The 115343-nt window shown below is 38.6% G+C and carries 107 protein-coding genes and 3 pseudogenes (2 of these 110 only partly in view); 66 read left to right on the forward strand and 44 right to left on the reverse strand.

The annotated features are described in order from the left end of the window. From cydD to C0966_RS01685, 4 genes are all read left to right on the forward strand, one after another. On the forward strand, window positions 1-366 hold the 3' end of the coding sequence (gene cydD / locus C0966_RS01670; protein ID WP_274853427.1) for a thiol reductant ABC exporter subunit CydD. It extends 1350 nt beyond the left edge of the window; 366 of the gene's 1716 nt are visible here — the last part of the coding sequence; the start codon falls outside the window, past its left edge; the stop codon is at window positions 364-366. After that, on the forward strand, window positions 366-2093 hold the full coding sequence (cydC, locus tag C0966_RS01675; protein WP_274853429.1) for a thiol reductant ABC exporter subunit CydC: 1728 nt from the start codon (window positions 366-368) through the stop codon (window positions 2091-2093). The genes cydD and cydC overlap by 1 nt, the downstream gene beginning before the upstream one ends. 405 nt (window positions 2094-2498) lie before the next feature. Beyond that, window positions 2499-3401, forward strand: a complete 903-nt coding sequence (locus tag C0966_RS01680) for an ROK family protein (protein WP_274853430.1) — start codon at window positions 2499-2501, stop codon at window positions 3399-3401. Between the two features lie 275 nt (window positions 3402-3676). After that, on the forward strand, window positions 3677-4450 hold the full coding sequence (locus C0966_RS01685) for a Cof-type HAD-IIB family hydrolase (protein ID WP_274853431.1): 774 nt from the start codon (window positions 3677-3679) through the stop codon (window positions 4448-4450). A gap of 75 nt (window positions 4451-4525) precedes the next feature. Here the strand turns inward: C0966_RS01685 and C0966_RS18520 are convergent. Beyond that, a pseudogene (locus C0966_RS18520) lies at window positions 4526-4630 on the reverse strand (TIGR03943 family putative permease subunit); the annotation flags it as partial. Continuing rightward, window positions 4591-4886: pseudogene (locus tag C0966_RS01690) on the reverse strand (permease); the annotation flags it as partial. The pseudogenes C0966_RS18520 and C0966_RS01690, both read right to left, overlap by 40 nt. 391 nt (window positions 4887-5277) lie before the next feature. Between C0966_RS01690 and C0966_RS01695 the strand changes: the two are divergent. After that, a complete protein-coding gene (locus tag C0966_RS01695) occupies window positions 5278-6531 on the forward strand; it encodes a sensor histidine kinase (RefSeq protein WP_425535911.1) in 1254 nt (417 codons plus the stop codon). A gap of 153 nt (window positions 6532-6684) precedes the next feature. Then, the gene (locus C0966_RS01700) at window positions 6685-8640 is read left to right on the forward strand and encodes an LTA synthase family protein (RefSeq protein ID WP_274853433.1); all 1956 of its coding nucleotides are present in this window, start codon (window positions 6685-6687) and stop codon (window positions 8638-8640) included. Between the two features lie 110 nt (window positions 8641-8750). Here the strand turns inward: C0966_RS01700 and C0966_RS01705 are convergent, their stop codons facing one another. The 6 genes from C0966_RS01705 to C0966_RS01730 all read right to left on the reverse strand — a co-directional run bounded on the left by C0966_RS01705 (window position 8751) and on the right by C0966_RS01730 (window position 15012). Continuing rightward, a complete protein-coding gene (locus C0966_RS01705; protein WP_274853434.1) occupies window positions 8751-10103 on the reverse strand; it encodes a hemolysin family protein in 1353 nt (450 codons plus the stop codon). Between the two features lie 60 nt (window positions 10104-10163). Next, the gene (locus C0966_RS01710) at window positions 10164-10565 is read right to left on the reverse strand and encodes a MerR family transcriptional regulator (RefSeq protein WP_274855693.1); all 402 of its coding nucleotides are present in this window, start codon (window positions 10563-10565) and stop codon (window positions 10164-10166) included. Between the two features lie 207 nt (window positions 10566-10772). Further along, on the reverse strand, window positions 10773-12080 hold the full coding sequence (locus C0966_RS01715; protein WP_274853435.1) for a hemolysin family protein: 1308 nt from the start codon (window positions 12078-12080) through the stop codon (window positions 10773-10775). Between the two features lie 133 nt (window positions 12081-12213). Next, window positions 12214-12759: a GNAT family N-acetyltransferase gene (locus tag C0966_RS01720; RefSeq protein ID WP_274853436.1), complete on the reverse strand. Its 546-nt coding sequence runs from the start codon at window positions 12757-12759 to the stop codon at window positions 12214-12216. Window positions 12760-12773: 14 nt separating this feature from the next. Continuing rightward, window positions 12774-13913: a histidine kinase N-terminal domain-containing protein gene (locus C0966_RS01725; protein ID WP_274853437.1), complete on the reverse strand. Its 1140-nt coding sequence runs from the start codon at window positions 13911-13913 to the stop codon at window positions 12774-12776. Window positions 13914-14136: 223 nt separating this feature from the next. Next, the gene (locus tag C0966_RS01730; RefSeq protein WP_274853438.1) at window positions 14137-15012 is read right to left on the reverse strand and encodes a cation diffusion facilitator family transporter; all 876 of its coding nucleotides are present in this window, start codon (window positions 15010-15012) and stop codon (window positions 14137-14139) included. 439 nt (window positions 15013-15451) lie between these two features. Between C0966_RS01730 and C0966_RS01735 the strand changes: the two genes are divergently transcribed. The 3 genes from C0966_RS01735 (at window position 15452) to fumC (ending at window position 20588) form a co-directional block, all read left to right on the forward strand. Further along, a complete protein-coding gene (locus C0966_RS01735) occupies window positions 15452-17503 on the forward strand; it encodes a transglycosylase domain-containing protein (protein WP_274853439.1) in 2052 nt (683 codons plus the stop codon). Window positions 17504-17638: 135 nt separating this feature from the next. Beyond that, entirely contained in the window at window positions 17639-18811 is a 1173-nt protein-coding gene (iadA, locus tag C0966_RS01740) for a beta-aspartyl-peptidase (protein ID WP_274853440.1), read from the forward strand. Window positions 18812-19208: 397 nt separating this feature from the next. Further along, the gene (gene fumC / locus C0966_RS01745; RefSeq protein ID WP_274853441.1) at window positions 19209-20588 is read left to right on the forward strand and encodes a class II fumarate hydratase; all 1380 of its coding nucleotides are present in this window, start codon (window positions 19209-19211) and stop codon (window positions 20586-20588) included. A gap of 62 nt (window positions 20589-20650) precedes the next feature. Here the strand turns inward: fumC and C0966_RS01750 are convergent, their stop codons facing one another. Next, window positions 20651-20854, reverse strand: coding sequence for an alpha/beta-type small acid-soluble spore protein (locus tag C0966_RS01750; RefSeq protein WP_274853442.1), 204 nt, complete (start codon window positions 20852-20854; stop codon window positions 20651-20653). A gap of 274 nt (window positions 20855-21128) precedes the next feature. On the opposite strand from C0966_RS01750, the gene C0966_RS01755 reads away from it, so the two are divergent. Beyond that, window positions 21129-21383, forward strand: coding sequence for a hypothetical protein (locus tag C0966_RS01755; RefSeq protein WP_274853443.1), 255 nt, complete (start codon window positions 21129-21131; stop codon window positions 21381-21383). 26 nt (window positions 21384-21409) lie between these two features. Here C0966_RS01755 and C0966_RS01760 read toward each other — a convergent pair whose 3' ends face one another. From C0966_RS01760 to C0966_RS01790, 7 genes are all read right to left on the reverse strand, one after another. After that, complete coding sequence (locus C0966_RS01760) at window positions 21410-22534, reverse strand: ABC transporter ATP-binding protein (protein WP_274853444.1); 1125 nt, start codon at window positions 22532-22534, stop codon at window positions 21410-21412. A gap of 169 nt (window positions 22535-22703) precedes the next feature. Then, on the reverse strand, window positions 22704-23609 hold the full coding sequence (locus C0966_RS01765; RefSeq protein ID WP_274853445.1) for a PucR family transcriptional regulator: 906 nt from the start codon (window positions 23607-23609) through the stop codon (window positions 22704-22706). Window positions 23610-23916: 307 nt separating this feature from the next. After that, entirely contained in the window at window positions 23917-24105 is a 189-nt protein-coding gene (locus C0966_RS01770) for a hypothetical protein (RefSeq protein WP_274853446.1), read from the reverse strand. Between the two features lie 81 nt (window positions 24106-24186). Next, a complete protein-coding gene (locus tag C0966_RS01775) occupies window positions 24187-25368 on the reverse strand; it encodes a YheC/YheD family protein (protein WP_274853447.1) in 1182 nt (393 codons plus the stop codon). Then, window positions 25365-26732, reverse strand: a complete 1368-nt coding sequence (locus tag C0966_RS01780) for a YheC/YheD family protein (RefSeq protein ID WP_274853448.1) — start codon at window positions 26730-26732, stop codon at window positions 25365-25367. The genes C0966_RS01775 and C0966_RS01780 overlap by 4 nt, the downstream gene beginning before the upstream one ends. Next, window positions 26710-27810, reverse strand: a complete 1101-nt coding sequence (locus tag C0966_RS01785) for a YheC/YheD family protein (RefSeq protein ID WP_274853449.1) — start codon at window positions 27808-27810, stop codon at window positions 26710-26712. Before C0966_RS01785 ends, C0966_RS01780 begins: the two co-directional genes overlap by 23 nt. Window positions 27811-27830: 20 nt before the next feature. Beyond that, window positions 27831-29189, reverse strand: a complete 1359-nt coding sequence (locus C0966_RS01790) for a YheC/YheD family protein (protein WP_274853450.1) — start codon at window positions 29187-29189, stop codon at window positions 27831-27833. A 199-nt stretch (window positions 29190-29388) separates the two neighbouring features. On the opposite strand from C0966_RS01790, the gene C0966_RS01795 reads away from it, so the two are divergent. From C0966_RS01795 to C0966_RS01810, 4 genes are all read left to right on the forward strand, one after another. Continuing rightward, window positions 29389-29745, forward strand: coding sequence for a YlbF family regulator (locus C0966_RS01795; protein WP_274853451.1), 357 nt, complete (start codon window positions 29389-29391; stop codon window positions 29743-29745). Window positions 29746-29888: 143 nt separating this feature from the next. Beyond that, complete coding sequence (locus C0966_RS01800) at window positions 29889-30758, forward strand: Cof-type HAD-IIB family hydrolase (RefSeq protein ID WP_274853452.1); 870 nt, start codon at window positions 29889-29891, stop codon at window positions 30756-30758. Window positions 30759-30928: 170 nt separating this feature from the next. Beyond that, window positions 30929-32449 (forward strand): coproporphyrinogen III oxidase, encoded by a 1521-nt coding sequence (locus C0966_RS01805; protein WP_274853453.1) that lies wholly within the window; start codon window positions 30929-30931, stop codon window positions 32447-32449. A 202-nt stretch (window positions 32450-32651) separates the two neighbouring features. Next, a complete protein-coding gene (locus C0966_RS01810) occupies window positions 32652-33443 on the forward strand; it encodes an enoyl-CoA hydratase (protein WP_274853454.1) in 792 nt (263 codons plus the stop codon). A gap of 106 nt (window positions 33444-33549) precedes the next feature. On the opposite strand, the gene C0966_RS01815 is transcribed toward C0966_RS01810, so the two are convergent. Continuing rightward, a complete protein-coding gene (locus C0966_RS01815) occupies window positions 33550-33735 on the reverse strand; it encodes a YhzD family protein (RefSeq protein WP_274853455.1) in 186 nt (61 codons plus the stop codon). Between the two features lie 138 nt (window positions 33736-33873). On the opposite strand from C0966_RS01815, the gene C0966_RS01820 reads away from it, so the two are divergent. The 7 genes from C0966_RS01820 to C0966_RS01850 all read left to right on the forward strand — a co-directional run bounded on the left by C0966_RS01820 (window position 33874) and on the right by C0966_RS01850 (window position 43967). Then, window positions 33874-34773 (forward strand): ABC transporter ATP-binding protein, encoded by a 900-nt coding sequence (locus tag C0966_RS01820; protein WP_274853456.1) that lies wholly within the window; start codon window positions 33874-33876, stop codon window positions 34771-34773. Continuing rightward, a complete protein-coding gene (locus C0966_RS01825; RefSeq protein WP_274853457.1) occupies window positions 34766-36019 on the forward strand; it encodes an ABC transporter permease in 1254 nt (417 codons plus the stop codon). The genes C0966_RS01820 and C0966_RS01825 overlap by 8 nt, the downstream gene beginning before the upstream one ends. Before the next feature lie 146 nt (window positions 36020-36165). Then, complete coding sequence (locus C0966_RS01830) at window positions 36166-37380, forward strand: metallophosphoesterase family protein (RefSeq protein WP_274853458.1); 1215 nt, start codon at window positions 36166-36168, stop codon at window positions 37378-37380. A 16-nt stretch (window positions 37381-37396) separates the two neighbouring features. Beyond that, window positions 37397-40384 (forward strand): ATP-binding protein, encoded by a 2988-nt coding sequence (locus C0966_RS01835; protein ID WP_274853459.1) that lies wholly within the window; start codon window positions 37397-37399, stop codon window positions 40382-40384. Between the two features lie 47 nt (window positions 40385-40431). Then, entirely contained in the window at window positions 40432-41376 is a 945-nt protein-coding gene (gene yhaM, locus C0966_RS01840) for a 3'-5' exoribonuclease YhaM (RefSeq protein WP_274853461.1), read from the forward strand. Window positions 41377-41537: 161 nt separating this feature from the next. Continuing rightward, window positions 41538-41738, forward strand: a complete 201-nt coding sequence (locus tag C0966_RS01845; protein ID WP_274853462.1) for a sporulation YhaL family protein — start codon at window positions 41538-41540, stop codon at window positions 41736-41738. Window positions 41739-42005: 267 nt separating this feature from the next. Continuing rightward, window positions 42006-43967 (forward strand): PhoX family protein, encoded by a 1962-nt coding sequence (locus tag C0966_RS01850; protein WP_274853464.1) that lies wholly within the window; start codon window positions 42006-42008, stop codon window positions 43965-43967. A gap of 144 nt (window positions 43968-44111) precedes the next feature. On the opposite strand, the gene C0966_RS01855 is transcribed toward C0966_RS01850, so the two are convergent. Then, on the reverse strand, window positions 44112-44972 hold the full coding sequence (locus C0966_RS01855) for a peptidylprolyl isomerase (protein ID WP_274853465.1): 861 nt from the start codon (window positions 44970-44972) through the stop codon (window positions 44112-44114). Window positions 44973-45171: 199 nt separating this feature from the next. On the opposite strand from C0966_RS01855, the gene C0966_RS01860 reads away from it, so the two are divergent. Next, window positions 45172-45255 (forward strand): YjcZ family sporulation protein, encoded by an 84-nt coding sequence (locus C0966_RS01860; protein ID WP_034644746.1) that lies wholly within the window; start codon window positions 45172-45174, stop codon window positions 45253-45255. 65 nt (window positions 45256-45320) lie between these two features. Then, complete coding sequence (locus C0966_RS01865; protein ID WP_003350733.1) at window positions 45321-45413, forward strand: YjcZ family sporulation protein; 93 nt, start codon at window positions 45321-45323, stop codon at window positions 45411-45413. Between the two features lie 64 nt (window positions 45414-45477). On the opposite strand, the gene C0966_RS01870 is transcribed toward C0966_RS01865, so the two are convergent. The 3 genes from C0966_RS01870 to C0966_RS01880 form a co-directional block, all read right to left on the reverse strand. Next, window positions 45478-45657 (reverse strand): hypothetical protein, encoded by a 180-nt coding sequence (locus C0966_RS01870; protein WP_003350732.1) that lies wholly within the window; start codon window positions 45655-45657, stop codon window positions 45478-45480. A 302-nt stretch (window positions 45658-45959) separates the two neighbouring features. Beyond that, window positions 45960-46535 (reverse strand): HTH-type transcriptional regulator Hpr, encoded by a 576-nt coding sequence (locus C0966_RS01875; protein WP_274853467.1) that lies wholly within the window; start codon window positions 46533-46535, stop codon window positions 45960-45962. 256 nt (window positions 46536-46791) lie between these two features. Continuing rightward, complete coding sequence (locus C0966_RS01880; protein ID WP_274853468.1) at window positions 46792-47151, reverse strand: YtxH domain-containing protein; 360 nt, start codon at window positions 47149-47151, stop codon at window positions 46792-46794. A gap of 215 nt (window positions 47152-47366) precedes the next feature. Between C0966_RS01880 and C0966_RS01885 the strand changes: the two genes are divergently transcribed. Continuing rightward, window positions 47367-47558: a hypothetical protein gene (locus C0966_RS01885; protein WP_274853469.1), complete on the forward strand. Its 192-nt coding sequence runs from the start codon at window positions 47367-47369 to the stop codon at window positions 47556-47558. Window positions 47559-47676: 118 nt separating this feature from the next. On the opposite strand, the gene C0966_RS01890 is transcribed toward C0966_RS01885, so the two are convergent. The 3 genes from C0966_RS01890 to C0966_RS01900 form a co-directional block, all read right to left on the reverse strand. After that, window positions 47677-48210, reverse strand: coding sequence for a tryptophan transporter (locus C0966_RS01890; RefSeq protein ID WP_274853470.1), 534 nt, complete (start codon window positions 48208-48210; stop codon window positions 47677-47679). 121 nt (window positions 48211-48331) lie between these two features. Continuing rightward, a complete protein-coding gene (gene serC, locus C0966_RS01895; RefSeq protein WP_274853471.1) occupies window positions 48332-49414 on the reverse strand; it encodes a phosphoserine transaminase in 1083 nt (360 codons plus the stop codon). Window positions 49415-49571: 157 nt separating this feature from the next. Then, window positions 49572-49991, reverse strand: coding sequence for an HIT family protein (locus C0966_RS01900; protein ID WP_274853472.1), 420 nt, complete (start codon window positions 49989-49991; stop codon window positions 49572-49574). A 602-nt stretch (window positions 49992-50593) separates the two neighbouring features. Here C0966_RS01900 and C0966_RS01905 point away from each other — a divergent pair. The 3 genes from C0966_RS01905 (at window position 50594) to C0966_RS01915 (ending at window position 53361) form a co-directional block, all read left to right on the forward strand. Further along, entirely contained in the window at window positions 50594-51334 is a 741-nt protein-coding gene (locus C0966_RS01905; RefSeq protein ID WP_274853473.1) for an ABC transporter ATP-binding protein, read from the forward strand. Next, complete coding sequence (locus tag C0966_RS01910; RefSeq protein WP_274853474.1) at window positions 51327-52538, forward strand: ABC transporter permease; 1212 nt, start codon at window positions 51327-51329, stop codon at window positions 52536-52538. Before C0966_RS01905 ends, C0966_RS01910 begins: the two co-directional genes overlap by 8 nt. A gap of 100 nt (window positions 52539-52638) precedes the next feature. Beyond that, window positions 52639-53361: an EcsC family protein gene (locus C0966_RS01915; RefSeq protein ID WP_274853475.1), complete on the forward strand. Its 723-nt coding sequence runs from the start codon at window positions 52639-52641 to the stop codon at window positions 53359-53361. Window positions 53362-53378: 17 nt separating this feature from the next. On the opposite strand, the gene C0966_RS01920 is transcribed toward C0966_RS01915, so the two are convergent. Both C0966_RS01920 and C0966_RS01925 read right to left on the reverse strand, forming a co-directional pair. Further along, window positions 53379-54590, reverse strand: a complete 1212-nt coding sequence (locus tag C0966_RS01920) for a M20 family metallopeptidase (protein WP_274853476.1) — start codon at window positions 54588-54590, stop codon at window positions 53379-53381. A gap of 383 nt (window positions 54591-54973) precedes the next feature. Beyond that, complete coding sequence (locus tag C0966_RS01925) at window positions 54974-55480, reverse strand: antibiotic biosynthesis monooxygenase family protein (protein ID WP_274853477.1); 507 nt, start codon at window positions 55478-55480, stop codon at window positions 54974-54976. 261 nt (window positions 55481-55741) lie between these two features. Here C0966_RS01925 and hemE point away from each other — a divergent pair, with 261 nt between their 5' ends. The 5 genes from hemE to C0966_RS01950 all read left to right on the forward strand — a co-directional run bounded on the left by hemE (window position 55742) and on the right by C0966_RS01950 (window position 62230). Then, entirely contained in the window at window positions 55742-56788 is a 1047-nt protein-coding gene (gene hemE, locus C0966_RS01930) for a uroporphyrinogen decarboxylase (RefSeq protein WP_274853478.1), read from the forward strand. Window positions 56789-56865: 77 nt separating this feature from the next. Further along, window positions 56866-57801: a ferrochelatase gene (gene hemH / locus C0966_RS01935; RefSeq protein WP_274853479.1), complete on the forward strand. Its 936-nt coding sequence runs from the start codon at window positions 56866-56868 to the stop codon at window positions 57799-57801. Window positions 57802-57834: 33 nt separating this feature from the next. Further along, window positions 57835-59277, forward strand: a complete 1443-nt coding sequence (gene hemY / locus C0966_RS01940) for a protoporphyrinogen oxidase (protein ID WP_274853480.1) — start codon at window positions 57835-57837, stop codon at window positions 59275-59277. A 122-nt stretch (window positions 59278-59399) separates the two neighbouring features. Continuing rightward, window positions 59400-59966: a TetR/AcrR family transcriptional regulator gene (locus C0966_RS01945; protein WP_274853481.1), complete on the forward strand. Its 567-nt coding sequence runs from the start codon at window positions 59400-59402 to the stop codon at window positions 59964-59966. A 71-nt stretch (window positions 59967-60037) separates the two neighbouring features. Then, window positions 60038-62230 carry a YhgE/Pip domain-containing protein gene (locus C0966_RS01950; protein ID WP_274853482.1) on the forward strand — a complete coding sequence of 731 codons (2193 nt, stop codon included), beginning with the start codon at window positions 60038-60040 and terminating at the stop codon, window positions 62228-62230. A 196-nt stretch (window positions 62231-62426) separates the two neighbouring features. On the opposite strand, the gene yhfH is transcribed toward C0966_RS01950, so the two are convergent. Next, entirely contained in the window at window positions 62427-62561 is a 135-nt protein-coding gene (yhfH, locus tag C0966_RS01955; RefSeq protein ID WP_274853483.1) for a protein YhfH, read from the reverse strand. Between the two features lie 176 nt (window positions 62562-62737). Between yhfH and C0966_RS01960 the strand changes: the two genes are divergently transcribed. From C0966_RS01960 to C0966_RS01980, 5 genes are all read left to right on the forward strand, one after another. Then, window positions 62738-63472, forward strand: a complete 735-nt coding sequence (locus tag C0966_RS01960; RefSeq protein WP_274853484.1) for an MBL fold metallo-hydrolase — start codon at window positions 62738-62740, stop codon at window positions 63470-63472. A 120-nt stretch (window positions 63473-63592) separates the two neighbouring features. Next, window positions 63593-64369, forward strand: a complete 777-nt coding sequence (locus C0966_RS01965) for an enoyl-CoA hydratase-related protein (protein ID WP_274853485.1) — start codon at window positions 63593-63595, stop codon at window positions 64367-64369. Between the two features lie 209 nt (window positions 64370-64578). Continuing rightward, window positions 64579-65580, forward strand: a complete 1002-nt coding sequence (locus C0966_RS01970) for an ABC transporter substrate-binding protein (protein ID WP_274853486.1) — start codon at window positions 64579-64581, stop codon at window positions 65578-65580. 36 nt (window positions 65581-65616) lie between these two features. Continuing rightward, entirely contained in the window at window positions 65617-66627 is a 1011-nt protein-coding gene (locus C0966_RS01975; RefSeq protein ID WP_274853487.1) for an ABC transporter permease, read from the forward strand. Next, window positions 66602-67396, forward strand: a complete 795-nt coding sequence (locus C0966_RS01980; protein ID WP_274853488.1) for an ABC transporter ATP-binding protein — start codon at window positions 66602-66604, stop codon at window positions 67394-67396. The genes C0966_RS01975 and C0966_RS01980 overlap by 26 nt, the downstream gene beginning before the upstream one ends. A gap of 102 nt (window positions 67397-67498) precedes the next feature. Here the strand turns inward: C0966_RS01980 and C0966_RS01985 are convergent, their stop codons facing one another. Continuing rightward, window positions 67499-68050: a helix-turn-helix domain-containing protein gene (locus C0966_RS01985; RefSeq protein ID WP_274853489.1), complete on the reverse strand. Its 552-nt coding sequence runs from the start codon at window positions 68048-68050 to the stop codon at window positions 67499-67501. A gap of 135 nt (window positions 68051-68185) precedes the next feature. Between C0966_RS01985 and C0966_RS01990 the strand changes: the two genes are divergently transcribed. From C0966_RS01990 to C0966_RS02000, 3 genes are all read left to right on the forward strand, one after another. After that, window positions 68186-68917, forward strand: a complete 732-nt coding sequence (locus C0966_RS01990) for an AzlC family ABC transporter permease (RefSeq protein WP_274853490.1) — start codon at window positions 68186-68188, stop codon at window positions 68915-68917. Between the two features lie 10 nt (window positions 68918-68927). Further along, window positions 68928-69212: an AzlD domain-containing protein gene (locus tag C0966_RS01995; protein WP_425535931.1), complete on the forward strand. Its 285-nt coding sequence runs from the start codon at window positions 68928-68930 to the stop codon at window positions 69210-69212. A 128-nt stretch (window positions 69213-69340) separates the two neighbouring features. Next, window positions 69341-70630: a M48 family metallopeptidase gene (locus C0966_RS02000; RefSeq protein WP_274853492.1), complete on the forward strand. Its 1290-nt coding sequence runs from the start codon at window positions 69341-69343 to the stop codon at window positions 70628-70630. Between the two features lie 274 nt (window positions 70631-70904). On the opposite strand, the gene C0966_RS02005 is transcribed toward C0966_RS02000, so the two are convergent. Beyond that, window positions 70905-71141, reverse strand: coding sequence for an IDEAL domain-containing protein (locus tag C0966_RS02005; RefSeq protein WP_274853493.1), 237 nt, complete (start codon window positions 71139-71141; stop codon window positions 70905-70907). 197 nt (window positions 71142-71338) lie between these two features. Here C0966_RS02005 and C0966_RS02010 point away from each other — a divergent pair, with 197 nt between their 5' ends. Beyond that, complete coding sequence (locus C0966_RS02010; protein WP_274853494.1) at window positions 71339-71917, forward strand: competence protein ComK; 579 nt, start codon at window positions 71339-71341, stop codon at window positions 71915-71917. 31 nt (window positions 71918-71948) lie between these two features. On the opposite strand, the gene C0966_RS02015 is transcribed toward C0966_RS02010, so the two are convergent. Further along, on the reverse strand, window positions 71949-72380 hold the full coding sequence (locus C0966_RS02015) for a hypothetical protein (protein WP_274853495.1): 432 nt from the start codon (window positions 72378-72380) through the stop codon (window positions 71949-71951). Between the two features lie 335 nt (window positions 72381-72715). Here C0966_RS02015 and C0966_RS02020 point away from each other — a divergent pair, with 335 nt between their 5' ends. The 5 genes from C0966_RS02020 (at window position 72716) to addA (ending at window position 82510) form a co-directional block, all read left to right on the forward strand. Beyond that, on the forward strand, window positions 72716-73651 hold the full coding sequence (locus C0966_RS02020) for an LCP family protein (RefSeq protein ID WP_274853496.1): 936 nt from the start codon (window positions 72716-72718) through the stop codon (window positions 73649-73651). Between the two features lie 111 nt (window positions 73652-73762). Continuing rightward, the gene (locus C0966_RS02025) at window positions 73763-74374 is read left to right on the forward strand and encodes a TVP38/TMEM64 family protein (protein WP_274853497.1); all 612 of its coding nucleotides are present in this window, start codon (window positions 73763-73765) and stop codon (window positions 74372-74374) included. A gap of 38 nt (window positions 74375-74412) precedes the next feature. Further along, window positions 74413-74967, forward strand: coding sequence for a signal peptidase I (lepB, locus tag C0966_RS02030; RefSeq protein WP_274855694.1), 555 nt, complete (start codon window positions 74413-74415; stop codon window positions 74965-74967). Between the two features lie 285 nt (window positions 74968-75252). Then, the gene (addB, locus tag C0966_RS02035) at window positions 75253-78765 is read left to right on the forward strand and encodes a helicase-exonuclease AddAB subunit AddB (RefSeq protein ID WP_274853498.1); all 3513 of its coding nucleotides are present in this window, start codon (window positions 75253-75255) and stop codon (window positions 78763-78765) included. Beyond that, window positions 78746-82510, forward strand: coding sequence for a helicase-exonuclease AddAB subunit AddA (addA, locus tag C0966_RS02040; protein WP_274855695.1), 3765 nt, complete (start codon window positions 78746-78748; stop codon window positions 82508-82510). Before addB ends, addA begins: the two co-directional genes overlap by 20 nt. A gap of 201 nt (window positions 82511-82711) precedes the next feature. On the opposite strand, the gene C0966_RS02045 is transcribed toward addA, so the two are convergent. Genes C0966_RS02045 through C0966_RS02070 form a run of 6 tightly spaced genes read right to left on the reverse strand, consistent with a single transcriptional unit; the run spans window position 82712 to window position 84667 of the window. Then, window positions 82712-82933, reverse strand: coding sequence for a spore germination protein (locus C0966_RS02045; RefSeq protein ID WP_274853499.1), 222 nt, complete (start codon window positions 82931-82933; stop codon window positions 82712-82714). A 34-nt stretch (window positions 82934-82967) separates the two neighbouring features. After that, on the reverse strand, window positions 82968-83387 hold the full coding sequence (locus C0966_RS02050; RefSeq protein WP_342456709.1) for a spore germination protein GerPE: 420 nt from the start codon (window positions 83385-83387) through the stop codon (window positions 82968-82970). After that, window positions 83377-83559 carry a spore gernimation protein GerPD gene (locus C0966_RS02055; RefSeq protein WP_274853501.1) on the reverse strand — a complete coding sequence of 61 codons (183 nt, stop codon included), beginning with the start codon at window positions 83557-83559 and terminating at the stop codon, window positions 83377-83379. Before C0966_RS02055 ends, C0966_RS02050 begins: the two co-directional genes overlap by 11 nt. After that, complete coding sequence (gerPC, locus tag C0966_RS02060; RefSeq protein WP_274853502.1) at window positions 83556-84164, reverse strand: spore germination protein GerPC; 609 nt, start codon at window positions 84162-84164, stop codon at window positions 83556-83558. Before gerPC ends, C0966_RS02055 begins: the two co-directional genes overlap by 4 nt. Window positions 84165-84209: 45 nt before the next feature. After that, window positions 84210-84428 carry a spore germination protein GerPB gene (locus C0966_RS02065; RefSeq protein ID WP_274853503.1) on the reverse strand — a complete coding sequence of 73 codons (219 nt, stop codon included), beginning with the start codon at window positions 84426-84428 and terminating at the stop codon, window positions 84210-84212. A 17-nt stretch (window positions 84429-84445) separates the two neighbouring features. After that, window positions 84446-84667, reverse strand: coding sequence for a spore germination protein (locus C0966_RS02070; protein WP_274853504.1), 222 nt, complete (start codon window positions 84665-84667; stop codon window positions 84446-84448). Between the two features lie 294 nt (window positions 84668-84961). Between C0966_RS02070 and C0966_RS02075 the strand changes: the two genes are divergently transcribed. From C0966_RS02075 to C0966_RS02125, 11 genes are all read left to right on the forward strand, one after another. Beyond that, window positions 84962-85831: an MBL fold metallo-hydrolase gene (locus tag C0966_RS02075; RefSeq protein WP_274853505.1), complete on the forward strand. Its 870-nt coding sequence runs from the start codon at window positions 84962-84964 to the stop codon at window positions 85829-85831. A gap of 81 nt (window positions 85832-85912) precedes the next feature. Continuing rightward, window positions 85913-87046 (forward strand): zinc-dependent alcohol dehydrogenase, encoded by a 1134-nt coding sequence (locus C0966_RS02080; protein ID WP_274853506.1) that lies wholly within the window; start codon window positions 85913-85915, stop codon window positions 87044-87046. Between the two features lie 290 nt (window positions 87047-87336). After that, window positions 87337-88527 carry a DUF418 domain-containing protein gene (locus tag C0966_RS02085; RefSeq protein ID WP_274853508.1) on the forward strand — a complete coding sequence of 397 codons (1191 nt, stop codon included), beginning with the start codon at window positions 87337-87339 and terminating at the stop codon, window positions 88525-88527. Window positions 88528-88563: 36 nt separating this feature from the next. Further along, the gene (locus C0966_RS02090; protein ID WP_274853509.1) at window positions 88564-89475 is read left to right on the forward strand and encodes a fumarylacetoacetate hydrolase family protein; all 912 of its coding nucleotides are present in this window, start codon (window positions 88564-88566) and stop codon (window positions 89473-89475) included. An 86-nt stretch (window positions 89476-89561) separates the two neighbouring features. Then, window positions 89562-89918 (forward strand): YisL family protein, encoded by a 357-nt coding sequence (locus C0966_RS02095; RefSeq protein ID WP_274853510.1) that lies wholly within the window; start codon window positions 89562-89564, stop codon window positions 89916-89918. A 142-nt stretch (window positions 89919-90060) separates the two neighbouring features. Beyond that, window positions 90061-92982: a bifunctional diguanylate cyclase/phosphodiesterase gene (locus C0966_RS02100; protein WP_274853511.1), complete on the forward strand. Its 2922-nt coding sequence runs from the start codon at window positions 90061-90063 to the stop codon at window positions 92980-92982. A 419-nt stretch (window positions 92983-93401) separates the two neighbouring features. Further along, the gene (locus C0966_RS02105; RefSeq protein WP_274853512.1) at window positions 93402-94313 is read left to right on the forward strand and encodes a sensor histidine kinase; all 912 of its coding nucleotides are present in this window, start codon (window positions 93402-93404) and stop codon (window positions 94311-94313) included. Beyond that, window positions 94291-94923 carry a response regulator transcription factor gene (locus C0966_RS02110; protein WP_274853513.1) on the forward strand — a complete coding sequence of 211 codons (633 nt, stop codon included), beginning with the start codon at window positions 94291-94293 and terminating at the stop codon, window positions 94921-94923. Before C0966_RS02105 ends, C0966_RS02110 begins: the two co-directional genes overlap by 23 nt. Before the next feature lie 114 nt (window positions 94924-95037). Further along, window positions 95038-95970, forward strand: a complete 933-nt coding sequence (locus C0966_RS02115; RefSeq protein WP_274853514.1) for an ABC transporter ATP-binding protein — start codon at window positions 95038-95040, stop codon at window positions 95968-95970. 11 nt (window positions 95971-95981) lie between these two features. Further along, window positions 95982-97250: an ABC transporter permease gene (locus C0966_RS02120; protein WP_274853515.1), complete on the forward strand. Its 1269-nt coding sequence runs from the start codon at window positions 95982-95984 to the stop codon at window positions 97248-97250. Then, window positions 97247-98341: an ABC transporter permease gene (locus C0966_RS02125; protein ID WP_274853517.1), complete on the forward strand. Its 1095-nt coding sequence runs from the start codon at window positions 97247-97249 to the stop codon at window positions 98339-98341. The genes C0966_RS02120 and C0966_RS02125 overlap by 4 nt, the downstream gene beginning before the upstream one ends. A 122-nt stretch (window positions 98342-98463) precedes the next feature. On the opposite strand, the gene C0966_RS02130 is transcribed toward C0966_RS02125, so the two are convergent. Further along, the gene (locus C0966_RS02130) at window positions 98464-99027 is read right to left on the reverse strand and encodes a DUF2777 domain-containing protein (RefSeq protein ID WP_274853518.1); all 564 of its coding nucleotides are present in this window, start codon (window positions 99025-99027) and stop codon (window positions 98464-98466) included. 156 nt (window positions 99028-99183) lie between these two features. Here C0966_RS02130 and asnB point away from each other — a divergent pair, with 156 nt between their 5' ends. Continuing rightward, window positions 99184-101031 carry an asparagine synthase (glutamine-hydrolyzing) gene (gene asnB, locus C0966_RS02135; protein ID WP_274853519.1) on the forward strand — a complete coding sequence of 616 codons (1848 nt, stop codon included), beginning with the start codon at window positions 99184-99186 and terminating at the stop codon, window positions 101029-101031. A gap of 77 nt (window positions 101032-101108) precedes the next feature. Here asnB and C0966_RS02140 read toward each other — a convergent pair. Next, window positions 101109-102868 (reverse strand): annotated as a pseudogene (locus tag C0966_RS02140) (alpha-glycosidase). A 228-nt stretch (window positions 102869-103096) separates the two neighbouring features. Between C0966_RS02140 and C0966_RS02145 the strand changes: the two are divergent. After that, complete coding sequence (locus tag C0966_RS02145) at window positions 103097-104632, forward strand: alpha-amylase family glycosyl hydrolase (protein WP_274853520.1); 1536 nt, start codon at window positions 103097-103099, stop codon at window positions 104630-104632. Between the two features lie 46 nt (window positions 104633-104678). After that, window positions 104679-107039 carry a glycoside hydrolase family 31 protein gene (locus C0966_RS02150; RefSeq protein ID WP_274853521.1) on the forward strand — a complete coding sequence of 787 codons (2361 nt, stop codon included), beginning with the start codon at window positions 104679-104681 and terminating at the stop codon, window positions 107037-107039. Window positions 107040-107194: 155 nt separating this feature from the next. On the opposite strand, the gene C0966_RS02155 is transcribed toward C0966_RS02150, so the two are convergent. After that, window positions 107195-107686, reverse strand: coding sequence for a YajQ family cyclic di-GMP-binding protein (locus C0966_RS02155; RefSeq protein ID WP_274853522.1), 492 nt, complete (start codon window positions 107684-107686; stop codon window positions 107195-107197). Between the two features lie 94 nt (window positions 107687-107780). On the opposite strand from C0966_RS02155, the gene C0966_RS02160 reads away from it, so the two are divergent. Beyond that, window positions 107781-108641: a CvfB family protein gene (locus C0966_RS02160; protein ID WP_274853523.1), complete on the forward strand. Its 861-nt coding sequence runs from the start codon at window positions 107781-107783 to the stop codon at window positions 108639-108641. Window positions 108642-109000: 359 nt separating this feature from the next. On the opposite strand, the gene C0966_RS02165 is transcribed toward C0966_RS02160, so the two are convergent. Both C0966_RS02165 and C0966_RS02170 read right to left on the reverse strand, forming a co-directional pair. Then, complete coding sequence (locus tag C0966_RS02165; RefSeq protein ID WP_274853524.1) at window positions 109001-109132, reverse strand: DUF3941 domain-containing protein; 132 nt, start codon at window positions 109130-109132, stop codon at window positions 109001-109003. A 73-nt stretch (window positions 109133-109205) separates the two neighbouring features. Next, window positions 109206-110063, reverse strand: coding sequence for a DegV family protein (locus tag C0966_RS02170; RefSeq protein WP_274853525.1), 858 nt, complete (start codon window positions 110061-110063; stop codon window positions 109206-109208). Between the two features lie 156 nt (window positions 110064-110219). Here C0966_RS02170 and C0966_RS02175 point away from each other — a divergent pair, with 156 nt between their 5' ends. Beyond that, entirely contained in the window at window positions 110220-111062 is an 843-nt protein-coding gene (locus tag C0966_RS02175; RefSeq protein ID WP_274853526.1) for a YitT family protein, read from the forward strand. A 21-nt stretch (window positions 111063-111083) separates the two neighbouring features. After that, entirely contained in the window at window positions 111084-111476 is a 393-nt protein-coding gene (locus C0966_RS02180) for a Gmad2 immunoglobulin-like domain-containing protein (protein WP_274853527.1), read from the forward strand. A gap of 94 nt (window positions 111477-111570) precedes the next feature. Here C0966_RS02180 and C0966_RS02185 read toward each other — a convergent pair whose 3' ends face one another. From C0966_RS02185 to C0966_RS02195, 3 genes are all read right to left on the reverse strand, one after another. Then, window positions 111571-111756 (reverse strand): DUF3813 domain-containing protein, encoded by a 186-nt coding sequence (locus tag C0966_RS02185; protein WP_274853528.1) that lies wholly within the window; start codon window positions 111754-111756, stop codon window positions 111571-111573. Between the two features lies 1 nt (window position 111757). Continuing rightward, on the reverse strand, window positions 111758-111910 hold the full coding sequence (locus C0966_RS02190; protein ID WP_274853529.1) for a hypothetical protein: 153 nt from the start codon (window positions 111908-111910) through the stop codon (window positions 111758-111760). 109 nt (window positions 111911-112019) lie between these two features. Beyond that, window positions 112020-112838, reverse strand: coding sequence for a Cof-type HAD-IIB family hydrolase (locus tag C0966_RS02195; RefSeq protein ID WP_274853530.1), 819 nt, complete (start codon window positions 112836-112838; stop codon window positions 112020-112022). 203 nt (window positions 112839-113041) lie between these two features. Between C0966_RS02195 and C0966_RS02200 the strand changes: the two genes are divergently transcribed. The 3 genes from C0966_RS02200 to moaA all read left to right on the forward strand — a co-directional run. Next, window positions 113042-113830 (forward strand): prolyl oligopeptidase family serine peptidase, encoded by a 789-nt coding sequence (locus tag C0966_RS02200; RefSeq protein WP_274853531.1) that lies wholly within the window; start codon window positions 113042-113044, stop codon window positions 113828-113830. 23 nt (window positions 113831-113853) lie between these two features. Beyond that, on the forward strand, window positions 113854-114162 hold the full coding sequence (locus tag C0966_RS02205; protein WP_274853532.1) for a metal-sulfur cluster assembly factor: 309 nt from the start codon (window positions 113854-113856) through the stop codon (window positions 114160-114162). A gap of 365 nt (window positions 114163-114527) precedes the next feature. After that, window positions 114528-115343, forward strand: partial view of a GTP 3',8-cyclase MoaA gene (moaA, locus tag C0966_RS02210; RefSeq protein ID WP_274853533.1) — the 5' portion only. 201 nt of this gene lie beyond the right edge of the window; the window shows 816 of its 1017 coding nt (coding positions 1-816); it begins with the start codon at window positions 114528-114530; the stop codon falls past the right edge of the window.

A 115343-nucleotide genomic window follows, 5' to 3' on the forward strand; every position in this document is an offset into this window, starting at 1 on the left:
ATTCAATCGCTGCCGCATGGATTCAAGACAATCATAGGGGAAGGCGGACGGAGCTTAAGCGGAGGACAAGAACAGAGAATTGCCCTCGCACGTGCATTTTTGGGCAACCGTCCTATTATCATGCTTGATGAGCCGACTGCCCATCTTGATATTGAAACGGAATACGAATTGAAAGAAACGATGTTGCAGCTGTTTAATGGGAAGCTTGTATTTTTTGCCACGCATCGCTTGCATTGGATGCTTGATATGGATGAAATCATTGTTCTTGATCAAGGAAAAATAGTGGAAATCGGAACACACGAACAGTTAATGAAGCAGAATTCTACTTATTATCAGCTTGTGAAAACTCAAATGGAGGGCATTTAATGGAGAAAGAGAAATGGATTACTCCATATTTGCGTCAATATCGCGGCTTGTTTGCGTTGGCTATTCTTCTTGGATCGCTTACCATTCTTTTTGGCGGAGCCTTAATGTTTACTTCGGGTTATTTAATTTCGAAATCGGCAACACAACCGGAAAATATTTTAATGGTTTATGTGCCGATTGTGGGTGTCCGTGCATTCGGATTTGGCCGAGCTGCGCTCAGCTATGTGGAGAGGCTGACAGGACACCAATTTATTTTAAAAATTCTTTCCGAAATGCGCGTCCGCTTATATAAAATCATTGAGCCGCAAGCCTTGTTTCTTCGTTCCCGCATGCGTTCGGGCGACATTTTGGGTGTACTCGCCGATGATATTGAACATTTGCAGGATTTTTACTTAAAAACGCTTTTTCCCTCAATTGTTTCTTTAGTCATTTACACAGTGATTATTATTTGTACAGGACTTTTCTCAATTCCATTCGCCATTCTCCTTGCTGTATTAATCGGGCTGTTGATTTTTGTCGGACCAATTGTTTCGTTTATTTATACGAGAACAAAAAACGAACAATTGAAAAGAGGAAGACACAAACAATATCAACAGTTTACCGATACGATTTTTGGCATAAGCGACTGGATATTCAGCGGGAAATACGCGACTTTTATTCAGCGATACGAAGAACAAGAACAAAAACTGCTCGCACTCGAAACGAAGAAGCATTCCTTTGTGAACTGGCGGGACGTTTTGAATCAGATGGTGCTTGGTTCCGTTGTTGTCTTGGCCATCTATTGGGCAAATGGGCAAACGCTAAGTGGAGAATTCCCGCCTACGCTCATTGCTGCTTGCGGTCTTGCAGCACTGTCCTTGGTAGAATCTTTTTTGCCGATTGCAGGGGCAGTCAGCGAAACAACAACCTATCAAGATTCATTAAAGCGTCTTGAAGCCATTCAAGCAGAAGCCCCGCCATGGATCGAATCAGAGAATTTTAACGATGCACCGGACACATCTGAAGCAGCGATTGAAATAAACCATGTATCATTCGGGTATCAATCTGAAACACCATTGCTTGAAGATGTAAGTTTAGAAATTGGACAGGGTGAGAAAATCGCCATTATCGGGCGCAGCGGAGCAGGAAAATCAACGCTGCTGAAATTGATCCAGGGAGCCCTTGCACCGACTAGCGGTGAAGTGCGGATTAATGGGATGAATGCACATGAGTTGGGATTGGCTGTTCCAAAATTCATGGCAGTTCTCAACCAAAAGCCTTATTTATTCAATACGTCCGTTATGAATAACATTCGCCTTGGGAACCCGGAAGCAACGGATGAAGAAGTATTCGAAGCGGCTAAGATGGTTCAATTGCATGAAATGATTATGTATTTGCCTAAAGGGTATGAGACGAACATGCATGAAACAGGACAGCGCTTTTCCGGCGGCGAACGGCAAAGAATCGCACTGGCCCGGATATTATTGCAAAATACTCCGATCGTCATCATGGATGAACCGACTGTTGGGCTCGATCCAATCACAGAATTGAACCTATTGGCTGACATTTTCGATACACTGAAAGGAAAAACGATCATCTGGGTAACGCACCATTTGATAGGCGTAGAGAAAATGGATCGCATTCTGTTCCTTGAACAAGGAAAAATCACCATGGATGGCAGCCATCAGCAACTTTTAAAAAGTGAAGAAAAATACCGCCGTTTATATGCACTGGATCGTCCGTTTTAGATGAATGGGTAGTAGAAATAGGATTTGCTGCTAATGTGTTCCTGAATGAAAAAATACCGCCGGTGCTAGTAACACAAAGTGGTCATCCAATGACCTTTCCCTCAAAAGGGGATCAGTAGTCCAGAAGAATAATCCATTTAATGCCGGTAAGCACAAGGATGGATTATTTTTTTGGCTTTTAATCTCTTTAAAGATAGGTTTACTTTGGTTCAGCAGGTTTATACTCTTGTTCAAGATACGATTACTTTCGTTCGGAAGGTGTTTACTCCCGTTCAACCTACGTTTACTCCCGTTAGGACAAGAAAATGGTTAATAACTGTTGACCATAAATCAAAGATAGATGATGATTTTATTATGCATCAGTAAATATAAAATAATAGCAACCATTAAAAACGGAGGTATCTTATGTTGCTTGGCGGTATTGAAGCGGGAGGCACTAAATTTGTTTGCGCTGTTGGAAATGAGGATGGAAATATTTTGAAAAGAATCGAAATCCCGACAACTGTTCCAGAAGAAACTATTGGGAAGGTGATCGGTTTCTTTAAAGAATTTGAATTGAATGCAATTGGAATTGGCTCTTTTGGACCGATTGATGTTAACCCGGAAAGTCCGACATACGGCTATATAACAACGACTCCAAAAAAAGCTTGGAGTAACTATCCCTTCGTTCAGGCAATTAAAGAAAAATTTAACATTCCCATCGGATTTCATACAGACGTTAATGCTGCCGCTTTAGCGGAGGCTGCATTAGGAGCTGCTAGAGGACTTAACAGTTGTTTATATATTACTGTTGGAACCGGTATTGGTGCAGGCGCCATCATCCAAGGGAAACTTCTTCAGGGACTTTCACACCCTGAAATGGGGCATATTCTTGTAAGGCGCCATCCAAATGACAATTACAAAGGAAATTGCCCGTATCATCAAGATTGCCTAGAGGGGCTGGCAGCTGGTCCGGCGATCGAAGAACGCTGGGATAAAAAAGGTGAAGAGCTGAAAGATAGGCAAGAAGTTTGGGATATGGAAGGCTTTTATCTTGCCCAGGCAATCATGCAGTATATTCTTACTCTTTCGCCAAAGAAGATCATTATTGGCGGAGGGGTTATGAAGCAAGAACAAATTTTTACTTATATTTACAAATATATACAACAATTGTTAAACAATTATATTGCGTTGCCTGAGCTTTCTACAAGTATTGAGGATTATATCGTACCCCCGGGTTTAAAAGAGAATGCCGGTATAGTCGGTGCACTTCTATTGGCAAAACAGGCATACCAGGAAAAGAAACAAGCGTATCAAAATCTCGTTTGAGGTTACTTTGATAGATGAGTCATGGAGACTGCTCCTATGGCTCGTTTATTTTTTATCTCTCTTATTTGACACAAGGAACTAAAACAAAACACTTTGTGCTGCATAGTCTTTGAAATGCGCATTATCAGTATTTTTGTTATAATGGCATGAGTTGGGATTCTTCTAAAGTCAGACCAACTGTAACGAAAGTAAACCCATTCGAAATCGAATGAGATGAAATATATTCTTATGTTCATTCAGATAGAATCAACTTTCAGCCAAAGAGAGGAGATATTATGAGCCAAACAATGATTTTTTTTGATATTGACGGAACTTTGCTTGATCATGATAAACAGCTTCCTGATTCTACGAAGCAAGCTATTCACGCTTTAAAAGAAAAAGGGTATGAAGTCGGCATTGCGACAGGGCGGGCGCCGTTTATGTTTAGAGATTTGGCAAAAGAGCTCGATATTGACACATATGTTTCTTTTAATGGACAGTATGTAGTTGTTAAAAATAAAGTTGTATATAAAAATCCGCTTCATTTAGAATCTTTACGGAAACTGGCGGAGTATTCCTCGAAAAAACAGCATCCGCTCGTATATTTATCCCATGAAGAAATGAAATCAAACATCGAGTATCATCCACACATACAAGAGAGTATCGAAACATTGAAATTTAGCCACCCGCCCTATGATCCGGAATACTTTGAAGACCGTGAAATCTATCAATCTCTGTTATTTTGTACTGAGGGAGAAGAAAAGGACTATATGGAAAAGTTTGAACAGTTTGACTTTATCCGCTGGCACCCGGTATCAACAGATGTTTTACCGGCAGGCGGCTCGAAAGCAAGAGGCATAAAAGCTGTCATCAGCCATTTAGGAGTTTCAGAAGACCGGGTTTATGCTTTTGGGGACGGTTTAAATGATATTGAAATGCTTCGGTTTGTAAAAAACAGCGTCGCAATGGGGAATGCACACGAATCTGTAAAAAAAGTCGCCAGACATATAACAAAAGATGTTACGGAAGACGGGATTGCTTACGGTCTTGAATTATTGGGATTATTATAATAATTGATAAAATAAATTTCAGGGGCTAACTCTGAAGCAAAGGTTCGGAGTTAGCCCCTGTTTTTCAATGACAGCTTAACTACGATAAACATAAGGATCTTTCGGTTGTTCAATTTGGTGCCATTCCTTAACTTTCAGAACAGGAATGGTAGATTTAAAAGGCTGATAGTAAACGGAAGAAGAGGAACGCCTTTTAATAAAAGCCTGCGGGTTATCGGAACGATTCCGCATTCACAGGATGGAAAAATACTCCAGCTGTCGATGCAAACAGAACAGCAAGGTAGCGGTTTTTCGGTATAATTCTTGCGACCATTCCTTCTGTTATAAACATCTGGATGAGACCGGAAATAAATACGCCAATAAGTACAAATGGAATAGCTTCTATTAAAATACTAATAAAAATGGAATTGAGCTGTAAAAATGATTGTGAAGTCACATTATGCCTCCAATCGATGTAAATAAAAAAAGATACAATATCTATTATAATAGCAACTCCACGATTTCGAATCAGTTGGAAATAACTTTCTAAAGAAAGTGAATTCAGTTTGCTTCTTTATGTACCTCTAAAAAAAAACCACAAAATCAATCCCCGAAACAAATAAATCTGCAATTTTTTCAAACAACAGATTTTTCTTTTATTTTTCTATGACTATTAATACGAATAAAACAAATTCGATTGCGGATATTGTGGAAAATGCGTCAAAAGCGATTGTCGGAATCGTAAATCTTCAAAACAGGAATGACTACTTTAACACCAAAAGAATTTGATCTCTTATATCACTTTGTCCAGCATCCTAAACAAGTACGGTGAAAATATCCTTCGGGATTTGGAACGAAGCAGAATTGGAGCTGAGCATGTTTTAGATGAGTACGGGCGCGTTTTAGCTGGAAGGAACATTCAATTCAGTTTATTTGATCAAGATTTGAAAACTTCAATAGGAGGGCACCGCGCTGAAATCACATTATCTGATGAAGAATGGGAAAAAATTTTAAATGGCAATCCGATTGTCGTGAAAAACGACATTAAGCGGTTCGATAAGGCAGTGACATTTGTCTTGCTGCCATATTTTCAAAATGGCACTTTTTTAGGCGGCATTTTGCTTACTTCTCCTATCAGCGGTTCAAGAGAAATGATCTCGCAAATCAACCAATATTTATTTTATACCGTATTAATTGCCCTTATCGTATCTTTATTTCTTAGCTGGATCTTGTCAAAAATCCATGTGAATCGTATTAAACGGATTCAGGAGGCTACATCATTAGTTTCAGCCGGAGATTATTCGGTTCATATCCCATCATCCAATTTTGATGAAATCGGTGAATTGGCAGAGGACTTCAATCATATGGTGCAAAAATTACATTCTTCGAAGGAAGAGATTGAAAGTCTCGAAAACAGAAGACGTCAGTTCATGGCGGATGTTTCTCATGAACTTAGGACTCCTTTAACAACAATCAGCGGTGTGATCGAAGGGCTTCGAAATGACATGATTCCGGAAGAGGAAAAAGAAAGAGGTTTGCAATTAGTCAGCCAGGAAACAAAAAGATTAATCAGGCTCGTAAATGAAAACCTCGACTATGAAAAAATCAGATCGAATCAAGTTAAGCTTTTGAAAGAGGATATTCAGCTGATCGAAGTATTAGAAATTATTAAAGATCAATTAGATATTCTTGCTGAAGAAAAGAACAACAGCATCATTGTAGAAGTGGATGAGGAACTATATGTAAATGCAGATTATGATCGCCTCATGCAAATATTGATCAATGTTACGAAAAACAGCATCCAATTCACAGAAAATGGAACGATCTGGTTAAGAGGAAAGTCCCGCTCTAAAGAAACGATTATTGAAATAGAAGATACCGGGATCGGGATCGATCCGGCTGAAATCGAAAACATTTGGCGGCGCTTCTATAAAGCCGATCTTTCAAGGACGACCAATCCTTATGGTGAATTTGGACTTGGGCTTTCGATTGTGAAACAATTAGTCCAGCTCCATAATGGTGAAATTGAAGTAGCCAGTGAAAAAGGAAAGGGAACAAAATTTGTCATCCGCTTTCCGTTCACTAGTAAAGACATAGAATGAAAAAAAGCTGTAAAATAGCAGCTTTTTTCATGTTTTTTATAATAAGCATAAATTTCATTCACACTTGACAGCTATGGTATCATATTATTGTCGCCAAAAAAAATGAAGTTTATCGAAACATATTACACTAGAAAAAACAGGAAGGTGACAAATATGAAACATTTAATGGTGAAAGGCCAAAATATTTTCAATAAAAATGCCGGCTTTTTCTTATTGGCTGCCATCCTGTTATGGATAAAAACGTATTTAGTGCAGCAATTTGAGTTTAACTTAGGTATCGATAATTCTATGCAGCAGTTTTTGCTTTTTATAAATCCGATCGGATCGATCCTTTTCTTTCTCGGATTTGCACTTTTTGCAAAAGGGAAATCACGCTATTATTGGATCATTGGGATTGATTTTATTTTAACTTTTCTATTATTTGCGAATGTAGTCTATTATCGTTTTTTCAACGATTTTATTACACTTCCTACATTAACGCAGTCTAAAAACTTTGGAGATGTCAGCGGGAATATTGTTGCTTTGTTAAAACCATATGATCCTTTATTTTTCATTGACATCTTTATTTTAATGGTATTAATGGCTGTTTGGAAGTTAAAAACTGAGCAATCTAAGGTTTCACGCCGTAAAGTGAGTTTCGTATTTCTATCAGCGATAGCCATTTTATGTGCAAATATTGCTTTGGCTGAAATCGACCGTCCTCAATTATTAACAAGGACGTTTGACAGAAATTATATTGTTAAATATTTAGGCATGTACAACTTTACGATTTATGATGCGATCCAAAGCACGAAATCTTCCGCTCAGCGGGTTTTAGCCGACAGTAATGATATTACAGAAGTTGTTAATTATACGAAATCAAATTATGCTGAACCTAACCCGAAATATTTTGGTAAAGCCAAAGGAATGAACGTAATTTACGTCCATTTGGAATCTCTGCAAAATTTTGTTATTAACTATAAGTTAAATGGTGAAGAAGTTACTCCATTCTTAAATTCGTTAACAAGAGATTCCAATACGCTATACTTTGATAACTTTTTCCATCAAACGGCGCAAGGAAAAACGGCTGATGCGGAATTTTTATTGGAAAATTCATTGTTCGGTCTATCACAAGGATCAGCTTTTTCAACAAAAGGTTTAAATACGTATCAGGCAGCACCGGCGATTTTAGGACAACATGGATATACATCTGCGGTATTTCATGGCAACAACAAATCATTTTGGAACCGCGATGAAATTTATAAATCATTTGGTTATGATAAATTCTTTGATTCAAGCTACTACAATATGAATCCAGAGGACGTCCTTAATTATGGATTAAAGGATAAACCGTTTTTCGCGGAATCAATGCCATTGCTGAAGTCGTTGCCGCAGCCGTTTTATACAAAATTTATTACATTGTCCAACCATTTCCCTTATCCGATTGATGAAGAAGATGCAACGATTGAGGGACATACGACCGGAGATTCTTCCGTAGACAATTATTTCCGAACAGCCCGTTATTTAGATGAAGCTGTGAAAGAATTCTTTCATTATCTGAAGGAATCGGGCTTGTACGACAATTCTGTTATTATTATGTACGGTGACCATTACGGTATTTCAGAAAATCACAATAAAGCAATGGAGCAAGTTCTCGGTAAAGAAATGAATGAGTTTGAGAATGCTCAATTACAGCGGGTGCCATTATTTATCCGTGTTCCGGGGATAGAAGGCGGCATTATGCACCAATATGGCGGACAAGTCGACCTGCTCCCAACACTGCTTCATTTGCTTGGAATCGATACAAAGAACTACGTGCAATTAGGTACAGACTTATTATCTGAACAGCATGACCAGCTTGTTCCTTTCCGAAATGGAAATTTTGTGAGCCCAAATGTAAGTGCTGTGAATGGCAAATATTATGATAGATCCGGAAGTATAATCGAAAAAAATGAGGAGATTGCAAGATTAGAGGAAGAAGCGAAACTAAAATTAGATCTTTCAGATCGGGTAGTAAATGGCGACTTATTACGGTTCTATACACCTGAAGGCTTTAAACCGGTGGACCGCTCTCAATATGATTACAATCATAAAGAAAATATAAATGAAGATGCTTCAAAAACTAATTAGCTGTTGAGAAACTCAACAGCTTTTTTTATAAAGCGGCGTAAAACCGCTAACAATGAAATATTGGTTTTTGTCTTTTATATGCATTAAAAAACCCGGTGCGCCACACCGGGTTATGATACAACTTCTGATTTTGTTAAAGGTATTGATTGAAGCTGCTGTTCTTCAGTGCTATGATTTTTAGTCACTTCAATATATTTGATATGGTGGTCTTCCATTTCGAGAATTTTAAAATGATAAGAATCCAAACTAATGATGTCGCCTTCTTTTGCTTCATAATTCTCTGTCAGAACCCAGCCGCCGATTGTATCAACGTCTTCATCTTCAATGTCAATACCTAATAGTTCATTGACCTCACTGACGAGCACTTTTGAATCAATAATGTAATGTCCGTCTTTAATTTTGCGCACCATCGGAACTTCGTCCATGTCAAATTCATCGCGAATTTCACCAACAATTTCTTCGAGAATGTCTTCAACAGTCACAAGTCCGGATGTTCCGCCGTATTCATCCATTAAGATCGCCATGTGAATACGTTCTTTTTGCATCTTAACAAGCAGGTCGTGAATCGGAATTGTATCAATCACGCGAATAATCGGCCGGATATACGATTCAAGCGTTTTCGTCGCGATTACTTGATTTTCGATAAGATCAGTCAACAGTTCTTTCATATTTACAAGCCCGATAATATGGTCTTTATCTCCGTCAATAATAGGGTATCGGGTGAATTTTTCATTCTTGACAATCTGCAGGAACGTTTCTAGTGTATCATCTTTTGAAAGAGATACAATTTCTGTTCTTGGGACCATGATTTCTTTTGCAATCCGGTTGTCAAATTCAAAAATTTTGTTTACATACTTAAACTCTGATTGGTTAATTTCGCCACTTTTATAGCTTTCGGACAAAATAATTCGAAGTTCTTCCTCTGAGTGAGCCAGCTCATGTTCGGAAGCAGGCTTTAATCCGAACATGCTCGTGATAAAACGCGCAGAACCGTTCAATGCCCAAATAAACGGATAAAGCAATTTATAGAACAAGATAAGCGGCCGGGCTGCAATTAAGCTTACAGTTTCTGCCTTTTGAATCGCTACTGTTTTCGGTGCCAACTCACCAACCACAACGTGCAAGAAGGTAATGAAGGCGAAGGCTATTCCGAATGTCAGTATATGCGACAAAGAATTTGGCAGATGTAATTCAAGGAACAGCGGGTGCAGAATTTCTTTGATCGTAGGTTCCCCGAGCCATCCAAGTCCTAGTGCAGTAATCGTGATTCCGAGCTGGCAGGCGGATAAATATTCATCAAGCCTTGAGATCACTTGTTTAACAGCAACAGCGTTTTTATTTCCTTCTTCAATCAATTGATCGATTCTTGAACTTCGCACTCTTATAATGGCAAACTCCGACGCGACAAAAAATGCCGTCAAAGCAATTAAAATGGCTATTAAAACCAAGTTAAATATGTCCAAATAAATTCCCTTAGCTCGTAATAAAACGAGTAAGGAGTCACCTCCTGATTTTTTGAAAAATTAACTCGTCAGAACCAAAAGCGACTGCATCAAGGCGGAACCTTCCCGGGAAAGTTGATTTGCCAAGTCTTCTTTTTGCGGCCCTTCAAGCTTTTCAATGAGCGGCAAAATAACAGCTAATTCTTTGTGCAGCTGTTTCATTTGGTTGGTTACGTTACTTACATGCTTTTCAACTTCTGACTCCCGAATTTGTTTCGATTTTTTGATTTCAAGTTTTCTTTTAATCTCTTCAAGAGGAAAATGCATTGTTTTGCACTCTTCAATAAATTTAAGATCGTGCAAAGCTTCTTCTGAATAGATCCGATAGTTTGATTTAGAGCGGTCAGCTTTAAGCAGGCCTAAGCTTGTATAATAATCTATTGTTCTTTTGGAAACTCCTGATAAACTAGCTAACTCGCCGATACGATAGACTGCCCCATCATATCACCTCTGATAATATAAATTACAATTATTATAGAGTTTTTAAACCGTACAGTCAAACGTTACAGTTTCGATAGAATGCCGTTATCCTATATATGACTATATATGAGAAAAAATAAAATTAATTATTAAAAAATTCAAATAATTATTTGTTTGTAAAAAGGCAGCAAAATGTTTGCCGCCTAATTTTTATTCCTTTTCCTGTTTCTTACTTACTTCTATATATAAAATGTGATGTCCTTCAATTTCTTTAATTTTGAACAAATGATTTTCTCTTTCGAGTGTATCTCCTTCTTGAACATCAAATTTTTGTGTCAAGAACCAGCCGCCGATCGTATCAACTTCTTCTTCTTCTTCCAATGAAGTTCCAAGGAGATCATTCACTTCCGAAATCAAGAGCTTAGCATCGAGTATGTATCCGTTTTCGGTTTTACGAATAAGCGGAACCTCATCTGTGTCAAATTCATCCCTTATCTCACCCACAATTTCTTCAATGATGTCTTCAACCGTAACCAATCCTGCCGTTCCCCCATATTCGTCAAAAAGGATGGCCATAGGCGATCTTTCTCGCTGCATTTTGACAAGTAGTTCATGGATCGGGATCGTTTCAATAACCCGTATTACAGGTTTTATATAGGGAAGCAAAGGACATTCGCCTTCAAATTTCTTTTGTATACAGTCAGTTAAAATTTCTTTAATGTTAATGATTCCAATAATATTATCTTTGTCGCCGCCGGTTGTCACCGGATAGCGGGTGAATTTTTCCTCTTTCACAACTTTTAATATTTCCTCTAAAGTTGCATCTTCCGGAAAGCTGATGATTTCCGTTCTTGGCACCATAATTTCTTTTGCAACACGATTATCGAATTCAAAGATTTTGTTGACATATTTATATTCGGATTGGTTAATTTCACCGCTTTTAAGGCTCTCTGAAAGAATAATTCGCAGTTCTTCTTCAGAAAGGGCAATTTCATTTTCTGAAGGAGCTTTCAGACCAAATAAGCCGGTGACAATTCTTGCTGAGCTATTCAATGCCCATATAAAGGGATACATCACTTTATAGAACAAGATCAGGGGAGTTGCGAACGAAAGGGTAATGTTCTCTGCCTTATGGATGGCAAACGTTTTAGGCGCCAATTCTCCGATTACAACATGAAGAAAAGTAATGACAGAAAAAGTAATGACAAAAGAAAGTATTTGGCTAATTGATTCCTGTATCCCCAATCTTTCAAATAATGGGTGGAGAATACTTTCCACAGTCGGTTCTCCGAGCCAACCGAGGCCAAGTGAAGTAATCGTAATTCCAAGCTGGCAAGCTGATAAGTAGCCATCCAGATTTGAAATGACCTTTTTCGCTGCTTCTGCTTTTTTATTGCCCTCAAGAATAAGCTGGTCGATTCTTGACGTCCGCACTTTTACAATCGCAAATTCCGAAGCAACAAAAAAAGCAGTCAATGCAATCAGAAATACAACTAAAAATAAATTGATTCCGATCATTCTGAGCCTCACATTATCGTAAGGTATTCACCTCCCCCTTTTTGCAAATTTTGATATTTGTACCTTTCCCATATTTATGCCATTCTAATCGCCAATACTGACAAGTAAAAAAAGCTGCCTTTTTGACAGCTTTTCATGATTTCTTCCATTCTTTTGCTAAAAGACCGTAAATGATCAAGTCATGGAAGTGGTCGTATAGATATTCACCGTCACGGACGATTCCCTCTTGGACAAAGCCAAGACGTTCAGGGATGGCACGGCTTTTAAAGTTTTTTGTGCCGCAGCGAATTTCAATCCGGTTTAAGTTTAGATCAAAGAATGCATAGTTAATCAGTGCTTGAACCGATCTTGTCATAATTCCATGTCCTTCCGCTTCTTTGGCAAGCCAGTAGCCAATGCTCGTTTGTTTATTGTTCCAGTCAATATGGTGGAACCCAATTGATCCGACTAATATTCCTTTATAACGAATGCCTAAATGAAAACCATTGTTGTCTGCAAATTGTTTCAACCATAACGAAATAATCGTATGGTACTGAGAAGATGAATAAATGCCGTCAACCCATGGCAGCCATTTTCGCAAATGAAATCGATTTGAATCAACAAGGTTGAACAGTTCGTCGGAATGATGAAGCTGAAACAGCTGAAGTTCGATTTCGCTATCTACTTTTAATGTGAACATTTCCTTTTCCCCTTTTATTCTTTTAATACGGTACCGGCGGAAGGTAAAATAATGGTGAATACCGTTTTCTCAGTTGTTGATTGGCAAGTTAACGTCCCCTTATGTTTTTCGATAATTTCTTTGCAAACAAAAAGTCCAAGGCCTGTTCCAAGTTTTTTCCTCGTAACAAACGGTTCAAAAATTGTTTGCAGCATTTCTTCGGAGATCATCGGGCCGTTATTTGCGATTTCGAGTTTGACAAATTCTTTTTTTTCATCTGTAAAATATCCTTTTATTTCAATTAGCGGGTCACTGCGATATTGGCTGAGGACATCGATGGCATTAAAAACTATGTTAATCAGAACCTGGCGGATTTCATCAGAATACCCATAAAGTTTAATATCATCAACAACCTTAACAATTCTGACTTTACAGTCCAAAATACTAGGATATAAAAAATTAAGCACTTCATCAACTAACGATTTTAAGGAAAAAAAACTTTTATCTTTACCAATCAGTTCTTTTTTTGAAAGTAGAAGAAACTGGGAAATTCGAAAATTTAATTGTTCTAATTCATTCGAGATAATGTCTAAATAGTTCATTGAAGGATAATCTGCTTTTAATAATTGAATGAAACCTTGAATAGATGTTAACGGGTTGCGGAATTCATGAATAAAGCTTGAAGTCATCTGGCCGAGAAGGGTAAGTCTGTCTTTATGGGTGGAATCAATAAACTTCGATTTTTCTTCGATAATTTTATTTTTCGCTTCTGTGTAGTAAGAAACTGTATAGTAAAGGAATTTATCGAAGCAATAGTTAATGTTATCGATTGACTCTTGGAGTTCTTTCCAGTCCATATCCATTTTATAGAGATATTTATTAATAATGGATCTGCCAATATTAACGTTATATACAAATTCACCAATATTAATATCTGCTTTAACCCTTTCATCTCCGACAACATATGCCAGTTTTTTTATATATGTTTCAAGTTCTTCTTCAGGCCCTGTGAAGACATTTAGTACGATATCAAAAATCGCTTCCCCATTTTGTTTAATGTGGTCCTTAAAAGGGTCTTTATCAGATTCCATTATCATTTTTTCCCATTCATCTAACATAACCTGTTTTTGACTTTCCAACAAGTCTGCTAATCTCTTTTTTGTAGTGGCTAACATTTTTTCCTCCTGTTCCACTTTATTTTGTGTAAGATTAGTATTCGATGGGAAGCGGCAAACTCCTTTATCTTATTTTGCATAATTATGAGGAAAAATGGCGAAAAATCGAGATTTACATAAATTGTTGGCAATTTATCATAATTATACTAAATGAAAGGGGCTGACTAATAAGAGTCTGGCTCCTATGTTGTATTGGAGGGGTCTGCCCCTTATTATTAAGCCCCTAATCACCATTGAGAAGCGGTTCTATATGGATGGTTGCACTTTCAATCATGTGAATTTGAAGGAGATTTTTCTCAATATTTTCAGTAATGTTATGGCTTTCTACAACATTTAAAGAAGGTTTCACTAGAACGGTAGCTTCCACTAAAACTTGATTGCCGTGCATCCGTGCTTTTACTTCTTTGATCGACTCTACTCCCGGTGTTTTGCGAATAGTTGCTTCAATCTGTTCGAGCATTTCCTCGTTAAAGCCATCTGTTAATGAGTAGGATGCATCAGAGAAAATTTCCCCAGCTGTTTTGCAAATAAGAACCCCGACGGCAATTGCAGTTAAAACGTCAAGGAGGGCAATTCCAAATTTTGTTCCGGCTATGCCTATAAATGCCCCAAGGCTGACTAAAGCATCTGAACGGTTATCATAAGCAATAGCTTTGATAGAGGAACTGTTGATTTTTTCTCCAAGCATTAAGTTGTATCGATAGACGAAAAACATGACCAAGGCACTGCCTAAGGCAGTCCATGCCGTCAGCCAATCCGGGTTTTCAAGATCATCCGTGAAGAAATTTTGAATTCCCTCAATGATAACTTGAATTCCAACAGAAATCATAATAAAAGCAGCCACTAAAGACGCGACTGATTCCGCTCGTGAATGCCCGTATAAATGATTATGATCAGCAGGTTTTCTTGAAATTCTTAGTCCTATTACAACTGCTGCGGAAGCGATTACATCAGTAAAATTGTTTAAGCCGTCAGCCCAAAGCCCCTCAGAGTGGCCGAATTTGGCAATTAACAATTTGATGGATGCCAGAATGATATATACAACGATGCTTAACCAGGCGCCTTTTTCGCCTAATTTTAATTGGTCGTTCCGTTCCATGACAATCCTCCAATGAATCATATGAGCAATATAAACCATACCAAAAGACAAGCATGTGGGTCTATAGAAACAATGTCGGTTATAGGCAGTTCTATTGAGTTTGTTTAAATAATTTTCTTAAGGTAAAAAAATATTTGATTATATAATTTCAAAGATTTACCGGTTCAATTTGTGAGATTCAGGTAACTCTCTTTTAACGGATTAAAATCTAACAGCGGAAAAGTGGAATAAATCCGTAAAACGGTAAAAATGCACCGTCTGAAAAAGGTGGGATTTTTTTCCCATCTTTTTCTTTTTAATAGAACGATTGAATCTTAAAATAGGGAAAAAAATAAACTTTTATCTAATATTGGTATAAAAACCAGTTATTGTGGATAAAAGTAACTGTCTTTATCGATTAAATTTATAGAGATGAATTTTTTAAAGGTTGTGGTATTACATGAACAAACTTCACTCAGTTTGGACTTCATTTCTAAAATTCTGGAAACAAAAACATATGACTCAAATTGTTGTTTTAGTCATGTCAATAATGTTCCTTGGTGTTTTAGGATTCTTTTATTATTTTTCAAAAGATGCCGATATTCGCTCATTGAAAGAAGGTTTGGCACAGTCAACAATCATTTACGATCAAAACGGCGAGGTTGCGAGCAAAATTTCGGCACACAAAAACGAGGCAGTTCCGATCGAACAGGTGCCGGATCATATGAAAAACGCTGTTGTGGCAATTGAAGACCACCGGTTTTATGACCATAATGGGATCGATTTAGTAGGAATATTCCGTGCCTTTTTTCGGAATTTCAAAGCCGGGGAAGTTGTTGAAGGGGGAAGTACGATTACCCAGCAGCTGACGAAAAATGCCTTGCTTTCTCCGGAAAAGACGTATAGGAGAAAAATAGAGGAGCTTTTTCTTGCGCGAGAAATTGAAAAAGAATATACAAAAGAGGAAATTCTTGAAATTTATTTAAACGAAATTTATTTTGGTGAAGGCGCTTGGGGAATAAAGAATGCTGCTCTTAAATATTTCGGGAAAGAAGTAAAAGATTTAACAGTTAGTGAATCTGCTTTGCTTGCAGGCCTTATTAAAGCTCCTTCTGCCATAAATCCGTATGCAGACTATGATAAGGCGATTGAACGCCGAAATGTTGTTCTTGAGCAAATGAGAAAGTATGAATTTATTTCTGATGCGGAATATGAGAAAGCGGTAAATGAAAAACTTGTTCTTGATGACAAAGGTGGAGACCCGTTTCGCGGCAAATATCCTTACTATGTGGATCATGTAATTGAAGAAGCTATTCAAGAATACGGTCTAACTCAGGATGAATTGTTGACCGGCGGATATCATATATACACAGAGCTTGATCCTGATATGCAATCGGCAATAGAAACCGTCTATGAAAATGACGAGCTTTTTCCAGAAGGAACTGACGATCAGATCGTGCAAAGCGGTGCTGTATTAATGAATCCTCATACAGGCGCAATCCGTGCGCTTGTCGGAGGAAGAGGAGAACATGTTTTCAGAGGGTTTAACCGGGCAACTCAGTTGAGGGCACAGCCGGGATCAACAATGAAGCCGCTTGCGGTTTACACGCCTGCTCTCGAAGAAGGATGGAAACCTGAAGATGAACTGAAGGATGAAAAAATGTCATTCGGCGACTATGAACCTGCGAATTACAATCATCAATACAAGGGCATGGTCCCTATGTATGATGCTGTGAAAGACTCCTTAAACGTTCCGGCAGTATGGCTGTTAAATGAGATCGGAATCGAGAAAGGAATAAATGCAGTTGAGCGGTTCGGCATTCCTCTTGAAAATGGAGACTATAATCTCGGGCTTGCACTCGGCGGATTGGAAAAAGGAGTTTCTCCATTAATGATGGCGGAAGCATTTTCTGTTTTTCCAAACGATGGAGAACGGATTCAAGCCCATGCCATTACAAAGATTGTTGATGCAAACGGTATTACAGTGGCTAAATGGAAGAAAAAAAAGAGGAAAGTCACAACAAAAGCAGTTACTGATATGATGACAACAATGCTTCTTGGAGTTGTGGAAAATGGTACAGGAAAAGGAGCGCAAATTCCGGGAAGGGAAGTGGCCGGAAAGACAGGCTCAACCCAAGTTCCGATTGACGGAATTAACGGGGTAAAGGATCAATGGTTTGTAGGCTACACTCCTGAGCTGGTCGGAGCTGTATGGATGGGGTACGATAAAACAGATAAAAACCACTATTTAACAACGACGAGCAGTGAAGGTGCAGCTCTTATTTTCAAGGAAATAATGGAGGATGCACTAAAGGATACAGAACCGTCTTCTTTTCATGTTCCTCACATTTCTTCATACATGAAAAAAAGAAAACAGGAAGAGTGGAATTGGAAAGCTCGTGAACTCGAAGAATCGTTCAAAAAAGAAGCAGACAAATGGAAGGAGAAAGTTGAAAAAGAGAAAGAAAAATGGGAGAAAAAGTGGAAAAGAAAAGGAAAAAATGATGAGTAGTTTTGGAAACCAAATGATAAACATCGACTATTTATATGAAAAATTGCAACTGCAACTTGCATTATGTAAGATTATGAACGAAGAAATGTTCCAGCTTCTTCCTAAATTTTTCACACGGAAGGGGATACAGCAGTAGTGTTGACTTTAATCCAAAATGGAGAAATATATGCCCCCCAATATTTAGGGAAAAAAGACATTTTACTGATTGGCAGCAAAATCGGCTTTATCAAGGACAAGATTAAGAAACCGGCAGGCTTTGTAGATATAAACATTATCAATGCAAAAGGAAAAATTGTTGTTCCTGGATTTATTGATTCTCACGTCCATATAATCGGAGGAGGCGGCGAAGGAAGCTATAAAACCCGTACCCCGGAACTGATGTTGACGGATGCAACATTGGCTGGAATTACAACATTAATCGGGGTAATCGGAACAGATGGAACGACACGGACAATGGCTAGTTTGATCGCCAAAGCCCGCGGATTAGAGGAAGAAGGTATTACCTGTTACGTCCATACCGGTTCATACCAAGTGCCAGTTAAGACGCTGACTGGAAAAATTGAAGATGACATTATTCTGATTGACCGTGTGATCGGGGCCGGCGAAATTGCTATCGCGGATCATCGTTCTTCACAGCCAACGGTGGAGGAAATGGCAAAAATTGCTTCGGAAGCGAGATTAGGCGGGCTTCTTTCAGGGAAAGCAGGGATCGTCAATGTCCATGTCGGAGACAGTTACGATCATCTGAAGCTGCTTGAAGAAGTGGTTGAAAGAACGGAAATCCCGATTCGCCAATTTTATCCAACCCATATTAACCGGAACCCGCATTTATTTGAAGCGGGAATTGAATATGCGAAAAAAGGCGGCTATGTAGATTTTACAACAAGCTCCATCCCGAATTTTGGAGACGAAGGGGAGATAAAATGCAGCAGAGGGTTAAAACGAATGCTTAAAGCCGGAGTGGATATTTCGCAAATTACATTTACTTCAGACGGACAGGCAAGTTTGCCGGAATTTAATGAGCATGGTGAAATGACCGGGCTGAGAATCGGCAAAGTTTCGACTTTATTTAAAGAAGTTCGCGATGCGATTATGGAAGAAGAAATTCCGGTTGAAACAGCCATTCAAGTGATCACAAGTAGTCCAGCCAACATTTTAAAGCTCGAGCAAAAAGGCAGCATTGAAGAAGGCAAAGATGCGGACTTGGTTTTTTTAACAAAGAAAGATTATCAAATAGATACAGTTATTGCGTTGGGGAAAGTGATGGTTGAACATGGAGAAGCAGTCGTAAAAGGAACGTTTGAATAAACTGAATGTGTCTAAAGATAAGGTCAAGAAAGCCCTGGCCGACATTGGAGCTGGTGAAGTCTTTGGCCATTTGGAAAAAGGGTATATAAATAAAAAATTTGTTCATTAAATGTTCATATTCTTGCCATAAAATTGTGAGATTTCTCACACTTGCTTATCCTCCTAACGTGATATTCTTACAAAGAAACCATAATTAGGAGGTTATCAACAATGGAAGAGTTTTCAATTACACTAGCCATTGCCAGCATTATGGTGCTCGGATATTATATCGGTTATTCGATTATTAAAGCGTCTTAATCCGCCCGGTGAACATGCCTGGCGGTTTTTTTTGGATAAATATGATGAAAACTGGCAAAATAGGGGAAAGAATATAAAAAATTATGCGAGGCAGGTAGTCATGGAGGAATATCGAATTGAAAAAGATACTTTAGGTGAAGTAAAGGTACCGGCAGATAAGTATTGGGGAGCCCAAACTCAAAGGAGCAGACAAAACTTTAAAATTGGTACAGAAAAAATGCCGCTTGAGGTCATTTATGCGCTTGTTCACATAAAAAAAGCTGCTGCAATCGTTAATTATAAACTTGGAAAACTTTCGGAAAAGAAAAAGAATGCGATTACAAAAGCATGTTCAGAAATTCTTTCCGGTTCCTTTGACGACCACTTTCCGTTAGTTGTCTGGCAAACAGGAAGCGGAACCCAAACGAATATGAATGTGAATGAAGTCATTGCAAGAAGAGCGGAAGAATTAATGGACAAACTAAATGCCGGAGAAAAAATACATCCTAATGATGATGTAAATATGTCACAAAGCTCAAATGATGCATTTCCAACTGCCATGCATATTGCTGCATACATTGCAATAACAGAAAAGCTGCTCCCTTCTCTAAAGGAACTGATAAAAACGTTCAAATTAAAAGAAACAGTTTTTAAAGATGTAATAAAAATTGGCAGAACGCATCTCCAGGATGCAACTCCTTTAACTTTGGGACAGGAAATTAGCGGCTGGCGAACCATGCTGGAAAAAGATGAGAAGATGATTACTGAATCTATAAAATATTTGCAGGATTTGGCGATTGGCGGAACGGCGGTTGGTACCGGTATTAATGCCGACCCTTCATTTGGTGATGAAGTGGCAAGGGAAATATCAATCGCGACCGGATATCAATTCAGATCAGCGGAAAACAAATTCCAGGCACTAACAAGCCATGATGAAATTGTTCATGTTCATGGCGCCTTAAAGGCTCTTGCAGCTGATTTAATGAAAATTGCCAATGATGTGCGCTGGCTAGCAAGCGGTCCGAGAAGCGGGATAGGTGAAATTTCAATTCCGGCGAATGAACCGGGAAGTTCCATTATGCCGGGAAAAGTAAATCCGACACAAAGCGAAGCTTTAACAATGATATCTTGCCAAGTTTTTGGAAATGATGCCGCGATTGGTTTCGCTGCAAGCCAGGGAAATTTTGAATTAAATGTATTTAAGCCAATGATTATTTATAATCTTCTCCAGAGCATACGGCTGCTTTCAGAAGGAATGCAATCTTTTAATGAAAAATGTGCTGTCGGAATTGAAGCAAATAAAGAAGTGATTGCAACTCATTTAGAAAGATCACTTATGCTCGTTACAGCTCTCAATCCTCACATTGGGTACGAAAAAGCTGCAGAAATTGCCAAATTAGCTTTTAAAGAGAATATCACGCTAAAAGAAGCGGCATTGAAAACGGGATATATAACCGAAGAACAATATAATCAATGGGTAAGGCCTGAAAACATGATCTAAGTAAAATGCCCCCCTTCACGAATGAAGGGGGCAATGCCATTTTTATTCAATTTATTATTAGATTAAAATTGTCTTCCGCTGAGTTGTTGTTGAGCCATTTGTACAAGGCGTTTTGTAATTTCTCCCCCAACAGAACCGTTAGCACGTGAAGTAGTATCTGCTCCGAGGTTTACGCCGAATTCTGTTGCAATTTCATATTTCATTTGTTCTAATGCTTGTTCTACACCAGGAACTAACAATTGATTAGAGTTATTATTTGCAGCCATGAATATTTCCTCCTTCTGTAATTCATTGTTGTTTTTTTATGGTTGGGTTAGCCGGATTTGCACCGGCAAACAGTGTGACTGTTACCTTTGCTTGGTTTAACCCAGCGGTGGAAGAAACTTTATTGCTGTATTTACATTTTATTTTGTTTGATTTTTTAATGTTTATTCGGTTAAACGATCAGGGAATTATTTCCTTTTAGTATACAATTACATATACGATTTGAATAAACACAAACTAGCATTAGATAAAACGGTTAGAAAGGGATTGGGGAAAATGGCGATTTGTCCAATATGCAACGGATTCAAAATGCTCCATTTAACTTGTCCGAAATGCAACAGTGAACTTAAGGAAGGCGGCCGGATCATGGACTATTATGATGATTATAGCCCGTATATGATGATTGATCATTTAAAGTTGGAAGACGGGTATCCAACAACATATTCTAATCATAAATGCCCGCATTTATTCTATTGCGCGAAATGCGGATTTGAAGACGTTAAGCTGATAAAAGAACAAGACCCCGTTTAATTTTACGGGGTCTTGTAAAGTATGGATTACGCAAGCACTGCTGCTTCGGTTTTTGGACGGATTCGCATTTCTGTTTCTTTGTCAAAGAAATGGGCTTTATTCATATCAAATGCAAGTTCCAATTTATCTCCAGGATTGATATCTGTCCGGGAATCAACACGTGCAACAAATTCTTGGGACTCTATGTTTGAATAAATCATTGTTTCTGCTCCTGTTAGTTCTGACACCTCAACAGTAGCCACAATTTTTGATCCTTGTGAAGCATCAATAAATATCGGCTCATCATGGATGTCTTCAGGACGGATCCCTAAAATGACATCTTTTCCGACATACCCTTGTTCGCGAAGAACTTTCATCTTTCCTTCAGGAACAGCGATGGAAGTATTGCCAATAACAAATTTGCCTTCTTCAAGTTTACCGTTAAAGAAGTTCATAGCAGGGGAGCCGATAAAGCCGCCGACAAATACATTCTCCGGCTTTTCATAAACATCTTTAGGCGCACCAACCTGCTGAATGACACCGTCTTTCATGACAACAAGGCGAGTTGCCATTGTCATGGCTTCTGTTTGATCGTGAGTTACATAAATTGTTGTTGTTTGTAAACGCTGATGCAATTTTGCAATCTCTGCTCGCATTTGGACGCGAAGTTTTGCATCAAGATTCGAAAGAGGTTCGTCCATTAAGAAGACTTTTGCATCACGGACAATCGCACGTCCGAGTGCAACACGCTGGCGCTGTCCGCCTGATAATGCTTTCGGTTTGCGATCAAGATATTGTTCCAAACCAAGAATCTTTGCAGCTTCTCTAACACGACGATCAATTTCGTCTTTTGAAAATTTTCGAAGCTTTAAGCCGAAAGCCATGTTATCATATACGCTCATGTGCGGATAAAGCGCATAGTTTTGGAACACCATCGCGATATCGCGGTCTTTTGGCGGAACATCGTTAACACGCTTCCCATCAATAAATAAATCACCTTTTGTAATTTCCTCAAGACCGGCAATCATTCGGAGTGTAGTTGATTTACCGCAGCCGGATGGCCCAACAAAAACAATAAATTCTTTATCTTTAATATGCAGATTGAAATCTTGAACAGCCGTGACTTTATTATCGTAGATTTTGTAAATGTGTTCTAACCTAAGTTCTGCCATATCATTTCCTCCTCTAAAGAATCGAAAGCGCTTTATTTATAGTTTAAAGAAAAGAGGACTTTTTCTGTATGGTCACCTTGCACAAAATTCGTTCAGCAATTATTAGGCAAAGTGCAACATAATGAAAAAATTCAGATGACTTCTTCAAAAAGACAAGGATGCGTTTCCCTTAAATATCATTTATCTCTGTCAGCAAGCAAGCTAAATAAACAGTAAAAGCCCCATAAAAATCTTTTAAGTTGATTCCTGTTTTTTCAATAAACTTTTCAATTCGGTATTGGAGGGTATTACGGTGTATATACAATTTTTTGGCAGTTAGTGATGTGTTCAGATTGTTTTCAATAAAAAGTTTAACTGTAGCAAGAATATCATGGTCATCCTTTAAAATCGGCAACAGCGTCCCGGTTAGGATTTCTTTCAATTGGGGATCCAGTTTTTCGGCAAGCAAAACAGGAAACACTTTTTCAAAAGTAATGATCCGTTCTTTTAGCAAGAGCTTTATTCCCTTTGTGAAAAACTGAAAGTCTTGTTGAAAGATTTTTGCAAACTGTTCAGATAGAGATCTGAATTTTCCCGGGTAAAGATAGATATTAATAAAAAAATCACTCTCGAAAGTATTGACAATTGAGACAAAATTTTCTTCAGTCAATAAGTTTCCTTTTTTTTCTTCCACAATAACTCCTCGTGTTTCCGAAAGCCAAATGACAATAACATCATCGGAAAAAAAACCTCTGATTGCAGCCTCAAATTCCTGATTATCTGTTTTCGTTCCCGTATATTGAAAGCAGATCGTTCTGAACACTTTTTCTTCGTCGACTGGTATACTGCCGTTCTGGAACAGAAAATCGCGCCATTTTCTTGCTAGTATATTTTTTTGTGAGTCGATAAAGGGATGAGAGTTTTCCGGATAGAGAGTTCGCAATAATTCCAATTCTTTTTTGCATAGATCTTTTTTAGGAATACAAAGCCAACTGCCAGTTCCATCGGAAAAACAGTGGTATTCAGCAGACAAATGGCCGGAAACAGAGTCGGTTATAAATGCATTCGGGTATAAAGTCAGCAAACGGTTGAACATACCATAACCCCATATCATTTAGATGAAAGCAGATTATTTTTATTATAACAAACGTAATATCTCTAATATAAAAAAGAAGCACCAAATCCCTTTCAAGATAAGGTACCTATTTTCTATGGAAAAGGGGAGGAGCTACGCTAACAAAGATAGAAATGCTAACTTAACTTTAGCAAGATACTTGTTTAGCTTTGTAAATATTTGGAGCTTTGCTTCGCTCACACCGCCTTATTATGTTGGTTCTGTTTTATAATGAAAGCTATTTACATGTTAGGGTTGGGAGTTTGAAACTAATGTACGTTTTTGGTTCTTATTTTGTTTCATGTGGCGGGTTTTCCTGATAGAGATCTCTTGCTTCTTCAATATTTGGGGTAGTGTTAAGCCGATGGACTTGACCTCCTGTCATCCCCTCATTGATCATACGGTCAATATCCAAATAAACAGAGTCGCGGCCTTCGTATAAAACATCTTCTAAAAATTTGTGCCCGTGTTTTTTCATATTGTCCTCCAGAAAATTGTTTTCTTTATTTTTTGAGGAGGCATGATGTCTTATTCATAAAATTAGCGGAAAGCTTTTCGATCAATAAAATCCTGTAATCTTAAAGAAGAGACTGCACAAATTTTCGACGCGTTTCGATTCAATTTCTTCCTCGTCAAATTTCATTGGTTTTGAATTGATTTCGTAAACATAGTATTGGCCTGTTGTTGAAATTCCCGCGTCAATCGAAAATTCCCCAAAAAAGCCAAATTTCTCTGACAAAAGATTTCCGCTAAGATTTACAATGGTATTAATAAATTGATCGTGGTCGGAATTTCGAACCTGTTCAAATGGAATCAGCTCTCCGCCATTAAGAAGATGCGTAGTTAATTGATCGCATTCCGCCTGCCGAACTCCGACACCAGTTACTTGATATTGTTTACTGTCGCTATGGGCAAGAATTCGAAAATCAAATCGTTTGCCATTTTTCAAAAAGGGGATAATTTCTTTTTGAGCTAAATATTTTTTTTTCATCAAAAGCGGGCCCCATTCTTCCCAGAAACTTTCGAAGTTCGAATAAACAGTTTTCTTGTCTTTTTCTTCGAATAGAATGTTCCTTTTCCCTATATTTTTTAGGCGAAAAATACCGCTTCCCTTAGAGGACAAGCAAGGTTTAAGGTACAGGTTCTTATGTTTTTCAAAAAACGCGTGGAACGACATATGATCAATGAGAATTGTTTCGGGAAAATAGACGGAAACTTCAGGATCGGTTACTGCCGCACTGTATAAATCATATTTATCGATAAAGCCAGGATTGAAAAAGGGAACCTTATTTTCCTTTAGCTTATTAAATGCTTTAATTGTTTTTATTGAATTTTCAGATTTTCGGAAAGGAATCCGGTTGTATACAAGATGAGGAAGCGGGAAAGAAGCCTGAATCCATTTTTGTTTGGAAGGTATATATAGATAGCCATCTGCACCATCATTTTTTAGAGACTCGGAAGTAAAAATAAAAGATAGGCCCCCTTTTTGAATGATTTCTGTTTGAATGGAAGCAAATAAGGGGCCGTTTCCTGCTAAACGGCCGTCATTTCTTTCGGCGGCCATAATGCCGATTAACGGGCCGGCGTTATGATCTTTTCGTTTTAAATGGAAAGAGAAATTTAATGGTTCATTTACTTTTTCTGCAAAAGGAACATGTATTTCATTTTTTCCGAAAGTAACTGCGGCGTCTTTATAGGTATGAAACCATTTTTTATTTCCGGTGTGATAAGAGAGCATCATTTAAATATTTCCTCAGGGTTTTTTATTGCCATTTCCGTAAGAAAAACAGCAAATGCCAATGAACATGTACGGGTCAGCAGGTCAAATTTTTTTAATTGCGGATGTTTAAAAATAGATCTGCCAGGCTTGGAATTTGCTTCAAACAACCATACATCGCCATTTCTGTCAATTCCCATATCAAACCCGATCTCACCGATGATACCTTCCATCATATTTTCAAGCACTTGACTCAAAGTAAGAGCGGCATTCGTTAATTTATGAATGTAAATGTCTTTCTCTTCATTGTTAGGAAAAATTTCTTCTAGCGTCTTAATGGTGCCTCCATTATTGATATGAGTAGTTACACTGCCCGAGCCTGCTACTTTGGCGGCAATGGCACTAATTCTCCAGGCGCCGTGTTCATCTTTATTCGTGTGAACACGAAAATCGACCTGCCGTTTATCTATTCTTATAAGATGAATCCCTTGCTGTATAAGCAAGTTTCCTAGTTTTCGGTTAGTAAACACACGGCGGACAAGCCCTTCAAGGCTTCCTGATTTTACTAATTTATTTTCGCCCAAACTATTTCTGAAGCGGCAATAATAACTGCCATCTTTTTTATCATAAAGTATTTGGTGAATCCCCATCCCGAGGCTGCCGTTTATCGGTTTTACATAAATATGCCCGTATTTTGCAAGCATTGATTCCATTAATGAAAAGGAGATGAAAGGGTGCGTTTCAGGTAGAAAGCGGCTGACGGTATCATCCTGCACAAGCCGTTCGTATACATCCAATTTATTGAAGAATCCCGGATTGTACCATGGAATTAAATAATCATTTTGCATGCGTTCTTTTATCTTTCTTAGTTCTGAAAGTCTTTCCGTTTTGCGATTCGGCAGCCTGTCATAAACAACATTAGGAAAGGGAATCTCGATCATTTCCCACCCTTTTTGTTGATAGAAGTAACCTTTGATAATGCCCTGATCCCAGTCAATATGCTGTTCGCCAAAGACAAACGCCAATGCGCCAACCTTATTTTGAACTGAAAGGAGCTTTGCAAAGAAGAGTGTCCGTTCGCCGATCGGCCTTAGAAGGAAAGGGGAAAACCCGGCTGTAAAAATGCCGACAAGCGGTCCAATAAATAAAGTATCATTTTCAATGAAAACATGGAGCGGTATCATTAAATCCGGGAATTTTAATTCTGTTTGAATATCCTTGCTGATACAGATTTTATTTTTGTTATCTGGGTGAGGAATAAATTGTGCATTCACTGTTTTATTTCCAAAGGCGATTGTTTGTATTTCAGGCGAAACGGACAGATCGTTTGGATAAAAGACAGTTTTTGTACAATCATCGACAATTTCAATGGGATAACGTTTTCTCATTGTATCGTTTCCTCTCTTTCTGGTTTGATTGGCTGATGAAAGATGCATAGCAAAGGGGCGCTTCAAACAATTGTTCTGAAATTTCCGGTCTGGTAGCTAAAATCACTTTTCTTCCAGGTTTTGAATTGATATCTAAAATCCAGATTGCCCCGTTTTTATCAATCCCAATGTCTACTCCCAATTCAAATAAAGGTAAAAACGCTCCTTCAAGAATTACAGGAATATTGGCTAAAATCTCATCTAATTCTTGTTGAAGGTAATCCTGCAGAGCAAATTGAAGGGAGTCGACCCAGTTCTTAAAGTTCGTAACAGTTCCGCCCGCACTTAAATTCGAAATAATACCGCCTTTTTTTCCGGTACGAATTCCCCTTCCTCTTTCAAGCCAGTTTCCGAGTTCATTTTTTTGCAGCAGCACCCTTATGTCAAAAGGAAAGCCCTCGTCATTCGTTAACTCAAGATAAGGCTGAATCATGTACTTTTTTTTCTTAATTAATTCAGTCAGCCATTTTATAGCCATTTCTTTATTTGAAATAGTGCGAACGATCTGTTGTCTCTGTTTTTCTGTCTTAACAAGTATATGATTGCCGGTATTTTCAAGATAAAATATTCCGCTGCCTTGAGAGCCGTTAACAGGTTTGATTAAAATTTTTCTCCGTTTCCTTAATTCGTGGAGGATATCTGCCGGAGAAGATACCGGTTGGGAGTAGGGCAAGTAGGCTGATATATTAGAATGTTTGAGGACTTCGTATAATTCTAGTTTATTAGGTAGACCGTATCCGAGAAATTGGATGTCATCTCTGTCTTTCAGCCAAGATGCGATCGTCATACATTGTTTTGAATGGTTATCATCGCCATAAAAACAGCGGTCATAGATAATTGAAGGCACCGGAAACTCAAGAGTGGTCCAGCAATCATTTTCGGAATCATATATTTCCCCAGTTACAAGCGTGGTTGACGGGTTTATATCAGTTGGCACAAAACGGCAGCAACTGATTCCATACTTTGCCGCGCGTCTGGCTATTTCGGTAAAATAGCCTTTTTCACTCGTCAAGTGCAAGGACATAAAACCAAGGTACATTATGATGTTTCCTCCTTTATTTATAAATATTTAAAAGCAAGTGCTGTGCTGTAACATACAATCGCTCTTGCAGAAGGCCGGATTTTTTTACCAGGTTCTTCAAATTTTTTAGAAGGCTTTGAATTTACCTCAATAATCCAGACATGACCCGACGGATCTACTCCCAAATCAATTCCCAGCTCTCCGGTTTCTCCGTCAGATTGCTGTTCAATAATCGCTGCACACTCAACAGCAATCTCTTTCATTAATGCAAATATTTGTAAAGCAACTGCACGATCAAAGTAATTAGCAAGAGCTTTTAATGGTTTTATCATTTCGCCGCCCCTTGCAATATTCGAAACAAATTGTTGCAGAGCAGAAATTCTTGCAACAGAAGAAGTGACTATCCATGACTCCTGTTTGTTTTTATGGCATAAAATCCGGAAATCAAGTTTCCTTCCATCATACGTAATCAACGGGATTTCTTGCTGTATTAAATAAAGGCGCCTCTTTGTCTGTTTTTCAAGGGCTTCCAATAACTGTGTCAATGAAGGCAGGCTTGTTGAATTCTCATTAGTTCCTGCAGATGTTTTAAAGCAGAATTCAGTGTTGTGCTTACTTAGTCGAATAATATTCCGCCCCTGGCTGCCATGGACTGGCTTAAGAAACACCGAATGATGTTCATCAAGCATGTTTTCTAAATTTTCTTTTGAATAAAGAGACGTTTGGGGCAGATATGGATGCATATGTTCTTCCAATAACAACATACGATGAACCTCCCATTTTGAGAGGAATCGATAATTAAAAAAGGAAATATTTTGTTCCTGAACATACTGGTACAATTGTTGAAATAATTCTCCATATTCCAGCCTTCGCGAATGGATCCGATTATAAATGACATCCGGAAGCGGAAAGGTTCTTTTCGTCCAGTAATCATCTTCAAAGCAATAGCCTGTTATACTTTCCTTGCTGAAGTCTCTTAAAGTGAAAACATAAAACAATCCGCCGATTTCAGAAAGTCCGTGGTGAATCTCTTCGCAAAATGCGTGAACGGAACGAAAATCGGGAGAACCGTCTTCGTTTTCGCTTATCTCTGTAAGCAAGGCGATGACCGGTCCGAGAATAATGGTAAAATTTTGCGGACTATAATGAATGCAAAATGTACCTTTAGGAAGCATAATTTTTTTCATCAAACCTTCAGGAAGAAAAAGTTCATTTGGAGAGCAATCTGATTCGATGGCTTTTACGTTCACAGATTTTCTTCCAAAACAAAGATTTAGAAACGTGCGGTTTTTTATGTTTAATTTTTGCATGAGCTTTTTGCTTGCATAGATAGAATCTTCTTCATTATGAATCGTTGTTGAAGGCTTTACCGTAATCGAATAAATGGTAAAAGTCATAGCTGTTCCTCATTTGCTCTTCATTGGTGATTACAAAAATTTTTGGATGGACAAAAGCTGACATAGCATCGTATGACATGAATAGGCGGATTGTGCTTTTACATGTTAATTAACAATTGTTCTTAGGCGAACGTCCTCGCAATTCCTTTCATAGTTTGTTATAGTGTAGTGAAGTTGTTAAAGAATAGGAGTGGATAAAATGGCTGTCAATTTATTTGATTCTGCATATGCAATGGAGAATGCGATTCGCCAGAGCGATGAATATGTCCTTTTAAGAAAGTTTTATAACGAAGTGAATGAAGATGAATCTGCAAGGAGAATGTTCGAAAATTTCCGGAATATTCAATTACACTTGCAGGAAAAGCAAATGATGGGTCAGGAAATTACCCAAGAAGAAATAGATCATGCCCAAAAAGCAGTGGCACTTGTTCAACAACATGATAAAATCTCAAAATTAATGGAAGCCGAACAGCGGATGAGCATGGTCATTACTCAATTAAATGAAATCATCATGAAACCTCTTGAAGAGTTGTACGGAAATCCAAACAACCAATAATGATTGGGGTCTGACCTTCAGACCCTTCCTTTTGTTTGTTCTAATCCCTTCCGCTTCCTTTATGTGCATGTTCTATTCCCCTTTCGTTTTACATAAATTTGATATAGGGACGTTTACACCAATGAGTGAGGGGGCATGAAGGGATGATTTACCGGCTATTAGCTTTAAATATTGACGGTACGCTTCTTCAATCGAACGGAAAACTTCATAAATCCGCTAAAGAAGCGGTCCAATACGTACAGCAAAAAGGAATTTACGTGACACTCGTTACTTCCCGCAGTTTTCCGTCAGCCAAAAAAGTGGCAAAAGCACTGAAGATAAAATCATTGCTCGTAACACACAGCGGTTCGTATATTTCCGGATTAACGGACAAACCGGTTTATGTAAAAAGAATTCCTGAAGATATCACATATGAGATTGTTCGTTTTCTTGAAGGGTTCCCGTGTCAGATTAGACTCGTTCACGAGAGTTTTTCACTGGCAAATAAGGCTAAGATGAATCATAACATGCTGGCAAAAACAGTATTTACATCGGGAGATCCTGTCTTTTATTCACAGCAATTTGTAGAATCCTTAAGTGATACGTTAATAGAACAAAAGGTTTCACCTCCTAAAATGGAAGTGCATTTTGAAAAAGAAAACGATTTGAAGGATGCAATAGCGGCAATAAGCCGGACATTTACAGAAGTTGAACCGCTCCAGGTAAATTTTTCGCGTATGGATATTGTGCCTGCAGGTGCTTCAAAGCTGAACGGTCTAATCTATTTAGGAGATCATTTGGGAATTCCTAGGGACGAAATGGTTGTTATCGGCGATGGAATGGATGATTTGGAAATGATTAAGACTGCAGGTCTTGGCGTTGCAATGTGGAATGCCCCAGCAGAAGTAAAGAAAGAAGCGGATTGGGTAACGCGGAGCAACAATGAGCACGGTGTTGCCTATATGGTGATGGAACATTTCCGAAAACAGCATCCAATTGAGTTCTTGCGAAAAATGAATATTATAAAAAAATAAATTATGATGGGGCTGACTAAAAGCAAAAGGTCAGCCCCTTATTTAGATAGAAAGAGTCGCCTGCATTTACATTTTGTATGTTTTTCCGAAAGTGGAATGTTTTCCACTGTATTGACCTCAGGATTCCGTTTCAGTACACTAAAGGAAGCTTATTTTGAAAGGTGATTGCATTGCAAATTTATATAAAAGGATTACATGATGATCGGTTTCAGCGGCCGCTGCAATTAATTGCCAACTTGTTTTTTGAAGAAACCGAAATCGTTATGAATGAAAATGACGAATGGGATCTCAAAATACAGTTCGAATTAGAGACAACAGAAATCGTCAAAGTCAGGGCTGTACTCTCAGATCGGGAAGGTCAAGAACATTCAGCTGCATATGAAAAAGAGCTTTCGGAAAATCTCAATGAAAAAGACCGTTTTAAACAAGTCAAGAATGCCGTTTCCCATGTTTACTTAACAGTTCTCCAAGAGAAAACGGGTATTATCCAAAAATGGGGAATTCTTACAGGGGTAAGGCCGACAAAATTGCTGCACCGGAAAGTCCAAGAAGGGGTGACGACTGACATCGCCCATGAGCAATTAAAAGAGGACTATTTAATTTCGGATGAAAAAATTGCTTTAATGCAGCAAATCGTTGACCGCCAGCTTGCGGTTGTGCCTGATTTGTACGAGTTGAAAAATGAGGTCAGTATATATATTGGAATTCCTTTCTGCCCGACAAAATGTGCATATTGTACATTCCCTGCCTATGCTATTAATGGCAGACAAGGTTCGGTAAACTCATTTCTGGGCGGACTCCATTATGAAATGAGAAAAATTGGCGAATGGCTGAAGGAAAATGGAATTCGGATCACAACCGTCTATTATGGCGGAGGAACTCCGACAAGCATTACTGCTGAAGAAATGGATATGCTTTATGAAGAAATGTACACGTCTTTCCCTGATGTGGAAAATATCCGTGAAATTACAGTAGAAGCAGGCCGGCCTGATACGATTACACCTGAAAAGCTGGACGTATTAAAAAAATGGAAGATTGACCGGATCAGTATTAATCCGCAATCATATATCCAAGAAACATTAAAGGCGATCGGCCGCCACCATACAGTTGAAGAAACAATCGAAAAATATCATCTGGCAAGATCAATGGGCATGAACAATATTAATATGGATTTAATCATCGGTTTGCCCGGTGAAGGAGTGAAAGAATTCAGCCATACATTAAATGAGACGGAGAAGCTGATGCCTGAATCACTAACCGTTCATACACTTTCTTTCAAGCGTGCTTCCGAAATGACGAAGAATAAAGAAAAATACAAAGTTGCTGACCGGACCGAAGTTGAAAAAATGATGAACATGGCTGAACAATGGACAAAGAATCATGGCTATGTTCCGTACTATTTATACCGGCAAAAAAATATTCTCGGCAACCTCGAAAATGTTGGCTACTCGCTTCCGGGCCGGGAAAGCATCTATAATATTATGATAATGGAAGAGCAGCAAACGATTATTGGCCTCGGCTGCGGGGCATCGAGCAAATTTATTCATCCTGTTACCGGACAAATCATCCATTTTGCTAATCCAAAGGATCCTAAATCCTATAATGACAGCTATGAAAAATATACGGAAGAAAAGCTCAATATATTAGCAAAGTTATTTCTGCATAAATCAGGCTTTCTCATAAGAGTCTGACATCCTCCGACAAAGTCAATATATAGAATGTTTTTAGTGTTTGTCTATATATTGTATAGGGAGGGGTCCGACCCTTTTTTTTGTGCTGCATGACCAAGTAATATAAGATACTTACAAAATTTTCAATAAAATTTTAGCGCTATTTTAAAATAACTTTATAACCTTTATAATAAAAATGAAAGATTTAAGGAGGGGATTTTTGTTGTCTATTGACTCAGCAACAAATTCAGTTCTTGTTCATATAGATGGACGAGTGGCAACATTGGAACTGAACAGGCCGGAATCACTGAACGCTCTGAACTGTGAAATGATTAAAGAATTAACTGCAAAACTGAAAGATCTCGGCTATAATGATGACATTGACATTATCATCTTAAAGGGAAGCGGCAGGGCTTTTTCTTCCGGCGGAGATATAAAGTCAATGCTTTTAGGAATAAATGAAAACGATTTCTGTGCCGTAATGGATAGAATAAATGAATTAGTCGTAACATTATACAGCATCTCTAAACTTACAATCAGTGTGATTTCAGGTGCAGCAGCCGGTCTCGGCCTAAGTCTCGCATTGGCTACAGACTATGTTATTGCCGACCGTACCAGTAAAATAGCTATGAATTTTATCGGAATCGGTTTAATACCGGATGGAGGGGCACACTTCTTTTTAGAAAAAAGATTAGGTGAGGCAAAGGCAAAACAAGTGATCTGGGAAGGGAAACCGATGACCGCTGATGAAGCATATCAAGTGGGGCTTTTTTCAGAAATTGCCCAGGAAAATATAGACGATGCTTTACAGCGAAAATTAAACGACTGGCTTCATAAGCCTATACAGGCAATGATCAGAACAAAGAAAATCATGGCTGAAAGAAGCCGGCCGGACTTGCTTAAAATTTTGGAACTTGAAAAACATGGACAATATAAAATGAGGCAAACCGAAGATCATCAAGAGGGAATCAAAGCATTTATTGAAAAGCGGAAACCGAACTTCATCGGGAAATAATATTATTGAAATATCGGATGACTCATAAGGGTCAGACTTCCTCCAACAATAACAATATATAGAATTATATTGTCTATATGTTGTATTGAGGGGTCTGACCCTTTTTTTACGGATGAAAGAGTATTAATTTTCCGTTAGGTGATGTGCAGCGGTGGGTTTTTTCAAGAAGGCCTTTTTCTTCAAGAATTTTTTTCCCAATAGACTTAGCTTCGTCATCATTGTTTGCTTGAAATGGCTCATCTAACAGTTTTTCGCCGTTTGGTTCAAATGCAGTTAATTTATAAGTCTTCATGTTTCTTACCTCCTTTGAATTTTAATTTTCTGATTGTTACTATGATTCTTGCATAATTTATATTTTTTCGCAAAAAAATGGAAAATTGAAACATTTTTTCGACATAACTCGTATAATTTCATGAAGGGAGGAAAAATGATGGTGTTACAGATTAACCATGTCACAAAACGTTTTGGGCAATTTACTGCTGTGGACGATCTAACGTTAACGATACCCGACAAAGAAATGTTTGGGTTTCTTGGCGCTAATGGGGCTGGAAAAACGACTACTTTCCGGATGATTTTAGGATTGCTTGAACCAAGTGAAGGAAAGATTACTTGGGACGGGAAGCCGATCAATTATTCATCGAGCCATTTGATTGGCTATCTGCCGGAAGAAAGAGGACTTTATCCGAAATTAAAAGTAAAGGAACAAATTGTCTATCTTGCAAGATTAAGAGGGATGAAGAAGCAAGACGCACTCAAGGAACTGGACATTTGGCTCGAGCGTTTCAAGGTGCCTGAATATGCTGATAAAAAAGTAGAGGAGCTTTCGAAAGGAAACCAGCAAAAAATTCAATTTATCGCAGCCGTTATACATAAGCCTAAACTCTTAATTTTGGATGAACCTTTTAGCGGACTTGATCCTGTTAATGTTGAGCTGCTGAAGGAAGCCGTTTTGGACTTGAAGGAAAATGGAACAACGATCGTCTTTTCAAGCCACCGGATGGAGCATGTGGAAGAAATGTGCGAGCATTTGTGTATTATGCATAAAGGCCGTCCTGTAGTGCATGGCGCATTAAAGGAAATAAAACGTTCATTTGGAAAGAAAAATCTTGTGATTCATGCTGATTTTAAAATGGATTTTCTAAAAAACTATCAAGGAGTAACAAAAGCGAAAGAAACGCCTGAAGGGATCCATCTTCAAATTGAAGGGGAAGAAGTTGCGGATAAGATTTTAAAGGATATCGTCGGGAAAGGGTTTATCCGCAAATTTGAATTAGAGGAACCTTCTTTAAATGATATTTTTATCGAGAAAGTAGGTGCTTCCTATGAATAACTTTTGGATTATTATGTTCCATACTTTTTTTACTAAATTGAAAACAAAGTCGTTTCTTGTTACGACCATTCTTACATTATTAATTGTTCTCGGCCTGACAAATTTGAACAATATTATCAACTTTTTCGACAAAGACGGCGGAAAGGAAAAGGTAGCCGTACTAGATGAAACAAACATGCTGTTTGAAGATTATCAACAACAAATGAAAGCAATCAATGAAGATATTAAGCTGTCAAAAATTATTACAACAAAAGACAAGGCGATAGAGGACGTTAAAAAAGACAAGTACAAAGCCCTCCTCATCCTTTCTTTTGATGAAAACAAACTCCCGGCAGCTAATTATCATGCAAAAAGCATTGCAGATACTGCTCTTTCGGGAGATCTCGAAAACGGGCTAAAGCAATTAAAAACAATGATGTCGGCATCGCAAATGAAATTATCGCCGGAACAGCTTAACAAACTTTACGAGCCTCCATCGTTTAAAAAAACAGCGCTTGAAGAAAACGCAAAAACAGAAGAAGAATTGACTCAGGCGAGAGGGCTCGTTTATGTACTTCTATTCGTTATTTATTTTGCCGTCATTATGTATGCAAATATGATTGCAATGGAAGTAGCTACTGAAAAAACATCTAGAGTGATGGAAATTCTTATTTCAAGCGTTTCGCCGATTAAGCAAATGTTTGCGAAGATTCTCGGTGTTGCATTGGTCAGTTTAACCCAGCTTTCCGTGCTTCTTGTTGTAGGATATTTTTCGATAAAACAAAATCTGAAAACGATGGAAGGGGGCTTCTTCGAATTTTTCGGATTTGGAGACATCCAGCCTGCAACGATTTTCTATGCAGTCATATTTTTTATTTTAGGATACTTTCTATATGCAACACTTGCGGCACTTCTCGGCTCTCTCGTCAGCCGGATTGAAGATATCCAGCAAATGATAACCCCGATGACGCTGCTTGTCGTTGCCGGCTTTATGATTGCCATGTTCGGCCTAGGCCAGCCGGAAACGCCATTTATTACGGCAACATCTTATATCCCGTTTTTCACCCCAATGCTTATGTTTATGAGAGTTGGAATGCTGAATCTCCCTGTATGGGAGCCGATGCTTGGAATTGCCATACTGCTCATCATGATTATTGTGCTGGCTATTTTCGGCGCACGTGTCTATAAGGGAGGAGTTTTGATGTACGGAAAATCGAATTCATTTAAAGATATTAAAAAAGCATTGCAATTATCGAAAAATGATTAAATTACAAGCGGTGAAATTCTAAACTTGAAGCTTGCTGAACCGGCAGGCTTCTTTTTTTTCAAAAAATAATCCAAAATTGAGACAGAACGTGCATTCGCTTTTTATAAATGCTACAATGGTAGAAAAGTGGACGAAAGGAAGTTGTGATGAAAGAAGTAACATTTATTCATGCTGCCGACCTGCATTTAGACAGTCCGATGACAGGTTTAAAACATTTGCCGAAGCAAATTTTTCAAAGGCTGCATGAAAGCACGTTTCACGCTTTCAGAAAGGTGATTGATGCTGCCATAACGTATAATGTTGATTTTGTCGTTTTAGCAGGCGACTTATATGATGAGGAAAATCGCAGCCTTCGCGCACAAGTCCGTTTTCGCAAAGAAATGGAGCGACTGGTTGAGCGAAATATTCCTGTCTATATCGTTCATGGGAATCACGACCATTTGGGAGGAACGTGGCCTCATTTTCATTTGCCTGATAATGTACATATTTTTAAAAACCATGTTGAATCGAAAGATTTTCAAAAAAGCGATGGAACGACCGTCCGCCTCTACGGTTTCAGTTATCCAGACCGCCACGTGTATGAACGAATGACCACTCACTATAAAAAAGAGGAAGGCGCTGATTTTCATATCGGAATTCTCCATGGATATCATGAAGGAAGCAGTGAGCACGGAAGGTATGCTCCTTTTCATTTAAAAGAACTGCTTGAAAAACAGTTTGATTATTGGGCCCTAGGCCACATACATAAGAGGTCTGTTTTATCTGAATTTCCACCTGTTTTGTATCCAGGCAATATTCAGGGACGGAATAAAAAAGAAACAGGTGTTAAAGGGTGTTATTTTGTTTCGCTCACTGAACATGACGCGAGTTTGCGATTTATTGAAACTGCTGATGTGATTTGGGAAGAAGTAAAAGCGGATGCGGAACATATTGATTCTGTTCATGAACTTTATGAATTTTGCAGGAAAACAATGGATGAATATCGCCGGGAAGGGACCGGAACCCTTTTACATCTATCCTTAACAAACGTCAAGATTGATGGGATGCAGACACAATTGTCTGAATGGCTGGAACTGTTTCAGGAAGAGGAAAAAGATGAAGCCTCATTTGTATGGCCGGTAAAGATAGAAGTGGAGGAAAAGGCTAATTGGGAGCGGAGCCAATTGTCTTCGGAGGCGGACTTTTATCGCGAGCTTTTCGAGGCAATTGACGAGTACAGCGATATAGAGGAATGCCTTTCTCCGTTATATCAACATCCTGCTGCACGTAAATATTTAAATGCCTTGGATGAACAAGAGAGAATAAGTCTGATAAGAGAAGCTGAGGATTTGCTAATTAGAAGCTTAATACGTCCTGAATGAGAAAAGAGGCGGTTTTATGAAGATTGATGAAATACATATTTACGGCTATGGAAAATTTGAAAATGTGAAAATCTCAAATTTGGGCGAATTCCAAGTATTTTACGGTGAGAACGAAGCAGGGAAATCAACGATCATGTCGTTTATTCACAGCATCTTATTTGGTTTTCCTACAAAACAGCAATCAGAACGCAGGTACGAACCAAAACAATCAGCAAAATATGGCGGACAACTAACCGTCATTTTAAACGATGGGAAAAAAGCAATTATTGAACGAGTAAAAGGAAAAGCAACAGGTGATGTCAGTGTTTTGCTTGATGATGGAACACGAGGCGGAGAAGAGCTGTTGAAAAAGTTGCTTTTACATATTGATAAAAGCTTATTTCAGTCCATTTTTTCTTTTAATCTCCACGGTTTGCAAAATGTCCATCAACTAAAAAGCGAGGATCTTGGAAAGTTTTTATTCTCAGCGGGAACGTTAGGTTCAGACCGTTTGCTGACGGTAGAAACTGATCTTCAAAAAGAGCTGGATGCCCGTTTTAAACCGAGCGGCAAAAAGCCTTCTATAAATGAAAAACTGAAAGAACTGCGGCAATTGCACGGAGAATTGAAAAGAGCAGAACAGCAAAATGAACAATATTGGAACCTTCTTCAGCAAAAAAACACTCATGAATATAAGATTGCTTTATTGGAGAACGAAGCGGAACTCTTAAAAAAGAAGCTGGTCTTTCTTGACGAATGGAAAAGGATGCTTCCCCTTATAAAGGAACAGGCGCTTTTGAGAGAAGAGCTTAAGCAGTATAACGATATAGCATTTCCAATCGACGGATTAAAAAGACTGGATTGGCTTGAGCAAAATATACAGCCTCTTGACAGCCGAATAAAAAGTTTAGAGGGAAGAATACAATTGCTGGAAAAAGAAATGGCCGATTTCATTCCTCAAGAAAACCTCATTGAATGTGAAACAGAGATTCTTGCAGCAGTTGAAAACATCCCGCTTTATGAACAGCTAAAAGCGGAAGAAAATCAGATTAAGATCAGGCTTGAGAAAGTGAATGAGGAAATTTCCATTTTAAAGGAACAGCTGCATGCCCAGATTGATGAAGAATGGCTTGGAAATATTAATACGAGTGTATTTATGAAAGAAAAAGCTGCAGACTTACATGTAAAACATCAAAGGTTGAAAGAAAGGCAGCACGAATTGGACTTGCGATTTTCCGAAGAGAAAGATGCGCTGAAAAAAATCGAAGAAACATTGAAAAAGGTTCAAAGCGAGCTTTTACCCGAAAATGAGAGATTAGCATTGAAGGAAAAGCTCGACATCGCAGGTGACAAACGTTTCTATGAAAAGGAACTTCAGGACATTAAAGAGAGAATTGCTTTTTACAATCGGTCTTTGCAAAAAGAAAAAAAGCAGAAGGAACAAGCATTAATGCAGCAGCTTTTCTTTTCCGTTTTGTTATTGGTGGCGATAGGATGGGGAATTTATAGCCGGCATTGGATTGTTGCAGCCGCAGCCGGTGCGTGTTTGCTATTTCAGATTCTAATGATAGTTAAAGTATGGAAATCCAACACAGTTACGGAGATTCTCACTGAACTTCAGGCATTAAAGGATAGGGAAAAGGATGTGCTGGCATCCATAAATTTGTGGGAAGGAAATGATCTTTCTTCAATAAAGGACAAATTGGACAAAGATGAACAGCTTCAAGAGCAGCATAGGATTTTGCAAATTAAGTGGCAGCAGCAAAACGCACAATTCGAAAAAATTATTGCTGCTTTTGAAACATGGGAACAGGAATCTATGGAACTTGAGAGACAGACAAGTGAATTAAGGAAAGAACTGCAGTTGCCGGAATACATTGATTCACAGAACATTTACGAGGCATTTCAGCTAATTGAAAAACTCAAAGCTAACACGAGAGAGAAACTGTACTTAACTGAACGGCTCACGAGTGTAGAAAAAGGACTCGAAAATATAGAAAGGCAAATTTTCCATTTTGCTGATACCTTTTTGGGGAAAAAACATTTAGGCATCCAGGAAAGTGCCTTTCGGTTAAAAAACTTACTAAAATTCGAACTTGAAAAACAAATTCAATATAATGAGAAACAGGCCAAACTCGAAGAGCTGAAAGAAGAACTGTACAAACTATCTGTCGAGAGAAAGCATTTCCAAAAAGAAGCAGAAAAGCTTCTTTCTTTGGCAAATGCAAAAACAGCAGAGCAATTTCGGGAAATCGGCAAAAGAGCAGAAAAGCGGGACAGCATTGCTGATCGATTGGAAGAAATTGAAAGGCAGATGGAATTTATGTCTGTTCCTTCTGAACGGAGGATTGAATTCTCCGATACTGATCCCGATGAATTTATCGAAGAAATTTCAAAAAAACTGGAACAAATTCATTCAGAATTGCAAAGTTTGCGAGAACAGCTTGCAGAAGTAAAATATGAGATTTCTGTTCTTGAAAACGGTGGAACGTATTCCGAACTATTGCACAAATATTCACTATTAAAATCTGAATTTGAAGAGGATGCGAAAGAATGGGCCAGATTTGCCATTGCGAAAGACTTACTTGCAAAAACGATTGAACGCTTTAAAAAGAAACATTTACCAAAAATGATTGCGAAGGCCGAGGAATTTTTGTTTTATTTAACGGAAGGAAACTATATCCGCATTCATCCTCAGGAACTTGGCAGTGGATTTCTAATTGAAAATAAAGAACATATTTTGTTCGAGGCAAATGAACTCAGCCAGGCAACAGCCGAGCAAGTGTATGTTTCATTAAGGCTGGCCCTTGCTGTAACGCTTTACAAAAACTTTCATTTTCCAATTATGATTGATGATGGCTTTGTCAATTTTGATGAAAACCGGACTAAAAAGGTGATCACACTTTTAAAAAGACTTACCGGGCAGCAAATTTTACTGTTTACATGCCATAAGCATTTGCTTCATTATTTTGAGAATGTACACATAAAACAGCTGGTAGCAGGGGAAGAAGTGCCAATCCGGTAATTGGGGCTGTTGTGATATACTGTTTTCTTAGAAGGGAGCGTCGGATTGTGAATAAAGGAATTCAGCAGTACGATGTAGGAGAACAAGTTGAGTTATTTTTGCTAATAAAAAATTCCACAAAAGGAATTGCCAGCAATGGAAAGCCTTTTCTTACGTTGATTTTACAAGATCAAAGCGGGGAGATAGAAGCAAAATTATGGGATGCTTCTGATGATGATGAGAAAAATTATGCACCGCAAAATATCGTGAAAGTTCTTGGGGATATTCAAAATTACCGCGGACGAAACCAGCTTCGCATCCGCCAGATCCGTCCGGCGTCTCCGGCAGATCCAGTAAAGATTTCCGATTTCCTTGAAACAGCTCCTGTTTCGCAGGATGAAATGATCAGCAAAATAACACAATATATATTCGAAATGAAGAACCCGAATATTCAACGGATTACGAGATATTTGCTTAAAAAACATCAAGAGTCTTTCTTAGAATACCCGGCTGCAACAAAAAATCACCATGAATTTGTTTCAGGCCTTGCTTATCATGTAACGAGCATGCTGGATTTAGCTAAAGCGATCGCAGACCTTTATCCAAGCCTTGATAAAGATTTGCTATATGCCGGGGTCATACTTCATGATTTAGGGAAAGTTTTCGAATTATCAGGACCGGTTTCAACTTCTTATACGGTTGAAGGGAACCTCCTCGGACATATTACAATTATGGTGAATGAGATCGGGAAAGCCGCGAATGAACTGGGGATTTCAGGAGAAGAAGTATTAATGCTCCAGCATTTAGTTTTGTCACACCATGGAAAAGCAGAATGGGGCAGCCCAAAGCCCCCACTCATAAAAGAAGCTGAAATTCTTCACCATATTGATAATCTTGATGCAAAAATGAACATGCTTGACCGTGCCCTTGCCAGAGTGAAACCTGGGGAATTTACCGAAAGGATCTTTGCCCTTGATAACCGGTCATTTTATAAGCCTACATTTCATAAATGAAAGCAGAAGCCTCACAAATGAGGCTTCTTTGCGTTAACGCATTAACGGAGCAGGGGCCAGACCCTCAAAAGAAGTGGGGAACTATTCTGTAGTAGGCGGCATATTTTCTTTTTCCTTGCATAAGCTTGTACTAAGTTTAGTATCAGGGGAGGAAATATACAATGCTTGTCCCTTTTTGGGTTTATTTGGTTGTTGGGGGAATTATGATCAGTGCTTATATGGCCGTAAAGGTGGGGAGAGAGGAACGCCAGCAAGAACTGGAGAGCATCGAGCTTGAGGGATCTATTTATATGGAGCGCCTCGAACAAGAAAGAAAGAAAAAATTAGAAAAACAAAGGTCTATTGAAGGTAAAATATCTTAAAGAAACGGGTCCAGCAACCTGTTTTATTTAGAAAACATAAAATTTGATTAGAAATAGGCTTTTTTGCGTAAAACCATATAATCGTTTTCATAAAAAAGCGGCCAAATAGTCGGTCGCTTTTTTTGCGGAAAAAATCACAAATCTCAAAAAAAGATCGTAATGTTTTTTACATAATTTAACATTCAATTTACTAATCTATTATAATATTTTAACAATTTTTCTGTTAAATAAAGTTAGGAAATTTATTATAACTGAAGGAGGAAGACGATGAAAAAGAAAGGAATCGCCCTTGCTTTGGCTCTTGGGATTTTAGCGCCAACAGTGAATCCAATTCAAGCAGCGACAAAAGAAGTAAAGATTGAATCTGTCTCATTTAGCGGCTCAAGAGCCCCGGCTACTGCTGAAGAAATGAGCAAACCGTTTACAACAGCTACAGTTGTCGTAAAGTATACAAATGGTAAAACAAAAAAATTCCCGCTTACATATAAAGAGTTATTTAAAACAACGGATAAGTTTAAAATGCCGAACGGAGAAACTTTCCAAGCAGGTACTCCTACGGATTATTATGGCGACCCTATTACTGACAAATCGGTAGATGGAAAACCTGTTCATTATGTATCTGACGCACCAGACGCAAACAGTCTCCTTCGACCAATGAAGGACGGTTCTTTGTACCTTGTTTCTCATTATGAATATGATTCGCTGGACAACGCAGGTAAACCGGCTTGGCGCCGCGTACCGGCTTCAATGACATTAACGAAATTGTATCAAAACATGAAAACAGGAGAGTTGAAAGTTTCAACTGTCGACAAAATTGACTTTTCAGGAGTAAACGGTTTATGGGTGCCTTGTAACGGTTCATTAACGCCTTGGAATACACACTTAGGTTCTGAAGAATATGAGCCTGATGCCCGTTCATTTGAATTCGATACACCAGAAAAGCTCAGTGAATCAACAGCTCATTTAAAAGATTTTGCAAAGCTGTATTTTGATGATGAGAAAAAAGCAAACCCTTATTATTACGGCTTTACTCCTGAAGTGTTTGTCAGCTCTGACGGTATGACGCGTGTTGTGAAGCATTATAGTACCGGACGCCGTTCCAACGAAATGATGATTGTAATGCCGGATGAACAAACTGCATACTTTGGGGACGACGGTGAATATACAACGCTGTTTATGTATGTGGCTGATAAACCGCGTGATTTGTCAGCAGGAACATTATATGCGGCGAAATTTGCGCAAACAAGTGCAGATAAAGGTGGAGCCGGCAATTTAGAATGGATTAAACTTGGACATGCGACAGATAAGGAAATTAAACGTATTATTGATAAAGGCATTAAATTCAGCGATATTTTTGAAGTGTCCGATGTGCCGAAAGAAGGTTTTATCCCTGTTAAGCAATACTCAGGCCAGAATGCCAAATATGGAAAAGTAGAATACTTGAAACTGAAGCCTGGTATGGAAAAAGCTGCTGCATTTTTAGAAACTCGCCGTTACGCAGCGATGTTAGGAGCGACAAGCGAGTTTAATAAGATGGAAGGCTTAACGGTGAACGCGAAAGATAAAAAGCTGTATGTAGCAATTGCCGATATTGGAAAAGGCATGGAGAAAAACAGTCAAGACCCGACCGATCACATTCAATTGCCGAAAGTAAAAGCTGGAGCGGTTTATGAATTAAGCTTAAAGCCGGGACAAAAGAATACAACCGGCCAGCCGATTAACAGCGGATATGTAGCTTCTTCAATGAAGGCGCTTCTTGTCGGCGAAGATTTAGCGCAGCCTGACGCTTACGGAAATAAAGCGAACGTAAATAAAATTGCTGGTCCGGACAACTTAAGCTTCTCTGAGGATTATCGCACATTGTTTATCGGGGAAGACAGCAGCCAGCATATTAACAATTTTGTATGGGCTTATAATGTAGAAACAAAAAAATTATCCCGAATTTTATCAGTACCTGCCGGTGCAGAGGCAACGGGGCTACAAGCGGTTGATAACAGAAATGGATTCAGCTACATTATGAGCAATTTCCAACATCCAGGTGACGAATTAGACAATTTTGCGCCGACAGCTGTAAAAATTGAGGACGTGAAAAAAGCCGTTGACAAAACATATGGAATTAATCAAGCCGGTGCAGTCGGTTATGTTCAAGGATTACCGAATATTAAAAAGTTGCAGGAAGAACTAAAGAAACAGCAGCAGCCAAAAACACAACAGAATAAAAAGAAGTAAATGAATAGAAAAAGTCTGCCATGTAAATTATAGGCAGACTTTTTCTTTTGATACACCCCCGCCTATAGGGTTCAAACTCGAGAAGGGAGAGGAAGGACAGAACAATTAAAAAGAAAGAGGCGGGGGTTAGTCACCCCCACCTGCTTATTTCTTTGACTTGTTAAGTATACCTTCTAATTCTTTATCTTTGATTTCAACACCTGCATCCTTCAATTCACGGTCCATTGCTTTTTGTACGATATCTTGATCAAGCTTGGACACCTTTAATTTATACTCCAGTTCATCTTTCATTTTATCATACGATTTTTTTTCTTTTTTATCAGTTACTTGAATAATATGCCATCCATGTTCCGTTTTTACTGGTTCGCTTATTTCATTCACATCAAGAGCATACGCTGCTTTCTCAAACTCAGGAACCATTTCGCCTGCGCCAAACCAGCCCAGGTCTCCGCCTTTTTGAGCTGAAACAGTGTCAGTAGAGTATTCTTTTGCAAGGTCTTCAAATTTAGATCCGGTATCAAGTTTTTTCTTAACGTCTTTTGCTGTTTTTTCATCTGCCACTAAAATATGGCGGGCTTTAATTTCCGGTTTGTACTCATCGTAATACTTCTTTAATTCTTTTTCTGTAACCTTAACTTCTTTGACTGCCGCTTTTTCTTGAAGAAGGCCGACTTTGAAATCTTTTTTCAAGTCTTCTTCGCTTTCATAGCCGTATTGAGCGAGGGCCATTTCAAAACTGTCGCCAAGCTGGCTTTTTAATTCATTAACCTTTGCATCTAGTTCTTTGTCTGTCACTTTATATTTTTCGGAAAGGACTTTTTCGTAAAGAAGCTCTTGAAGAGTTTGCTCGCCATATTTTTCTTTCATCGCTTCATAAAGCTCGTCCTTTGTAATATTGCCGGCTTTCGTTTCCACTACCGCCTCGGAGTCCCCTCCTTGTGCATTACATGCGCTCAAACTGATAACCCCGACGGCTAAGGATAGGGATAAGATCCATTTTTTCATTTTTAACACTCCTAAAAGTAATTTCGTGGGTAAATTTTCAATTCACACCAATTACTATAACACAAATGAAGTAAGAACATAAAGAAAATCCCTGCTTTTTATAATTCCGAAAAATTGGGTTGGTCAAGATACATGCCTATTCGCCATAAGTGCGACTTGAATAGTATAAGATAGCAACCCATAAAGGAGGTGTTTTACTATGAGTGGAGGATATGGAGGCGGCTTCGCGTTAATTGTAGTGTTGTTTATCTTATTAATTATTGTTGGTGCATCATGGTTTTAAGGTTAAGAAGAAATAGACGGCATTAAGGCAATTTGTCTTATGCATTTCTGAAAGGAGGAAAAAATATGTCCGGTGGACCAGGCTATTACGGTGGAGGATTTGCACTTATTGTAGTCCTCTTTATCCTTTTAATTATTATCGGTGCCTCATGGCTGTAAGAAAAGTTGAACCGATGTACAAAAGCGGTGATCAACTCGTCACCGCTTTATTATGTACGTTACTTTACGTAAACAAAATTTCTAAATAGGAAGACGTCAATAAAATTAATATTAAAATATTTATCGTTCTAAATACTTTTGGCTGGCGGTCTTCGGGAATTTCCTTTTGTATACAAAGGGTATTTGTCAATTTGTTAATATAAAAAACAATAAAAGCGGCAAAAAGAATAAAAACGGAGATCATCGAAGAATCCCTCTTTCTGGAAAGCATACTGATGACAATACAATAACACAAAAAACAATGAAAAAATATAGTTTAAATGATTGAAATTTAAAGTGATAAAAACTCACTTAGATACTGTACGATGAAATACCAAAAAAATCAATAGGGAATATCGAGTCTTTCTCAAAAAATATTATGACAAAATCATCTTTGGATCGAAAAATCCGGCAAAAGCCTCAGCGTATAATTTGGAGTGAAAAAGCCAATAATACAGCTTCTTGGGCCAGTTTCCCCATATATCGATGGCCTGAATTTTTGATAGATTATACGTATTCTTCTTTGCTTAATTCTTTTTTCGTAAGGCGTCCGTCGACTTCAATAAATTCAGTCTCGATATTATGAAAGGATTTCTCGAATATTTCCATAAAATCATCGCCGTAAATATTTCTTAAGATGGCCATTATTTCGATGATTTCCGGAAACTTTCCGTATAGATCCCTTAACGGCAACGCACCTGAAAAAGCTGCGTTCTTATCAGGCCGATACGATTCCATTAAACTTAATAAAATTCTTTCTCCTTTTTCAGTTAATTGCACGTAAGTGTTTCGTTTGTCGTTTTCCTTCTTCGAAAATTTGAGCAGTCCTCTTTCTTCGAGCTTTTTAGAAAAGTTAAAAGCTGTTGAAACGTGCATGACCCCAAATTTGGCAACGTCGGATATTGAAGCTCCGTTCAAATGATAAGCAATCCATAAAATATGATGCTCATTAATGTTTAAATCATAAGGCTTAATCCATTGCTGCCAATCTTTTTCAACTGATTTCCAAAGTGCTTTGCTTAATTGTGCGATTCTCTGGGTGAACATAAATGCTTCTTTCATAGAATATGATTTTTCTGTCATCCCCAATCACCTACTTTTTTTTATCTATATATCATTATGCCAATAAAACAAAAATTAATAAAGATGTAAATTTACAAAATTTTAAGAAAATATTTTTCCGCTTATTGATAAAAGTCAGTATGATATTTTCTCAAGCTTAAACCTCAATTCATTGTAGAAATGAACCATTTTTATAATATATTTCTTTTCGGCTGAATTAGAAAAAATCCTTCTTATCCTTATCAAAATAATCATAAGGATAAGAAGGATTATGAACTTATAGATTTGCATTTAATGTTTGTTCAAGGCCATTCAGCTTTTTTTCAATATCTTGAATTTCTTTTTTGAGTTGTTGCTGATGCGGCGAGATTTCATTTTTCCAATTATCAATGGAGGACTTCACATCGGATGCAAATGTGGTGATTGCTTCTTTTCCTTCTTTTGAAGCATATGTTGCTGCATCCTTTAATTCAGCCAGATTCTTTTTTAGTACTGAAAACTGATTCAGCAAAAGATCTTTCTTTTCCTTCAAATTTTGTCTTGTTTCCTTTCCTGAAGCAGGTGCAGTCAACAGAGCGCCGATACCTGCAGAAACCCCTCCAACCAAAATGCCAAGGAGCAAAGATTTTAATTTCATAGTAAACACCTCATTATATTGGCTAATAGCTAAATTCTTTATAACTTAAAACCCTACATTAGTAAATTCGAAAAGGTTTTTTTAATTCCTTCATGATGTTTTATCTCGATTAAACGAAATTAAACAAATAGGATTTACATAGCCATTTAAAGACTGGCATAGATATTAATTATGAATGTTGTCTCATCATCCGACTGTGTGAAAGGAGTGGGAACATGGGTGGGATCATTTTCTGCTTTTTTGTTCTTAGTGCTGTTCTGTTATATGGTACGATCCATTATCTTATTGCAACTAAAAAGCCGGGTGTATATCCTCCAAAACATGTATTAAAGAAAAGGGCAGGTACTCTTGCTGCAGGAGGAATAGCCGTTTTAATTCTAGGCATTTTGCTTCTTTCTTTTCGATAAAGAGCTGTTTATGTATTGATACCTAACAAAAAAGAACCCTTTGAGGGTTCTTTTCATATCAGGCTTTACCTCTCCATGAATGAGGTCAAAAGACATATCATAATAGGATATGCTAATATCAACTGCTAATTGTCTTGGTTTGATGAGTAATTTTTGTTCTTTTCACAATTCCATTTGCCACCGGATAAAGAATAACCATCACAATCGTATTGACCGCTGACGCTGGCAATACAACCGTTCCAAATAATGCGGCAAATGGTCCGGGAAGACCTACAATCAAATATGCTGATCCTAAAAAGACGATTCCTGAAATGATCGTGCCAACAGCAGTTAAGACTGCAACACTAAAAATCGACGATCTGAAATTTTTTAGTGCAAGAAATAACCCATAGAAAATAAACGAAGTTACCAGTTTATCAATAATGTTTGGGAACAAGCCTGCAGGGAATGTAGTAGTTAAACCTGAAATTAGTCCGGTAACTAAACCTAATAAGAGGACGTTCTTTTTTTCAGGAAACAGGATGATTCCCAAAAACATCATAGTTAACATCATATCCGGTTTCATCCCCAGGAAAAATCCGGGCACAACCGCGTGCAAAACGGCACCAATTCCTACTAATAAGGACAAGGCTACAAGACTTCTTGTATTCATTTCTCAACTCTCCTCTGCTCATCTAAAAGTATCTTTTCCTGCAGTGCTCTATATGCCTGCAGCGAAAAGGTTTTAATAATTATACCATACATGACCTGCGTAAAAAAGCACAAATTTTTTGTTAATATTGTTTTTGGAAGCTTTTCATAAAATCAGCCAGTTTTGCAACATGATCAAGCGGGACTGCATTATAGATGGAAGCCCTGCATCCGCCGATTGAACGGTGGCCTTTTAAGCCGATAAAACCTTTTTCCTTAGCTTGTGCCAGGAAGCTCGCAGTGACTTCATCTGATTTAAGTCGAAATGTAACATTCATTTGTGAACGGCTTTCGGGATCTGCATGGCCTAAATAAAAACCGTCGCTGTTATCAATGACGTCATACAATATTTTTGCCTTTTGTTCATTCAGTTCCGAAATTTTTTCTACTCCACCAATTGATTCCAGCCATTCAAGCACTAACTTGAATAAGTAAATGGCAAGAGTTGGAGGGGTGTTATAAAGTGAATCATTTTCCGCATGGGTTCGGTAATTTAACATAACAGGAAGCTCGTCCTTGGCGCGGGACAACAATTCCTTTTTAATAATGACAACGGTTAATCCTGAAGGCCCCAGATTCTTTTGTGCTCCGGCATAGATTAAGCCAAAATCTTGAACGTTTATCGGCTTGCTCAATATATCACTTGACATATCGGCAACAAGAGGGGCACCCAAGTTTTTTGGGAATGTATGCCATTGCGTGCCATGTATTGTTTCGTTGCTTGTGATATGAACATAAGCGGCATCACTTTGCACTTGTACACCGGATATATCGGGGATTGCTTTATAATTGTTTTCTTTTCCTGAAGCAAGGATTGAAGTTTGCCCTATTTTTTTTGCTTCTTTTAATGCTTTTTCAGACCAGGAACCGGTAAGCACATAGTATCCCGTTTTTCCCGGTTGAAGCAGGTTCATCGGCACCATCGAAAATTGCAGACTGGCCCCGCCCTGAAGCAAGAGAACTTCATAATCATCCGGTATTTGCATAAGTTTCCGGAGAAGAGAAACAGCTCCAAAGTGAACTTCTTCATAATCTTTGCTGCGATGACTTAATTCCATTAAAGACATGCCCGTATCATTAAAATTGAACCATTCATTCGCTGCTTTTTGCAATACAGCCTCTGGGAGCGCAGCAGGCCCAGCATTAAAGTTAAACGCGCGATTCATGAATGTACCCTCCGTATCAAATCAATTTGGAAATGCTATGATGGACTAAAGAAAAAAGATATTTCTATCCTATCAAAAATTTCGAAAAATAACAGAAGGGAAATTGAATTTTTTTAGAAAAAAAAGCCCCTGTTTTTTATACAGGAGCGTGATTACATTACAAATGTTTGCTGATATTTTCCGCTATTTTCTTCAGATCTTCAGGTGTGTATTCACTTGTATTGGTTTTCCAGACAGCACCGAATCCATCGCCTTTTCCGTAGCGGGGAATGATGTGAATATGGTAATGAAATACGGTTTGGCCGGCTGCTTCGCCATTATTATTAACTAAATTCATACCGGCAGGGTTAACTGTTTTTTTTATTGCATTTGCAATTTCCGGAACAACTTCAAACAAGTTTCGTGCAATTTCCGGAGTAAGTTCATAAACGTTTTCTTTATGTATTTTTGGTATCACAAGTGTGTGACCTTCTGTCACCTGGCTAATGTCAAGAAATGCAAGGACATGTTCATTTTCATAAACTTTCGCGGATGGAATTTCTCCATTGACGATTTTGCAAAAAATACAATCGCTCATATACAACATCCTTCCAATGCGTTTTATCCATATAGGCTTGGAATGCTTGCCTTTTCTTGGTATTTTATCATAATTTTAAAGATAAAGAAATAAGGCAGGATTCGTGTGGAATCCTGCCGTTGTGAAGGAGAAACGCTTCATTTTATACGCTCACTAAGTTAGCCTGCGATAAACACCTCATTTACAAATGATTAGTGTCTACTTCGATTTTTTCGTTCAAGGTGACCATCCCCTATTTTCTTTATATGTTTCACAACGTATAAAGCGGTTGACGATCTTTAACAAACACCTCATTCCGATAATGTGGTGCCGCATAGCGGGTTTTGAACGATTATGGTTAATCAGTACTTATTGTTCATCATAACCATCTTTTAATTAGGAACGAATTGAAGCATTTATTGAATGATATTGTCTTTAACAGACACCTCATTTCAAGGTATGATGAAATTCATCATCAAACAATTGGTGTTTCCCCTTCGATAATTAGAATGTCCAGATAAAAAAGGAATATGCATAAATTTTTTCGTGAACATTTTTTCGTTGCTACTTATTTTATAAACCATTTTGCTAAAATAGAAATAAGAAAATTGGGAGGCGTTTATATGGCTTTGTTAGAAATAAGGAATGTAACAGGCGGATATACGAAAAATCCTGTATTAAAAGATGTTTCATTCGATGTTCATTCAGGCGAAATCGTTGGCCTTATCGGCCTTAACGGTGCTGGAAAAAGCACGACAATCAAACACGTGATCGGCCTGATGGAACCTCACAGCGGACAAATTACGATCAATGGCCTTGCATTTGAGCACGATAAAGAAACATACCGAAAACAGTTTGCCTTTGTACCGGAAACGCCGATTTTATATGATGAGCTGACACTTGAAGAGCATTTGAAAATAACCGCCATGGCTTACGGAATAGATGAACATACATACAAAACAAGAATTGACGCTTTATTAGAAGAATTTCGCATGAAAAAAAGGCTGAAATGGTTTCCGGCTCATTTTTCGAAAGGGATGAAGCAAAAAGTAATGATCATGTGTGCTTTTTTAGTACAGCCTTCTTTATATATTGTAGATGAGCCGTTTGTCGGACTTGATCCGCTTGGAATTCAATCGCTTTTAGATTTAATGAAAAAGATGAAAGAAAGCGGTGCGGGTATTTTGATGTCCACTCATATTTTGGCTACCGCGGAAAGATATTGCGACCGATTTGTTATTTTGCATGAAGGCAAGATAAGGGCAAAAGGTACGCTTGAGGAACTTCGCGATCAATTTTCAATGCCTGAAGCAACTTTGGATGACTTATATATTCAATTGACAAAGGAAGAAGACTATGTTTAATGCAGAAAAGCTTTGGAAAGAAAGAGCTGTTCGGACAAGCAAAGAGTTAAGCCGATATCTTCGCTATATTTTTAACGGCCATCTTGTCATTGTTTTTCTTTTTCTTCTTGGAACGGCAGCTTATTATTATCAGGAATGGATCAAAACGTTAACGCCTGACTTCCCGGCAGCTTTTATGATGGCTGTTATTATTGGCATTTTTTTAACGTATAGTCCTATTTATACTTTTTTGCTGGAAGCGGACGGAATTTTCCTTCTCCCTCTTGAGAATAAGCTATCCGGGTACTTTAAGCGTTCTATTATCGTAAGTTTTATTGTCCAGACTTATCTTCTAATTATCGTTTTGGCTGTTTTTATGCCGATGTATGTTCAAGTAAATAACGACCAGTTTCAAATCTTTTTTTACTTTCTGATAATGCTTTTTATCGTTAAAGGCTGGAATTTAGCCGTGAGATGGCACATTCAATATTATATGGAGACGAATGTTCACTTCATTGATTCATGTGTTCGATATTGCATCAATGCTGTGTTCTTGTATTTGCTTTTTTCGAATGCAAGCCATTTGTTTCTCATTTTAATATTTGCGGTTATGGGCATCCTTTACGTATACTTCCGCTTACAAACAAAAAGCAAAGGGTTGAAATGGGAATATTTAATCGATCTTGAAGAAAGACGCATGACTTCGTTTTATCGGTTTGCGAATTTATTTACAGATGTTCCGAGGTTGAAAGATCGGATTAAGAGACGGAAATGGCTGGATTGGCTTTTGAACCGAGTTTCTTTCGACCATTCACGGACATATACCCATCTTTATGTAAGAACATTTTTTCGAGCAGGAGATTACTTTGGTTTGTTCATCCGTTTGACTCTTATCGGAGCAGTTGGTTTATACTTAATTTCATTTGGTTTTGGACAGGTTTTGCTTGTCTTGCTGTTTTTATATTTGACAGGATTTCAGCTTCTGCCGCTATGGAATCACCATCAAAATATATTATGGGTAAGTTTATATCCTGTAAAAGTTGATTTTAAGGTGAAGTCTTTTCACCGGTTGCTGCTGATAATTCTCATGATACAGAGCGTGGTCTTTTCTCTCTTCCTTTTATTGAAGGGAGAATGGGCCGAGGCATTGGCTGCACTCGTTGCGGGAAGTAGCTTCGCCTATTACTTTGTATTCATTTACAGCAAGAAACGATTGCAGTATTAAAACAATTAATCCTTTCCTTGTTTAGGGAAAGGATTTTTTTCGGAACATATCAATACATAGTCCGTATATAAGTAAGTGAAACAAAGAAGGAAGGGTTTGCATGAGTGAATACGAATTGAAGATATATGAAGAAATAGAGAATTGGAAAAGAAAAATGCAAAAGAAATCCGGATTATTGAACCGGATTTCAAAAAAAGCCCAGAACAAAGTAAATGAGTTGATACCTGAAAAAGCGCACCAATTAATGACCGACGCGATTAAGAATATGGTAAAAGCAACATTAACAGGTTCCCATCTCATGACAAAAAAGCAGCAGGCGATAGGATTGTCATTGGCTGAGAAAGATCAGCTTCTAAGAAAGAAATTAGAGGTTTACCGGAAAACCGCAGCAATCGAAGGGGCCGGAACGGGAGCAGGGGGTATTTTTCTTGGGTTAGCTGATTTTCCGCTATTGTTGTCGATTAAAATGAAATTTTTATTTGAGGCTGCTTCGATTTATGGATATGACACCAGTCTTTATGAAGAGCGCTTATTTCTCTTGCATGTTTTTCAATTAGCTTTTTCAAGTGATCAAAAGAGACAGGAAACATTGGTGCTAATCGAAGAATGGGAAGAACGGAAGAAGGAATTGTTAGACATGGATTGGCGCGAGTTCCAGCAGGAATACCGGGATTATATTGATTTTGTGAAAATGCTGCAGCTTGTTCCCGGGGTTGGAGCGGTCGTAGGGGCATATGCCAATTACAATTTGCTGGATCATTTAGGTGAAACGGCCATGAATGCCTACCGGCTGCGATTATTAAAAGCGCCCCCGGCTTATTAATGCGGAGGCGTTTATTTCTAGACCATTTTTTCGGTTGCGGGTTCACTGTTTGCTTGTTTTGATTGGTAATCAATTGCAGCAGTTCCAAGTGTTTTTGCTGCGATAAGCATTGCTTTTTCATCAATATCAAACTTTGGATGGTGGTGCGGGTATGCCTCATTTGCATGCGAAGGTTTGGCACCTGTGAAAAAGAAAGTTCCTTTTACATGTTGAAGGTAATAGGCGAAATCTTCGCCTCCCATATGCGGCTCCGTTTCCGTAATTTCCTTGACTTCTGGGACCTGCTTAGCGCAGTCAATCAGGAATTCAGTTTCTTCAAGATGGTTGACCACTGCCGGATAGCCTCGTTCATAAATATACTCGTATGAACTGTTAGAAGTATAGCACGTTCCTTTTACGACTCTTTCAATCTCAGCTTCAATAAAGCTCCGTACTTCGTCGTTAAATGTGCGTACAGTTCCGATTAATTTGGCTTTATCTGCGATGACATTAAAAGCATTATCAGCAACAAACGACCCGACAGTTACGACAGAAGAGTCGATCGGATTCACCTTGCGGCTGACGATTTGTTGCAGATTAATGACCAGCTGTGAAGCAGTCACAATGGCATCCTTCGTTTTATGCGGTTGCGCTCCGTGCCCGCCTTGGCCTTGGATGACGATTTCAAACCTGTCTGCAGCTGCCATGATAGGCCCAACCCGGTATTGAATCGTGCCGGTCGGTTCAGTAGCCCATAAATGGGTTCCAAAAATAGCGTCAACACCTTCCAGGCATCCATCTTCAATCATCGTGATTGCTCCACCTGGCGCATACTCTTCGGCATGTTGATGAATCATCACATAATTTCCTTCTAATGCATCCCGCATTTCATGAAGGCATTTTGCCAACACAAGGAGAGTCGCTGTATGTCCGTCATGGCCGCAAGCGTGCATTACACCGGGAACGAGTGATTTATAAGGAACATCTTTTTCGTCCTGAATTGGCAGCGCATCAAAATCAGCTCTAAGAGCTACGGTTTTCCCCGGCTTTCCGCCATATATTTTCGCAACGACCCCGTTTCCGCCGACATTTCCTCTTACTTCAATTCCGAGTTTTTCATAATAAGTTTTTATGTAGCGGGCGGTATTTTTTTCTTGAAAAGATAATTCGGGATGCTGGTGCAGATATCTTCTTATAGAAACCATTTCTTCATAAGAATTTTGCAGTTTTGCATATAATTTTTCTTTCATAGGAATTCCTCCTATATTAATAAAACAATTTTCAGTTTTTCGATAATTATAACATTATTTATTTTCATTAAGAGAAATAATATATTAAAAGTACAGGTTTTTGAGAACCTGTTCTAAAGGAAACTTACAAATGTGATCAACGTCTTATAAATCAAGATAAAGGCTGATATATCAGAATGACGACTCATAAATCGGAATGAAAGCTCATATTTCGGAATAACGGCTCATAAACCGAAATAAAGGCTCATTTATCAGAACGACGGCTCATAAATCAAAATAAGGGGTCATATATCAAAATGACGGCTCATAAATCGGAATAAAGGCTGATATCCTTCCCTAGGTCATGATTCGGAGCGAGCAACCCCCTAAACTTTTTCAGTTTTTTAATCTCCTTCAGGGATGACATATTTCGTAATATAAGAAGGACCGGAAAATATTTTCTGCTTTTCCACCCCGACGTCTGTTTCCTTCTTATCATGGGCTTTTTCAAAAGCCTTTGATTTTTGCCATCTCTCAAATCCTTGTTCATTTTCCCAAAGAGTCAGAATGATATACGTATTGGAAGACAGTGGGCGCAATACTCGTATGGCCGCAAATCCCGGCTGATTTTCGATCGATCTTGATCTGTTTTTAAAACGGTATTCAAACACCGGCCTGCCTTCATCAGTGACGGGGATATGATTTAAGACAGCAAACCCTGCATTTTCAAATGTACCGGATGAATCGATGACTTCATATTTGCGCGGTTCTTTGAATACACTTTTTCCTTCAGTTTCATGTAAAAGCAAGGAATTTTCGGAATTTTGCATAAGAATTATATATTCAGAGGGATGTTTTTCTTTCAGAGTTTTTAAATATTCATATGTTCCAGACGTAATATATAGGTTCAATTTTGGCCACCTCTTTGAATAATGATCATCTTTTTTCATTATACATTCGAGCCTTGATAAATCATAATCATGTTGACTGTAGACGTGTGTGAAAATCGTCAAATTATTGACATTTTACTATGTTATCTATACAAACATAGTAGAAAAGGCTATAGTGTAAACAGTTCATTATATGTACGTATTTTAAAAAATTTTTTATTCCTCCTGTTATATATTACAATAGATTGACTGACACTTTTTATTGAAAGGTGGATTTCCCTGATGGCGATTCATTTTAACGATACATTTTTACGAGCAGCGAGAGGCGAAAAGACTGACTTTGTACCTGTTTGGTATATGCGGCAGGCAGGCCGTTCCCAGCCTGAATACAGGGCCTTAAAAGAAAAGTACTCATTATTTGAAATTACTCATCAGCCGGAATTATGTGCTTATGTTACTAGGCTTCCTGTTGAACAATATAATGTCGATGCTGCTATTTTATATAAAGATATTATGACACCTCTTCCTGCTATTGGGGTCGAAGTAGAAATCAAATCAGGCATTGGTCCGGTTATTTCAAACCCTATCCAATCTCTTGCTGATGTTGAGAAACTAGGTGAAATCAACCCGGAAGCTGATGTTCCATACGTTCTTGAAACGATTAAGATCTTGACACAAGAACAACTATCCGTTCCGTTGATTGGTTTTGCAGGTGCTCCGTTTACACTTGCCAGTTATATGATTGAAGGCGGACCATCGAAGAACTATAACAAAACAAAAGCGTTCATGTACGCTGAGCCTAAAAGCTGGTTTGTTTTAATGGACAAGCTGGGAGAAATGACAATTACATATGTGAAATCCCAAGTTAAAGCCGGAGCTAAAGCAATCCAGATTTTTGATTCTTGGGTGGGAGCTTTAAATGCGGAGGACTATCGCCATTTCATTAAACCTGTCATGAAAAAGATTTTTTCGGCGCTAAGAGAAGAAAATGTTCCTCTTATTATGTTCGGTGTCGGCGCGAGCCACCTGGCAATGGAATGGAACGACCTTCCCCTTGATGTAGTTGGCCTGGACTGGCGCTTGCCAATAAAACAGGCACGGGAATTGGGAATAACGAAAACAATTCAAGGAAATTTAGATCCTGCAGTTCTTTTAGCTCCGTGGGAAGTAATCGAAGAAAGGGCGAAAGCGATTTTAGATCAGGGTATGATGCAGCCCGGCTATATTTTTAACTTGGGACACGGTGTTTTCCCATCGGTTAACCCTGAAACTCTTAAGCGTCTGACCGCGTTTATACATGAATATTCAAGAACAAAATTAAGTAATTAAATGCCTCTTTCTTATGCTGCAGATGATAATTGGTTTTTGGGAAAATAGAAATGATTCGTAAGAAAAGGTGCTGACAAATGAAGAAAAAAATGGGATTGCTTGTAATGGCATATGGAACGCCTTACAAGGAAGGAGATATAGAACGCTATTATACACATATCCGCCGGGGCAGAAAGCCTTCAGAGGAAATGATCGAGGATTTAAGAGCCCGATATAAAGCAATCGGCGGCATATCACCGCTTGCTAAAATCACTAGGGAGCAGGCGGAAGAACTTGAAAAGCATTTAAACCGGATTCAATCTGAGTATGAGTTCAAAATGTATCTAGGCTTAAAGCATATTGAGCCTTTTGTTGAGGATGCAGTGAAACAAATGCATGATGATGGAATTGAAGAGGCGGTAAGTATTGTGCTCGCCCCTCATTTTTCGACTTTCAGCGTCAAATCATACAACGAGAGGGCAAAAGAAGAAGCCAAAAAACTTGGCGGCCCAAACATTACATCCATTGAAAGCTGGTACAATGAACCAAAGTTTATTCAATATTGGGTAACAAAAGTGAAGGAAACGTTCGAAAAGATGCCTAACGTTGAAAAGGATAATGCCTGTCTGATTGTTTCTGCCCACAGTTTGCCGGAAAAAATTCTAAACGCTGGCGACCCTTACCCAAATCAGCTTAAGGAAACGGCAGATTTAATTGCCAGCCAGGCAGAGGTCAAAAATTATGAAATCGGCTGGCAAAGTGCAGGAAATACACCAGAACCGTGGCTGGGTCCGGATGTACAAGATTTAACACGCGACCTTTATAATAAAAAAGGCTATCGTGCATTTGTTTATATTCCAGTCGGATTTGTATCAGACCATCTTGAGGTTTTGTATGATAATGACATTGAATGCAAAAATGTTACTGATGAGGTTGGAGCAAGTTATTACCGGCCTGAAATGCCAAATGCACAGCCTGAATTTATCGATGCGCTTGCAACGGTGGTTATGAAACATCTTAAATTAATTAAATGACTGAAACTTATATGTAAAGAAGGCGATGAAACCGTGATGGATGAAAAACGCAAAGTTGTCATAATAGGCGGAGGCATTACGGGATTAACGGCTGCGTATTATTTGCAAAAGGAAGCAAGAGAAAAAGGCCTTCCACTTGAAGTAAAAATTATCGAAGCCACCCATAGACTGGGAGGGAAAATGCAGACCGTAGTAAGAGACGGCTATATCATTGAAAGAGGACCTGACTCATTTCTCGCTCGTAAACAAAGTGCATATCGCCTGGCAAAAGAGGTTGGAATGGAAGATAAGCTTGTAAACAATTCTACCGGGAAATCTTTTGTTTTGGCAAAGAATCGGTTGCATCTTATGCCAGGTGGCTCCATTATGGGGATTCCTACCCAGATCGGCCCGTTTATTACAACCGGTTTGTTTTCTGCCATTGGAAAGTTAAGAGCAGCGGCTGACTTTGTATTGCCGCGTTCGAATCCGGCAAAGGATCAATCATTGGGCCAATTTTTCCGGCGCAGATTGGGCGATGAAGTAGTCGAAAACTTGATTGAGCCGCTTTTGTCAGGAATTTATGCGGGTGATATTGATCAACTAAGTTTAATGGCAACATTCCCGCAGTTTTACGAGGTGGAACAAAAATATCGAAGCCTTATTCTTGGCATGAAAAAATCGGCATCTGCCCAGCCTAAAAACCAAGGGGAAAACGGAAAATCCAAAGGGATTTTTTTCACCTTTACAACAGGCTTACAATCTTTTGCCGATGCCATTGAAACGAAATTTGAGCCTGCTTCTGTATTAAAAGGAATCAAAGTTGAATCGGTAACAAAAAAAGACAAAGGTTATGAGCTTAAATTGAATAATGGGCATCTGATTTTTGCAGACAGTATCGTATCTGCTGTACCGCATCATGTGCTTCCTTCAATTTTTTCAAATTATCAATTTTTTGATATCCTTAAGGAAATGCCGGCTACTTCGGTTGCTACAGTCGCACTTGCATTCCCAAAAGATGCGATCAAAAAAGATATTGACGGCACTGGATTTGTAGTGTCTCGAAAAAGTGACTATACGATAACTGCGTGTACATGGACACATAAGAAGTGGCCCCACACAACACCTGAAGGAAAGGTGCTTCTGCGCTGTTACGTTGGCAGAGCCGGTGATGAAACAGTAGTTGATCTTTCTGATGATCAGATTATCAAGATTGTCCTTGATGACTTAAATAAAATTATGAATATAACCGCTGAACCGGAGTTTGCTGTTATTTCACGCTGGAAAGAAGCTATGCCTCAATATACGGTAGGCCACAAACAAAGGATAGATAACATTAAACGTCATGTAGCTGAAGAACTCCCCGGTGTGTTTCTTGCCGGCAGTTCATTTGAAGGGCTTGGCCTCCCTGATTGTATCGATCAAGGGGAAGCGGCGGTTGAAAAAGTATTAACCTTTTTAAAATTACATGAAAGAACGAAAACGGCTGTCCATTAAAGGCGGCCGTTTTTAAATAAAAATTAATTGATTTTCGAGAGAAAACCTGCTATTCTTTTATACGTATTAATACTAACTGACTAAAATGTCCATTTGGTCACTCTTGCAGGAGGAAAATGTGAATGGATCGAAAACAGTTAATAATTGAAGCTGCGACCAAATCGTTTTCTTTGTTCGGTTATAAAGCAACAACGATGGACCAGGTTGCAAAACTTGCCAATGTTGGAAAAGGGACGATTTACACTTTTTTTAAGAATAAAGAGGAACTTTTTGATGAAATTATTTGCACATTAATTAAGGAAATGAAAAGTGCTGCAGAGAGTTCGTTTGATCCGTCTCTTTCGTTCCATGAAAATGTTCATCGCGCTCTTTTTAAAATCCTTGAATTTCGGCGAAAGCACCAGCTCACGATCAAACTTTATGAAGAAGGAAAAGAGATGGGAACACCCGCGGTTATGGATGTTATGGAAAAAATGGAGAACGCGATTTTAAATTATATAAAAGATAAGGTTGTTTCAGCTATTGAATCAGGGGAAATAAGAAAATGCGATCCTGAGTTAACGGCTTTTGTCATGTTGAAACTGTACATTGCGCTAATCTTTGATTGGGAAAAGAAACATAAGCCGTTGGATAAGGAAGAAATCGCGGAATTGTTTGAGCAATATATTTTTAAAGGATTATCGAATTAGGTAGTCCTTCTTTTTAGATATGAAATGACTAAATGAACAAAATAGTCAATTGTTTTCGGGAGGCTAAAGGGATGAAAAATTTTTTATTAAAAAAAGAGTTTTCGGCTATTATTAAGAACAAAAAACTTCTGATCTCAATAATTGCTGTCTTATTTATTCCAATTATATACAGCGGCATGTTTTTATGGGCCTTTTGGGACCCATATGCACACTTAGATAACCTTCCTGTGGCTGTTGTCAACGAAGACAAAGGGGCGACGTTTGAAGGGGAGGAATTAAATCTTGGCGATGAGTTAGTATCGAAACTGAAAGATAAGAAAGATTTTAAATTTATCTTTGTTGAAAAAGAGGAAGGGTATAAGAAGCTTGAAGATCAGGAATATTACATGCTTGTAGAAATTCCAGAGGACTTTTCGAAAAATGCAACGACTTTAATGGATGAAAATCCAAAGAAATTGGATCTCATTTATGTTCCTAATGAAAGCTATAACTTTTTATCTGCCCAGATTGGCGAAAATGCTATGGTGAGAATAAAGGCTTCTTTATCAAAAGAGATAACCGAAACGTATGCAGAAACTATGTTTGATAAAGTCGCTAAGCTTTCAGATGGAATGAAAACTGCTAGTGATGGTGCAGGGAAACTAAGTGAAGGTGCTAAGGAGCTAAGCAAAGGATCTGAAACACTTCATAAAAATCTTGCAACATTAGCTGAAAAATCAATTCAGTTTCATAATGGCATGAATGAAGCAAGTAAAGGGTCAAAAGAAGTTGCAGATGGTGCTGCTTCTTTGTCATCTGGTTTATCTCAGTTATTGGAAGGACATCAAAAATTACAAAATGCTGCAAATGAACTGAAAACCGGTTCTGTATCGCTTGCTTCAGGGATGAGTCAAGCAAATGCCGGGATCCAAAAAGCAGAACAGAGCATTCCGCAATTAATAAGTGGAACAGAAAAGCTGCAAACTGGTGCACAAACTTTATCTTCTTCATTGCAGCAATGGCAAATCGGTGCTGAAAGCGCAGTCCAGGGTGCCAAGAAATTAAATGAAGGAACTGTGTTATTAGAAAGCAATTTGAAAAATATTATGCCAATGCTTCCGCCGGAGAAGCAACAGGAATTGCAAGTTGCTTTAAACAGCTTAAAACAAGGCAGTGCTGAATTAGCAAACGGCACCGGTCAGCTCGCAAACTCTGCCGGTCAGTTGTCAACAGGCGCCAATACATTGTCACAGCAGCTTGGAGCATTAAAACAAGGCCAGGAGCAGCTGCAAACAGGGATGTCGCAGCTGGCTAAGGCAGGGTCGGAGCTCGAAACAGGCGCTAATCAGATGGCTGCCGGACAGAAAGAGTTCGTATCAGGCATGTCTACGTTTGGACAGAAATTTGCTGAGGCAAAAGATGGTTCTGTACGGTTGGCACAAGGTGCAACGAAATTGGCCGGAGGCGTGAATCAGCTTACAGACGGATCGAGCCAATTGGCTGACGGTTCCGATAAGCTTGAAGAGGGTGCACAGAAGATTGCGGAGGGTAATTCAAAAGTTCATAAAGGCAACAGAGAGTTGGCCGAGAAATTGGCTGATGGTGCAAAAAAGGCTTCATCTGTCGATGCGGATGAAAAAACGTACAATATGATGGCAGAACCGGTAAAAGTAAAAAATGAAAAATTGAATGAAGTGCCGAACTATGGTACAGGTTTTGCTCCATACTTCTTATCGCTTGGCTTATTCGTTGGCGCATTAGTGTTAACGGTTATCTATCCGATTAGAGAACCGGCAGCCGTTCCGCGAAATGGATTCAGCTGGTTTTTCGGAAAGTTTGGAGTTATGGCCATAGCTGGATTGATCCAAGCGATTATTTCAGATATTGTCGTGCTTGGAGTATTAGGGCTTGAAGTGAAAAGTGTTCCATTATTTGTACTCTTTTCAATCATAACAAGTCTTGCGTTTATGGCGCTTATTCAATTCTTAGTAACAATGTTTGATAATCCTGGACGATTCATTGCCATTCTCATTCTTATTTTTCAATTAACAACAAGTGCTGGTACGTTCCCGCTTGAATTGATACCGGAGTCCTTACAGCATTTTCATGCATTCTTACCAATGACTTATTCAGTAAAAGGATTTAAGGCAGTCATCTCAAGCGGAAACTTCAGCTTCATGTGGGAAAACTTCATGATCCTGCTCATCTACGCACTTGTATTTATGGTCGGCACACTTATCTACTTTAACGCAGTGCACAAGCGCCGCTTTAGCGCTGCAGAGTAACGCGGGCCTGGCCCGCTCCGCTTTAAAGTATTAAAGTGAAAGCGGAGATCTTGGAACAAAAAAAGAAACCAGCCGCAGCAAGCGGCTGGTTTTCTAACGTTTGAAAGGAGTATGGATGGAGTGATTTGAGGGAAGTGATCACTCGCTCAAAGAGAACCATGGATTTACAAGTTAACAATAATACGAGATTTATAGATTACATATCAAATAGACCTAAACATTTATCACATTTATTTCCGTAGCATTCATGCTGCTCTTCAATAGTCTCTCCACAGTCAGTACACTTTTTTGACGGCAAATTCTTGAAGAATTCCACGATGCTTTCAATCATGCAGCAACCCTCCAATCAATGAGATGAGTTAATCGTGTTACGTGATGATGTTATTGTATTATAACAGTTTAATAAAGTCAATAACTGTTTCAAAACAAAATTGATGAAAAATGAAAAAAGAAACTTAATCGGTTATAGTTGAAGTAGGTGTAATTTGTTTTGAAGGAGGAAGGCATGTGAAATTAACAGTCATAGGAAGCTGGGGCGGCTATCCGAAAGCAAATGAAGCAAGCACCGGTTACTTGCTTGAACATAATGGTTTTCATTTGCTAATTGATTGCGGAAGCGGCGTGTTGTCGAAATTGCAAACAATGATTGATCCGGAAAAGTTAGATGCAGTTATTATCTCGCATTATCATCCAGATCATATTGCAGATATCGGGGTTCTTCAGCATGCAAGGCTGATCCAGGGATTATTGGGAAAGACTATAGACAATTTGCCAATATATGCACATTCATTAAATCAGCATGAATTTCAAAAATTAACATATAAAAATATTACAAAAGGAATTGCTTATAACCCTGAAGAAATGCTTGCTGTTGGACCGTTTACCATTCGTTTTTTATTAACGGATCATCCAGTTCCATGCTATGCCATGCGGATTGAGGCAGATGGAAAATCGATCGTCTACACTGCAGATACTGCCTTTAAAGAGGAATTTATTTCTTTTACAAAAGGAGCAGATGTGCTTCTTTGTGAATGCAATTTATATAAAAACCAGAATGGAAAAAATGCCGGACATATGAACAGCCATGATGCCGGAACACTTGCAAGATTATCCAATGTGAAAAAATTGGTCCTCACTCATCTTCCACATTTTGGAGAGATCGAACAACTAAAGGAAGAAGCTGCTGAAATGTTTTCAGGCCATATCAACCTGGCGAGTGAAGGATTAACAATTACCTTATAAAATTAAGTTACAAGGTAGATGTTGTTTATTTTTCTCATTTTCGGGGTCTGGCCCTCAATACGTTAAAGCTTTAAAGTGATAAGGGCCAGGCCCTTTGACCCCATACATGGAGGGTGACGTATGACGGTTGTTTTGGCGGAGGTCAGCAATTTTGTTGCAACGGTGACGATTAATCGTGAAGATGCGCTCAATTCATTTAACTATGAGACTCTTAATGAGCTTCAAAACGTTGTGGAGCATTTGCGGATCGATCCGGAAGTGCACGTTGTAATTTTCATCGGTGCCGGAGAAAAAGCGTTCAGTGTCGGGGCTGATTTAAAAGAAAGAAAAACACTGTCAGATGCCGAGGTTAAAAGAAATATTTATAAAATTAATGAGGTTTTTAACGCGATAGACCAGCTTCCACAGCCAACAATTGCCGCCATCAACGGATATGCTTTTGGCGGAGGAATGGAGTTAGCTCTGGCATGCGATTTCCGGATTGCTGCGAAAGGGATTTCAATGGGATTGACTGAAACAAGCCTTGCCATCATCCCGGGAGCGGGAGGTACACAAAGGCTTCCTCGTCTAATTGGCCAGGCAAAAGCACTTGAGCTGATTCTAACTGCAAAGCGCCTTACTGCAGATGAAGCAAAAGAATACGGTCTCTTATACAAAGTAACTGAAAAAGAATCGCTTATGTCTGAATGCAGAAAGCTGGCGGATTTAATGCTCGCAAATGGACCGGTCGCTTTACAGCAGGCGAAATTCGCAATAAAAAATGGTATGAACGCTGACTTGCAGACCGGACTGCAAATTGAAAGAAAAGCATACGAAGCAACGATTCCGACAGAAGACAGGCTCGAAGCTCTTCAGGCATTCAGTGAAAAAAGAAAACCAAGTTTCAAAGGGAAATAATTTATAACACGGTGTATGCCGTGTTATTTCTTTTTGACAAAAAAAACGGCAAATTTTCGATCCATTTGCAATAAAATTCTAAAAATTTTTTAAAAAGGCTTGTAAAGTAGAATGTTTTACCTATATAATTTAGTGCATAAAAGCTTAAAAGTGACAAAGCTGAAAAGCGTAAAAGCGACAAAAAGACAATTATTTGAGGGGGGATATAAATGAAAAGAGGTTTAAAAGCAATTGCTGCAGCTGCACTGATTAGCAGTTTTATTTTAAGCGCTTGCGGAACAAGCGACAAAACAAGTGAAGATGGCAAAGAAACGGGGAAAAAGGATAAAGTATTCAAGGTCGGGGTAACCCAAATTGTCGAACATCCTTCTCTTGACGCCGCATATGAAGGTTTTAAGAAAGCATTGGAAGATAAAGGGCTAAAGGTCGAATACGATGTTCAAATAGCCCAGGGAGACCAAAACAATAACCAGACGATTGCAAATAATTTTGTCAGTGACGGCGTTGATCTAATTTTTGCGAATTCTACTCCGAGTGCGCAAGGTGCATTAAATGCAACGAAAGAAATCCCGATTGTATTTACTTCAGTTACAGATCCGGTCGGAGCAGGCCTTGTAAAATCAATGGATGAACCGGGAGAAAATATTACCGGGACCACTGATACACATCCTGATGCCATTCCGAATACGGTCAAATTCATCACTGAAAATTTCAAAGGAAAAAATGTCGGGGTTATTTATAATGCCGGTGAACAGAACTCCGTATCACAAATTAAAATCGTTAAAGATGCATTAAAGAAAACGAATTTCAAACCCGTTGAAGCAACCGTTTCCACTACCTCAGAGGTTAAACAAGCGGCTGAATCACTCGTAGGAAAAGCAGATGCCATTTATATTATTACCGACAATACGGTTGTTTCAGCATTAGAATCTGTCATTAAAGTAGCTAATGAAAATGATATTCCACTATTTGTAGGTGAGCTTGATTCAGTGAAACGGGGCGGTTTTGCCGCTTACGGATTTGATTATTTTGATATCGGCTATGAAGCTGGCGAGATGGCGGCAAAAATATTGAATGGAGAGAAGAAACCGAGCGAGCTGCCTGTCCAATATCCGCAAAAGCTGAAACTATTAATCAATAAAAAAGCAGCAAAAGAGATGAACATTGAAATAAAAGAAGAATGGAAAAACATCGCTGAGTTTACAGAATAGACTGTAGAAAACGCAGTCTTAGAAAGGGAGAATAATATGGCTACCGCAATTTTCGGCTCAATAGAAGCAGGTGCCATGTACGCACTGATGGCTTTAGGGGTTTACCTCTCATTTAGAATATTGGATTTTCCGGATTTAACGGTTGATGGAAGCTTTGTCACCGGAGCTTCCGTAGCGGCGGTTTTAATTGTCGACGGCGTCAATCCTTTTATCGCAACGGCTGCTGCATTGCTGGTCGGCTTTCTTGCCGGCTGTGTGACAGGGCTTCTCCATACAAAAGGGAAAATTAACCCCTTGCTCTCGGGTATCTTAATGATGATTGCCCTATATTCGATCAATCTTCGAATCATGGGGAAATCTAACGTTCCGCTTCTTGCGGAAGACACGGTTATGACAATTATTACAGATTTCTGGAAGAGCCTTGGTATTGATGATGCGTTAAATGGAATCGGTTTCGTTCCTAAAACGTGGGGCATTCTAATCGTCATGCTGATCCTTGCTTTCATCGTAAAATTGTTAATTGATCTGTTCTTAAAAACAGATCTTGGACTTGCCCTTAGAGCAACAGGGAACAATGAAACAATGATCCGCAGCTTTGCAGCAAATACCGACTTTTTAAAAGTGCTCGGGCTCGGCCTATCCAATGCACTTGTTGCATTTTCCGGTGCGTTGATTGCTCAATACAACGGATTTAGCGATGTTGGCATGGGGATCGGCATGATCGTGATTGGTCTTGCTTCTGTCATTATCGGTGAAGCGGTGTTCGGTGCTAAAAATGTAGTAAGAGCCACGCTGGCTGTCATAGGAGGGGCAATCCTCTACCGGATTATTGTCACCCTTGCATTAAGAGTAAAATTTCTCGAAACAGGCGATATGAAATTAATTACCGCCTTAATCGTGATAACAGCATTAATTGTTCCTAAAATATTGGAACAGCAAAAAGATAAACAGCGTAAGAAAAGAAGGAAGCTTGAAGCAAAGCAAAAAGAATCATATGTGACAAAAAAGCGTGGTGAAGATCTTGCTGCAATTAAAACAGATATATAAAGTCTTTAATGAAGGAACACCGGACGAAAAAATTGCCCTTAATATGGTGAATTTGAATTTATCACCCGGTGATTTTGTAACGGTAATCGGAAGCAACGGGGCCGGCAAATCTACTTTAATGAATGTAATTTCAGGAAAGCTTGTTCCTGATATAGGGGAAGTTTGGATTGATGGGAAAATCATTACATTTGAAAAAGAGCACAAACGTGCCAAATGGATCGGCCGCGTTTTCCAGGATCCAATGGCAGGCACTGCACCATCGATGACAATTGAAGAAAATCTTGCCATCGCATATGCAAGAACAGCGACACGCGGACTTGGAAGAGGCGTTTCAAAAAAACGGAGGGAATTTTTTAAAGAAAAACTTGAAAGCCTTCATCTCGGTTTGGAAAACAGGCTTCAGGCAAAAGCAGGACTGTTATCTGGCGGGGAAAGGCAGGCGCTGTCATTGTTAATGGCAACCTTTACTGAACCTAAAATTCTTCTCCTTGATGAACATACAGCTGCTCTTGACCCTGCGCGTGCTGAACTTATTACAGAACTGACAAAACAGATTGTCAAGGAATACAATTTGACAACGATTATGGTGACGCACAATATGCAGCAAGCCCTTGAGCTCGGGAATCGTTTGATCATGATGGATAAAGGCCAGATCATTTTCGAAGCAAATTCTGAGGAAAAACAATCTTTGACTGTTGAAAAGCTTTTACAAGAGTTCCAGCGGATTCGCGGTGAAAAAATGGCGAGCGACAGAGCTGTATTAATTTAATAAAAAGAAAAAAACCTTGTCAGATAAACAAATGACAAGGTTTTTTTCTTTACTAGAGGGTGTATCCACCTTGTTTATGAAAAAGCATGGCGATTGCGCTTTTTACGGATAGTACATGACTAACTGAAATCGTACCATTTCTGCTCCCGGGTTGGTGTAGGAATGTTGTCTGTTGGCTGTAAAACGGATTGAGCTCCCCGCATTTACGAGATATGACTCGCTGTTAATTTTCATTTCAAGGCAGCCGGACATGACGGTAATATTTTCTTCAATTCCTTCATTATGCGGGTCTGATACATGCTGGCATCCGGGATCAAGTTCGATAATATAAATCTCAAATTTTTTTCGCGGGTCGAAAGGAAAAATTGAATAAACACGGTACTCACCGTTATTTTCAATAACTGGATCAACATCTTTCATTGAAACAAGAACGATTTCTGATGGTTCTTCCCGAATAAGAGTGGAAAAAGAAACTTGAAGGCCCGTGGCAATTTTCCAAAGGGTTGTAACGGTAGGGCTTGATTCGCCACGCTCAATCTGGCCAAGCATTGCTTTGCTCACACCGGTGGCTTCTGCTGCACTTTCAAGGCTTAATCCCCGGGTTTTACGTATCATTTTTAAATTTTCCGCAATTATTTTTTGAATATTTTCCATTTTTCCCTCCGTAAGCATTGTATACTATAACGCACATATGTATAATAAACTATAACAAAAGTATAAATAATTTATAATTATTAAAAATTTTATCCTCTTTATGTATAGTTTACAATTTTTTCAGGCGGTGAGGTAATGGCTGAATTAACATTTAGCAAGCAATCATCTGAATTCAGGAAGGGGATTCAAGCGGGCATCAGCATTGCAATTGGATACTTTCCGATTGCCTTGACGTTTGGACTTCTTGCCAAAACCACCGGTTTGACAGTAGGTGAAACAATCATGATGAGCCTGCTTGTGTATGCCGGTGCCTCCCAATATATGTCGCTAAGTCTTTTATCAATGGGAACGGGAATCTTTGAAATTGTGTTGACAACTTTTATTGTGAATATTAGGCATTTTCTCATGGCGGCTTCGTTGAATGAAAAGAGTGAGGACGACCATATTCTAAATAAAGTGATTTATTCCTTTGGTATTACAGATGAAACATTTTCTGTCGCGGCAACAAAAGATGAAACTGTAACGACAGGTTATTTATTCGGTTTGTTTTCAATCTCATATGCTAGTTGGGTTATTAATTCCGGAATTGGCCATGTTATTGGAGCGAGTCTTCCGCAAACTTTGCAGGAGAGCATGTCTGTCGCTCTATATGCGATGTTTATCGGCCTTCTTGTACCTTCAATGAAAAAGAGTGTCAAAGTTGTCTATTTAGCAGTCCTTGCAGCAATCTTTAACAGTATTTTTGCATATACAAAATTTCTTTCAACGGGATGGGCGATTGTTTTGGCTACTCTTTTATCGGCTGTCATAATCGAGGCAATTTATACATGGAGAGGCAAATTGAGGAGGAATTTTATTGAAAACTGATATCATTTGGATGATCATCGGAATGGGAATTGTCACTTATATCCCGCGAATGCTTCCCTTTGTCTTATTTAAAGGAAAAGAGCTCCCATCATTTGTCCAAGGGGTTCTTAGAAATGTTCCATATGCTACTCTTGGGGCACTTATTTTTCCGGGAATCTTATTTATTCAAGATGACATGTTGTACGGCTTGGTCGGTGCGGCAGCTGCCTGTATTGCAGCATTCCTTGGTGCAAATGTTATTGTCGTTGTTCTTGGATCAATTGCCGTTCTAACAGTTTATTCGTACTTTATATAATACGTTCTTTTCGAAAATCCCCTTGCTTATGAGTCATCCCTAATATCATGAATAATATTTAGTTCTAATCGCCAAATTTTTAACTAAACTAATTATTGAAAGGGCTGGACAAAAAGGGGGGATTTTAGTTGGCAAGAAAAATCGGCTTTTACGCCGTTGTGGCATATGCGGTATATGGCATGTTTTTTTATTGGTATTTATTTTATTTTGCCGATACGAGCCTGCCGTTTGAATATGAGGGATCCAGGGCTGACCCGGCAACTTTTTTAAATGGAAGGGAACTCATGTTAACGGAGGAATATTCGAAAGTCAGGAATCTGCTTTTTTTCCTTTCTACGCCTCTTGAATGGCTAATCTACACATTAATATTAGTGTTGGGTCTGTCGAAAGCTTTTAAGCGCTGGGCTGAACAGTCTGCGAAAATCAAATTTGTCCAGACGGCCATTTATTTGTTCTGGCTATCTTTATTTGCTTTTATTGCTACTTTCCCGCTAAATTTTATAAGCTATTCTTTGTCGAAAAGCTATCATATTTCTGTTCAGACTTTCAGTTCGTGGATCAAGGAAGAACTAATCGATTTTTGGATTAATTATGGTATTATGCTGATCATTGTAACGGTATTGTACTGGCTTATTAATAAAAGCCAAAAAAGATGGTGGCTTTATGCGTGGCTTTTATCCGTTCCGTTTACTTTGTTTATGATGTTTCTTCGGCCTGTCGTGATTGACCCGCTCTACAATGATTTTTATCCGTTAAAAAATAAAGAGCTCGAGGCGAAAATTCTTTCCATGGCAGATCAAGCAAATATCCCTTCAGAGCATGTATTCGAAGTCAATATGGCCAAAAAAACGACTGCTCTGAATGCTTATGTAACCGGAATTGGCTCCAATTCGAGGATTGTTCTTTGGGATACGACATTAAACCGGCTGAATGAAAAGCAAATATTATTTATAATGGCTCATGAAATGGCCCACTATGTGAAAAAGCACTTGTATATTGGAATCGCCGGCTATTTGCTTCTTTCTTTAGCGGGTCTGTACATTACTGCAAAAGCAATGAACGGGGCAATAAGTCGGTGGGGAAAGGATTTAAAGATTCCCCATGTTAACGACATCACGTCTTTGCCGCTATTTTTAATGATTTTATCGATATTGATGTTTGCATCCAGTCCTCTATCTAATATTGTGTCGCGCTATCAGGAAAAACAGGCGGATCAATATGCCATCGAAATGACAAAAGATCCCGCTGCTTCGATTTCCACCTTTCAGGAGTTAACACGGGCGGGGCTCAGCCAAGTCAACCCGCCGCTATTAGTAAAAATCTTTCGATATGAGCACCCTACGATGCTTGAACGTATTTCGGCCATGGAAGATTACGAAATTAAACAAAGAAGCAAATCAAATGATGAAGGCCCGTAAAAAGGCCTTCATTTTTATAAAAGATTAAAGAAAGAAAATTTTGGAGTTGCTGCGTGTTTAAAAGTTTTTGTATTTTTGAAAAATTTCCTTTCATTATGGGGTAAGCTGCATGTTTGGCGGCTTTTTTAAGGAAAGAATGATTTGAAATGAAGACCCTTAAAAATAAACTGACAGTGGAAATGTTAGAAGAAATTTTCAGTGAGGGAGAAGAAAGACGCAAAGCAAGCCCCCTTCGATAATGGAGGGGGGAACTAATATTAATTCACCTGGAGAATCAAGTGCCGAAGCGTTTGTTTAATTCTTTTAATTGCTCAGACAATTGGAGGAATGCAGGACGGTCTCTGTTATCAATTGCCTCATCAATAAGTTTTAACAGCTTTTCTTTCTCTGCCTGTAATAATACTTCCGATAGGAGCATTTCAATGTACAGGTCTTGAACAAACATTTCTTTCTCCTTTTTACGGTTCATCGCACCGAGTTTCATTAGTTCTGTGTAGGACTTTTCGTTCATGAAAAACCACCTCTGCTGCCTTTTTAATATTATATGGAATAATTGAGATTTAATCAACGAAATTTTTTAAATTTTTAAATAAGTATTCTTGGTGCTAAATAATTTTAAAAATTTAGAAAAATATTTATAAAATATGAGAGAAAATTGGAAAATTTATGGTATGATATGGGAAAGACACATAAAAAGGAGATGAAAATATGATTAAACAAAGGAAACCGCTTATAGAAGAATATGAGATTAATCCATATACGATGATGATTATGCCCATCGAATATGGCAGTAAAGTATACTCGCGAATTCTTGAAATTGATGAAGAATATATATCCCCTTTTAAGCCGATCGAGATTATTAAAAAGAGCTGCATTTATTTTGGGGCAAGCTACGAAGGCAGAAAAGAAGCGACTAAGAGACTGATAGGGATTACTCATAAAGTTCCGATAGCCATTTCCTCACATAATTTCATTAATTTTTTTCCAACGACTTCACCGAATAACCCCGAGTGCATGTGGATTTCATATGAGCATGTTGTTTTTCATGAAAGAGCCGATTCGAAACATACAAACGTTACTTTCAGCAATAAAAACATTTATACACTTCCTGTTTCTTTTAATTCATTTGAAAACCAGCTATTAAGGACAGCGCTCCTTAAAACGAAAACGATGCAAAGAATAGAGGAGACTGAGAGAAAAGCGATGTATTATTTTCATGGACAGCGATATTTTGAGTCGTCTGAGAGAAGCGGCGAATATGGCAGGTACATAAACCGCAAAAATTAGCTTTTTTCCGGCGCCTTGCCGTTTTGAAATGTTACGGATTGAGGCGCCCGGCATTTGTGGGTGACTGTCCGCGATCAGATCCTTCCAGTTTGTTTTCGTTTTTGAAAAAATGCCGCTTGAATAAATAATACTCCATCAGCTCTTGCACTTTGTTTCGTATCCGCGGGTTAAAGTAGCTGTGATGCTCTTCATACCCTTTATATAAAAACATGTACATTGTAAAAGCATCATCCCGCTTTAACTCTTCAACTTTCATTCTGTTCTTCTTCATATACCGCTTAACCTCTGCCAGTTCTTTTTGAATGACCTTCATTGTTTCTTCAATTAATTCAAGGTAAGGTTTTCTTAATTTAAAAGGGCTGTTTTCGACGACCACAAGATCTCGGTTTAAAACTGTTAATACCATCGGCAAATAAATAGCCTGTTCCATCATATTTCGATCTTCCTCTGGAATTCTTGTCATAACCGTCATGCTCCTTACACTCGAATAAAGAACATATGTTCGTATTAATATGTTACTCAAAAAAACGCTCAAAAACAAGAGGAAATTTTTACAGTCAATTTTGTTTTCCAGAAGCGGGAAGCAGAAAGCCATTGTCCGAATCAAAAGGCTGAATTATATTTATAGACTGGTTCAAGCAATATGTGTAATATTTAAAATGGAATGAAAACTGCACGATTGCGGTTTTTCCTTTTTAATGGCGATATTTAACAGTATGTTTGGAGGAAACTTTTACAGCAAAAAAGAAGTCTTATATAATAGGTCGAAATTACAAGAAAAATGGAAGGGTTTTAACGATGAGATATGAAAGAAGGCAACATAAAAAGAAAAAGAAACGCAGATGGAGAAAGTTATTTCTTATCCTGCTATTATTGTCAGCAGGTGTGTTTACCTATTCATTTTTCCTGTATAAAGCCGGTGTCTCTCAATCATTGCAAAATGCTGAAACTGAAAAAGTGGAATATGAGTTCAATGGGGAAAAAGATGAGAACGGCTGGACAAATACATTGTTGATCGGCAGTGATAGCCGTGGAGAAGAACATGCACGGGCTGATACGATTATGATTGCCCACTACAATAAGGAAAAAGGCAAATATAAAGTGACATCCATTATGAGGGATACGTATGTTGATATTCCGGGATATGGGAAAGATAAAATTAATGCAGCTTTTGCCTATGGGGGACCTGAACTGCTCAGGAAAACGATTAAAGAAAACTTTGGCATCGATCTGCAATATTATTCGATTGTTGATTTTGAAGGTTTTGTTCAATTGATTGATGAAGCTTTCCCTGAAGGGATTGAAGTAAATGTTGAAAAAAGAATGTCCGAGAATATTGGAGTCACACTTGAACCGGGTGTCCAAAAACTAGACGGCAAGCATTTGCTCGGTTATGTAAGATTCCGCCATGATGCGGTGGGAGATTTTGGACGTGTTAAACGCCAGCAAAAGGTATTAAAAAGCGTAGCAAGGGAATTATCAAATCTTGAAACGATTCCAAAACTGCCGAAATTAGTCGGTGTTGTGACACCTTACATTAATACAAACATGAAGACGATGACAATGCTGTTCATGGGTAAAGATTTTTTAGGAAAAGAGAATCGGGATATCGAAACTCTCCGTATCCCGGTAGACGGATCTTTTGAAAATCAACAAGTGAGCGGTTCAGGATCTGTTTTAGCAGTAGACCTTGAAAAAAACAGAGCCGCATTAAAAGAATTCTTGAACAAATAAAACTGAATTGCCATAGTTCTTAATTGAAAAAAGAACGTGTAAAATAAAAAAGTAACGATAATTACCAAATTTGCAGGATAAACAGATCGATATTCAGCAAGGAGATTATGAATGGATTTTGATTTAATACGAGAATGGTTCACGCTAGAAAAGATATTGGAATTAATAAAAGAATATCGCTCTTTCGGACCGCTTCCGGGAATATTGCTCCCAATGTTTGAGGCTTTCTTGCCGTTTCTTCCCTTATTTGTGTTTGTCATGGCTAATGCAAATGCATTCGGGCTATGGTTTGGGTTTTTATTTTCATGGATTGGTGCAGTTGGAGGAGCATTGCTAGTTTTTTTGATCGTGCGTAAATATGGCCAGCAGAAGATGCTCCGTTTTTTGAAAAAGCATTCCCATGTAAAAAAGCTTATGAGCTGGGTTGAACGGCATGGGTTTGGTCCGCTTTTCCTGATGCTTTGTTTTCCGTTTACGCCTTCAGCTATTGTCAACATCGTGGCAGGGTTATCAAAAGTAAGTATTGCACAATATTTGCTGGCAGTCATTACGGGCAAAATGGTGATGATTTTCACGATTAGTTTTATAGGGTATGATATCCGCGCATTGGTCCAACAGCCGATAAGAACAGCCATTGTTATGATCGTCATTTTTATTCTTTGGTACGTGGGCAAAAGAATTGAACTAAAAATGAATATGAGCGTTGAAAAAGATAGAACATAATGAAAAACGTACGGACGAAAAAGCACGGAGGAGATGAAATGAAAGAAGAAATAAAAAAAGAAGGTTTGGAATGGCTGAAAGCTTTTGCGATCGGAATGATAATATTTGCTTTTATTCGTACTTTTTTCTTTTCAAATTATATTGTTGAAGGTGAATCGATGAAGCCGACTCTTAAAGACGGCAATAAGTTGGTGGTAAATAAAATCGGTTACCAGATCGGCGAGTTGCAGCGGTTTGATGTTATCGTATTCCATGCAAATAAGAAAGAAGATTTTGTGAAAAGAATTATCGGCCTTCCTGGAGATAAGGTTGAATACCGCAATGATCAATTGTACATCAATGATAAAAAAATGGATGAACCATATTTAGACATTTACCGGAAGCAGGTACCCGGCGGAAGAATAACTGGTGATTTTACTTTGGAAGAACTTACAGGAGAAGAAAAGGTTCCTCCGGGCAAGCTTTTTGTTCTCGGAGATAATCGCCTTGGCAGCTGGGACAGCCGCCAGTTTGGATTTATTGCGATCGATCAGGTCGTCGGGAAAGTGAATGTAAGATATTGGCCGTTAAACGAATTTGATGTTTCTTTTTAATGAGAGTTTCTGCCGCAGTTTAAAAAACTGTGGTATTTTTTTGCTTAATCCGTGTTTTCCAAAATTGTATGGTGATTTTCCAAGATTAAATAATAGTTTTGCAAAATTATTCTCGTTTTTTGCAAAATAACTCGTTATTTTTCAAAAATGAACATAAATTTTTCCAAGTTTACGATATCATGCGATTTTTCCAATAATGGCCAAAGCATATACAAAAATAATGATCGCCTTCTGTGCTATTATATTGAAAGAGAAATATGTCCGTCATTTAAAGGGGGAAAGGGAATGGCTGTCAGACTCATAACAGGGAGATCAGGTAGCGGCAAAACAGAATATTGTTTAAAGGAGATACGGGAGAAGCTGCTAGAGGATCCGGATGGAAACCCGATTATTTATCTCGTTCCGGAGCAGATGACATTTTTATCTGAATACAGGATTGTCACCACCCCTAATTTGGGCGGGATGATTCGTGCCCAAGTATTCAGTTTTACCCGTTTAGCATGGAGAATTCTTCAGGAAACAGGCGGGATCAGCCGCTATCATCTCAACAGTGTTGGGATCAACATGCTCATTCGAAAAATTATTGAAGATCAGAAGGATGAGCTGAAAATTTTTCAAAGGGCTGCTGATAAATCCGGATTTATCCAGCAAATGGAACAAATGTTGACGGAATTTAAACGTTATTGTGTAACCCCGACTGAGCTGACCGCATTTTGGACAGACGGGGAACAAAACCAAAAGGATCTGAAGGATAAGCTTCACGATCTTGAATTAATTTACAGCCGGTTTGAGGATGAACTGTTTGGAAAATATGTAGATTCCGAGGACTATTTAAGACTTCTTTCGGAAAAAATCGCTTCATCCGAGTATTTAAAAGAAGCAGAAATATATATTGACGGTTTTTACACATACACCCCGCAAGAATATATGATTATTGAACAATTAATGAAGCACTGCAAGCGGGTTACCATTACTTTAACAAGCGACCAATTGTATAAAGAAAACGCACCCGACGAGCTTCATCTTTTCAGATTGTCCGGTGAAACGTGTCAGACGATTTACGAAATCATCAAAACAAACGGAATCGAACTGGAAGACGAAATTCTTCTTGCGGAGCAGCTGAGATGGACAAACGATTCATTGCGCCATTTAGAATCGGAATTTGATACAAGGCCTGCCGTACCTTATGAGGAAACCCCTGAGGTTTCCATTTTCCAGGCAGTTAACAGGCGGGCGGAAATAGAAGGAGTTGCCCGGAAGATTAAGTATTTAGTGAGGGAAAAAGGATATAGGTTCCGGGATATCGCATTGTTAGTAAGGAATGGAAGCGACTACCACGATATTTTAGAGACCATTTTCCATGACCATGAAATTCCTTATTTTATTGATCAAAAACGAACAATGTTAAACCATCCGCTTATCGAGTTAATTCGCTCCAGTTTAGAGATTATTAACGGTCATTGGCGTTATGAACCGGTTTTTCGCGCCATAAAAACTGAACTGATGTTTCCTGTAAAATCCAATGTCCTTACATTGCGCCAGCAAATGGACAGGCTTGAAAATTATGTTCTCGCATACGGAATCCAGGGAGACAAATGGACGAAAAAAGACCGCTGGATCTACCGAAGAATAAGAGGGCTTGAATTTGAATCCGTTGCAAAGACCGATGCAGAACAGAACATCGAACAGGAGCTGAATGAGCTTCGGGCGATGATCACGGCCCCTCTTCTCCGGCTGGCTCGCCGTCTTAAAAAAGCGAATACGGGAAGAGATTTATGCGAGGCTGTCTATTTGTTTTTAGAAGAATTAGATATTCCAACAAAACTCGAACAATGGAAGCTTGCTGCAGAAGCAAAGGGCGAGCTTGTAAAGGCGCGGGAGCATGATCAGGCCTGGAACGCCGTGATGGAGCTTTTGGATCAGTTTGTTGAAATGCTTGGAGAGGAAAAAATTTCACTTAAGCAGTTTGCAGCCATTCTTGATGCAGGGATGGAGTCATTGCGTTTTTCACTTGTTCCTCCTGCCATCGACCAAGTAATAGTTGCAGATTTGGAGAGATCAAGACTGTCAGACATTAAAGCGGCTTTTGTCATCGGTTTAAATGAAGGGATTTTTCCTGCAAAAATAGGTGAGGAAGGGATATTGGCTGACGAAGACCGTGAGTTTTTGCTTTCAAGAGGTTTGAAAATCGCACCTGGAAGCCGTACGCGCCTTTTGGACGAAAACTTTCTCGCCTATAAAGCATTTGCCACTCCTTCCGAGCACCTTTATGTAAGCTACCCTTTGGCCAATGAAGAAGGAAAAGCATTGATGCCTTCTTCATATATTAAAAGATTAACGGATTTGTTTCCAAATGCCCGCATGCATTTCTTTGTTGCCGATCCATCAGAGTTATCGGAAGAAGAGCAGCTTGATTTTATTTCAAATGAAACGACTGCCCTGTCCTATTTGACCGGACAGCTTCAGCTGAAAAAACGAAACTATCCGGTTTATGACTTATGGTGGGATGTTTATAACTATTATATGAATAATGATAGATTAAGGCCGATGGCAGTTAAAGCTCTGTCTGGTTTATTCTATGAAAACCGGACGAAAAAGCTATCGGAGCAGGTAAGCAAACAATTGTACGGAGACCATATTCAAGCTAGCGTCTCAAGGATGGAGCTCTTTCACAGCTGTCCGTTTTCCCACTTTGCCCGACATGGACTGAAACTCTCGGACCGTCAAGTATTCCGGCTTGATGCTCCTGATATCGGTGAATTATTCCATGGTGCATTAAAATATATCGCAGAAACAGTGGCGCAAAAGAATTTGTCTTGGGCAAACATGACGAAGGAAGAATGCGAAAATCTTGCAAAAGAAGCAGTTGAAAAACTGGCTCCTAAATTGCAAAATGAAATACTGTTAAGTACGAATCGCCATCAATATATTAAGAGGAAACTGGAAAAAATTATCAGCAGAGCTTCATATGTATTAAGCGAACATGCCAAGGCAAGCGGTTTTTACCCGATCGGCTTGGAAGTGGCTTTTGGTCCGAAGGAAAAACTGCCGCCCCTTTCTTTTTCTTTGAAAAATGGAACAAAAATGGAATTGGTCGGCCGGATCGACCGTGTTGATAAAGCAGAGGACACAAGCGGCGTATTTTTAAGGGTGATCGATTACAAGTCGAGCGAAAAAGATTTAAACATCGGGGAAGTTTACTACGGTCTGGCGCTGCAAATGCTGACGTATTTAGATATTATCATTACCCATTCGGACAATTTAATCGGCACGAAAGCAGACCCTGCGGGAGTCCTTTATTTCCATGTTCATAATCCGATCATCCATTCTTCAAAAGTGTTGACGCTTGATGAAATTGAAAAAGAGATTATGAAAAGCTTCCGAATGAAAGGGCTTCTTCTCGGGGAGCAAAATGTAATTCAATTAATGGACAAAACACTAGAATCCGGCGACTCGCAAATTGTCTCCGCCGGAATGAAAAAGGATGGAACGTTGAAAAAGTCTTCGAAAGTGGCGACGAGAGAAGAATTTGAAGCTTTAAGGCGTTATGTCAGAAAATTGTATGAGAAAACAGGAAATGCCATTTCAGAAGGAGTTGTCGACCTTTCCCCTTATAAAATGAAGAACAAAATTCCTTGCACGTTTTGTCCGTACAAAGCGGTATGCCAGTTCGATCAATCACTGGAAAGCAATGAGTTTCGTATTTTAACGCCGTACAAAAGAGATGACGTTTTGGGATTAATCCGAAAGGAGGTAGATGATCTTGACAAATTCGGTGATGATTCCGCCAAAGCCTGAAAATGTGACATGGACCGATGACCAATGGAAAGCAATCATGGCAAAAGACCGGGACATTCTTGTTGCGGCGGCAGCCGGTTCGGGAAAAACGGCTGTCCTCGTTGAGAGGATCATTCGAAAAATTACTTCCTTGCATGACCCGATTGATGTTGACCAGCTGCTTGTTGTTACTTTTACGAATGCTTCAGCTGCTGAAATGAGACATCGAATTGGTGAAGCATTAGAAAAGGAGATTAATTCAAACCCAACGTCTGCGCATTTGAGAAAACAATTGAGTCTTTTGAATAAAGCATCGATTTCTACTCTCCATTCATTTTGCTTGGAGGTGATTAGAAAATACTACTATTTAATTGATATTGATCCGGGGTTTCGGATAGCAGATGAGACGGAAGCCCAGCTTCTGCGTGACGAAGTTTTAGATGAATTATTTGAAGAAGAATATGGAAAAAGTGATAATGAAGCATTCTTTTCACTTGTAGATACATTTACGAATGACCGGAGCGATGACGCCCTGCAAGATATCATAAGAGAACTTTACGATTTTGCCCGTTCCAATCCTTCTCCTGACCGTTATTTGCAGTCGATTATCGAGATGTATGATGTTGATGAGAATGGGAAACTGGAAGATCTTCCGTTTATGGATGCTCTCTTATATGACATCGAGCTGCAGCTTGAAGGGGCAAAACAAATGCTTCTTGAAGGGCTGGAGCTGACGAAGCTTCCCGGCGGACCGGCGCCCAAAGCAGAAAATTTTAATGATGACTTGCATCTAGTTGATACTCTTATCAGCGCAAAAAACGATTCTTGGTCAACTTTGTACAACGCAATGCAAACATTGACTTTTTCACGTGCGAAAACAGTCAAAGGAGACGAATATGATAAGGGCTTGGCAGAAAAAGCTCAAAAATTAAGAGACCGGGCGAAAAAAGTTTTGCAAGACTTGCAGTCCGAACTTTTCTCAAGAAGACCTGAATCGTTTTTAAAAGATATGCGTGAAATGAAAGGACATATCGAAACGCTTATTTCTCTTGTGAAATCTTTTTCGGACCGATTTGAACAAGTGAAAAAAGAAAAGGGATTAGTTGATTTTGCTGATTTAGAACATTACTGTCTCGATATTCTTACCGGAAGCATCGATGAGGACGGCAGAAGAATTCCTTCCGAAGCAGCGCTTTCTTACCGGCGCCATTTCAAAGAGGTTCTCGTCGATGAGTACCAAGATACAAACATGGTGCAGGAAGCCATTTTGCAGCTTGTCACAAATGAAAAAGAAGAGACAGGAAATCTTTTTATGGTAGGGGACGTTAAGCAATCGATCTACCGGTTCCGACTGGCAGAGCCAAATTTATTTTTAAGCAAGTACAACCGTTTTACACCGACTGGTGCGGATACGGGCTTGCGAATTGATTTAGCCCGGAATTTCCGAAGCCGGAAAGAAGTGCTCGACGGAACGAATTTTCTGTTTAAGCAGCTTATGGGGGTAAAGGTGGGAGAAATCGAATACGATGAAGCTGCAGAGTTAAAAAAAGGTGCCCCGTATCCGGAAGAAACCCCGAACCCTGTTTCCGTCATCTTGATCGACCAGGCCGGAGATGAAAATGAAAGCGATGCAGAAGATTTGACTGAAGTGGAAAATACTGGAGATTTTAGCCGAGAGGAATTGCAGCAGTCACAGCTGGAAGCAAGGGTAATGGCAAAAAAAATTAAAGAGCTAATTGAAAACCGGACCGAAGTGTATAACACAAAAACAAAAAGCACACGGCCCATTACTTACAGAGACATTGTGATTCTTCTCCGTTCCATGACTTGGGCCCCGGAGATCATGGAAGAGTTCAAACAACAGGGCATACCGGTATATGCAAACTTATCAACCGGATATTTTGAGGCAACAGAAGTGTCGATTATGATGTCTCTGTTAAAGGTTATTGACAATCCTTATCAAGATATTCCGCTTGCAGCTGTTTTACGCTCCCCGATTGTTGGATTAAACGAAGAAGAATTGTCGCAAATCCGCATTTCAAATAAGTGGGGATCGTTTTATGAAGCTCTGATGACTTTTTGCCGGACAAAGCCGTCAGCTGAACAGGAAGCCCTTTATGAAAAAGTAAGACCGTTTGCAGACCAGCTTCAACAATGGAGAACAAAAGCCCGTCAAGGATCATTATCTGAATTGATCTGGGATTTATTCAGAGAAACGAAATTTTATGATTTTGTCGGCGGGATGCCGGGCGGAAAACAGCGCCAGGCAAACCTTCGAGCATTATATGACAGGGCACGGCAATATGAATCAACATCATTTAGAGGCTTGTTCCGCTTTCTCTGGTTTGTTGAACGAATGATCGAACGGGGCGACGATTTGGGGGCAGCCCGCGCACTTGGAGAACAAGAGGATGTTGTCAGAATCATGACCATTCACAGCAGTAAAGGCCTTGAGTTCCCGGTTGTTTTTATTGCGGGTTTAGCACGCAAATTCAATACAATGGATCTGAAAAAAACATTTATGCTGGATAAGGAATTCGGATTTGCCGCAAGGTATGTCAATGCGGAGAAACGGATATCTTACCCAACGCTTGCACAGCTTTCATTTAAGCGGAAAAAGAAGATGGAAATGCTGGCAGAGGAAATGAGAGTGCTATATGTTGCTTTAACTCGTGCGAAAGAGAAACTGTATTTGATCGGTTCGGTAAAAAATGCTGAAAAATCGCTGGATAAATGGCTTTCGGCAGCTGCCGGCGAAAACTGGCTGTTACATGATTACGACCGAGCAAATGCAAGCAGTTATTTGGATTGGATCGCCCCTGCGCTTATTAGGCATAGGGATTGTAAAGTATTGCGTGGCGGCGACAATCAAGAAAATATAAAACTATTAGACCATCCATCATGCTGGCACGTGGAAATGATTTATAGTGAAGAAGCCGGATCATTGAATGAAGATAAAAGAGACGAAAGACAAGAATTGCTGGAAAAAGTGGCAGAAGGGAAACCTGTTCCAGTTACTTCTAACCATGCTGAAAGGGTAAACGATCAGCTTTCATGGAAATATGAATTCCATCATGCTTCTGTACTCCGGTCCAAGCAATCTGTTTCCGAGTTGAAGAGGCAGTTTGATCTTTCCGGTGAGGAGAGCAGTACGGAACTGCTTTGGAAAATAAGAAAGCCTCTTTTAAAGCGGCCAAGATTTATGCAGGAAAAAACATTATCACCTTCAGAAAAAGGAACGGCTATGCATATGGTTATGCAGCAGATTGATCTGTCGCTTCCTTTAACGGAAGAATCTATTCGTCATCAGGTGGATGACATGGTACAAAAAGAACTCCTTACCGAGGAGCAAAGAGAAGGAATTGACTCCGGACTCATTGTGAAATTTTTTGAAAGTGATCTAGGTCAAAGACTAATACGTGCAGAGAAAGTTATGCGAGAGGTTCCTTTCAGTTTATCGTTGCCGGCAAAAGAAACGTATCCAGACTGGACTGTTGGAGATGAAAATGTCATTGTACAAGGTGTGATTGACTGTTTCTTTGAAGAGGAGGATGGTATTATTCTCCTTGACTATAAAACAGATAGCATTAAGGATCGTTACAAAGGGGGATTTGAAGAAGCAAAACCGATTCTTGAATCGAGGTATCGCCTTCAAATAAACCTTTATGCCCGTGCCCTTGAACAAATATTAAGAAAGCCTGTCCATGAGCGGTATTTGTTCTTTTTTGATGGAGGACATTTATTAAAGCTAGACAATCATTTATAAAATAAAAAACGGCAAGAAACGTGCGTTCTTGCCGTTTTTGAATATATGAGTTTTTATTTCCGTTTATCAGCCTTCATTCTGATTTATCAGCCTTTATTCTAATATATCAGCCTTCAATTTCGTTTATGAGCCTTCGATCAAATTTATGAGCTTTCATTCCAATATACAAAAAAATGGGGATTAGCCTTGTTTTCTCAACTTTTAATTATTACCTACCGTTGGCTGGTCAACTAAGTTCGTATCAAGAACATTTGTAATACTTATTCCGTTAATTGTAATCACAATTCCTCCGGTATTACTCGCTCCGGAACCGGAATGCGATTTAGAATTGCTTTTTGGAGAGATAATGAGAGAGTCGCCAAATTGGACAATTCCTGATCCCCCAATATTAAGGATCTGAACGGGACCGATAAAAGCTGGCATGGAAAACATCCTTTTCTTTACTCTATTGTGCGATTTATTTTAACATATGTTTTTGATTATGATTCTGTTCGTTTTCCCGTGGCAAAAGCTGACGGATATGCTTTACTCTCGCCTCCATTGAAATATGCTTACTGTTTCCCACATGGAGGAGAGAAGATGAAGAAATACCGATAATGTCGATTTTGCCGACTTTGATAATGGGATGATGGTTACATGTTTGATAGATAAATGGTTCATTAACTGGAGTAATAGGAATGGGCCGGGAGAAAACGGTGTATTCAGAAAAGTTTCCTTCATTGCTATAATAAATTTCAGTTTCCCTATGAACAGCTAAAGCTCGGGAAAACCCGTTTATCATATTTGAATCTCCGATTTGCAAAAAAGAGGAAAAGGAAATCGTATTGATGTTAATTCGATCCACACATGAAGTACGTTGAAACATGTTAGGATACATCCGGTGTTAGCGGTACAAATGGACCTATAATTAATGATTCAGGAGGTGTATCAAATGCAGCTGCCAATTGGATCGTCTGAGTATCTCCGACCATTAATAAGGAGGAACTGGAGACACCGATCACTCTTATACTGCCCACGCAAATCTCCCGATTGTGAACTTGGAAATTCATTCTTTTTTCATTCCTTTCAAATTGTCTGGCAAATTTCTTAAAAAGACAAACACTCCATTCTCAATTTCTTTTTTCATCTGCGTGATTATTTTTTCCTTCCAATCTTCTTTCGATCTTTCTTCTGGTGAAATTTGTCTTAAATAAAATTCGATTCGGTTTGGAATCTGTTTCTTAATATCTTCTTTAATAAAATCAATGTATGACCCATCAATATTTACATTTAATTTCTCCTGAGTTTGCTTGATTAAAGGTTCTATTTCTGTTTCCAAGTAATGATACAAGTTATTTTCGAGTTCCATCACTGTGTGCATATGATCTTGCGGAGAAAATGAAGTGTTCACTTGTTGATTATCGACAGAAAAGTCTTCGATTCTCTGAAGGTCAGAAGGATTTAATCCAATATTTAAGGTTCCTTCAAGAGACTCTACTTTTAACTGGTCAAATTTATATTCAATTTTATCCACTCTGATTCCCGGTCTCTCTTTAAGTTCCGTTAATTCATGATGAATTGCTTCAATTGTTTTTTCCAGCTGGCGGATTTTCCTGTCTTGCGCTTGAATATACAGGTGCATTTTTTGAATGTATTGATAAAACTCTTGATTCAAATAAATCACCTCGACTCCGTTGAAGACAAATAGAAATACTTATACTTAAATTGGCGATACTAAAGGAACTGCAGGTGCTCCCAGGATTGGTGCCGCACCGGGCGGAATTGGTTCCGGAGCTGGACCGTTAAAGCCCCCGGTATTGTATAAATGAGAAACCGGCTTAATAATTCCTGCACTACCGATCTGCAAAACAGAAGAATTGCTGATCCCCTCAATTTTTATCAAATTGATATGGATCGATTGCTGTATATAAAAATTCATATCAATCACCCGTTATTTTAAGCGTTAAAAAAATTTCCTTGATCAACAAGGTCGGTATCATATGTGTTTGTGGAACTTTGTTGATTGTATACGTATAAACCGTCTCCAGTATTAAAAGAACCAGCCCCTGCAAAGGTCTTTGCTGATGATATTGGCATCATTTTATAAACATCTCCAATGTTAAAAATAGAACTGCTCCCAACCGAAACTACTTGCACAACCCCGACAATCGCTGGCATGGACTCCACCCTTTTCATCATTTCTCTTATATCGTATGTGACAGATAATTGAATGTGATTAAAATGCCCATGATTTCTATTACAGCAAGCTTGTTATTAATTATTGAAAAAATGATGTTTACAGTTTGAAAAACATAACGCAATGAAAACTGGAAGTCGTACGGGAAACCCAGCATTTTGAAAATTGAAACCGCTTCATTATTAATACCAAGCCTCCCAAATGATTATAAATGAATGGATAAATAAACATAATAACAGAGTAAAAAATAAATCGGGAGGAAGTAGTGAACATTCATGGAAAATAACATGCATGATGGCATTAAGGACACGATGGAGCACAAATACATACCAATGACATCATTTGCAAGCGGTCTCGGACAGGCTGTGATGCATGATCTTTACTGTTATACGAACCAGATTGTGAATGTGTGCTTTGTCGGCAGTCCTGAAAATCCAAATAATTGGGTTTTAATTGATGCAGGTATGCCTGAATCGGCAAACCGTATTCTCGAGGCTGTAAAAGAACGGTTTGGTGAAAACAGTAGACCAAAAGCGATTGTCCTTACACACGGTCATTTTGATCATGTCGGATCATTGGTCGATTTAGTCGAAAAATGGGATGTTCCAGTATACGCCCATGAGGCGGAAATTCCTTATTTGACCGGAAAATTGAGCTATCCTGAACCTGATGGATCGGTTGAAGGAGGATTGGTTGCAAAAATGTCGCCGTTGTTCCCGAATGAACCGATTAATCTTGGGAACTGTGTTGAGGCAATTCCTTCAAACGGAAGTATCCCAAATATGCATGGATGGCGATGGATTCATACACCGGGCCATTCACCCGGACATATTTCCTTGTTCAGAGATGAAGACCGTTCCCTTATTGCCGGTGACGCATTTGTTACGGTGAAACAAGAGTCGCTTTATAAGGTAGTGACACAAAAGCAGGAAATCAGCGGTCCGCCGAGATACTTAACAACCGATTGGAACGCAGCGAAGGAATCCGTCAAAAAACTTGAAGCCTTAAAACCGGCAGTTGCAATTACAGGGCACGGAATGCCTATGTCCGGTGACGAACTATCAGAAGGTCTGGAAAAAATGGTGAGAGACTTTGACCGCATAGCTATTCCTGATTATGGACGCTATGTTAATCGCAAGCATTGATTTTCGATTAACTTGAAAAACTAGAGTAAGGCGCTTAAAACGAATGCAAAACCCAATTTATTCTTGATTGGAGTGTAAATAATGAAAGCTGTAACATATCAAGGACCAAATAATGTAGCGGTAAAGGAAGTAGAAGATGCAAAATTAGAAAAGAAAGATGATATCATCGTGAGGATCACATCGACTGCCATATGTGGGTCAGACCTTCACCTCTATCAAGGAAACAGTCCGTTGCCTGAAGGCTATATTATTGGCCACGAACCAATGGGGATTGTGGAAGAAGTCGGCCCTGAAGTGACAAAAGTGAAAAAGGGGGACCGTGTTGTTGTCCCTTTTAATGTTGCCTGCGGCCATTGCTTTTATTGCGAACATGATATGACAAGCCAATGTGATAATGCAAATGATCATTATGATTCAGGAGGGTATTTTGGTTTTGGAGAAAAGTACGGAAACCATCCGGGCGGCCAGGCTGAATACTTAAAAGTGCCTTTTGGAAATTACACCCCTTTTGTCATCCCGGAATCGTGTGAGCTGGAAGATGAATCCCTTCTCTTTTTATCCGACGTTTTGCCTACTGCTTGGTGGAGTGTAGAAAATGCCGATGTAAAAAAAGGCGATACCGTTATCGTTCTTGGCTGTGGACCAATTGGATTGATGACGCAAAAGTTTGCCTGGATGAAAGGCGCAAAAAGGGTAATAGCTGTCGATTACTTGGATTACCGGTTAGACCATGCAAAACGAATGAACGATGTTGAGGTGTTTAATTTTACAAAAAATGATGACATGGGCGAGTACTTGAAGGAAATTACTCAAGGAGGCGCAGACAAGATAATTGATGCAGTCGGTATGGACGGGAAAAAAACACCTCTTGAGTTCGTAGGGCAAAAATTAAAGTTGCAAGGCGGAACCCTTAGTCCTTTAAAGATTGCTGCAAAAGCAGTAAGGAAAAACGGAACAATTCAAATTACCGGAGTATATGGCGGCAACTACAATAACTTTGAATTAGGCGCTTTATGGATAAGAAATATTACCATTAAAATGGGACAGGCACCGGTCATCCCAATTATGCCGAAGCTATTTGAAAAAATTATGAATAAAGAGTTTGATCCAAAAGAAATTATTACACACAAAATCCCTCTTGATGATGCAAGCCATGGCTATAACATCTTCAATGACCATCAAGATAATTGCATCAAGGTTGTATTAAAGCCTTAATGGATAATTGAACTATCATCTTATTCAACTTAGGGTAAGGCACTTGGCTTATTTCCGAAGATTTAACTTATTATGAACTGTCAATTTTATAAAGATGTTTTGACAAAGCGCAAACACTATTAGAATTCCCGCATAGAGGATCAGTTGTACCAGAATGGGCCGATCCTAATATGCGGGAATTTTTTAAACATAAGTATAGAATAATTGACCAAATTAATAAAATTACGTAATCATAACAACAAAATCGTGTATAATATACTTTGCAGATTTTTCTGATAAGGAGACAAACAATGCCGGAAGTAAATAATGCAAATTTGAATCAAGAACGGATCCTTTCACTTGATATAATGAGAGGATTTGCGATTCTCGGAATCTTTTTAGTGAATATGATTTCTTTTCATTCTCCTTTTCTTTATATTGACCCAATGAAATGGTGGAATGATACTCTCAGCAAAGCGGCCTATTCGTTTATTGATATTTTTGCACAGGCAAGTTTTTACCCGCTGTTTTCGATGCTTTTTGGATATGGACTTGTCATCTTGATGGAACGGTCACAGCGAAAGCAAGTAAATTTTTATATGATTGCAATAAGAAGGCTGTTTTTGCTGTTACTGATAGGAATGATCCACGCTTTTTTTATTTGGCATGGGGATATTTTGATTAATTATGGTGTTCTTGGTTTTATTTTGTTATTGTTATTAAAATTATCGGGAAAAGGGTTAATGATCACCGGATTGCTGCTTTATGTGATTCCCAATATATTCTTAACATTGCTTCTAGCGATCGGTATGCTGTTTGCACCGGAGGAAGAATGGTCTCCATACGATGAACAATCTGCAGCTGATTCCATTGAGGTTTACAGTCAAGGGAGTTTTACTGAGATAACGGAACAAAGGGCGAGGGATTGGTATGAGGTAAATAACCTTGAATTTTTCTTTTTTTCGCTTACATACATTCTTCCATTGTTTATGCTTGGAGCCGGGGCAGCTAAACTAAAATGGCTGGAAAACTTTGAACGCTATAGAAAAAGGCTGTTTTTCATCATGCTCGTATCAGGGATCACGGGGATTATTATTAAAGTTCTTCCTTACTTATTTGACAGAAATATTGCAATGGACTATATACAAGATATATTTGGAGGCCCGTTATTATCCATTGCTTATGCTTTTATCATTGTCTTTCTGGTAAATCGAAAACAGACCGCTTTGTTTCTTTCACCTTTAGCAGCAGTTGGGAAAATGTCTTTAAGCAATTATTTATTCCAATCGCTCGTTTCTACGTTTATTTTTTACAGCTACGGGCTTGGATTTTATGGGAAGATTTCTCTATTTGAAGGCACGATTCTTGCATTAGCGATTTACGTTGTTCAAGCATCTGGTAGCTTCATCTGGATGAAACATTTTTATTACGGTCCATTGGAATGGCTATGGCGAAGTTTTACTTATTTATCACTGCCGAAATGGAAACGGTTCTCGCAATAATAGATTAGTATATTATCAATAAAAAGGGGTGGACTCATGAAATTTGCAACAGCTAAAGATAAGGATGGAGTATTCGTTGGGCTTTTAAATGAAGAAAATAACAGTGTGCTTCCGCTTGGAAGGGCAGAATTAAGGCACACAGGTGAAAAGCATTTTCCGGAAACAATGATAGAGTGTATTGCTCTCGGAGAGGATTTTATTAAAAAAGTAGAAAATTTGATCGAATGGGCCAACACAAGCGGAGAAGGAAAAGAATTATATATTCCCTTAGATGAAGTTCAACTGCTTGCGCCAATTCCAAGGCCGGCTAAAAACATCTTTTGTGTAGGCAAAAATTATGCTGAGCATGCAATTGAAATGGGAAGCAAAGACGACATTCCTGAACATGTAATGGTGTTTACGAAAGCACCGACTACCGTTATTGGCCATCAAGAAAAGGTCCTTAATCATCTTGAAGTGACAAAAGAGCTTGATTATGAAGGAGAACTCGCTGTTGTCATCGGAAAGGCCGGAAAAGCAATAAAAAAAGAAGAGGCGCTTGATTATGTGTTCGGCTATACGATCATCAATGATATTACGGCAAGAGATCTTCAAAGCCGCCACCAACAGTTTTTTATCGGAAAAAGCCTTGATACAACCTGCCCGATGGGACCTTGGCTCGTCCATAAATCAGAAATTGAAAATCCGAATCAATTAAATATTCAAACAAAAGTGAATGGGGAAATAAGACAAAACTCAAATACGAAACATTTTATCTTCCCTGTAGAGGAAATTATTTCCGTTCTTTCTGCCGGAATGACGCTCGAACCGGGTGACATTATTGCAACCGGAACACCTGCAGGGGTAGGGAAAGGCTTTAAGCCGCCAAGATTTTTGAATCCGGGTGATGTCATTGAGATCACGATTGAAAAAATCGGAACATTAAGTAACCAAATTGCCGATGCATAATGAACGGGAATTCACTCTATATTTTTGGGTTTTTTCATGACAATATGATATGATGAGAACGAATGATACATAAGGAGGCTATGCCGGTGACACACGCCCATATTACTGCCTGGTTTTTAGCAATTGTCTTATTTTTTATTGCGCTGGGTCTTCATAAAAGCGGAAAAGCTAAAGGATTTAGAGTCGTGCAGATGATTTTAAGAGTATTTTATATTCTCATTATCATTACTGGCGTATGGATGTTAGCTAGTATTTCCAATATCAGCTTGCTCTATGTCCTGAAGTCTGCGGTCGGGCTATGGGTAATTGCCATGCTTGAACTGATTTTAATCAAAACAAACAAACAACAAAAAACCTCGTCTTTATGGATCCAATTTGCAGTTGCTTTCTTGCTTGCCCTGTATTTAGGATTTAAGCTGCCGTTAGGATTTCATTTTTTCTAAAAAACTTATAATTTGACATGATTCTCAAAAAGCTGCCAAATTGGTGGCTTTTTTTCTATGTTTTTCGTTTAAACAACAATATATTTTGTGGTATTTTTAACATAAAAGGTTATAAATTTCTAAAACTACCAATGGTGATCATATGGCCAAGACAATTTCCTGTATCTATGAAGATACAATTCAACTCAAGTCTTTTATTGAGGAACAAGGTTTATGCAAGTATCCTAACCTGTTAGTACAAGTTTTTTCAGGCATTTTGAATAAGGAAGCCATTATGGAATTGCAAACTTTCTTAAGTAAAAAACTTCCGGCCGCCACTGTTATAGGCTGTACAACAGATGGGGAAATATTTGAAGGAACTATTGCTGAGGGAAAAATTGTATTGTCTTTTACAATTTTTGAAAAAACAAAATTAAAATCCTTTCTCCTCCATAATGATTGGTTTGCCGGCAGTTTTGAAATGGGAAAAGAGCTTTCAGCAAGGCTATCCGCTTTTGATACGAAGACCGTCATCTTGTTCCCGACAAGTTTTGAGATCGACGTGCAGGAAATGCTTGAAGGAATTTGTGACGGAAATCCTGAACTTGTTGTTTCCGGAGGCGTTGCCGGAGATAACGGCCATTATAATGAAGCTTTTGTTTTTACAGAAAAAGAGTTAACAAGTAAAGGTGTTGCAGCAGTTGCCTTGCAAAGCGAGCATCTGAAGTTCCATACATATTCGAATCATAAATGGCAGGAAATCGGAAAATCATTTACTGTCACGAAAGCAAGCGGAACAACGATTTATTCGATTGACAATAAAAAGCCGCTTCAAATTCTCTCAAATTATTTGGGGGAAAGTTTTGTTAATGATTTGCCCCAATCGGGGGTAGAATTTCCGTTTCTACTAGACAATAAGGGAGAAAAAATTTCCGTCTTTATTGTGAAGGTGCTTAAGAACGGAGCCATTGTCGTTAACAGAAGTGTAAAAGAAGGAGAAAAGCTTACATTCGCATATATAAATGTCGAATCGATCGTTGAAAATTCGCTGCAAAATATGAAGAGTTTGTCGAAAAAGCCGGTAGAAACTATTTTTGTCTACAATTGTATGGCTAGAAAACGTTTGTTCAGGCATTTTTCAGAGGAAGAAATGAGAATGCTGAATCAAATTGCACCGATAACGGGCTTTTTCTCATACGGTGAAATATTTTACAATGGGAAAAATGATCCTCATGTTGTCGGACATTCTCTCACCTATCTGGCCTTGTCAGAAAATGCTAATCAGATTCCGGAAAAACCTTTAACTTTTAAATACGATATTCCTGTTAATATGAAAAACATCGTTAGTTTAACTCATTTGATGCAGGCTTCACAAAAAGATATCCGGATATTGAATGAGAATTTAAAGGTATCAGAGCAATACTACAGGTCGCTTTTTGATAATAATACAGATTTTGTCTATTCAACAGATTTGCAAGGGAATATTACGAGTGTAAATTCTTCTTTTATTAAGACTTTTGGTTTCAGTGAAAATGAAATTATCGGCAAGTCTGCGTTGAAATTCATTAGCCCGGATGACATTCCAAGAGTAAGAATGCATTTTTTCAGGGCATTAAGAGGAAAGGAACAATACTATAATATTGAAATCCGGAATAAATCGGGCGAAGTCTCTTTGTTTCAAATTAAGAACATTCCCATTACGATTAATGGAGAAACGACTGGGATATATGGCATTGGACGAAATATTACCCAGCAGAAAATAAATGAAGAAAAAATAACGAAGCTTGCTTATTTTGATCATGATACCGGATTGCCAAACAGGATGAGATTTACAGAAAAGTTGGAAGAACTTCTTTCAAGGGCGAAAAAGAAAAATAGGAAACTTGCTGTCCTTTTTATAGATATTGACCGCTTTAAAATAATTAATGACAGCCTTGGCCATTATGCAGGTGATATAATTCTTAAAGAGCTGGCTGAAAGAATTCAAGAGGCTCTTCCAAGCGGTTCGCTACTCGGGCGTTTTAGCGGTGACAAATTTTCTTTGGTTCTAACAAAGCAAGTGTCGATTGAAGAAGTCATGAAAACAGGGACTCAGATTTTGCAAAACATTTCAAAGCCGATATTTATGAATAGTCAAGAGTTTTTTTTAACAGCAAGTATAGGGGTCAGCTGGTATCCGGGAGACGGCCTTGACGAACATACTCTTCTAAAAAATGCTGACATTGCGATGAATCGTTCGAAAAATAACGGAGGGAATCGGATTACTTTCTTTTCGAATGAAATGAATGATGAAGCATTAATTCGCCTTGAGATGGAGAGTTATTTAAGAAAGGCTTTGAAAAAAAATGAATTTTTCCTTTGCTACCAGCCATTGATTAATTTGCATTCAGGGGAAATCTACGGGAGCGAGGCTTTAATCCGATGGGAACATCCTAAGCTTGGTCTTGTATCTCCGGGAGAATTTATTCCACTCGCTGAGGAGACCGGATTAATTGAAGAAATTGGAAGTTGGGTGCTTCGAACGGCTTGCAAGCAAAATAAGCAGTGGCACGATATGGGATTAGGAAAGATGTCGATATCTGTAAATGTATCAGCCCATCAATTTCAGCAGACTAATTTCTTATCGGAAGTTAAAAAAGCGATCGAGGAATCAGGTCTTTCACCTGAATATTTAATACTTGAACTGACAGAAAGCGCCATGCTTCAAAATATCGACTACAGCATTTCAGTGATGAAATCTCTGCAGGAATTTGGCGTAAAGGTTTCCATTGATGATTTTGGAACAGGATATTCTTCATTAAGTTATTTGCGAAACTTGCCAATTAATACGTTGAAAATTGACCGCTCTTTTGTAGATAAATTACATATTGATACATTAGACATTGCGATTGTGAGAGCAATTATTACGATGAGCCACGGACTTGCGGTGGAAGTTGTTGCGGAAGGAGTTGAGACGAAAGAGCAAATTGAGCTTTTGCGGGAATTAAATTGCCACTATGCACAGGGGTATTATATTCATAAACCTCTGTCGACAAATGAATTTGAAAATGTTTTGAGAAAAACAGCAACAACTGCATATAACTGAATTCGGGTCGGGGGGCCGGTTCCCCCACTTCATTAACTCTTTCATGCAACACGGGTCAGATCCTCACTGTGTTAATTCGGTAAAGGCCATCTTGTTTCCAAGTCTGCCTTAGGGCAGGCTTCTTTTATTATTCAATTTTATGTTGACGAATATTATGAAATTTATAACAATTAAGATATAAATATACAAATGAGAAGGAGGATGTTTTTCTGCCGGTTTATTTTCGTTTACTGTATTTATTGCTTTTATGGGGCGGAGCTTTTAGCTTCTTTCTGCATACTTCCAGCATGTCGATATTCCTGTTCTTTTGTACCGCATCACTTGCCTTATACTTTATAATTCCAATTATTAAAAAGCAATGGATTCCATACTGGATCTTATCTTATTCTTCAGCCGCTGCCCTCTTGTTAACAGAAGACATGCCTTTTTGGATTTTTGTTGCAATTACTTTCTTTTACGTTTTTGAAGCGGGTCGGGATTTAAAGCCTGCAAACTTTCGGGCACTTTTGTTTTCAATTTTTATATTCATAGGAGCAATATTTTATTTTCATTATTCATTTTATTATTGGTGTATTTACATAGCAATCTCGCTAGTTTTCTCAACGGTTCTTTTTTATTACAACAGCCTCCAATATGAGCTCTTTTATCGGCGTGACTTGTATGACCAACTTCTCGATGAATATAGAAAGCTAAAAAGACTTGCTCTTGAAAATGAACGGACCGCCAGGCTTGAAGAGCGGACGCGTATTGCAAGAGAGATGCATGATTCCGTAGGGCATAAGCTTACAGCATTAAATATGCAGATTGGGATCATGCTTGCCGAGAAAAAAACAGACTTACTTTTGCAAATGAAGGAAATGGTTGAAGGCAGCCTTAAAGAAACGAGAAGGGCAGTACGTGCCCTCGAAATGGATGAGATCGAAGGAATTTCTTCGGTGATCCACTTAATTCGGAAACTGGAGGCCGAAAGCCATTTAAGAGTACATTTTACAACTAAGCAGGGAGTTCTCGGTGTCTCTTTATCAAACCATCACAGCGTTGTATTGTACAGGGTGATTCAGGAAGCATTAACAAACGCAATGAAGCATGCATTTTCCAAAGAAGTGTATGTTACCCTAGGTGTCTCGCCCATCGGACAAATAACTTTTGAAATAAAAAATAAAATCCATTCGCATAAACCTTTCCATGAAGGATTCGGGTTGAGGAATATAAAGGAGCGGATGAATGAAATCGGCGGTAAAATTGCTATTTTTCAAACAGACAATCATTTTATTGTTCAAGGAATTATGCCGGGAGAAGGTGAGAAGCTTGATTCGAATTTTGCTGGTTGAGGATCAGAGTATTGTTCGTCAAGGACTTAAGATGATTATTGAACAAGATGATGAATTCACTGTAGTAGGAGAAGCGGAAAATGGAAGAGAAGCTATTGCCTTCCTTGAACAGCTGGCAGTCGATGTTGTTTTGATGGATATTCGTATGCCTGTCATGAATGGTCTCGAAGCAGCCCATAAAATGAAACAAAGATGGCCGGAAATAAAAATAATCATCCTGACAACCTTTAACGATGAAGAATATGCTTTACAGGCATTCAAGGACGGGGTAAGCGGGTTTTTGTTAAAAACAGCTGATGGGCCAAAATTAATACATTCGATTAGAAGCTCGATAAACGGCGGGATTTCGATTCATGAACAAGTAGCAGCAAAAGTGATGCCAAAGCTTTTGCACAAGCCGGAAGCACCCCCTGTAAATCTCCCATTAACGCCTAGGGAATTAGAAATCACAAAATTGGTCGGTCAAGGCAAAACAAATAAAGAAATTTCGGCCGAACTGTATTTGTCTATTGGAACCGTTAAAAACCATCTGACGCAAATTTTGGATAAATTGGAACTGCGCGATCGAACCCAGCTTGCCATTTTTGCAGTAAAGAATAATATCATATAAGATTTTGAGCAAAAACCATGACCCTGGTCATGGTTTTCTCGTTATTTCATGACGGAAGATAGTATATGCGTTTTTTTAAACGATATATCATTTTATTGAAAAGGAGGAGATTGAATGTTAGAGGTTGTCAATCTTTCAAAGCATTTTAAAAATAAAAAGGCAGTAAATAGTGTAAATTTGTATCTGGAACAGGGTGAAACGGTCGGTTTGCTCGGACCGAACGGAGCAGGAAAGTCTACTACCATTTCGATGATTTCTTCGCTAATCCGTCCTACGTATGGAGATATTAGACTCGGGAATAACAGCATTTTAAATACGCCTGAAAAACTTAGGAAAATATTAGGGGTTGTACCTCAAGAGGTGGCCTTGTATATGGAATTAACAGCCCGCGAAAATTTAGAATTTTTTGGCGCTATTCATCAAATACCGAAACAAGAGTTAAGAATGCGGATAGAAGAAGTTTTGGAGATTATTGGTTTAAAAGACAGAGAGAAAGAGCTTGTCAAAACATTTTCCGGAGGAATGAAAAGGAGGCTGAATATCGGGGCAGCGCTTCTTCATAATCCGGAAATTGTCATCATGGATGAACCGACCGTCGGGATTGACCCTCAATCGCGAAATTATATTCTTGAAACAGTAAAACGATTGAATAAAGAGAAAAATATGACGGTTTTATATACGAGCCACTACATGGAGGAAGTGGAATATTTATGTGATCGGATTTACATTATGGATAACGGCCGAATCATTGCATCAGGAACAAAAGAAGAAATTAAAAGTATTTTATCCCAAGAACAGTCCATTTCTATTAAAGTAGAAATGCTGAAAGGAAATTTTCTGGAGGCTCTGGAACAAATACCCGGAATTAAGGACATTTCTGCAAAAGAACCGTATGTTACGGTCATTGTCCCAAAACAGATTCATATTTTAAAAGATATTTTTAAAGCTGCTGAAGAAACCGAAACGAATATAGTTTCTGTCAATATTGAAACCCCTACATTAGAGGATGTTTTTCTCCACTTAACAGGCAGACAATTAAGGGATTAGGAGGAGATCGCATGCTGCTTCAAATAATAAAAAAAGATTTATTAATGTTTTGGCGGCGTCCCCGTGAATTGATTTTACTTCTTCTAATGCCATTTGTTTTAATCAGCATTCTCGGCAATGCTCTCGGGGCTGTTATCAATGGGGAGATTCCTGATATAAGCGTGAAGGCAGGAATTATACAAAAGGACAATCCCGAAAAAGGAATTAAGCAGATCATGGCAGACATAAACAGTCTGCCCATATCCGATGATCAAAAAAATCAGATAAAAGAAGGAATCAGCAAGTTTCATCCGATCGCTGTCTTAACGGAAGAAATTTTTAAAAGCAAAGAATTAAAAGACATCATCAAAGTGGAGCAAATCTCTGAGCAGGACGCCAAAAAAAATAAAAAACAATATAGCGGCATTATCGAAATACCGGAGAATTTTACGTATGACTTTTACCGGAAAGCTTTTTTTCACGAAAAAAAAGAACCGCAGATAAAGGTTCAATTAAATGAATCCGAAGGAATTGAAGCTGGAGTGCTTCGGGATATTCTATCGACCTTTCAGCAAGACATGTCATTGATGGTTGCGGCAAATTCGAATGGATTTAACCCGGATAGCATGGAATTGCTTAAACAAACGCATCAGAGTTTGGGCTCAATCGAAACGATTTCAGCGAAAGAACCTATTAGTGCTGTTGACTATTATGCAATAGGAATGAGTGTCATGTTTATCTTTTATGTGGCTTCAACAGTTGCCACTTATGCTTATGCACAAAAAGAAAGTCTTATTTTTAATCGGATTATACTTGCAAATGTGCCAGTCTTTATCTTTTTCACAGGAATTTTTGTTTCAGCAGTGATAGTCTCCTTTTGTCAGCTGAACATTCTTTATGGCCTTGCCGCAGTCATTTTCAAGGTGCACTGGCCAAATATCATAAATTATTTGGCAATTACTGTTGCGCTGTCGCTTATGATTGGAGGCTTTGCCGTGTTTTTATCTGCTTTAAGCTATCGCTGCAATTATGAAAAGACTTCAAGTATCTTCTCTTCATTTCTAGTGCCAATTTTTACTTTTGCAGGAGGCGGTTACTTTCCTGTCTCGCAATTGGGAAAATCGTTTGAAGAATTCAGCAGTTACACGCCGGTTGGCGCAGGAATAACTGCTTACTTAAAGGCGATGCAGGGGTATCCAATTGGAAATATATATAAAGAACTGCTGGCAATCGTGATTTTGGCAATGATTCTTATTGCATTTGCATTGATTCTCCAGCCAAAAAGAGGTGAAGCGGTATGATAGGAATTATGATTGGGAAATTCAGGCTTCTGCTGCGAAAACCGGGTGCATTGATCACCACGACTCTTATTTGCATGGCATTTGCGTTTATGATCGGGAAAGCAGGATTTGATAAAGCGGAAATTCCCGTTTACAGTTCGATGGAAGCTGATGAACTTAAATTATATCTTAATCAGCTAAACAAGGGGGATGTCTTTCGATTTAAGCCAACAACAGAAGAGGAAGTAAAAGAAAGGGTTTCCGAGGGAAAAGTTGAAGCAGGCGTTCAACTTGAAAAAAGCAAATATACAATTTATATTGCAAGAAATTCAGAAAATATTCCATTGCTTGAGCAATATGTAAAAGCTTTTTACAAACAAATATTCAAACAAAAGGCAATGGAAGGTATTTCCGGGGAATCGACTGACTCCAACAGAAAAACCGATGCCCAATGGCCCGAAATATTTAGTCTGAAAACATCCTATTTTGATAACAAAGAAAAGCCGGCTTATAACCAGGCGCTTCAATCATTATTTGGATTTACTTTATTTTTTGTCATTTATACGATAGGTTTTAATGTTGTCGATATATTAAATGAAAAACAGATGGGAATATGGGATCGGATTATTATTTCACCTACTTCAAAAGTTGCTGTCTATACGGCCAACTTACTTTATAGTTTTCTTATTGGCTACGTGCAAGTGGTATTCATTTTTTTTGTGTTCCGCTATGGAGCCGGAGTTGATTTTCAAGGTGCTTTCGGAAAAACACTTCTCATTATTATACCTTACCTCTTTTCTATTGTTGCGTTAACGATATTGCTGACAGGTTTAGTAAAAACGACGGGGCAGTTTAATGCGCTGCTGCCGTTGATTGGTGTAAGTTTTGCGATGCTCGGGGGTGCGTATTGGCCGCTTGAAATTGTAAGTTCGGAATTGCTTCTGGCAATTTCGAAAGTAATTCCGGTAACGTATGGCATGGAGCTATTAAAAGGTGCTGTCATTTCTAAGTTTTCGCTGCAAGAGCTGTTATATCCAATTGGTATATTGTTATTAATGGGCGTCGTTATGATGGGTATTGGAATAAGGCTTATTGAAAGAAGGCATGTTTAGGAAAAGGAACAAAGGAACTGACTCATAAGGGTCTGACTCCCTCCGGCAATAACAATATATTAGTGATTTTCTATATATTGTATTGGAGGGGTCTGACCCTTTGCATTTGAGTCAGCTTTGTATTATGATGATATCTTTTCAATTATCATCCGCTTTCCGGTGTTCAAAGTAAATTCAAAACGGTCATTAATTTTCTCATAATAAGAAAAATGGTGCTGGACGCTGCAAATTTGTTCCTGATTATCAAAAATAATAAAGTTGACACCGCTTTTTCGTTCATTATCCCCCAAAAAATCAAGATGGTTATAGCAATAAATACAATCATAGATTGAAAACTGCAGCGAATTGAGCGTTGTAACAAACTGGACAAACGCTTCATCATTTATTTCATTTAATAATTGATCCAACGCAAAAATTAAATGTTTTCGGATCCTAATTAAATCCTGATCCTTTAAATAATGGACCTCATCTCCGAATCCGATTTTTCCATCTTCAAACAAAATTCCTTTTTTCCATCTGTTATGCCGGAAGATTTCAATCTCCTGATGAAGAAGATCATCCAATATTGATGCTTCTTCTGTTTCGCTGTCAAAGAAAATCCATTGTCCGTTAATATTTTCTACCGTTCCTTCATTAAACGCCCTCATTTGATGCTCAAAAAGCTTTAATCGTTGATGTCGATTCATGACTGACCTCCATGAAAATTGCCTCACCATCCTTTGTAGACAGTTTTCGCGAAATTTATAACTATATATCGGAATAATTAGGACAATTAACCATAATTATAAGCATTGCATAAAATAAAAGCATGTTATTTGTTCCGCTAAGAAAGGATGAGGACGATGTGCGGGATAACCGGTTGGGTGGATTTTGAAAAAAATATTCAAAAAGAGAAATCTGTAATTGAAAAAATGGCAGAAACTCTGTCGAAGCGTGGTCCTGATGAAACGAATGTATGGATCGGGTTGCATGCAGGCTTCGGTCATAAGCGGCTTGTTGTTGTAGACCCTGCCGGTGGCAAACAACCGATGGTTAAGGAGAAAAATGGACAAAAATTTATTATTTGTTATAATGGTGAGCTTTATAATACAGAAGATATTAGAAAAGAACTTTTAATAAAAGGATATTCATTTCATGGCCATTCTGATACTGAAGTACTATTAACCGCATATATGGAATGGGAGGAAAAATGCGTTGATCATTTAAACGGCATTTTTGCCTTCGCGGTTTGGGATGAAAGAAGAGAACAGCTTTTTATCGGCAGAGACAGGTTCGGGGTCAAACCATTATTTTTTGTTGAACATCAAAAGGGACTTCTTTTTGGATCAGAGATTAAAAGTTTGCTTGCACATCCTCACATTAAACCTGAACTGGACAGAGAGGGATTGGCTGAAATTTTCGGACTGGGGCCTTCCCGATCACCGGGCCATGGTGTGTTCAAAGGAATTAAAGAGCTAAGACCCGCGCATGCGCTTATTTTTTCAAGAAACGGTTTAAAGACATATCGTTATTGGAACGTAAAGAGTGAATTTCACACAGATAGTTTAGAAGAAACAGTAGAAAAAGTTCGGTACTTTGTAACAGATGCTGTCAAAAGACAGCTCTTTTCAGATGTTCCTTTATGTACATTTTTATCGGGTGGAGTTGATTCAAGCGCGATAACTGCGATTGCCGCAAATGAATTTAAAAACGATGGGAAAGGGAGATTGCACACGTATTCCATCGAATACGAAGGAAATGACCAGTACTTTAAAGCGAATGAATTTCAGCCGAATTCAGATGAGCCGTGGATTCAAAAAATGTCAGAATCCTTTGAAACGATTCATCATCGCTGTGTGATTTCTCATGAACAGCTGGCAGACTTGCTAATTGAAGCTGTCTATGTAAGAGATCTGCCCGGAATGGCCGATATTGATTCTTCGCTTCTTTGGTTTTGCCGCGAAATCAAGAAAGATTTCGTTGTCAGCTTATCTGGAGAATGTGCAGATGAAATATTTGGGGGATACCCGTGGTTTCACCGAACAGCAGATTTAAATCGCTCAGGCTTTCCATGGATGAGGTCTACAGAGGCGAGGGAATGCCTTTTGAAAGAACATTGGAGAAACAAATTGAACATCCGGGATTACACTTTAGCAAAGTATCAGGAAACAGTATTAGAAACTCCCCGGCTGGAAGGGGAAGGAACAGAAGATGCAAAACGCAGGGAATTGTTTTATATAAATAAAATTTGGTTTATGACAACTCTTTTAGACAGAAAAGACAGGATGAGCATGGGAGCAAGCCTCGAAGTCAGGGTGCCTTTTGCAGACCATCGCCTCGTGGAATACGTATGGAATATCCCTTGGGAAATGAAAATGTACGGCAACCGGGAAAAAGGCATATTAAGAAAAGCATTAGAAGGAATTTTGCCCGAAGAAGTTCTTTACCGGAAAAAGAGCCCTTACCCGAAAACCCACCACCCGAAATATACAAAGGCAGTGAAGGAATTATTAGAGGATAGCCTTAAAGACAAAAGTTCCGCACTATATGAGTTTTTTGACCAAAAACAGTTAAGAAATATAATTGAAACGGAAGGGGTTGCCTTTAAAGTTCCTTGGTTCGGGCAGCTAATGACGGGTCCTCAGCTATTGGCTTATCTGGCTCAGGTTCATATTTGGTTTAAAGATTACAAAATTAATATTGTTGATTAATCGAAATTTTTTCGCTCCCATATGTTTTTATAAAAACAAAAAGAGGCGGCTTGGTATTGAGCCCGCCTCTATTTCAATTAAAATTTAAAAATTGCGTATTCATACGCTTTTAAGGGGATATAATGATGTTCTGCTTCAGATGCAAATACCGTTCCATCTAACAGATTTGTGACTTTTTTTCCTTTTAAATTGAATGGGATCGAAAATTTAGCTTCATTTCCGGAAGAATTTAAGACTACAAATACACTTTCCTCTCCATTTGACTTTATGAACGATACACAGCTGTTATTTTCAGCCGGTGTTAAAAATTTAATTTGTCCTTCATTACTGAGCAGTTTTTCTTCAGAACGAAGCTTAATGAGGCGCTGGACATGCTTGAACAAATCTCTATTTTGGTGTTCCTTTTCCCATTGCATGCATTTTCGGCACCCTGGATCCATTTCTCCTGTTAATCCGATTTCATCCCCGTAATAGATGCAAGGTGTTCCAATAAATGTAAGTAAGAAAGCAAAAATCAATTTAACCTTGTCTGCATTTTCCCCGCATTCTGTCAATATTCTCGGAGTATCGTGGCTTCCGATAAGATTAAATGCAGCTTCATTTACAGTAGCCGGGTATTGGAAAGGACGGCCGACATATTTTCAGTAAATTCTTTTGCTGAAATTGTTTCTTTTGCAAAAAAGTTTATTACGTTTGTCAGAAATGGATAATTCATAACCGCATCAAATTGGTCTCCTCTGAGCCAGGCAATCGCATCAAGCCAAACCTCTCCCAAAATATATAAGTCGGGCTTGATCTTCTTTACTTCCCTTCTGAAATCGCGCCAAAATTGATGGTCAATTTCGTTCGCCACATCAAGCCTCCAGCCATCAATATCAAATTCCCTGACCCAGTATCTCCCTACTTCCAGAAGATACTCTTTTACTTCGGGATTTTGCGTATTTAATTTTGGCATTGACTCGACAAACGCAAAGGTTGAATAATTTGGCCGTTCTCCGCCTTTAAGAGGAAATTCGTTTAAATGGAACCAATGGCGGTAGCGTGAATTTTCTCCGTTTTTTAATACGTCCTGAAAAGGTTCAAAAAAATATCCGCTATGATTAAATACAGCATCGAGCATAACTTTTATTCCGTTTTCATGGCATTTTTCCACAAGCTGCTTAAATACTTCCTTGCTTCCGAACTGCGGGTCCATCTCAAAGTAATCGATTGTATCGTACTTATGATTGGAGTATGCTTTAAAAATCGGCGTAAAATAGATGCCGGTGATCCCTAAATCCTTCAAGTAATCAAGGCGGTTGATGATTCCTTGAAAATCACCGCCAAAAAAGTTATCAGGCGAAGGGGCTGTTGATCCCCATTCTAATGTATTTGGCGGATTTATCGATTCATCTCCATTTGCAAATCTTTCCGGAAAAATCTGATACCAGACTGTATCCTTAACCCAACTAGGTGCACGGAATACTTCGCTGGCGTGTAAATATGGGAAACAAAAATAATAAGCGGGATCTTGAGGCGGCTCTTGAAAAAATCCTTTTTCAGTATAAGTTGTTTGCTCGTTCCCGCTATGCAAAATAAAACCGTATCTCAGCCGTTTATAAGGCGGTTTTACTTCAATCTGCCAGTAGTCATATAAAGAATCAGAGCCTATTTTATGTAATTCTTGCTTAAAATTGACCCAGCTGCCGTCATTCCATTCATATTGATCTCCGTAAATAAGTTCAGCTTTTGAAATGTTATTCTTTTTCGTTTTTAATCGTATATGAAGTGATTCTTCACGAAAAGGATAGGCAAAATTATCAGTCGGCCGATGAAATACGGAAGAATACTCAATCATGAATAACACCTCAACAAAAAATTTAAATAAAGCATTTATTCCATAAAAAGGAAGTTATTAAAATGAAATTGAAGTATAACGAATATACGACCGTTTTCGCATGAGACCAAAATGATTCAAATTTCCATACTGTTCCTCTCATTCCAAAAATACTTTGTCTCCGGTTTGACGGCAGGGGGAACTAAAGGCTAATCTAAGAGCGTAAGGACACTCAAGGAGGAGCAGGAGATGAAAAAATTTTTTCTTACTATCATCTTAATCCCGTTTCTTCTTTCTTATACTGCCCCAATAGAGGCAGCGGAAAAAGAAGAACGGAAATGGCAAGATGAAACAATTTATTTTCTAATGGTTGACCGTTTTAATGATGCGGATCCATCTAATAATTTTGAAGTTGATGTTAGCAATCCAGAAGCATATCAAGGGGGAGATTTTCAAGGGATTATTGACAAGCTTGATTATATAAAAGATATGGGCTTTACGGCTATTTGCCTGACACCGGTCTTTGATAATGATAAAAAAGGTTACCACGGTTATTGGATAAAAGATTTTTATAAGACGGAAGAGCATTTTGGTTCTTTGGATAAATTTAAAGAGTTAGTCAAGGAAGCACATAAACGCGACATGAAAGTCATCTTTGATTTCATTGCCAATCATGTCGGACTAAAATCTGAATGGGTGAATGACCCTGACAAACAAGATTGGTTCCATAACAAAAAGGAAATTAATAATTGGAATGACCAGAAAGAACTTGAGAATGGATGGCTTAACGGTCTTCCAGATCTTGCCCAGGAAAATCCCGAGGTGAAAAATTATTTAATCGATGCCGCCAAATGGTGGATCAAAGAGACCGATATTGACGGATATCGGCTTCATGCGGTAAATCATGCCCCTGTCAGTTTTTGGGCTGATTTTGCAAAAGAAATAAAAAAAGAGAAAGAAGATTTTTATCTATTAGGTGAAATTTGGTCAAATGATCCAACTTACATAGCCCAATACGAAAAGGCCGGAATTGACGGATTTCTTGATTACCCGTTAAATGAGCATTTGCGAACTGCATTTTCCAAGCCTGATCAATCATTAAAAGGGCTTTTTACCGTATGGGAAAGAAATAAAGAAGTATATGAAAATCCATATTTGCTGGGTACGTTCATGGATAACCACGATACTGTCCGTTTTACTCGGGATGCAGTTAATAACAATCTGCATCCGGGATCAAGATGGAAGCTGGCGCTAACTTATTTATATACAACACCTGGTATACCAATTGTCTATTATGGAAGTGAAATTGCCCTTGACGGCGGGGAAGATCCGGACAACCGCCGAATCATGGATTTTCGGACAGACAAAGAATTGATCGATTATATTTCAAAAATAGGAGAATTGCGAGATAAGCATCCTTCTTTAACAAGAGGGACAATGGAACTTCTTTACGAGAAAAAGGGAATGGCTGTTTACAAACGAGAGTATGAAAACGAAACCGCTGTCATTGCCATCAATAATACGTCGAAGTCACAGAAAATAACGTTGACAGAGAAAGATATTGCAGCTGGCAAAGAACTGAGAGGCTTGCTGAATGGTGACCTTGTCCGAAGCGAAAACGGAGAATACAACTTGATCATTGACCGCGATGAAGCAGAGATTTATTTTTTGGCAGAAAAAACAGGATTAAATATTCCTTTCCTTGTCATTTTGGGAGGAGTTATTGCGGCCTTCATTCTATTCCTTGTTTTAGCTTGGAAGAAAGGAAGAAAGACAAGTTCCTAGTATTACATGAATTTTTTCTGCCCGGAACTAAAAGGAGGTTTGCAGCATGTTAGAGGATACAAGCTTTGCTATTCATCCAGGACAAAAAAAGCAAATGCAAGATTCCAACTACAAGGATATCGGGAATGTATTAGAAGTTGAGAAAGCACATAATGGCGCAGCGGTAAAAACAGAATCCGGAACATTATTAATCAAATTCTACCGCGATGATATCGTCCGTTTTGTGTTTAATCCATATGGTGAAACAACTTTGCAGAGCAGCCCTGCTCTGATTACGGAAGGTGAGAAAAAAGCTGTATCCGTATATGAGAAGAACGGACAAATTCTTTTATCTTCGGCAAAATTACTCATTTATTTAGATAAATCGCCACTGCGCGTTACGGTAGCCGATCAAGATGGGCGCCTGCTTGTGAAAGAAGGTGCAAAAGGGATGGGATATAAGGATTCAAAAGAAGTGATTTGTTTTAAAGAAATGGACCCGGAAGATCATTTTTACGGATTTGGGGAAAAAACAGGATTTTTAGATAAACGCGGTGAAAAAATGACGATGTGGAACAGTGATGTTTATGCACCGCACAATCCTGAAACCGATTCCTTATATCAATCCATTCCGTATTTTATGACGTTAAGAAACGGATTTGCACACGGAATCTTTTTTGATAATACGTTTAAGACAACATTTGATTTTCGATCAGAGGAAACGAATTATACTTTCTCAGCAGAAGGCGGACAAATTGATTACTACGTCATGGCAGGTCCAACACCGAAAGATGTTTTGGAACAATACACATATTTAACGGGAAGAATGCCGATTCCGCCAAAATGGGCCATCGGGTACCACCAGTCCCGATACAGCTATGAAACAGAGCAGGAAGTTCGTGAATTAGCAAACACTTTTATCGAAAAAGGAATACCGCTCGATGTGATCTATTTGGATATTCACTACATGGACGGCTACAGGGTTTTTACATTTGATAAAGAAAGATTTCCGAATCCAAAGCAGCTTATTGAAGATTTAAAGGCACAGGGTATCCGCATTGTTCCAATTGTCGATCCGGGTGTAAAAGAAGATCCTGAATATTATATCTACCAGGAGGGAATCCGGGGAGATCATTTCTGCAAGTATATTGAAGGAACTATTTATTTCGGCGACGTTTGGCCTGGAAACAGTGCCTTCCCTGATTTTACTAGTTCAAAAGTGCGGCGATGGTGGGGAGAAAAACATAAGTTTTATAGTGATCTAGGCATTGAAGGCATTTGGAATGATATGAATGAGCCTGCAGTGTTCAACGAAACGAAGACGATGGACGTCAAAGTCATGCATGATAATGACGGTGATCCCCGCACCCATCGGGAACTCCACAATATTTACGGATTGCTGATGGGGGAAGCGACTTACAGCGGAATGAAAGAGCAGCTAAACGGCAAACGGCCATTTTTATTAACCCGTGCGGGCTATTCAGGGGTTCAGCGTTACGCAGCCGTCTGGACCGGTGATAACCGAAGCTTCTGGGAGCATTTGCAAATGTCGATTCCGATGGTCATGAATCTCGGCTTATCAGGCATTCCGTTCGCAGGGGCTGATGTTGGCGGCTTTGCCCATGATTCAAACGGCGAGCTGCTTGCCCGCTGGACTCAAGTAGGGGCGTTTATTCCTTATTTCCGCAATCATAGCGCTCTTGGTTTTTCACGCCAAGAACCATGGTCATTCGGGGAAAAATATGAAAAAGTCATAAAAAAATATATTCAATTGCGTTATCAATGGCTGCCGCATTTTTATTCGCTGTTTGTTGAAGCGCACTATACAGGAACTCCGGTTATGCGCCCGTTGATGATGGAATATCCAAAAGATGAAAATACGTACAATCTTTCTGACCAATTCATGGTTGGAGACAATGTCATTATTGCACCGATCATGCAGCCGACCGTTCAGCATCGAGCTGTTTATCTTCCTGAAGGAAATTGGGTCGATTACTGGACGGAAGAAGTATATAAAGGCGGAAAACATCATCTTGTAAATGCAGACTTAAACAAGCTGCCGATTTTTGTAAAACAAGGTTCGATCCTTGTTCACGGACCGGTAAAACGGTCGACGGAAATAAAAGACGAAAAGCTGACTCTCCATTTGTATTATGGTGAAAATACAGCATCTTCTTTTAAGTTGTATGATGATGACGGAAGTACATTTGAATATGAACAAGGAAGCTATTTACTAAAAACCTTTTTTGTAAAATGCGAAAAAGACCAAATTTCGTTGACTTTTTCTGACGAAGGCAGCTTTAAGCCTGAATGGAAAAACATCGAACTGGTTGTGCATGGAGCACATGAAAATACCGCGTTATTTATTAATGGAAAAGAGAAATCCTTGCAGAAAAAGGATGATCTTACACTTTCAGTTACGTTATAAAAATAAAAAGCGAAGCGCGAAGCTTCGCTTTTTTAGAATCTGCCACATGGTTCTGCGGTATTAAGTTAGTTGGCTCATAAATCAGCTCATAAATATTCCAAAGTGGCTCAAAAGCAAAAAAAGTATGGAAAGCAAGTTTCCAATGCTCCACTTTTTTATCGGTAGTTAATAAATTGAACCTCAATGGACAGATCGGCTTCACGTATGGCAGCAATGATTTTTTGCAGATCATCCCTGCTCTTTCCTGTTACACGGATTTGGTCATCTTGTACTTGGCTTTTCACTTTTAAGCCGCTGTTCTTAATAATGGTGTTGATTTTTTTGGCATTATTTTTATCAATACCTTGAATGAGCTTGGCTCTTTGTCTTACTGTACCACCGGAAGCATTTTCAATTTTGCCGTAATCAAGATTCTTTATAGGGACTCCTCTTTTAATCAATTTCCCGATTAAAACATCCTTTAATTGTCCGAGTTTGTACTCATCATCGGAAACAAGAACGAGTTCGTCCTTTTCCAGCTTAATATCGCTTTTGCTGCCTTTAAAATCGTAGCGAGTTTGAATTTCTTTCATTGCGATATTGATTGCATTTGTTACTTCAGACAGATCTACTTTGGATACAATATCAAATGAACTCTCTTTTGCCATTTTAACCTCCGAAAACATTTTTCATTATTGCCTCCATTATAGTAAAATATAGCAGTTCAAACAACTTTATTAGATAATAATTGGAGGGAGCAAAGTGTCCTTGACTTCACTATTGGGCCAGGTTGTCCATTTAAAAGTAGTCCGCATAACAGAATTTGGGTATTTTTTAACGGATGGAAAAGAAGATGTGATGATGCATAAGAACGAAGCAAAACGTGAATATACAGAAGGAGAGAATGCGGAAGTATTCCTTTATACTGATGCAAAAGGAAGAATTGCCGCCACTGATACAATTCCGTTTATTACTGTCAATAAATATGGATGGGCAGAGGTCACAGATGTGAAACCGGGAGTAGGAATTTTCTTAAATATCGGCATTAAGAAAGAACTGTTATTGGGAGAGGAAGATTTGCCTTCACATAAATCTGTATGGCCGATCAAGGGAGATATGCTCTTTACAACAATCCGGATTAGCCGCAATAATCGGATGTTTGCGCGGCTAGCGACTGAAAAAGTGATGGAAGAGCTCGCTGTAAAAGCAACGAAAAAAGATTTTAATAAAAATGTTCAGGGGCATATTTACCGTACAGCAAAGGTTGGCAGCTGGATTTATACAACTGAAGGATTTAAAGGATTTATTCACGAATCCCAAACAGAAAAAGAACCAAGGCTCGGTGAAAAAGTAGAGGGGCGAATCATCGATGTCAAAGTTGACGGGAGCATTAATGTATCGCTTCTCGGAAGAAAGCATGAGACGCTTGATCAAGATGCAGAACGGATTTTTGCGTTCCTTCAATCCCGGAACGGGGCGATGCCTTATTCCGATAAAAGTATGCCGGAAGACATTATGGAACGGTTCAATTTGAGCAAAGGGGCATTTAAAAGAGTTCTCGGTCGATTAATGAAAGACGGAAAGATCTATCAGGAAGAAGGCTGGACATATATGAAAAAGTAGATAAAGTGCAAAGGTTTACTGCTTCGATCCTTGTCAAGGGATGATAATGGAGTCTTTAATCTGATAAATGAGCCGTCATTTTGATATATGAGTCTTTATCTAGATAAATGAGCCGTTATTTTGATATATAAGCCTTTATATCGAAAAATGAGCCGTCGTTCCGAAAAATGAGCCCTTATCTAGATAAATGAGCCATCGTTCCGATATATGAGCCATTATCCAAATAAATGAGCCGTCATTCTGATTCATAAGCCCTTTTCCAATACATAAGAACTTATACAGATTTATGTACCGCCGAATTACACTTATGAGCTTTCATTCCAATTTAAAAGAACCGGGCAGAACCCCGGTTTATCTTATCATAGATGATCAGTTTTTTTTGAGTACTGGTTCTTTCCGGCTTTTCGGTTTTTCTCGCGAAGCATGTTTTTTTCATGTCTTAGTGCTTGGTTGTCTTGAGCCTTTTTATCATTGTCAGAAGTATGCGGCATAAAAATACCCCTTTCAGTAAATTTAGGTGACTGCGACCTTATTGTTTACATTACTGAAAGGAGTATGTATGAATTATGGGATTTGATTTAAGAAAAAGACCGCTATCGCTCCCGGACCTGTATGTGAACCAATCGCTGCTCCAATAGAAGTAATTTCAATGTGTTTTGGGTTGAATTCCTGTTCGATCATGTTTTTCATTTCTTGCGCTGTTGCTTCGTCGTCAGCGTGGCTGATTCCAATCACTTGACTGTTCAAGTCGGTTCCGCGCTCTTTCATCAATTCAATGATGCGCCGAAGCAATTTCTTTTTTCCGCGGAGCTTTTCAATAGGAATCAGTTTGCCGTCTTCAACATTTAAGAGCGGTTTAATGTTAAGCAATCCTCCTAAAAAAGCGGATGCTTTGGAAACTCGGCCCCCTTTTGCTAAATACTCAAGGTCATCGACTGTAAAAAGATGTTCCATATGTTCACAGCGAAAGCGGATGTCCTCGAGTATCTTTTCTTTTGCAACGCCATTATTCGCTAACAGGGCCGCTTCCTTGACGACTAGACCCAGACCGAGTGAGGCGCATTTGGAATCAACAATCGTTAAATTGAAATCGGGGTACCGTTCCTTAACTTGTTCAAGGACCATCACTGCAGTTTGATATGTCCCTGATAGTTCTGAAGAAAATGCGATGTATATTCCATCTTCATTTGCTTCGGCCATTTTTGTGAAAAGCTCTTCAAGCCCATGTGGGGAAGCTTGCGAAGTCTTAGGAATTTTTCCTTCTCTTATTGCATCATAAACCGTTTTTGGTTCGATCGTTTTGAGATCTTCGTATTCTTGTCCATCTAAATGTACCTTAAGAGGAATCAACGCAGTCTGATGCTCGTTGTAAAATTCTAAAGGCAAATCGCATGCACTGTCTGCCAATATTTTAACTGACATTTTTTCACCTGCTTTCTTTCTACAAATTACGCTTTAAGTTTATCCGTTTCATTATAAAAAGACAATTAAAGTAGTGAGAAATAGAAATATTGGGTAAAAAAATAATAATGATCAATAAAGATTTTAGTTTTTTCACGAATAATAGGGGGAATCATCATGGTCTGGCTGCAAACGAAAAAAACATTTGTCGTACTATTTGGCGCATTATTAAATGCTATAGCAATGAACTTTTTTTTGATTCCTGCTAATGTATATGCCAGCGGTTTTGCCGGTGTAGCCCAGTTAGTCTCAAATATCGTCGGTAAATATACACCGTTTACTATATCAACAGGTATACTTTTATTTTTGCTTAATATACCTGTAACGATTTTAGGGTGGAAAAAAGTAGGGAAATCTTTTACTTTATTTAGTTTTATTAGTGTTTTATCAATGTCGTTTTTCCTTGAAGTAATACCTGTTAACCAACTATCAACTGACATTTTGCTAAATGCTGTTTTTGGAGGAGTTATTGCAGCTGTAGGGGTCGGTATTACGCTTAAATGGGGAGCCTCAACCGGAGGGCTTGATATTGTAGCAATGGTGCTTTCAAGACAGAAAGATAGACCGGTCGGTATTTATTTTTTTACACTTAATGCCATTATTATAATAACAGCAGGATACTTGTATGGCTGGGAAAAGGCGTTGTATACCCTTGTAACCCTTTATGCTTCTACACGGGTGATTGATGCGATCCATACAAGGCATGAAAAGCTCACTGCGATGATTATTACAAAAAAACCGGATGAGCTGAAAAAAGCGATTCATGAGAAGCTGGTGCGGGGAATTACAAGAGTGCCTGCTAAGGGAGCATATACAAACGAGAACAAGGAAATGATGATTATTGTGATAACCCGTTATGAACTGTTCGATCTTGAAAGAATAATAAAAGAAGTGGATCCTAATGCATTTACAAACATCGTGCAAACGACTGAGATTTTGGGATTTTTCCGGAAAGATTAAAACTGTGTTGGAGGGATATTGGTGAAGCGATTATTACTATTATTAGGCTTGCTGGTTCTGTTGATTGCACCTGCAAAAATGTCGGCTATGGAAAGTGAAAAGGCTCAGGAAAACCCTGTTTTCCGAATTTTGAAAGTTAGCGGTGAAAAAGGAAATTATGAAGTAAGCGGGGAAGCAAGACCGATCATGGGTGTGTTTTATTATACAGTGGAAGACGGTCATAATGAGTTTATTTCTGAAATGAAACTGTACCATAAAACAAAATTTCCAGAATGGGCTCCATTCAGCATTACCATAGACATAGATAAGAAAAAGCTCCCTGTGAAAGGAAGCCTGATGTTAAATTTGTATGAACGAAGCAAAAAGGACAACAGCATCATTCATACTTATCCGGTCCAATTAGAACAGTTTTAACCGCAAGAAAGGGTCTGACCCTCTCAAACAATATATAGAAACGTTTATTAGCATTTGTCTATATTTTGTATTGGAGGAGTCAGACCCACTTTTATTACTTTATATTTTCAAGCTCATTTTGTAATTCTTGGAGCTGCCGCTGCTCAGCAATTGTGGAGTTGGCATAAGCAGAGCTGATTGCGTTTTTTGCTCTGGCTAAGGCTTCTTGCTTGTTGGAAGTTTCGGCGTTTTTTGCCAGATTTACAAATTTTTTTGCTTCCTGGAAAAGCCTGTTGCCCATCCTATGCACCTCCGAGTGAGGATTCTTTCACATTTGCCATTTTCATCGCTTCAGCTTCGGCATATGTCATGTGATAAGGGATGCGTTCATCATGCTTTGTTACTGTATCAACACTCTGCTGTACAAAGCGCTTTGACTTGTTGCGTTTACCCATGTAAATCCCTCCAAAATTAGTATTGAGCTTGTGAAACAGATTAGCTGTTTCATTTGTAGTATGTGCTTAAGTAGGAGAAAAGAATTGCCGGATAAACGATTACCAATAATTAAAGTGCTTTTAAATTTAACAAATCATTTAAATAGACGGCAATACCGTCTTCCTCATTTGAAAGTGTAACGTCATTAGCAATATTTTTAACCTCGTCAACTGCATTCCCCATTGCAATGCCTTTACCCGCGAAATCAAGCATTTCCAGATCATTATCTTCATCGCCGAAAGCAATGATCCTTTCTCTAGGAATTTGAAAATAATCAGCAACTTTTTTTACGCCAATAGCTTTATTCAGGCCATATTTAACAATCTCAATGACATGCCACGGCGCTGCCCAGCTGCGATGATCGATCACTTCAGCATGTACTTCCGATAAATGATCCCGTATTTTTTTAACATTTTCTTCGTCAGTATGAATAAGCATGCTTGTCGGGGACTGCTTTAAAAATTTCCGCAAATCTCCTGTTGTAATATTCGGTTTTCCTATTCCAAAAACATCCAATAATTTTTCGTCGTGATAATGGAAAAACACATCGTCGATGACCTCTGCGATAATATTATGAAAATGGAAAGAGTCCAATGCATCGACAATGTCTTTTGCCACTTTCATGTCCAAAGGCGAATGGTAAACCCCCCATTTATTATCTAATGGATGGTGAATAAATGCCCCGTTAAAGTTTACGATTGGAGTATCCAGTTGTAACTCTCGGTAGTACATTTCACTGGATCGAAATGGCCTTCCGGTGGCAATCATTACCAAATGCCCGTGTTCCTTCGCTCTTTGAATAACTTTCTTCGTTTTATCGGATATTGTTTTATCATCTTTTAACGCAGTACCGTCTAAATCAAGTACAATTAAATGTTTCTCAGCCATAAACGCTCCTTTTAAAAAACAATTTATTAAGATAATGCATCCTCTTATGAAAAAATTGGTTTACGTGCTAAACTAAATGAAGAGGAGATATTTATATATATTCCCATTTTGACTCTTAATTCCTTCTATGAGTCCTATATTACCAATACTGTATGAATTTTGTAAAAAATTTTACCTGATCGTCTATTTGGTGGTGAAAAGTATTGATTTCGATTGAAAAAGTGCTGATTAATTATATTCCTGTTCTTCATATTGCAAAGCAAAATGATTTTTCCAAAAAAATGCCGCTCGTCATCTTTGTTCACGGGTTTACAAGTAGAAAAGAAAAAAACCTTCATTATGCTTATTTACTTGCTGAAAAAGGATTAAGAGTTGTATTGCCTGAAGCACTCTTTCACGGTGAAAGAAGCGAAAATATAAGTGAAAAGGATTTGAATTTTCATTTTTGGGAAATCGTATTAAAAACGATCGAGGAAATACAGTTAATTAAAGATTATTTTGAAGAGAAAGGGACCGTCGATACAGGAAGAATCGGACTTGCAGGTACTTCGATGGGAGGCATTGTGACACTCGGTGCACTATCTCAGTATGATTGGATTCATACAGCTGTTGTTTTGATGGGAAGTCCATCTTATGAAGAATTTGCAAAATGGCAGCTGCAAAATATACAAAAATACGGAATTGATCTTAAAGTGAGCCAGGATGAAATTGACAGCTTGCTTGAAAAAGTCCGCCAATATGATTTAACCCTTCAGCCGGAAAAAATGAGAAACAGACCGATTCTTTTCTGGCACGGAAAAAAGGATCAAGCTGTGCCATTTCAATATTCGTTTGAGTTTTATGAAAGAATTAAAAAAGACTATAATCCGGATCACCTCATGTTTATCCTTGATGAAAACGCCGGTCATGAAGTAAGCAAAGAAGGGATTGACAATACTATATTGTGGTTTGAAAAGCACTTAACACGCTATAATAGTTATAGTGTGAATTAAACATAGAAGGAGAGTGTTTTTACATGGATCAAGATCTTAAAGACAGCATTATGGGTGCTCTTGAGCTTGTTATAGATCCGGAACTTGGGATTGACATAGTTAATTTAGGATTGGTATATGATCTTGAGATGGATGAGGATGGGAAACTAACAGTAACAATGACACTTACAGCAATGGGATGCCCGCTTGCCGGAACGATCGTAGACCAAGTTAAGCGTGCTCTTGCTGATATTCCGGAAATTAAGGATATTGATGTTAACATTGTTTTTAACCCACCATGGACGAAAGACAGAATGTCAAGATATGCAAAAATTGCATTAGGCATCCAATAACATGAACTAGCTTTTAAAATATATAACACACCATCTCTTTGAGATAAAAGAGGTTGACTCATAAGGACCTGACACCTCCAATAATGGCAATATATAGATTGGTTTTATAACTGTTTGTCTATACATTGCAACGGAGGGGTCTGGTCCTTTGCATTTGAGTCTGCCTCCTATTTTAGCCAAATGCGGAAGCATGTCTAAATATGAGTTATGTTGTCATATCACGCAATTTGTGAGAATAAGTATAGGCAATTCACAAAAACACTGTTAAGATAGTAATAACTTCTTGCCTTAATTTCAATGATAGAAGGGCGGTAAATTTTTCTTCCTAATTAAACGGAAGTTTGTATTTAATGGAGTGGATTGTCATGAAAAAATCAATGATTAAAGACAAGTTAAATAGACCGCTCAAAGATTTGCGTATTTCTGTTATTGATCGCTGTAATTTCCGCTGCCAATATTGCATGCCGGCTGAAATATTTGGCCCTGATTTTGCATTTTTACCGAAAAGTGAACTTCTGACATTCGAAGAAATTTTTCGTACAGCAAATATTTTTGTGAAATTAGGAGTTGAAAAAATCAGGCTTACTGGAGGAGAGCCGCTCCTTCGTACAGATTTACCGATTCTTGTTAAGATGCTAGCAACAATTGACGGACTGAAAGATATTGCCCTTACAACCAACGGGGTGCTGCTTCCGAAACTCGCTCAAGGATTAAGAGACGCCGGCCTAAAAAGGGTAAACGTAAGTTTAGACAGCTTGAATGACGAGATATTTGGAAAAATTAACGGACGGAATGTCGGAGTGAAGCCGGTTCTTCAAGGTATTGAGGAGGCAAGAAAAGCCGGGTTGGGGATAAAAATTAATATGGTCGTAAAAAAGGGATTAAACGATTCGGAAATTCTTTCAATGGCAGACTTTTGCAAGCAAGAAGGATTGGAATTGCGTTTTATCGAATTTATGGATGTTGGCAGTACAAACGGCTGGAAAATGGATGACGTTATTACGAAAAAACAAATTTATGAAATTCTAAAAGAAAAATATGACCTAGAAGAAATGGAGCCTGCCTATTTCGGTGAAGTCGCCAAGAGATACAGGCATAAAGGTACAAACATACTTGTCGGTTTTATTACTTCCGTATCGGAATCTTTCTGCCGAAGCTGCACGCGTGCAAGGCTGTCCGCG

Source organism: Bacillus methanolicus (assembly GCF_028888695.1).
Lineage (GTDB): Bacteria > Bacillota > Bacilli > Bacillales > Cytobacillaceae > Bacillus_Z > Bacillus_Z methanolicus_B.

What these genes read in the sequence shown, in the direction of transcription:
- cydC (WP_274853429.1), top strand. Translation starts at nt 366, where the DNA reads ATGGAGAAAGAGAAATGGATTACTCCATATTTGCGTCAATATCGCGGC.
- C0966_RS01680 (WP_274853430.1), top strand. Translation starts at nt 2,499, where the DNA reads ATGTTGCTTGGCGGTATTGAAGCGGGAGGCACTAAATTTGTTTGCGCT.
- C0966_RS01685 (WP_274853431.1), top strand. Translation starts at nt 3,677, where the DNA reads ATGAGCCAAACAATGATTTTTTTTGATATTGACGGAACTTTGCTTGAT.
- C0966_RS01700 (WP_274853433.1), top strand. Translation starts at nt 6,685, where the DNA reads ATGAAACATTTAATGGTGAAAGGCCAAAATATTTTCAATAAAAATGCC.
- C0966_RS01715 (WP_274853435.1), bottom strand. Translation starts at nt 12,080, where the DNA reads ATGATCGGAATCAATTTATTTTTAGTTGTATTTCTGATTGCATTGACT.
- C0966_RS01720 (WP_274853436.1), bottom strand. Translation starts at nt 12,759, where the DNA reads ATGTTCACATTAAAAGTAGATAGCGAAATCGAACTTCAGCTGTTTCAG.
- C0966_RS01725 (WP_274853437.1), bottom strand. Translation starts at nt 13,913, where the DNA reads ATGTTAGCCACTACAAAAAAGAGATTAGCAGACTTGTTGGAAAGTCAA.
- C0966_RS01730 (WP_274853438.1), bottom strand. Translation starts at nt 15,012, where the DNA reads ATGGAACGGAACGACCAATTAAAATTAGGCGAAAAAGGCGCCTGGTTA.
- C0966_RS01735 (WP_274853439.1), top strand. Translation starts at nt 15,452, where the DNA reads ATGAACAAACTTCACTCAGTTTGGACTTCATTTCTAAAATTCTGGAAA.
- fumC (WP_274853441.1), top strand. Translation starts at nt 19,209, where the DNA reads ATGGAGGAATATCGAATTGAAAAAGATACTTTAGGTGAAGTAAAGGTA.
- C0966_RS01750 (WP_274853442.1), bottom strand. Translation starts at nt 20,854, where the DNA reads ATGGCTGCAAATAATAACTCTAATCAATTGTTAGTTCCTGGTGTAGAA.
- C0966_RS01755 (WP_274853443.1), top strand. Translation starts at nt 21,129, where the DNA reads ATGGCGATTTGTCCAATATGCAACGGATTCAAAATGCTCCATTTAACT.
- C0966_RS01760 (WP_274853444.1), bottom strand. Translation starts at nt 22,534, where the DNA reads ATGGCAGAACTTAGGTTAGAACACATTTACAAAATCTACGATAATAAA.
- C0966_RS01765 (WP_274853445.1), bottom strand. Translation starts at nt 23,609, where the DNA reads ATGTTCAACCGTTTGCTGACTTTATACCCGAATGCATTTATAACCGAC.
- C0966_RS01770 (WP_274853446.1), bottom strand. Translation starts at nt 24,105, where the DNA reads ATGAAAAAACACGGGCACAAATTTTTAGAAGATGTTTTATACGAAGGC.
- C0966_RS01775 (WP_274853447.1), bottom strand. Translation starts at nt 25,368, where the DNA reads ATGATGCTCTCTTATCACACCGGAAATAAAAAATGGTTTCATACCTAT.
- C0966_RS01780 (WP_274853448.1), bottom strand. Translation starts at nt 26,732, where the DNA reads ATGAGAAAACGTTATCCCATTGAAATTGTCGATGATTGTACAAAAACT.
- C0966_RS01785 (WP_274853449.1), bottom strand. Translation starts at nt 27,810, where the DNA reads ATGTACCTTGGTTTTATGTCCTTGCACTTGACGAGTGAAAAAGGCTAT.
- C0966_RS01790 (WP_274853450.1), bottom strand. Translation starts at nt 29,189, where the DNA reads ATGACTTTTACCATTTATTCGATTACGGTAAAGCCTTCAACAACGATT.
- C0966_RS01795 (WP_274853451.1), top strand. Translation starts at nt 29,389, where the DNA reads ATGGCTGTCAATTTATTTGATTCTGCATATGCAATGGAGAATGCGATT.
- C0966_RS01800 (WP_274853452.1), top strand. Translation starts at nt 29,889, where the DNA reads ATGATTTACCGGCTATTAGCTTTAAATATTGACGGTACGCTTCTTCAA.
- C0966_RS01815 (WP_274853455.1), bottom strand. Translation starts at nt 33,735, where the DNA reads ATGAAGACTTATAAATTAACTGCATTTGAACCAAACGGCGAAAAACTG.
- C0966_RS01820 (WP_274853456.1), top strand. Translation starts at nt 33,874, where the DNA reads ATGGTGTTACAGATTAACCATGTCACAAAACGTTTTGGGCAATTTACT.
- C0966_RS01825 (WP_274853457.1), top strand. Translation starts at nt 34,766, where the DNA reads ATGAATAACTTTTGGATTATTATGTTCCATACTTTTTTTACTAAATTG.
- C0966_RS01830 (WP_274853458.1), top strand. Translation starts at nt 36,166, where the DNA reads ATGAAAGAAGTAACATTTATTCATGCTGCCGACCTGCATTTAGACAGT.
- C0966_RS01835 (WP_274853459.1), top strand. Translation starts at nt 37,397, where the DNA reads ATGAAGATTGATGAAATACATATTTACGGCTATGGAAAATTTGAAAAT.
- C0966_RS01845 (WP_274853462.1), top strand. Translation starts at nt 41,538, where the DNA reads ATGCTTGTCCCTTTTTGGGTTTATTTGGTTGTTGGGGGAATTATGATC.
- C0966_RS01850 (WP_274853464.1), top strand. Translation starts at nt 42,006, where the DNA reads ATGAAAAAGAAAGGAATCGCCCTTGCTTTGGCTCTTGGGATTTTAGCG.
- C0966_RS01855 (WP_274853465.1), bottom strand. Translation starts at nt 44,972, where the DNA reads ATGAAAAAATGGATCTTATCCCTATCCTTAGCCGTCGGGGTTATCAGT.
- C0966_RS01860 (WP_034644746.1), top strand. Translation starts at nt 45,172, where the DNA reads ATGAGTGGAGGATATGGAGGCGGCTTCGCGTTAATTGTAGTGTTGTTT.
- C0966_RS01865 (WP_003350733.1), top strand. Translation starts at nt 45,321, where the DNA reads ATGTCCGGTGGACCAGGCTATTACGGTGGAGGATTTGCACTTATTGTA.
- C0966_RS01870 (WP_003350732.1), bottom strand. Translation starts at nt 45,657, where the DNA reads ATGATCTCCGTTTTTATTCTTTTTGCCGCTTTTATTGTTTTTTATATT.
- C0966_RS01875 (WP_274853467.1), bottom strand. Translation starts at nt 46,535, where the DNA reads ATGACAGAAAAATCATATTCTATGAAAGAAGCATTTATGTTCACCCAG.
- C0966_RS01880 (WP_274853468.1), bottom strand. Translation starts at nt 47,151, where the DNA reads ATGAAATTAAAATCTTTGCTCCTTGGCATTTTGGTTGGAGGGGTTTCT.
- C0966_RS01885 (WP_274853469.1), top strand. Translation starts at nt 47,367, where the DNA reads ATGGGTGGGATCATTTTCTGCTTTTTTGTTCTTAGTGCTGTTCTGTTA.
- C0966_RS01890 (WP_274853470.1), bottom strand. Translation starts at nt 48,210, where the DNA reads ATGAATACAAGAAGTCTTGTAGCCTTGTCCTTATTAGTAGGAATTGGT.
- serC (WP_274853471.1), bottom strand. Translation starts at nt 49,414, where the DNA reads ATGAATCGCGCGTTTAACTTTAATGCTGGGCCTGCTGCGCTCCCAGAG.
- C0966_RS01900 (WP_274853472.1), bottom strand. Translation starts at nt 49,991, where the DNA reads ATGAGCGATTGTATTTTTTGCAAAATCGTCAATGGAGAAATTCCATCC.
- C0966_RS01905 (WP_274853473.1), top strand. Translation starts at nt 50,594, where the DNA reads ATGGCTTTGTTAGAAATAAGGAATGTAACAGGCGGATATACGAAAAAT.
- C0966_RS01910 (WP_274853474.1), top strand. Translation starts at nt 51,327, where the DNA reads ATGTTTAATGCAGAAAAGCTTTGGAAAGAAAGAGCTGTTCGGACAAGC.
- C0966_RS01915 (WP_274853475.1), top strand. Translation starts at nt 52,639, where the DNA reads ATGAGTGAATACGAATTGAAGATATATGAAGAAATAGAGAATTGGAAA.
- C0966_RS01920 (WP_274853476.1), bottom strand. Translation starts at nt 54,590, where the DNA reads ATGAAAGAAAAATTATATGCAAAACTGCAAAATTCTTATGAAGAAATG.
- hemE (WP_274853478.1), top strand. Translation starts at nt 55,742, where the DNA reads ATGGCGATTCATTTTAACGATACATTTTTACGAGCAGCGAGAGGCGAA.
- hemH (WP_274853479.1), top strand. Translation starts at nt 56,866, where the DNA reads ATGAAGAAAAAAATGGGATTGCTTGTAATGGCATATGGAACGCCTTAC.
- C0966_RS01945 (WP_274853481.1), top strand. Translation starts at nt 59,400, where the DNA reads ATGGATCGAAAACAGTTAATAATTGAAGCTGCGACCAAATCGTTTTCT.
- C0966_RS01950 (WP_274853482.1), top strand. Translation starts at nt 60,038, where the DNA reads ATGAAAAATTTTTTATTAAAAAAAGAGTTTTCGGCTATTATTAAGAAC.
- yhfH (WP_274853483.1), bottom strand. Translation starts at nt 62,561, where the DNA reads ATGATTGAAAGCATCGTGGAATTCTTCAAGAATTTGCCGTCAAAAAAG.
- C0966_RS01965 (WP_274853485.1), top strand. Translation starts at nt 63,593, where the DNA reads ATGACGGTTGTTTTGGCGGAGGTCAGCAATTTTGTTGCAACGGTGACG.
- C0966_RS01970 (WP_274853486.1), top strand. Translation starts at nt 64,579, where the DNA reads ATGAAAAGAGGTTTAAAAGCAATTGCTGCAGCTGCACTGATTAGCAGT.
- C0966_RS01975 (WP_274853487.1), top strand. Translation starts at nt 65,617, where the DNA reads ATGGCTACCGCAATTTTCGGCTCAATAGAAGCAGGTGCCATGTACGCA.
- C0966_RS01985 (WP_274853489.1), bottom strand. Translation starts at nt 68,050, where the DNA reads ATGGAAAATATTCAAAAAATAATTGCGGAAAATTTAAAAATGATACGT.
- C0966_RS01990 (WP_274853490.1), top strand. Translation starts at nt 68,186, where the DNA reads ATGGCTGAATTAACATTTAGCAAGCAATCATCTGAATTCAGGAAGGGG.
- C0966_RS01995 (WP_425535931.1), top strand. Translation starts at nt 68,928, where the DNA reads ATGATCATCGGAATGGGAATTGTCACTTATATCCCGCGAATGCTTCCC.
- C0966_RS02005 (WP_274853493.1), bottom strand. Translation starts at nt 71,141, where the DNA reads ATGAACGAAAAGTCCTACACAGAACTAATGAAACTCGGTGCGATGAAC.
- C0966_RS02010 (WP_274853494.1), top strand. Translation starts at nt 71,339, where the DNA reads ATGATTAAACAAAGGAAACCGCTTATAGAAGAATATGAGATTAATCCA.
- C0966_RS02015 (WP_274853495.1), bottom strand. Translation starts at nt 72,380, where the DNA reads ATGACAAGAATTCCAGAGGAAGATCGAAATATGATGGAACAGGCTATT.
- C0966_RS02020 (WP_274853496.1), top strand. Translation starts at nt 72,716, where the DNA reads ATGAGATATGAAAGAAGGCAACATAAAAAGAAAAAGAAACGCAGATGG.
- C0966_RS02025 (WP_274853497.1), top strand. Translation starts at nt 73,763, where the DNA reads ATGGATTTTGATTTAATACGAGAATGGTTCACGCTAGAAAAGATATTG.
- lepB (WP_274855694.1), top strand. Translation starts at nt 74,413, where the DNA reads ATGAAAGAAGAAATAAAAAAAGAAGGTTTGGAATGGCTGAAAGCTTTT.
- addB (WP_274853498.1), top strand. Translation starts at nt 75,253, where the DNA reads ATGGCTGTCAGACTCATAACAGGGAGATCAGGTAGCGGCAAAACAGAA.
- addA (WP_274855695.1), top strand. Translation starts at nt 78,746, where the DNA reads ATGATTCCGCCAAAGCCTGAAAATGTGACATGGACCGATGACCAATGG.
- C0966_RS02045 (WP_274853499.1), bottom strand. Translation starts at nt 82,933, where the DNA reads ATGCCAGCTTTTATCGGTCCCGTTCAGATCCTTAATATTGGGGGATCA.
- C0966_RS02050 (WP_342456709.1), bottom strand. Translation starts at nt 83,387, where the DNA reads ATGTATCCTAACATGTTTCAACGTACTTCATGTGTGGATCGAATTAAC.
- C0966_RS02055 (WP_274853501.1), bottom strand. Translation starts at nt 83,559, where the DNA reads ATGAATTTCCAAGTTCACAATCGGGAGATTTGCGTGGGCAGTATAAGA.
- C0966_RS02065 (WP_274853503.1), bottom strand. Translation starts at nt 84,428, where the DNA reads ATGAATTTTTATATACAGCAATCGATCCATATCAATTTGATAAAAATT.
- C0966_RS02070 (WP_274853504.1), bottom strand. Translation starts at nt 84,667, where the DNA reads ATGCCAGCGATTGTCGGGGTTGTGCAAGTAGTTTCGGTTGGGAGCAGT.
- C0966_RS02075 (WP_274853505.1), top strand. Translation starts at nt 84,962, where the DNA reads ATGGAAAATAACATGCATGATGGCATTAAGGACACGATGGAGCACAAA.
- C0966_RS02080 (WP_274853506.1), top strand. Translation starts at nt 85,913, where the DNA reads ATGAAAGCTGTAACATATCAAGGACCAAATAATGTAGCGGTAAAGGAA.
- C0966_RS02085 (WP_274853508.1), top strand. Translation starts at nt 87,337, where the DNA reads ATGCCGGAAGTAAATAATGCAAATTTGAATCAAGAACGGATCCTTTCA.
- C0966_RS02090 (WP_274853509.1), top strand. Translation starts at nt 88,564, where the DNA reads ATGAAATTTGCAACAGCTAAAGATAAGGATGGAGTATTCGTTGGGCTT.
- C0966_RS02100 (WP_274853511.1), top strand. Translation starts at nt 90,061, where the DNA reads ATGGCCAAGACAATTTCCTGTATCTATGAAGATACAATTCAACTCAAG.
- C0966_RS02105 (WP_274853512.1), top strand. Translation starts at nt 93,402, where the DNA reads ATGCCTTTTTGGATTTTTGTTGCAATTACTTTCTTTTACGTTTTTGAA.
- C0966_RS02115 (WP_274853514.1), top strand. Translation starts at nt 95,038, where the DNA reads ATGTTAGAGGTTGTCAATCTTTCAAAGCATTTTAAAAATAAAAAGGCA.
- C0966_RS02120 (WP_274853515.1), top strand. Translation starts at nt 95,982, where the DNA reads ATGCTGCTTCAAATAATAAAAAAAGATTTATTAATGTTTTGGCGGCGT.
- C0966_RS02125 (WP_274853517.1), top strand. Translation starts at nt 97,247, where the DNA reads ATGATAGGAATTATGATTGGGAAATTCAGGCTTCTGCTGCGAAAACCG.
- C0966_RS02130 (WP_274853518.1), bottom strand. Translation starts at nt 99,027, where the DNA reads ATGAATCGACATCAACGATTAAAGCTTTTTGAGCATCAAATGAGGGCG.
- asnB (WP_274853519.1), top strand. Translation starts at nt 99,184, where the DNA reads ATGTGCGGGATAACCGGTTGGGTGGATTTTGAAAAAAATATTCAAAAA.
- C0966_RS02145 (WP_274853520.1), top strand. Translation starts at nt 103,097, where the DNA reads ATGAAAAAATTTTTTCTTACTATCATCTTAATCCCGTTTCTTCTTTCT.
- C0966_RS02150 (WP_274853521.1), top strand. Translation starts at nt 104,679, where the DNA reads ATGTTAGAGGATACAAGCTTTGCTATTCATCCAGGACAAAAAAAGCAA.
- C0966_RS02155 (WP_274853522.1), bottom strand. Translation starts at nt 107,686, where the DNA reads ATGGCAAAAGAGAGTTCATTTGATATTGTATCCAAAGTAGATCTGTCT.
- C0966_RS02165 (WP_274853524.1), bottom strand. Translation starts at nt 109,132, where the DNA reads ATGCCGCATACTTCTGACAATGATAAAAAGGCTCAAGACAACCAAGCA.
- C0966_RS02170 (WP_274853525.1), bottom strand. Translation starts at nt 110,063, where the DNA reads ATGTCAGTTAAAATATTGGCAGACAGTGCATGCGATTTGCCTTTAGAA.
- C0966_RS02175 (WP_274853526.1), top strand. Translation starts at nt 110,220, where the DNA reads ATGGTCTGGCTGCAAACGAAAAAAACATTTGTCGTACTATTTGGCGCA.
- C0966_RS02185 (WP_274853528.1), bottom strand. Translation starts at nt 111,756, where the DNA reads ATGGGCAACAGGCTTTTCCAGGAAGCAAAAAAATTTGTAAATCTGGCA.
- C0966_RS02190 (WP_274853529.1), bottom strand. Translation starts at nt 111,910, where the DNA reads ATGGGTAAACGCAACAAGTCAAAGCGCTTTGTACAGCAGAGTGTTGAT.
- C0966_RS02195 (WP_274853530.1), bottom strand. Translation starts at nt 112,838, where the DNA reads ATGGCTGAGAAACATTTAATTGTACTTGATTTAGACGGTACTGCGTTA.
- C0966_RS02205 (WP_274853532.1), top strand. Translation starts at nt 113,854, where the DNA reads ATGGATCAAGATCTTAAAGACAGCATTATGGGTGCTCTTGAGCTTGTT.